Origin of the sequence: Pseudomonas sp. IT-P294, from assembly GCF_949767865.1 — a bacterium.
Lineage (GTDB): Bacteria > Pseudomonadota > Gammaproteobacteria > Pseudomonadales > Pseudomonadaceae > Aquipseudomonas.
Map to the genome: position 1 here is coordinate 1 of NZ_CATKQW010000003.1, position 115,343 is coordinate 115,343.

Annotated in this window: 94 protein-coding genes and 3 pseudogenes (1 of these 97 running past the window's edge); 55 read left to right on the top strand and 42 right to left on the bottom strand. The window is 59.5% G+C overall.

Annotated elements, in window-relative coordinates; all coding sequences use genetic code 11:
• Nucleotides 1–167: 167 nt before the first annotated feature.
• The 3 genes from ACM6I0_RS02420 to msrA all read left to right on the top strand — a co-directional run bounded on the left by ACM6I0_RS02420 (nt 168) and on the right by msrA (nt 5,345).
• Nucleotides 168–1,562 (top strand): alkaline phosphatase D family protein, encoded by a 1,395-nt coding sequence (locus ACM6I0_RS02420; RefSeq protein WP_414921375.1) that lies wholly within the window; start codon nt 168–170, stop codon nt 1,560–1,562.
• Nucleotides 1,563–1,792: 230 nt separating this feature from the next.
• Nucleotides 1,793–4,486 carry an EAL domain-containing protein gene (locus ACM6I0_RS02425; RefSeq protein WP_285435936.1) on the top strand — a complete coding sequence of 898 codons (2,694 nt, stop codon included), beginning with the start codon at nt 1,793–1,795 and terminating at the stop codon, nt 4,484–4,486.
• Nucleotides 4,487–4,697: 211 nt separating this feature from the next.
• The gene (gene msrA, locus ACM6I0_RS02430; RefSeq protein WP_414921376.1) at nt 4,698–5,345 is read left to right on the top strand and encodes a peptide-methionine (S)-S-oxide reductase MsrA; all 648 of its coding nucleotides are present in this window, start codon (nt 4,698–4,700) and stop codon (nt 5,343–5,345) included.
• A gap of 128 nt (nt 5,346–5,473) precedes the next feature.
• Here the strand turns inward: msrA and ACM6I0_RS02435 are convergent, their stop codons facing one another.
• The 8 genes from ACM6I0_RS02435 to putP all read right to left on the bottom strand — a co-directional run bounded on the left by ACM6I0_RS02435 (nt 5,474) and on the right by putP (nt 17,812).
• A complete protein-coding gene (locus ACM6I0_RS02435) occupies nt 5,474–6,313 on the bottom strand; it encodes a 23S rRNA (adenine(2030)-N(6))-methyltransferase RlmJ (protein WP_285435933.1) in 840 nt (279 codons plus the stop codon).
• Between the two features lie 232 nt (nt 6,314–6,545).
• On the bottom strand, nt 6,546–6,869 hold the full coding sequence (locus ACM6I0_RS02440) for a hypothetical protein (RefSeq protein ID WP_414921377.1): 324 nt from the start codon (nt 6,867–6,869) through the stop codon (nt 6,546–6,548).
• A gap of 366 nt (nt 6,870–7,235) precedes the next feature.
• Nucleotides 7,236–7,871, bottom strand: a complete 636-nt coding sequence (locus ACM6I0_RS02445; protein ID WP_414921378.1) for a hypothetical protein — start codon at nt 7,869–7,871, stop codon at nt 7,236–7,238.
• A 197-nt stretch (nt 7,872–8,068) separates the two neighbouring features.
• The gene (locus tag ACM6I0_RS02450) at nt 8,069–8,428 is read right to left on the bottom strand and encodes a hypothetical protein (protein WP_414921379.1); all 360 of its coding nucleotides are present in this window, start codon (nt 8,426–8,428) and stop codon (nt 8,069–8,071) included.
• Nucleotides 8,428–13,215, bottom strand: coding sequence for an RHS repeat-associated core domain-containing protein (locus ACM6I0_RS02455; protein WP_414921380.1), 4,788 nt, complete (start codon nt 13,213–13,215; stop codon nt 8,428–8,430). The genes ACM6I0_RS02450 and ACM6I0_RS02455 overlap by 1 nt, the downstream gene beginning before the upstream one ends.
• On the bottom strand, nt 13,215–13,952 hold the full coding sequence (locus ACM6I0_RS02460; protein WP_414921381.1) for a DUF4123 domain-containing protein: 738 nt from the start codon (nt 13,950–13,952) through the stop codon (nt 13,215–13,217). Before ACM6I0_RS02460 ends, ACM6I0_RS02455 begins: the two co-directional genes overlap by 1 nt.
• Nucleotides 13,942–15,960: a type VI secretion system tip protein VgrG gene (locus tag ACM6I0_RS02465; RefSeq protein ID WP_414921382.1), complete on the bottom strand. Its 2,019-nt coding sequence runs from the start codon at nt 15,958–15,960 to the stop codon at nt 13,942–13,944. The genes ACM6I0_RS02460 and ACM6I0_RS02465 overlap by 11 nt, the downstream gene beginning before the upstream one ends.
• Before the next feature lie 367 nt (nt 15,961–16,327).
• Nucleotides 16,328–17,812: a sodium/proline symporter PutP gene (gene putP, locus ACM6I0_RS02470; RefSeq protein ID WP_259155680.1), complete on the bottom strand. Its 1,485-nt coding sequence runs from the start codon at nt 17,810–17,812 to the stop codon at nt 16,328–16,330.
• A gap of 463 nt (nt 17,813–18,275) precedes the next feature.
• On the opposite strand from putP, the gene putA reads away from it, so the two are divergent.
• Nucleotides 18,276–22,226 carry a trifunctional transcriptional regulator/proline dehydrogenase/L-glutamate gamma-semialdehyde dehydrogenase gene (gene putA / locus ACM6I0_RS02475; RefSeq protein WP_414921383.1) on the top strand — a complete coding sequence of 1,317 codons (3,951 nt, stop codon included), beginning with the start codon at nt 18,276–18,278 and terminating at the stop codon, nt 22,224–22,226.
• A 247-nt stretch (nt 22,227–22,473) separates the two neighbouring features.
• Entirely contained in the window at nt 22,474–24,276 is a 1,803-nt protein-coding gene (locus tag ACM6I0_RS02480) for an acyl-CoA dehydrogenase (RefSeq protein WP_414921384.1), read from the top strand.
• A gap of 117 nt (nt 24,277–24,393) precedes the next feature.
• Here the strand turns inward: ACM6I0_RS02480 and ACM6I0_RS02485 are convergent, their stop codons facing one another.
• From ACM6I0_RS02485 to ACM6I0_RS02500, 4 genes and pseudogenes are all read right to left on the bottom strand, one after another.
• Complete coding sequence (locus tag ACM6I0_RS02485) at nt 24,394–25,239, bottom strand: methyl-accepting chemotaxis protein (RefSeq protein WP_414921441.1); 846 nt, start codon at nt 25,237–25,239, stop codon at nt 24,394–24,396.
• A gap of 18 nt (nt 25,240–25,257) precedes the next feature.
• Nucleotides 25,258–26,346: pseudogene (locus ACM6I0_RS02490) on the bottom strand (cache domain-containing protein); the annotation flags it as partial.
• A 100-nt stretch (nt 26,347–26,446) separates the two neighbouring features.
• Nucleotides 26,447–26,749 carry a cell division protein ZapA gene (locus ACM6I0_RS02495; protein WP_090176477.1) on the bottom strand — a complete coding sequence of 101 codons (303 nt, stop codon included), beginning with the start codon at nt 26,747–26,749 and terminating at the stop codon, nt 26,447–26,449.
• Nucleotides 26,746–26,976 (bottom strand): hypothetical protein, encoded by a 231-nt coding sequence (locus ACM6I0_RS02500; RefSeq protein ID WP_285433629.1) that lies wholly within the window; start codon nt 26,974–26,976, stop codon nt 26,746–26,748. Before ACM6I0_RS02500 ends, ACM6I0_RS02495 begins: the two co-directional genes overlap by 4 nt.
• Before the next feature lie 290 nt (nt 26,977–27,266).
• Here ACM6I0_RS02500 and ACM6I0_RS02505 point away from each other — a divergent pair.
• The 5 genes and pseudogenes from ACM6I0_RS02505 to selO all read left to right on the top strand — a co-directional run.
• Nucleotides 27,267–28,022 (top strand): annotated as a pseudogene (locus ACM6I0_RS02505) (MCP four helix bundle domain-containing protein); the annotation flags it as partial.
• The gene (locus ACM6I0_RS02510; protein WP_414921442.1) at nt 28,014–28,877 is read left to right on the top strand and encodes a methyl-accepting chemotaxis protein; all 864 of its coding nucleotides are present in this window, start codon (nt 28,014–28,016) and stop codon (nt 28,875–28,877) included. The pseudogene ACM6I0_RS02505 and the gene ACM6I0_RS02510, both read left to right, overlap by 9 nt.
• Before the next feature lie 242 nt (nt 28,878–29,119).
• Nucleotides 29,120–30,862, top strand: a complete 1,743-nt coding sequence (locus ACM6I0_RS02515) for a potassium/proton antiporter (RefSeq protein ID WP_285433626.1) — start codon at nt 29,120–29,122, stop codon at nt 30,860–30,862.
• Between the two features lie 34 nt (nt 30,863–30,896).
• Nucleotides 30,897–34,244 (top strand): mechanosensitive channel MscK, encoded by a 3,348-nt coding sequence (gene mscK, locus ACM6I0_RS02520; protein WP_285433625.1) that lies wholly within the window; start codon nt 30,897–30,899, stop codon nt 34,242–34,244.
• Between the two features lie 48 nt (nt 34,245–34,292).
• Nucleotides 34,293–35,756, top strand: coding sequence for a protein adenylyltransferase SelO (selO, locus tag ACM6I0_RS02525; protein WP_285433623.1), 1,464 nt, complete (start codon nt 34,293–34,295; stop codon nt 35,754–35,756).
• A 6-nt stretch (nt 35,757–35,762) separates the two neighbouring features.
• Here selO and ACM6I0_RS02530 read toward each other — a convergent pair whose 3' ends face one another.
• Nucleotides 35,763–36,125 (bottom strand): type II toxin-antitoxin system PemK/MazF family toxin, encoded by a 363-nt coding sequence (locus tag ACM6I0_RS02530; protein ID WP_222589465.1) that lies wholly within the window; start codon nt 36,123–36,125, stop codon nt 35,763–35,765.
• On the bottom strand, nt 36,125–36,394 hold the full coding sequence (locus ACM6I0_RS02535; RefSeq protein WP_090176492.1) for an AbrB/MazE/SpoVT family DNA-binding domain-containing protein: 270 nt from the start codon (nt 36,392–36,394) through the stop codon (nt 36,125–36,127). Before ACM6I0_RS02535 ends, ACM6I0_RS02530 begins: the two co-directional genes overlap by 1 nt.
• A 272-nt stretch (nt 36,395–36,666) precedes the next feature.
• Here ACM6I0_RS02535 and trxC point away from each other — a divergent pair, with 272 nt between their 5' ends.
• Complete coding sequence (gene trxC / locus ACM6I0_RS02540) at nt 36,667–37,101, top strand: thioredoxin TrxC (protein ID WP_030129872.1); 435 nt, start codon at nt 36,667–36,669, stop codon at nt 37,099–37,101.
• Between the two features lie 70 nt (nt 37,102–37,171).
• Here the strand turns inward: trxC and ACM6I0_RS02545 are convergent, their stop codons facing one another.
• Complete coding sequence (locus tag ACM6I0_RS02545) at nt 37,172–37,942, bottom strand: ParA family protein (RefSeq protein ID WP_285433620.1); 771 nt, start codon at nt 37,940–37,942, stop codon at nt 37,172–37,174.
• Nucleotides 37,943–38,297: 355 nt separating this feature from the next.
• On the opposite strand from ACM6I0_RS02545, the gene ACM6I0_RS02550 reads away from it, so the two are divergent.
• The 21 genes from ACM6I0_RS02550 (at nt 38,298) to ACM6I0_RS02650 (ending at nt 57,523) form a co-directional block, all read left to right on the top strand.
• Nucleotides 38,298–39,023 (top strand): beta-ketoacyl synthase chain length factor, encoded by a 726-nt coding sequence (locus ACM6I0_RS02550; RefSeq protein ID WP_259155691.1) that lies wholly within the window; start codon nt 38,298–38,300, stop codon nt 39,021–39,023.
• Nucleotides 38,999–39,808 (top strand): lysophospholipid acyltransferase family protein, encoded by an 810-nt coding sequence (locus tag ACM6I0_RS02555; RefSeq protein ID WP_285433618.1) that lies wholly within the window; start codon nt 38,999–39,001, stop codon nt 39,806–39,808. The genes ACM6I0_RS02550 and ACM6I0_RS02555 overlap by 25 nt, the downstream gene beginning before the upstream one ends.
• On the top strand, nt 39,789–40,049 hold the full coding sequence (locus ACM6I0_RS02560) for a phosphopantetheine-binding protein (RefSeq protein WP_285433617.1): 261 nt from the start codon (nt 39,789–39,791) through the stop codon (nt 40,047–40,049). The genes ACM6I0_RS02555 and ACM6I0_RS02560 overlap by 20 nt, the downstream gene beginning before the upstream one ends.
• A gap of 9 nt (nt 40,050–40,058) precedes the next feature.
• Nucleotides 40,059–40,313: an acyl carrier protein gene (locus ACM6I0_RS02565; RefSeq protein WP_222589460.1), complete on the top strand. Its 255-nt coding sequence runs from the start codon at nt 40,059–40,061 to the stop codon at nt 40,311–40,313.
• Complete coding sequence (locus tag ACM6I0_RS02570) at nt 40,310–40,855, top strand: hypothetical protein (protein WP_090176512.1); 546 nt, start codon at nt 40,310–40,312, stop codon at nt 40,853–40,855. The genes ACM6I0_RS02565 and ACM6I0_RS02570 overlap by 4 nt, the downstream gene beginning before the upstream one ends.
• Nucleotides 40,852–42,534, top strand: coding sequence for an AMP-binding protein (locus ACM6I0_RS02575; protein ID WP_414921385.1), 1,683 nt, complete (start codon nt 40,852–40,854; stop codon nt 42,532–42,534). The genes ACM6I0_RS02570 and ACM6I0_RS02575 overlap by 4 nt, the downstream gene beginning before the upstream one ends.
• Nucleotides 42,527–43,261, top strand: coding sequence for a glycosyltransferase family 2 protein (locus ACM6I0_RS02580; RefSeq protein WP_285433612.1), 735 nt, complete (start codon nt 42,527–42,529; stop codon nt 43,259–43,261). The genes ACM6I0_RS02575 and ACM6I0_RS02580 overlap by 8 nt, the downstream gene beginning before the upstream one ends.
• On the top strand, nt 43,258–44,205 hold the full coding sequence (locus tag ACM6I0_RS02585; protein WP_285433611.1) for a glycosyl transferase: 948 nt from the start codon (nt 43,258–43,260) through the stop codon (nt 44,203–44,205). The genes ACM6I0_RS02580 and ACM6I0_RS02585 overlap by 4 nt, the downstream gene beginning before the upstream one ends.
• Entirely contained in the window at nt 44,186–45,730 is a 1,545-nt protein-coding gene (locus ACM6I0_RS02590; RefSeq protein WP_222589456.1) for an HAL/PAL/TAL family ammonia-lyase, read from the top strand. Before ACM6I0_RS02585 ends, ACM6I0_RS02590 begins: the two co-directional genes overlap by 20 nt.
• Entirely contained in the window at nt 45,723–46,148 is a 426-nt protein-coding gene (locus ACM6I0_RS02595; RefSeq protein WP_285433609.1) for an acyl-CoA thioesterase, read from the top strand. Before ACM6I0_RS02590 ends, ACM6I0_RS02595 begins: the two co-directional genes overlap by 8 nt.
• A complete protein-coding gene (locus ACM6I0_RS02600; RefSeq protein ID WP_414921386.1) occupies nt 46,145–46,747 on the top strand; it encodes an outer membrane lipoprotein carrier protein LolA in 603 nt (200 codons plus the stop codon). Before ACM6I0_RS02595 ends, ACM6I0_RS02600 begins: the two co-directional genes overlap by 4 nt.
• Nucleotides 46,731–49,070 carry an MMPL family transporter gene (locus ACM6I0_RS02605; RefSeq protein WP_414921387.1) on the top strand — a complete coding sequence of 780 codons (2,340 nt, stop codon included), beginning with the start codon at nt 46,731–46,733 and terminating at the stop codon, nt 49,068–49,070. Before ACM6I0_RS02600 ends, ACM6I0_RS02605 begins: the two co-directional genes overlap by 17 nt.
• Complete coding sequence (locus ACM6I0_RS02610) at nt 49,067–50,227, top strand: sodium:proton antiporter (RefSeq protein WP_414921388.1); 1,161 nt, start codon at nt 49,067–49,069, stop codon at nt 50,225–50,227. The genes ACM6I0_RS02605 and ACM6I0_RS02610 overlap by 4 nt, the downstream gene beginning before the upstream one ends.
• Nucleotides 50,214–51,461 carry an NAD(P)/FAD-dependent oxidoreductase gene (locus ACM6I0_RS02615; RefSeq protein WP_285433603.1) on the top strand — a complete coding sequence of 416 codons (1,248 nt, stop codon included), beginning with the start codon at nt 50,214–50,216 and terminating at the stop codon, nt 51,459–51,461. Before ACM6I0_RS02610 ends, ACM6I0_RS02615 begins: the two co-directional genes overlap by 14 nt.
• Before the next feature lie 49 nt (nt 51,462–51,510).
• The gene (locus ACM6I0_RS02620; RefSeq protein WP_414921389.1) at nt 51,511–51,993 is read left to right on the top strand and encodes a hypothetical protein; all 483 of its coding nucleotides are present in this window, start codon (nt 51,511–51,513) and stop codon (nt 51,991–51,993) included.
• Nucleotides 51,990–53,186, top strand: coding sequence for a beta-ketoacyl-[acyl-carrier-protein] synthase family protein (locus ACM6I0_RS02625; RefSeq protein WP_414921390.1), 1,197 nt, complete (start codon nt 51,990–51,992; stop codon nt 53,184–53,186). Before ACM6I0_RS02620 ends, ACM6I0_RS02625 begins: the two co-directional genes overlap by 4 nt.
• Nucleotides 53,183–53,644: a hotdog family protein gene (locus tag ACM6I0_RS02630; RefSeq protein WP_414921391.1), complete on the top strand. Its 462-nt coding sequence runs from the start codon at nt 53,183–53,185 to the stop codon at nt 53,642–53,644. Before ACM6I0_RS02625 ends, ACM6I0_RS02630 begins: the two co-directional genes overlap by 4 nt.
• Complete coding sequence (gene fabG / locus ACM6I0_RS02635; RefSeq protein WP_285433598.1) at nt 53,641–54,369, top strand: 3-oxoacyl-ACP reductase FabG; 729 nt, start codon at nt 53,641–53,643, stop codon at nt 54,367–54,369. Before ACM6I0_RS02630 ends, fabG begins: the two co-directional genes overlap by 4 nt.
• Nucleotides 54,369–55,595 carry a beta-ketoacyl-ACP synthase gene (locus ACM6I0_RS02640; protein WP_414921392.1) on the top strand — a complete coding sequence of 409 codons (1,227 nt, stop codon included), beginning with the start codon at nt 54,369–54,371 and terminating at the stop codon, nt 55,593–55,595. The genes fabG and ACM6I0_RS02640 overlap by 1 nt, the downstream gene beginning before the upstream one ends.
• A gap of 126 nt (nt 55,596–55,721) precedes the next feature.
• On the top strand, nt 55,722–56,420 hold the full coding sequence (queC, locus tag ACM6I0_RS02645; protein WP_285433595.1) for a 7-cyano-7-deazaguanine synthase QueC: 699 nt from the start codon (nt 55,722–55,724) through the stop codon (nt 56,418–56,420).
• Nucleotides 56,421–56,698: 278 nt separating this feature from the next.
• A complete protein-coding gene (locus tag ACM6I0_RS02650; RefSeq protein ID WP_414921393.1) occupies nt 56,699–57,523 on the top strand; it encodes a hypothetical protein in 825 nt (274 codons plus the stop codon).
• A 153-nt stretch (nt 57,524–57,676) separates the two neighbouring features.
• Here ACM6I0_RS02650 and ACM6I0_RS02655 read toward each other — a convergent pair whose 3' ends face one another.
• Together ACM6I0_RS02655 and ACM6I0_RS02660 are read right to left on the bottom strand one after the other, a co-directional pair.
• Nucleotides 57,677–58,120 carry a DUF2846 domain-containing protein gene (locus ACM6I0_RS02655; RefSeq protein WP_414921394.1) on the bottom strand — a complete coding sequence of 148 codons (444 nt, stop codon included), beginning with the start codon at nt 58,118–58,120 and terminating at the stop codon, nt 57,677–57,679.
• Between the two features lie 91 nt (nt 58,121–58,211).
• Nucleotides 58,212–59,105, bottom strand: a complete 894-nt coding sequence (locus ACM6I0_RS02660; RefSeq protein WP_414921395.1) for a LysR substrate-binding domain-containing protein — start codon at nt 59,103–59,105, stop codon at nt 58,212–58,214.
• 118 nt (nt 59,106–59,223) lie between these two features.
• Between ACM6I0_RS02660 and ACM6I0_RS02665 the strand changes: the two genes are divergently transcribed.
• Nucleotides 59,224–60,498 carry an MFS transporter gene (locus tag ACM6I0_RS02665; RefSeq protein WP_285433591.1) on the top strand — a complete coding sequence of 425 codons (1,275 nt, stop codon included), beginning with the start codon at nt 59,224–59,226 and terminating at the stop codon, nt 60,496–60,498.
• A 173-nt stretch (nt 60,499–60,671) separates the two neighbouring features.
• On the opposite strand, the gene hemE is transcribed toward ACM6I0_RS02665, so the two are convergent.
• The 11 genes from hemE to ACM6I0_RS02720 all read right to left on the bottom strand — a co-directional run bounded on the left by hemE (nt 60,672) and on the right by ACM6I0_RS02720 (nt 76,503).
• Nucleotides 60,672–61,739 (bottom strand): uroporphyrinogen decarboxylase, encoded by a 1,068-nt coding sequence (hemE, locus tag ACM6I0_RS02670; protein WP_285433590.1) that lies wholly within the window; start codon nt 61,737–61,739, stop codon nt 60,672–60,674.
• A gap of 254 nt (nt 61,740–61,993) precedes the next feature.
• A complete protein-coding gene (locus ACM6I0_RS02675; protein WP_285433589.1) occupies nt 61,994–63,412 on the bottom strand; it encodes an FAD-dependent oxidoreductase in 1,419 nt (472 codons plus the stop codon).
• A gap of 33 nt (nt 63,413–63,445) precedes the next feature.
• Entirely contained in the window at nt 63,446–67,894 is a 4,449-nt protein-coding gene (gene gltB, locus ACM6I0_RS02680; protein WP_285433587.1) for a glutamate synthase large subunit, read from the bottom strand.
• Nucleotides 67,895–68,244: 350 nt separating this feature from the next.
• Nucleotides 68,245–69,852 (bottom strand): AAA family ATPase, encoded by a 1,608-nt coding sequence (locus tag ACM6I0_RS02685; protein ID WP_285433586.1) that lies wholly within the window; start codon nt 69,850–69,852, stop codon nt 68,245–68,247.
• A 10-nt stretch (nt 69,853–69,862) separates the two neighbouring features.
• Nucleotides 69,863–70,963 (bottom strand): 3-dehydroquinate synthase, encoded by a 1,101-nt coding sequence (gene aroB, locus ACM6I0_RS02690; protein WP_285433584.1) that lies wholly within the window; start codon nt 70,961–70,963, stop codon nt 69,863–69,865.
• A 150-nt stretch (nt 70,964–71,113) separates the two neighbouring features.
• Nucleotides 71,114–71,632 carry a shikimate kinase AroK gene (aroK, locus tag ACM6I0_RS02695; RefSeq protein ID WP_222589435.1) on the bottom strand — a complete coding sequence of 173 codons (519 nt, stop codon included), beginning with the start codon at nt 71,630–71,632 and terminating at the stop codon, nt 71,114–71,116.
• A gap of 4 nt (nt 71,633–71,636) precedes the next feature.
• Complete coding sequence (gene pilQ / locus ACM6I0_RS02700; RefSeq protein ID WP_285433583.1) at nt 71,637–73,715, bottom strand: type IV pilus secretin PilQ; 2,079 nt, start codon at nt 73,713–73,715, stop codon at nt 71,637–71,639.
• Nucleotides 73,716–73,728: 13 nt separating this feature from the next.
• A complete protein-coding gene (locus ACM6I0_RS02705) occupies nt 73,729–74,256 on the bottom strand; it encodes a pilus assembly protein PilP (protein WP_285433582.1) in 528 nt (175 codons plus the stop codon).
• The gene (gene pilO, locus ACM6I0_RS02710; protein ID WP_285433580.1) at nt 74,253–74,876 is read right to left on the bottom strand and encodes a type 4a pilus biogenesis protein PilO; all 624 of its coding nucleotides are present in this window, start codon (nt 74,874–74,876) and stop codon (nt 74,253–74,255) included. The genes ACM6I0_RS02705 and pilO overlap by 4 nt, the downstream gene beginning before the upstream one ends.
• A complete protein-coding gene (locus ACM6I0_RS02715; RefSeq protein ID WP_285433579.1) occupies nt 74,873–75,439 on the bottom strand; it encodes a PilN domain-containing protein in 567 nt (188 codons plus the stop codon). The genes pilO and ACM6I0_RS02715 overlap by 4 nt, the downstream gene beginning before the upstream one ends.
• Nucleotides 75,439–76,503, bottom strand: coding sequence for a pilus assembly protein PilM (locus ACM6I0_RS02720; protein WP_285433577.1), 1,065 nt, complete (start codon nt 76,501–76,503; stop codon nt 75,439–75,441). The genes ACM6I0_RS02715 and ACM6I0_RS02720 overlap by 1 nt, the downstream gene beginning before the upstream one ends.
• A gap of 217 nt (nt 76,504–76,720) precedes the next feature.
• Between ACM6I0_RS02720 and ACM6I0_RS02725 the strand changes: the two genes are divergently transcribed.
• The gene (locus tag ACM6I0_RS02725) at nt 76,721–79,162 is read left to right on the top strand and encodes a penicillin-binding protein 1A (protein ID WP_414921443.1); all 2,442 of its coding nucleotides are present in this window, start codon (nt 76,721–76,723) and stop codon (nt 79,160–79,162) included.
• Between the two features lie 242 nt (nt 79,163–79,404).
• Here ACM6I0_RS02725 and ACM6I0_RS02730 read toward each other — a convergent pair whose 3' ends face one another.
• The 3 genes from ACM6I0_RS02730 to rpmE form a co-directional block, all read right to left on the bottom strand.
• Nucleotides 79,405–80,673: a malic enzyme-like NAD(P)-binding protein gene (locus ACM6I0_RS02730; protein ID WP_253435232.1), complete on the bottom strand. Its 1,269-nt coding sequence runs from the start codon at nt 80,671–80,673 to the stop codon at nt 79,405–79,407.
• A 183-nt stretch (nt 80,674–80,856) separates the two neighbouring features.
• Complete coding sequence (locus ACM6I0_RS02735; RefSeq protein ID WP_414921396.1) at nt 80,857–81,645, bottom strand: thermonuclease family protein; 789 nt, start codon at nt 81,643–81,645, stop codon at nt 80,857–80,859.
• 26 nt (nt 81,646–81,671) lie between these two features.
• Complete coding sequence (rpmE, locus tag ACM6I0_RS02740) at nt 81,672–81,902, bottom strand: 50S ribosomal protein L31 (RefSeq protein ID WP_054054615.1); 231 nt, start codon at nt 81,900–81,902, stop codon at nt 81,672–81,674.
• Between the two features lie 170 nt (nt 81,903–82,072).
• On the opposite strand from rpmE, the gene ACM6I0_RS02745 reads away from it, so the two are divergent.
• The 10 genes from ACM6I0_RS02745 to ACM6I0_RS02790 all read left to right on the top strand — a co-directional run bounded on the left by ACM6I0_RS02745 (nt 82,073) and on the right by ACM6I0_RS02790 (nt 95,071).
• On the top strand, nt 82,073–84,292 hold the full coding sequence (locus ACM6I0_RS02745; RefSeq protein WP_414921397.1) for a primosomal protein N': 2,220 nt from the start codon (nt 82,073–82,075) through the stop codon (nt 84,290–84,292).
• Nucleotides 84,293–84,531: 239 nt separating this feature from the next.
• The gene (gene argS / locus ACM6I0_RS02750) at nt 84,532–86,268 is read left to right on the top strand and encodes an arginine--tRNA ligase (protein ID WP_285433566.1); all 1,737 of its coding nucleotides are present in this window, start codon (nt 84,532–84,534) and stop codon (nt 86,266–86,268) included.
• Nucleotide 86,269: 1 nt separating this feature from the next.
• Nucleotides 86,270–86,977 carry an SPOR domain-containing protein gene (locus ACM6I0_RS02755; RefSeq protein WP_222589425.1) on the top strand — a complete coding sequence of 236 codons (708 nt, stop codon included), beginning with the start codon at nt 86,270–86,272 and terminating at the stop codon, nt 86,975–86,977.
• A 232-nt stretch (nt 86,978–87,209) separates the two neighbouring features.
• A complete protein-coding gene (gene hslV, locus ACM6I0_RS02760; protein ID WP_090176604.1) occupies nt 87,210–87,740 on the top strand; it encodes an ATP-dependent protease subunit HslV in 531 nt (176 codons plus the stop codon).
• A 55-nt stretch (nt 87,741–87,795) separates the two neighbouring features.
• Nucleotides 87,796–89,136: an ATP-dependent protease ATPase subunit HslU gene (hslU, locus tag ACM6I0_RS02765; RefSeq protein ID WP_208670444.1), complete on the top strand. Its 1,341-nt coding sequence runs from the start codon at nt 87,796–87,798 to the stop codon at nt 89,134–89,136.
• A 143-nt stretch (nt 89,137–89,279) separates the two neighbouring features.
• Nucleotides 89,280–89,651, top strand: coding sequence for a DUF971 domain-containing protein (locus ACM6I0_RS02770; protein ID WP_285433563.1), 372 nt, complete (start codon nt 89,280–89,282; stop codon nt 89,649–89,651).
• A gap of 263 nt (nt 89,652–89,914) precedes the next feature.
• Entirely contained in the window at nt 89,915–91,594 is a 1,680-nt protein-coding gene (phaC, locus tag ACM6I0_RS02775; protein WP_285433561.1) for a class II poly(R)-hydroxyalkanoic acid synthase, read from the top strand.
• Nucleotides 91,595–91,740: 146 nt separating this feature from the next.
• Nucleotides 91,741–92,595, top strand: coding sequence for a poly(3-hydroxyalkanoate) depolymerase (phaZ, locus tag ACM6I0_RS02780; RefSeq protein WP_285433559.1), 855 nt, complete (start codon nt 91,741–91,743; stop codon nt 92,593–92,595).
• A gap of 113 nt (nt 92,596–92,708) precedes the next feature.
• Complete coding sequence (gene phaC / locus ACM6I0_RS02785; RefSeq protein ID WP_285433558.1) at nt 92,709–94,391, top strand: class II poly(R)-hydroxyalkanoic acid synthase; 1,683 nt, start codon at nt 92,709–92,711, stop codon at nt 94,389–94,391.
• A gap of 59 nt (nt 94,392–94,450) precedes the next feature.
• Nucleotides 94,451–95,071: a TetR/AcrR family transcriptional regulator gene (locus ACM6I0_RS02790; protein ID WP_285433557.1), complete on the top strand. Its 621-nt coding sequence runs from the start codon at nt 94,451–94,453 to the stop codon at nt 95,069–95,071.
• 196 nt (nt 95,072–95,267) lie between these two features.
• Here the strand turns inward: ACM6I0_RS02790 and ACM6I0_RS02795 are convergent, their stop codons facing one another.
• From ACM6I0_RS02795 to ACM6I0_RS02805, 3 genes are all read right to left on the bottom strand, one after another.
• Nucleotides 95,268–96,104, bottom strand: coding sequence for a phasin family protein (locus ACM6I0_RS02795; RefSeq protein WP_285433555.1), 837 nt, complete (start codon nt 96,102–96,104; stop codon nt 95,268–95,270).
• A gap of 10 nt (nt 96,105–96,114) precedes the next feature.
• Nucleotides 96,115–96,537: a phasin family protein gene (locus tag ACM6I0_RS02800; RefSeq protein WP_090176620.1), complete on the bottom strand. Its 423-nt coding sequence runs from the start codon at nt 96,535–96,537 to the stop codon at nt 96,115–96,117.
• A 247-nt stretch (nt 96,538–96,784) separates the two neighbouring features.
• The gene (locus ACM6I0_RS02805; protein WP_090176623.1) at nt 96,785–97,060 is read right to left on the bottom strand and encodes a polyhydroxyalkanoic acid system family protein; all 276 of its coding nucleotides are present in this window, start codon (nt 97,058–97,060) and stop codon (nt 96,785–96,787) included.
• Nucleotides 97,061–97,215: 155 nt separating this feature from the next.
• Between ACM6I0_RS02805 and ubiE the strand changes: the two genes are divergently transcribed.
• From ubiE to ACM6I0_RS02860, 11 genes and pseudogenes are all read left to right on the top strand, one after another.
• Nucleotides 97,216–97,986 carry a bifunctional demethylmenaquinone methyltransferase/2-methoxy-6-polyprenyl-1,4-benzoquinol methylase UbiE gene (gene ubiE / locus ACM6I0_RS02810; RefSeq protein ID WP_007948968.1) on the top strand — a complete coding sequence of 257 codons (771 nt, stop codon included), beginning with the start codon at nt 97,216–97,218 and terminating at the stop codon, nt 97,984–97,986.
• Nucleotides 97,986–98,609 carry an SCP2 domain-containing protein gene (locus ACM6I0_RS02815; RefSeq protein WP_222589417.1) on the top strand — a complete coding sequence of 208 codons (624 nt, stop codon included), beginning with the start codon at nt 97,986–97,988 and terminating at the stop codon, nt 98,607–98,609. The genes ubiE and ACM6I0_RS02815 overlap by 1 nt, the downstream gene beginning before the upstream one ends.
• Nucleotides 98,606–100,210: a ubiquinone biosynthesis regulatory protein kinase UbiB gene (gene ubiB, locus ACM6I0_RS02820; protein WP_285433549.1), complete on the top strand. Its 1,605-nt coding sequence runs from the start codon at nt 98,606–98,608 to the stop codon at nt 100,208–100,210. Before ACM6I0_RS02815 ends, ubiB begins: the two co-directional genes overlap by 4 nt.
• 81 nt (nt 100,211–100,291) lie before the next feature.
• The gene (gene hisI, locus ACM6I0_RS02825; protein ID WP_007899278.1) at nt 100,292–100,693 is read left to right on the top strand and encodes a phosphoribosyl-AMP cyclohydrolase; all 402 of its coding nucleotides are present in this window, start codon (nt 100,292–100,294) and stop codon (nt 100,691–100,693) included.
• Entirely contained in the window at nt 100,686–101,018 is a 333-nt protein-coding gene (locus ACM6I0_RS02830; protein WP_007899279.1) for a phosphoribosyl-ATP diphosphatase, read from the top strand. Before hisI ends, ACM6I0_RS02830 begins: the two co-directional genes overlap by 8 nt.
• A gap of 25 nt (nt 101,019–101,043) precedes the next feature.
• The gene (locus ACM6I0_RS02835; RefSeq protein ID WP_285433544.1) at nt 101,044–101,322 is read left to right on the top strand and encodes a twin-arginine translocase TatA/TatE family subunit; all 279 of its coding nucleotides are present in this window, start codon (nt 101,044–101,046) and stop codon (nt 101,320–101,322) included.
• A gap of 10 nt (nt 101,323–101,332) precedes the next feature.
• Nucleotides 101,333–101,776 (top strand): Sec-independent protein translocase protein TatB, encoded by a 444-nt coding sequence (gene tatB, locus ACM6I0_RS02840; protein ID WP_285433543.1) that lies wholly within the window; start codon nt 101,333–101,335, stop codon nt 101,774–101,776.
• Nucleotides 101,773–102,567: a twin-arginine translocase subunit TatC gene (tatC, locus tag ACM6I0_RS02845; protein ID WP_090176639.1), complete on the top strand. Its 795-nt coding sequence runs from the start codon at nt 101,773–101,775 to the stop codon at nt 102,565–102,567. The genes tatB and tatC overlap by 4 nt, the downstream gene beginning before the upstream one ends.
• Nucleotides 102,564–103,271, top strand: coding sequence for a 16S rRNA (uracil(1498)-N(3))-methyltransferase (locus tag ACM6I0_RS02850; RefSeq protein WP_285433542.1), 708 nt, complete (start codon nt 102,564–102,566; stop codon nt 103,269–103,271). The genes tatC and ACM6I0_RS02850 overlap by 4 nt, the downstream gene beginning before the upstream one ends.
• A gap of 217 nt (nt 103,272–103,488) precedes the next feature.
• A pseudogene (locus ACM6I0_RS02855) lies at nt 103,489–104,547 on the top strand (methyl-accepting chemotaxis protein); the annotation flags it as partial.
• A 144-nt stretch (nt 104,548–104,691) separates the two neighbouring features.
• Nucleotides 104,692–105,405 carry a methyl-accepting chemotaxis protein gene (locus ACM6I0_RS02860; RefSeq protein WP_405046076.1) on the top strand — a complete coding sequence of 238 codons (714 nt, stop codon included), beginning with the start codon at nt 104,692–104,694 and terminating at the stop codon, nt 105,403–105,405.
• Nucleotides 105,406–105,561: 156 nt separating this feature from the next.
• Here ACM6I0_RS02860 and ACM6I0_RS02865 read toward each other — a convergent pair whose 3' ends face one another.
• From ACM6I0_RS02865 to ACM6I0_RS02900, 8 genes are all read right to left on the bottom strand, one after another.
• On the bottom strand, nt 105,562–106,296 hold the full coding sequence (locus ACM6I0_RS02865) for an amino acid ABC transporter ATP-binding protein (protein ID WP_285433539.1): 735 nt from the start codon (nt 106,294–106,296) through the stop codon (nt 105,562–105,564).
• Nucleotides 106,289–107,248, bottom strand: coding sequence for an amino acid ABC transporter permease (locus tag ACM6I0_RS02870; RefSeq protein ID WP_285433538.1), 960 nt, complete (start codon nt 107,246–107,248; stop codon nt 106,289–106,291). Before ACM6I0_RS02870 ends, ACM6I0_RS02865 begins: the two co-directional genes overlap by 8 nt.
• Nucleotides 107,249–107,393: 145 nt before the next feature.
• Nucleotides 107,394–108,191, bottom strand: coding sequence for a transporter substrate-binding domain-containing protein (locus ACM6I0_RS02875; protein WP_414921398.1), 798 nt, complete (start codon nt 108,189–108,191; stop codon nt 107,394–107,396).
• A 190-nt stretch (nt 108,192–108,381) separates the two neighbouring features.
• Nucleotides 108,382–110,952, bottom strand: a complete 2,571-nt coding sequence (gene mdoH, locus ACM6I0_RS02880; RefSeq protein WP_285433535.1) for a glucans biosynthesis glucosyltransferase MdoH — start codon at nt 110,950–110,952, stop codon at nt 108,382–108,384.
• Nucleotides 110,945–112,768: a glucan biosynthesis protein gene (locus tag ACM6I0_RS02885; protein ID WP_285433534.1), complete on the bottom strand. Its 1,824-nt coding sequence runs from the start codon at nt 112,766–112,768 to the stop codon at nt 110,945–110,947. Before ACM6I0_RS02885 ends, mdoH begins: the two co-directional genes overlap by 8 nt.
• A gap of 321 nt (nt 112,769–113,089) precedes the next feature.
• Nucleotides 113,090–113,527, bottom strand: coding sequence for a D-aminoacyl-tRNA deacylase (dtd, locus tag ACM6I0_RS02890; protein WP_414921399.1), 438 nt, complete (start codon nt 113,525–113,527; stop codon nt 113,090–113,092).
• A complete protein-coding gene (pip, locus tag ACM6I0_RS02895) occupies nt 113,524–114,495 on the bottom strand; it encodes a prolyl aminopeptidase (protein ID WP_208670458.1) in 972 nt (323 codons plus the stop codon). The genes dtd and pip overlap by 4 nt, the downstream gene beginning before the upstream one ends.
• A gap of 104 nt (nt 114,496–114,599) precedes the next feature.
• On the bottom strand, nt 114,600–115,343 hold the 3' portion of the coding sequence (locus tag ACM6I0_RS02900; protein ID WP_414921400.1) for an alpha/beta hydrolase. The gene runs 183 nt beyond the window's last position; 744 of the gene's 927 nt are visible here — the last part of the coding sequence; its start codon lies off the right edge, out of view; the stop codon is at nt 114,600–114,602.

Here is a 115,343-nt window from a genome sequence, read left to right on the forward strand (position 1 = left end):
GGGATAAAGCATTTTCCTACGGCCCCAGCTGACCCCGCCCACAACTCAGGTCCACTTTCGCGCGATATTTTTCTTCGCCCAATAACTAGGCTTAGTTCAACCGGAAGTTCTAATAAACCCTGAGAACTTCCTTTGCTTAGTTAGCGTTATTTCGAATGGATTCGAACATGTTCAAACCGACTGTTGGCCCAATCATTGGCCACACCACAACTAATCACGTGCGTATTTTTCTGCGCGGTGAACATCAAGATGACTCACTGGTCTTTGCCGGCATCCGCTACCGGCGTGAAGGAGAAGTGCGTTGGTCCCAAGGTGTTTTTTCCAAACTGTCCATCCTGCGCGACATGTCCGATGTGATCGCTCTCAATGATCTGGCCACCGACACCGAGTACGAATATCAAGCCGGATGGTTCAGCCCCATGAGCCCGGTGCATACCGTGGAAACGGTTCAGGAACTACCGCTGCAATGGCCTCGGGAGACGTATCGTTTCCGCACACAATCCAGCAAAACCACGACACCGCGGGCGTATATCGTTGGCTCGTGCCGCTATCTGCGAATGACCGCAGGAGTGCCATCGGCGCCGCATCTGGGCGACAGGATCTTCGGTTCGATCACCCGGCTCGCGCAGCAGGCTGAACCGCCCATCAGCGCCATGCTGATGACCGGCGACCAAATCTATGTCGATGACTTGAACGTTATTGCGCCTGACCGGGAGTACAAGGAAATACTCAGAAAGTATCGCATTGCCTTTTCTCAGCCGCACATCGCAAAGTTAATGTCCGGCACGCCGACTTACATGATCCTCGACGACCATGAAATAGAAGACAACTGGCCCGCCAACGAAAGCAAGGCTGATGCTTATCTATATAGAAATGCCATGGCCGCCTATGAGCTGTATCAAGCCAGTCACAGCCCGGCATATGAACTTCTGCCCAGCGGACAACCCAGCAAGAAACTGGAACAGTATTGGTATCAGTTCACCGAAGGTGACATTGAATGGTTTGTCACTGACAGCCGGACCCGACGCAATTTGTCCGCCGATGATCGACGGATACTCGACGAAGAGCAGGAACAGGCGCTGAGCAAATGGCTGATCCACAGCCCGGCCAGGGTCAAATGCGTGGTCACCAGCGTGATGTTCTACCCCGACCGCAAATCGCAAGGCGATGACGCCTGGAAAGCGTTTCCGGAACAACGACTACGACTGCTGGAAACCATTCGTACACAGCGCATCAAGAATGTCCTGTTCATTTCCGGCGATGTCCATGGCTCCCTCACCAGTCGCCTGACCCACAGCGAGGATCCTGACTTCGAAGTGCACACCATCGTGTCGTCGCCGTTGTGCAACAGCAAATTGCTGCCGTATGCCAAGGCGTCAACCTTCATGCTTGATCAGCCACTGGTACAAACCGCGGCCGGAGACTATCGGCATCAGCTGACCAGCGACGTGATCAGCCAGGACAACTTTGCCCACCTGATCGTTGATCAGGCGCAAATACGGGTCAATTATCACGACCGTGATGGCAAGCCACTGCAATCGATCACGATTGCTTTGCGTTAACCGAAAAAAATCGCAGCCCTGGGCCACGCCTGTGGCTGTGATTTCTTGCGCAAAAGCATTACTTTCGGTCACTGGCTGGAGAAATCCTCGTCGCTGCCGACATATTCTTATAGCACTTGGCCTTCATGTCTCTTGTCAGTCAGTGTCGCAATGATGCAACCTTGCCGCAGGCAACAGTTAAGAGGGCGAGAGCCCGGCGCGATCAGCACATTCGAAGCGAGTTTCCCTCAATGAAAAGCCAACCCGATGCCGCCAGCCGTATGGTGGCCGAGGTAGTGACGCAATTGCCTGTGCCCTCGCGGCTCGGCATGCTGCGTTTCGAACGGCTGAATGAAGCTAGCTGGGCTCTGCTGTTCCTCGATCCCAATTGCGAACGACAGTTTGGCGTGCCGGCCGTGGAGCTCTGCGCCCTGGTCGACTCGCCTTACGCCAGCCTGATGGAGCCCGAAGCGCGCTATCAACTGCACGACGCGATTCAGCAGCAACTCAGCGACGGCCCCAATTACCTGATCCGCTACAAACTGCACACCGCCAAGGGCTCCCTGAGCCTGCTCGAACTCGGCGAAGCCTACCGACAACACAATCGACACCTGCTGCGCGGCTACCTGATGGTCGTGGACGGATTGTTCGAGGACGGACAACTGCTGCCCACGCTTGACCTGGAAACCCAGAATTCGCGCCTGCAAATCGCCCTGGAACTCAATCAGCGCGCCCAACTGGAACAATTGCAGCATCTGGATCGGGTGCGCGCCCAGCAAGACCTGATCCTGCTGCTGACCCGCCAGCGCTACAGCAGCAACAACTCCCTGCAAGAAGCCGCTGAGCTGATCACCCGCAGCGCCTGTGATATCTACGAAATCGACTGCGCCAGCCTGTGGAACCTCGAAGGTTCGCTGCTGATACCGATCTCGGCCTATCACCGCGCCTGCGGGGAATATCAATTGCCCGAGCCGATCGATGTCAGCGGCTTCCCGGATTACCTCGAGGCCTTGCACAGCAGTCGCGCCATCGACGCGCACAACGCCATGCGCGATCCGCGCACCCGGGAAATGGCCGAAAGCCTGCGTCCGCGTAATGTGAACGCCATGCTTGACGCCAGTATCCGTGTCGACGGCCAGGTGGTTGGCGTGCTCTGTCTGGAGCAGACCGGCGTGACCCGCGCCTGGCAGTCGGACGAAATCGCCTTCGCCGGCGAGCTGGCCGACCAGTTCGCCCAGGTCATCAACAACCATAATCGCCGCACCGCCACCAGCGCGCTGCACCTGTTCCAGCGTGCGGTCGAGCAAAGCGCCAACGCCTTTTTGCTGGTCAATTGCGACGGCGTGGTGGAATACGTAAACCCCAGCTTCACGGCGATCACCCAGTACAGCACCGAAGAAGTCCATGGCCAGCGGCTATCGGAACTGCCGGCGCTGGAAAACCTCAGCGAGCTGCTGTTCGACGCGCCCTCGGCGCTGGCCAAGAGCAACAGCTGGCAGGGTGAGTTCAAAAGCCGGCGTAAAAACCTCGAACCCTACTGGGGCCAGTTGTCGATTTCCAAGGTCTACGGCGACAACCGTGAGCTGACGCATTACATCGGCATTTACGAAGACATCACCCAGACCAAGCTCGCCCAGCAGCGCATCGAGCGCCTGGCCTACACCGACAACCTGACCAACCTCGGCAACCGACCGGCGTTCATCCGTAACCTCGATGAACGCTTCGCCCGAGACAGCGATACCCCGATCAGCCTGCTGCTGGTGGACATCGACAATTTCAAGCGGATCAACGACAGCCTCGGCCACCAGACGGGCGACAAGTTGTTGATCAGCCTAGCCCGTCGCCTGCGCAACAGCCTGAGCCCGAGCGGCAGCCTGGCGCGTTTCGCCAGTAACGAATTCGCCGTGTTGCTCGACAACACAGACCTTTCGATGGGCCAAGAAGTCGCCAATCAATTGCTCGCGACCCTCGACAAGCCGATGTTCGTCGACAACCAGCTGATCAGCGTCACCGGTTCCGTAGGCCTGGCCTGCGCGCCACTGCACGGTCGCGATCCACAGACCCTGATGCGTAATGCCGGCCTGGCGCTGCACAAGGCCAAGGCCAACGGCAAACATCAGGTCCAGGTGTTCACCGAAGCGCTGAACGCCGAAGCCAGCTACAAACTGTTCGTCGAGAACAATTTGCGCCGCGCCCTGACCCAGAATGAGCTGGACGTGTTCTATCAGCCCAAGCTGTGCCTGCGCAGCGGTCGCTTGCTGGGCATGGAAGCGCTGCTGCGCTGGAACCATCCGGAAAAAGGCATGATCCGCCCGGACCAGTTCATCAGCGTCGCCGAAGAAACCGGGCTGATCATTCCGATCGGCAAATGGATCGCCCGCCAGGCCTGCCGCATGAGCAAAGACCTGACCGCCGCCGGCCTGGGCAATCTGCAAGTGGCGATCAACCTGTCGCCCAAGCAGTTTTCCGACCCGGACCTGGTGTCGTCGATTGCCAACATCCTCAAGGAAGAAGCGCTGCCGGCGAACCTGCTGGAGCTGGAACTGACAGAAGGCCTGCTGCTGGAAGCGACCGAAGACACCCACTTGCAGCTCGATCAGCTCAAGCGCCTGGGCCTGACCCTGGCCATGGATGACTTCGGCACCGGTTACTCATCGCTCAGTTACCTGAAAAAATTCCCGATCGACATTATCAAGATCGATCGCAGCTTCATCCATGAAATCCCGGACAACCAGGACGACATGGAAATCACCTCCGCCGTGATCGCCATGGCCCACAACCTGAAACTCAAGGTCGTGGCTGAAGGCATCGAGACTGCCGAACAACTGGCCTTCTTGCGCCGCCACCGCTGCGACGTCGGCCAGGGCTACCTGTTCGACCGCCCTATCCCGGGCTCCGAGCTGATCGAAAAGCTCAAGCGCTACCCGCGCGGCCCGCTCGTCTGACAGCCCACATCCTCGTGTGACACCCCCCGCCCCCTGTGGGAGCGAGCTTGCTCGCGATGGCGGCGCGCCAGTCAGCGTCCATGCCACTGATACACCGCTATCGCGAGCAAGCTCGCTCCCACAGGGGCACACGGGTAGTGCGTAACCGGACAGCATTGGGCAAACTGGCGGTCTGATTCCCTACACCCCAACCTGACTGAGAGGACTGATCATGGTCTTGCGCTCGGAAATCCTGGTGAACAAAAACGTGCTCCCTACCAAAGAACAAGCTCTACCCGGCCGTGAAACCCCAATGACCGTGCCGGAAAAACACTTCGTCCACGACGCCCCGCTGCTGGGCCCGTTTGCGATGGACGTGGATTTTGCGATCTTCGGCCTGGGTTGCTTCTGGGGCGCCGAGCGCAAGTTCTGGCAGCGCGAAGGCGTGGTCAGCACGGCGGTGGGTTACGCCGGCGGCTTTACCCCGAACCCGACGTATGAAGAAGTCTGCTCGGGCCTGACTGGCCACAGCGAAGTGGTATTGGTGGTCTACGAGCCAGCAAAAGTCAGCTACGAAGCGCTGCTGAAGATGTTCTGGGAGCTGCACAACCCAACTCAGGGCATGCGCCAGGGCAACGACATCGGTACCCAGTACCGCTCGGTGATCTACGCCACCAACCCGGCGCAACTGGCCGCCGCCAAGCACAGCAAAGACGTGTTCCAGGCCGAACTGACCAAGGCTGGAAAAGGCGAAATCACTACTGAAATCGACGAGGCGCCGACGGTCTACTTCGCCGAGGCGTATCACCAGCAATACTTGGCCAAGAACCCGGAAGGGTATTGCGGGATTGGCGGTACAGGCGTGACCTGCCCGATCTGACCCCGCACTGATCGTTCCCACGCTCTGCGTGGGAATGCCTCAATGGACGCTCTGCGTCCGCTTCGGCTGGGACGCGGAGCGTCCCGGGCTGCATTCCCACGCGGAGCGTGGGAACGATCGATCAACGATCAACTCTCGGCGATCAACCAATCCATCTGCCACCCGCCCTGGGTCTGCCCAAGCTTCTTGGACAACCACGGCAGCAGTTCACGCAATTCCTCTTCCAGGCCCCACGGCGGATTCGCAATCGCCAACCCGGAACCATTCAAACTGTTCGGCGTATCCAGCGGATGCACCAGCAACTCCACACGCAACAACTTCGGCGCGCCGCTGCCAGCCAGATCCTGATAAAAACGCCGCAACAAACGCTGGTCCTTCACCGGGTACCAAATCGCCGCCACGGTTTGACGCATCCGGCCAATCGCCTCTTTCAGCGAAGCCGCACAGCGCTGCATCTCATCAAGCTGTTCAAACGGTGGATCAATCAACATCACCGCCCGCTTCTCTTGCACCGGCAACATCGCGCGAGGCACATGCCAGCCTTCGCCCAGGTGCACCTTCACCCGACGGTCGCCGGCCATGTTGTCCTTGAGCAACACGCCGTCTTCGGGGTGCTTCTCATTGAGCATCACCCGATCCTGCGGCCGCGTCAGGCGCCGCGCCAACTCAGGCGATCCCGGGTAATAGCGCAACTGGCCATCCGGGTTCATGTCGTGCAGCACCTTCATATAGTCGGCGGTCAACGCCGGCAAATCCGGCTGATCCCACAAACGCGCAATACCTTCCAGGTACTCACCGGTACGGCTCGCCTGATCACCCTGCAGGTCATACAGACCAATGCCGGCGTGAGTATCGAGATAGGCAAACGGCTGCTCCTTGCGCGACATCAAGGCGATGAGGCGGGTCAAAGTCAGGTGTTTGAACACATCGGCGTGATTGCCGGCATGGAAGGCGTGACGATAATTCATGATTGCTCCTGCGAAGGCCGGGAAGTTTACCTTGTACGGCGCCGAACGTCAGGGCCTCACAGCCGAGCGGCCACTCCACACGCTGATCGTTCCCACGCTCCCGCGTGGGAATGCCTCAAGGGACGCTCCGCGTTCCAGCCACTCCGCCGGTGTCAAGTCGGGCATCGATGTGACGCAGAGCGTCACGGGCTGCATTCCCACGCTGGTGCGTGGGAACGATCATTCTGCGGCGCTACTCCGAAGGCCGGGCCTTCAGACGCCGCCCAATCACGTCCAACACATCACAGCCATCACGCAACGGAATGGCGCAGAGCAAAGCGAAATCACTCAGGATGAACGACTCACACTCAACGGAGCCGCGCATCGAGATGTTCTCAAGTACTTGGGTGACGGCGCGAATTCGATAGTTGGCGGCGTCGTATAAGACATCAAGCGGCGCGTGGGTATCGACGAACAGCGTGGGCACGTCGGTGCAGTTGCTGGTGAGGGCCATGAAACGGCTTTTGGGATGGGGGATTGGTTTTTCGTAGGGTGGGTCGGGGTGAAGGTTTTTCATGATTGAAACCTCTGGTAGTAATGGGCGCTACCATCGGCCTTCCTACAGGCTTGGGTGGCAGCTATACGCGGGGTAGGAATATCGAGACCAGAGAACTCGACCACACCGAAGCGTGCCCGCGCACAGCCGCCGCAACTGATCTTACGGACGCATGTTGATGGCCGCAATTCAGGTGTCGACGCCGAAGCGTCCTCTCTAGTCTTGAAGGGTTCCTACACCCTGCCACTGAATTTTCAGTGACCACCAGAGACTATCGATGGAATGCATTTCAAACCAGTTCATGGAAACCGATACGAGTTGAAGGAAACTTCCGATGGGCTTGCCCGGAAAATTCTCAGTTATCAAGAGCATCTTAAACACTACTACTCAGTCCGATGCACTGGCAATCAACGCGCTGAGGATGCGACGTTTAGGATTCCAGATAGTCAAACACCACACCCCCCACCACTCCAAACCTTCGTTGAAGTAATCACCCCACGACTCGCGCCCTGGAATTGCATCAGAGTTATTGACCCATTCTCGCTTAAACCCCTTAACCCAATTTATTACTACAACATTATCCTGTTCTTCGAGGCCTAGAGCCTGACACCACTCACGGAATAGTTCCTGGGCCTCAAACTCTCCTCGTTTGAATTCAGTTAGATAAGGTGGCTCACGGAAAGAACCGTAAAACGCCAGCGGTCCTCGCTCACAATCTTCGACCAAAATAAGATTATGTATTTCTTCCCGACTCAAAACAGTAGCCACAGCCTTATCTAGCTCCCAACTGATATCTGGATCTCCGGGATTTATATACTCGGGATTTTTTATCAAATTGTTATGCCAATCCCACGAATCTTTCATGAGCTTTTCGTGAAGTCTCGTCAAAGCTTGCCGATGAATTGATTCGTCGACTGTCACATTTATCTCAGGACGGAGCACGACAAAATTGAAAACGCAGCCAGCGTCATCCATCCGATCAAGAAGCGATTTACTTTTTTCTTCGTCAATTACTTTCAACACTAAACATATACCTTATCTGAAGCAAAACAGATTCTTCTTCGCTATCAATACTGAAATAAAAGGCGGACAAATAAAAAGGGCGGATTTACTTGTTGCACTATGACAACACCTTCGAAGCTGGCAACAACATAAGTCCGCCGCTTCGCAGTAATCTTTGGTAAAAAACGGTTCAGACACCATATTTTTTTCTTAAGGAATTAATTATCGCCACTACCTTTATCTTGATACCGCTCCAAACAATTAATGAGAACTGTCATAAACCGCCTTTGATCTTTAACCTCATCATCAAAATACGTGTCCATTTTTGAAAAAATTTCATCAAAACTATTACCCGCCTCTAAGAAATAAGACAAAGTTTCGATTAAATAAATGCGCTCTTGTTCACTATAAATAAAAAATTCCGGACGTAGCAAGGCGTCAAAAAGCTCAGCAAGTTCTTTATCATCATTCACATTCTTCGAAACGATAATCTCCTCCCGCTCCAAATCATGCGTATTTTCAATATCAAAAACAAAAAGCAAACCTCGTATACTCCACAGTGTGTAGGGCCTATTCATCAGTCAAATTCCGTGTATGAAGTTTTAGCTTTACCATACTTGTCCAATATGACGACCGCTCTAGTCTGCTCACCATACTGCAATCCATCCCTTTTAAACCCTTCACCTATTCTTTTACCCATATCGATAGGTTGCCGTGAAGCATCTATACCACTTTGCCTAAAAATTAACTGAGCACGTTGTATTGCATTAAATTGATCACGATGACTGAGAAAACGGGTCGCGGCTGAAGGAATGACGGGCTCGCCTTTTTTCTTTCCCTTCTCGTACCTTTCTATTTCGCCTGTCGAGGGATTTCTGCCTTCCTTCACCCGATCAAACTGGGATTGCAGGGTTGTTTGAGCTCCATGTTTCTGCTGAAAATGGGCACCATCAATCGATTCTTCCATTTCCTTCAAGCGCCTATAAAAAACCGACTCTGATAACTCATCAATCCGCGCCCTCCGCTGATCACCTGTCAGCTTCGGCAGCGCCGGCTCACCCTCATCAACCCTAACGCCAGTCGTATCATCAGGCGCCTGACACCCTGGCTTATTCGGCGGCGGGCAGCTCCCGCTCAACCCCAACGGATCAACCCACCCCGTCGGATTCGGCGTGTATTGATACTGGTTCAGCCCACCCGCCAACTTGACCGGGTCCGGCGTCAGGTAGCGGCCGATCTCTGGATCATAGTACCGATGCCGGTTGTAGTGCAGGCCGCTCTCGGCGTCGAAGTATTGGCCCTGAAACCGTAACGGCTGCTCAAGCTGCTCGCCCCCACCAAATGCCAAATGCGTGACTTTGCCGTAGGCGTTGTACTTCGCCGACCATACGATCTCACCACCAAAATCGGTCAGTTCCTGCGGCGTACCCAGGTGGTCGAGTTGGTAGTAGAACGGACAGGCTTTTCTCGGGCCTTTGCCGTCGAGCATGGCCAGGGGGCGGAAGGTGCCGGGTTCGTAGACGTAGCTGCGGTAGTGTTCGTGGCTGCTTTCGGCGACGAGGTGATCGCCTTGCCAGAAGAATTCGGTGGTTTTGCCGTCGACGGTTTTGGCGATGCGGCGGCCGAAGGCGTCGTAGCGGTAACTGGAGCAACGACCGTCCGGGGTGGTGACGCCGATCAGACGGTGTTGGCAGTCGTAGCGGTAGTCGGTGACGAGTTTTTGCGCGGTGCCGCGGCGCTCGCGGATCAGGTTGCCGAAGGCGTCGTAGTCGTAATGGCGGTCGCCTTGCATGAGCAGACGGTTACCAACAACCTTCGCTATGCCGGGGCGATCCTGCATTAGCAGGTTGCCCGCCGGGTCGTGGGCGAAGCTTTCCGGCGACTGATCGCGCAAGGGGCGGACGCGGATCAGGCGGTTGAGCGGGTCGTATTGGTAGTTGCGCTGGCCGTGGCGGGTGTCGGCGATGCTGTCGAGATTGCCGTTGGCGCTGTAGGCATAGTCGCGGCGATACATCGCCTGGTGTTGCTGGCTGACAGCGTGAGCCTTCAGACGGCCCTGATCGTCGTAGGCATAGTCGCTGAGCAGTAGGCCTTGCTGACGTTGCTGTTCGCGGCCGAAGACGAACTGGTGGCTGGTGAGCCGCGCGCCGTTGAGGTCGATGGCGGTCAGTGCGCCGCCCTTGGCATGGTGGTAGTCGAGTTTGCTGCCGTCCGGCAGGCGCAGATGATTGAGCTGGCCGCAGGCGTCGTAGGCATAGCGCAGCGTGCCCCAGCCCTGATGTTCGGTGATCAACCGATCTTGTCGGTCGTACTCGAACTCGAGCGGATGGTCGTGGCCATCGTCGACGCTGACCAACCGGCCGAGGCTGTCATGGCGGTATTGGACCTTGACGCCATCGGGCAGATTTTTGACCAGCAAGCGACCGGCCGAATCCCGCTCGTACCCGGTGATCAGCGGCGAGCCGTCATCGCCAAACTCGGTTTTCTCCAGCAAATGGCCATTGAGGTCGTAGGCATATGCCGTGCGTCGACCATCGAAGCCAGTTTCCTGTCGGATCAAGCCGCCGGGGGTGTAGTCCAGCCGATACGTTTCGCCGGATTCGTTCTCGATTTCCGTGAGCAACAGCTGCGCGTTGTCGTAGCGATAACGCAGTTCCGTACCGTCAGGGTTAATCCGGCGGCTGACCAGGTGCAGATCGTCGAGGTATTCGTAGCGCGTGACGCGACCGAGTTCGTCGCGTTCGGCGGTGATCTTGCCGTAGGCGTTGTAGCTGTAGGCACGACTTGCGCCGGTAGGAAGAATCGTCTGGATCAGTCGGCCAACAGCATCCCATTGCGACTGGGTGACTGCGCCATGTTCGTCCTGACGCGTAATCTGCCGACCCAGTGCATCGTAGGAAAACCGCCGTACGCCACCATCGGGCAGTGTTTCCTCAACCAGTTGCCCCAAACCGTTCCAGACGAACACATGCCGGCTGGTATCCGGGTAGCGGATCGACAGCAACTGACCTTTTTCGTCGAAGTGGTAATGGGTGATCTGGCCGTCAGGATCGGTGGCCTCGGTGACGTCGCCCTGAGCGTTGCGCTGATATTTCCACACCGCTTTACCGCGATAACGCGTGTGCAGGAATCCGTTGCGATACTCGTAGGACGTTGGCTCCTCTTCCGGTGGAATCAGCGCCACCAGACGCCCGACTTCGTCGTAGAGGTATTCGTTCACCGCCCCGAGCGGGCCCTGCTCGGCAATCAACCGGCCCTGATCGTCGTAGGCCTTGAGGTGTTCGCCGCCGTCCAGGTCGATCCGACGCACCAGGCGCGCTCGGTCGTCGTGGACGTAAACCTCTTCGCTGCCATCGATGTTTTTAACCAACACCGCGCCGTCGTCATCCCAGACATAACGCGTATCCATCTGTGCAAACGAGGCCCAGTGGCGGACACATCGAGCCGCCTTGCCGGACCGTTCCCACTCCCAGAAGAAACTTGCCCCACCGGCCAGTTGCCGTTGCAAAATCACGTGGTGATCGTCGTAGTCGTAACGTTCGCTTTCGCCGGCGGCGTTGGTGGCTTCGATGAGTTGATCGCGCTCGTCGTAGCGATAATTGACCAGCGTCTGCTCGGTCTTCCAGGGTTCATCGAGCGTCTGGGCCGGGACAAAAATCTGGTAGTCGACGGCGATCAGATGGCTGCGTTCATAGCGCAACAGCAAGGCGCGACCGGCGCCGTTGTCGAGACGTTGAATGCGGCCCTGTCTGTCGCGGGTGATGCGCAGACGGTTGTCGTATCCGTCGCTGATCGCTGCCAGAAAACCATTCTGAAAGTGATAGAAACGGGCTTCGTCGCCGGCCTGGGCGAGGATCAGTTCCTCGGGTTCATCACCGAGATAAATCGCCGCGCGCGACAGGCTGTTGTGAATCTCCGGACGTTCGGCGGACGGTAGCGGAAAGGTGGTGCGACGGTTTTCGTGGTCGACCCAGATGACCGTGTCGCCGTCGATTTCCAGTCGATGGGATAACGAATGGCTCCAGCCGAAACCGAGGCCGCAATCGATCTCGGCGGCGCTGGTGCGGTAGAGCCGGGTGAAATCGAACGGCAGCAAACCATCGAGCGCACCGTCGCTGAGGGTCAGCAGCTCTTCGCCGGTGACCATCGAAACCGGGCATTTGTTGGTGGCGGTTTTGTTGGCGGAATCGGCGGGGTCGCCGTTGGGGTTTTTCGCTTGAACCGGGGCGTTGTCGTGGTGTTCGGTTTGCTTGAGTGTGGTGTTGCGCTTGGCATCCCAGCGCAGTTGCATGCGACCTTTTTTGAGACCCGCCGCTACACCGCGCGCGGCGACCGATTTGTACTGGTCGACGTACTTCATGAAGGTGTTGAGGATATTGAAAGTGGCCTCGACGAAACGTATCGCGAGATTGGCCAACACCATCCCGTACTTGATTCCACGAAGCTTCAAATAGGCCACGGCTACGGGCATGCCGACACCCGTAAAAACCAGCGCCGAGGCAATCAAAACATCGATCAGCACCGAGACAATGGCATTGCTGACCGCCCCTGCTGTGGTACCCACAACTTCACTTGGCGGTAACGCCGAAAACCAAAGACTCGCGGCACGAAACAGCAGGCAAAGCGCCGCCTCATCACTCGCCAGCAACAAGGCTTTTTCCATCGCAGCGGGGGATTGCTTCGCCAGCTCGATAAGTTGCTGCGCACTACTACCTAGTCGTTCAAGGTGAGCGCCAGGATTTTGAAGGATGTCAAAGACGAGATTTAGACCGTCCCAAACTCCCATGACCGCCGCCCAACTTCCCGCCAGCAGTCCGTTACCAGCGGCGGCAAAAGTCGAATGCGACCATTGTGGTTTGTAGCCTTCCCACTCTTTGCGCAGCCAACTTTCCAGTTCTTGGGTCAGGCCATCGTAAGAGGAGAACAGATCCTCAATTTGAGCTGGCGTAACTTCACTCTGAACATGAACACGGTAGAACTTGCCCGGTGTCCCTACGAACTGCCCTTTACCGTACTCATCGAGCTTGACCGGCGTGCTCTCTCCGCCATCGCTGGCAACCACATCAACCGAAATATTCCCCAACGGAATGTCATAAACCGATTCGAACTTGCTCTCGATCTCCAGGATTCCACTTGCAGGACACCGCGCCAAACCCGAGAAAAAATCATCGTCGCGACTGCTCACCGCTGTCGTCGTATCGCCAAGCTTTATCAGCCGCTCCATGTCCAACAGCGAAGGCATGTCCATCGCGCGGCTGGCCTTGTCCGCATTCCGGCTCAAGAAGCTGCCAAGTTGCTGCCGATACAAAACCAAGGTGCCTTTAAAACCGTCGAGCTCCTGCTCGATCCATACGATCTGATCCATCAGTCCAGCTCCGTTATCAGGTAATCCACCAAGGCTGATTTCGGTGCTTGAGGCAGGTCCGGCGTATCTAGAAAAGTCGCGACTTTGTGCCGCAATACGCTCGGCGAAAACGCCTCAAAAAGATCAGGTCGATCCTCGCTCAACCACATCAACAAGTTGTTAATACGGGTTGTTGCGGACTCGTTGGCGAGGTGTTTGAGCAGCGATGCAGAAACTTCCCACCACGGAAAAACCCTGGAAGTTTTAAGCGCACTACCGCCGATATCGAGCGGCTGACCATTGATCAAACAACGGTCGATCACAGGCATTAACTGCGCGGCCTTAACCTCGGCAGACTGAAGAATCGGCAGCAAATAACGCCCATCCCAGAACCGAAAAAACACCGCATTACCGTTTGGTAAAAGCACTTGAGTGAGGCTGCGCAGATGCTCGACCAGCACGTCTTGAGATGCAGAAGAGACCGCCAGCCAACCCCAATCCCGAGACTCGGTGCTGGCAACCCACTCCAGAAACTCACCGCCCGCAGCGACGATTCCGACATAGGGCATGACCGGTTCCCACTCGGCGTAGGCGGTGTCGGCCCAGATCGGGCTCGGTGCCTCAGCAGAAATCGCGTACCGCCACGCTTTGAATGGCTCCGCTGCGCTGGCATTACTGAAGATCGCGAAGAGTTGTTCCGACGGTTTTAGCGGATGTCGTTCCAGCCATTCATGAGGCGACAGGCAATCAGGCTGCACAGACACCGTCCTTGCAGCGCTCGCATTCCTCACAGAACGGCGCGTCACTTTTCAGGCTCAGGATCTGCGCGGCGCTCAGCAATGCGGCCGGGGCGGCGGCGAGTTTCAATGGCATGTCGGGCGAGGCAGGTGCCGCCGCCATGGCCGGCATCAATGCGCCGCCCACCTGAATCGGTACGCTGCTGAAAATCCCGCCGGGGCCAATGTTGATCCACTGCCCGCCGGCCTGAATCGTCGCGCTCGCGCCGCCGTCGATGACCACTTGCTGGCCGGCGCTGACATGGAATTGCTGACTCGCATTCAGCGCCTGACTGGTCACACGAATGTGCCGGTCACCGACCACCACCAAGTGATCATCGAGCTTCACTTCGATCTGGCGCTGGCCATGAGTGATGCGCTGCTCGTCAGCCTTCAATTCATGGCGAGCCATGCCGGTGACGACGATGCTGCGGGCGTTATCGACCTGCACTTGTTGATCGTTCAACACGTGTTCAGTCCAGTTTCGCTGGGCGCGCAGGTAGATTTCTTCGGCGCCTTTGCGATCCTCGATGCGCAATTCGTTGTAACCGCCGCCACCGGGACTGCTCTGGCTGCGGAAAATGCTGCGGGTCTTGTCGGCGGGCAGGTCGAGTGGCACCGGCGTCGCCGCATTCGGCAGGCAACTCATCACCAGCGGTTTGTCGGCATCGGCGTCGATAAACCCGACCAGCACTTCCATGCCGACCCGTGGAATCAGCACACTGCCGTAACGGTCGTGGGCCCAGCCAGTGGCTACCCGCAGCCAGCAACTGGAATGCTCATTGAGTTGTCCGTCGCGGTCCCAGGCGAGCTGAACCTTGACCCGGCCGAACTCGTCGCAATGGATTTCGCTGTCGACCGGCCCGGTGACCACGGCCGGTTGATAGCCGAGCATGCGTGGTTTGTCCGGGCCCAGTGGCGGGCGAAAGGAAACGTCCCACGGCGTAGCCAGAAACGTATTGCGATAGCCCTGGAAATCATCCGGGTCGTCGCTGGTGGCTGACTCTTCCAGCACCTGCGGCTGTCGGCCACGGTGTTCGATTGCGGTGATCAGCCACAAGTCATTCCATGCCTGGTGCGGATGCTCGGCGAGGCGCAGGAAATGTCCGCAAACCAGCGCCGAATCGTCGCCTTTACCTTCAGCCTGACGGAAGTCTACGTTGTGGCGTTCGAGTGTGCGTTGGGTCAGTTGCTTGCCATGTTCGCGATCAATGAGTTGGCCGGGGAAGTGGTAGTCCTCCAGCACCGGACGCTGTTCGCTGTCGAGACGGGATTCGAGTTGCAGACGTGGTTTTTGAAAGTCGTAATCGCGACGGGCGACTGCGGTGGTGCGGGTTTCCAAACGAACGTTGAAGCGTTTAATGGCCGGTGCCTGCGCCGCCATGCCGCTGCCCGGCAAGTACAGCGTCGGCTCGGGCAGACGAGGGAACACCGTCTGGTCATCGCCGAACACCAGCAGGTGCCCGTCAGGACTGTGCTGGAAGTGGTAGTGAATACCGATCTCGGCACACAGGCGCTGAATGAACGCGAGATCGCTTTCGGCGTATTGCACACAGTATTCGCGAGGCGAGTAGTCGCTGCCGAGACGAAACTCGAACGCATCGCGCTGGATGCCGTGGTCCTTGAAAACCTGCGCGATGATCGTTGGCACACTTTTGTGCTGGAAGATTCGCTGGTTGATGCGCTGACCCAGGTAAGCCAGTCGTGGTACGAGGCTGACCTGATAGCCCGTCAGACGCTTCCCGGAATCGCTTTGCCCGACCCGAAAAATCTGACCGTGAATGCCGGAACCTTCTGCATCAAAACTTAGAAACGCCTGACGATGCAGCAGGCTTTCAAGCTCGATGTCCGGTCGTTCGCTGACCAGCTCGAGGTCAAAACGGTAGGGTTGGCTAATGGCTTCCGTGCCCGTGAACTCAAGTACCTTGAGCTCATTCTGGACGCCGTCGATGGTCAACGTGAAACGCGGTTGATTGGCAGGAGCGAACATCCGATGTGTCTCTGCAGAATGAAGGCGGGCGATTCTGCATGAGCAACAAAGGGTGTTGAGGGAGGGACAGGAAAATCAGATTTGCCCTACTTTTTTAGAGATTTTTCCTTCAGAAATGAGTGTGTTTTGCTACAGACATCTCCCTCAATACCACCACCAACCCTGTGGGAGCGAGCTTGCTCGCGATGGCGTCAGGTCAGGCGACATTGATGTTGAATGACCTGCCGCTATCGCGAGCAAGCTCGCTCCCACAGGGGTATGCACAGAGATTCAAGATTTGTGCAGGCCAAAAAAAAACGGCCCGCCTCCAAAAGGAAGCGGGCCGTTTTTATGCTCGGTGAATGGTCAGAGCTTCAGCTCATCGCGATCACTTGTTCAGGCGGTAATCAGCCTCGGCAGCAGCGAAGCGCTGCAGCATGCCGGTCGTCGGCGTGCCCAGTTTGCTGACGATGTAGATCGCCAGGCTGGCGAAGATGAAGCCAGGGATAATTTCGTACAGACCCAGCAGCTCGAAGTGTTTCCACACGATCACAGTGATCGCGCCAACCAGGATGCCGGCCAGTGCGCCGTTACGGGTCATGTCTTTCCAGATCACGGAGATCAGCACAACCGGACCAAATGCAGCACCGAAACCTGCCCAGGCGTAGCTGACCAGACCCAGTACCCGGTTGCTCGGGTTAGCCGCCAGCGCAATAGCGATCAGGGCAACCAGCAGCACCATGGCGCGACCGACCCAGACCAGTTCAACCTGGGAAGCGCTCTTACGCAGGAAGGTTTTGTAGAAGTCTTCGGTCAGGGCACTCGAGCACACCAGCAACTGGCAGCTCAGGGTGCTCATGACGGCAGCCAGGATGGCCGACAGCAACACACCAGCAATCCAGGGATTGAACAGGATCTTGGCCAGTTCGATGAACACACGCTCGTGGTTTTCGCTCACAGGCATGGCCACGGCAGGGTTTGCCGAGAAGTAAGCAATACCGAAGAAACCTACAGCGACGGTGCCGCCCAGGCACAGGATCATCCAGGTCATGGAAATGCGACGGGCATTAGCAATCGACTTGACCGAATCCGCCGCCATGAAACGCGCCAGGATATGCGGCTGACCGAAGTAGCCCAGCCCCCAGCCCATCAACGAAATGATGCCGATGAAGGTGGTGTTTTTCAGCATGTCGAAGTTGCTTGGGTCTTGCGCTTCGATGGCCAGGAAGGTGGTGTCGATACCACCGGTGGCCAGCAGCACGATGATCGGCGTCAGCAGCAGGGCGAAGATCATCAGCGTGGCTTGCACGGTATCTGTCCAGCTCACTGCCAGGAAACCACCGACGAAGGTGTAGGCAATCGTTGCAGCAGCACCGGCCCACAGCGCGGTCTCGTAGGACATGCCGAAGGTGCTTTCGAACAGACGGGCACCGGCGACGATGCCGGAGGCGCAGTAGATGGTGAAGAACACCAGGATCACGACCGCAGAGATGATCCGCAGCAGACCGCTTTTGTCTTCGAAACGGCTGGAAAAGTAATCCGGCAAGGTCAGCGCATCGCCGTTGTGCTCGGTCTGCACACGCAGACGGCCGGCGACGAACAGCCAGTTCAGGTAAGCACCGATGATCAGACCGATGGCGATCCAGCTTTCGGACAGACCGGACATGTAGATAGCGCCCGGCAGGCCCATCAACAACCAGCCGCTCATGTCGGAAGCACCGGCAGACAACGCGGTAACGACGCTGCCCAGGCTGCGACCACCCAGAATGTAGTCAGAAAGGTTGTTGGTGGAGCGATAGGCCATCAAGCCGATCAGCACCATTGCTGCGATGTAGATCACGAACGTGATCAGGGTTGGATTGCTTACGCTCATTCGAGTGATGCCCTGGCTTTGTTTTTATGTACGGCGAAGCGTGAAACGCCGACAGACGACAACGTCTGTTGAACCGATTTCCAGCCCCGCGCATTTATGACTGATGTTTCCCCAGGAAAGCCATCAGCCGGTGCACCTGTCTTTTTTGACCGGTTGCACCTTGGGCGCGAATGCTATTCAACAAAGCAAATAAGGTGCAACCAGTTTTATGAGAATAAGTTGCACCTAATACGAATTACCTGAAAAAGCCCTGTTTTTGCTCCCTTTTAGGGCAGTCCTGACGGTTTACTAGAAGTAAAAGCACCAAGCAGAAGCAGGACGTTCGTACCGGAATTTATTTCCTGACGAGCTGCTTATTATTCCGACAAAAAAAGGGTTGCACCCGGTTGCACCTCGACGGTTGCACGGCTAATCTTGCCGCCAGCTGATGCCACGCGGTCGTGGCAAACATGAGGATAAAAATATGGCTACCACCACCCTTGGGGTCAAACTAGATGACCCGACCCGCGAGCGCCTCAAAGCTGCCGCGACTTCGATTGATCGCACGCCGCATTGGCTGATCAAGCAGGCAATTTTCAATTACCTGGAAAAACTCGAGGGTGGTGCAACCCTGACCGAGCTGAGTGGTTTGACCAAGGATTCCGACGAATCCGTCGATGCGCCTCTGGATCACGCCCACCAGTGCTTCCTCGAATTCGCTGAAAGCATCCTTCCGCAATCGGTCCTGCGCGCCTCGATCACCGCTGCTTACCGTCGCCCTGAGCCGGAAGTGGTGCCGATGCTGATCGAACAGGCTCGCCTGCCGGTCGCCATGGCAGAAGCCACCAACAAACTCGCTGCTTCGATTGCCGAAAAACTGCGCAATCAGAAGAGCGCCGGCGGCCGTGCCGGGATTGTTCAGGGTTTGCTGCAGGAATTTTCCTTGTCGTCCCAGGAAGGCGTGGCACTGATGTGCCTGGCCGAAGCGCTGCTGCGTATCCCGGACAAAGGCACTCGTGACGCGCTGATTCGCGACAAAATCAGCACCGGCAATTGGCAGCCGCACTTGGGCAACAGCCCGTCGCTGTTCGTCAACGCCGCCACCTGGGGCTTGCTGCTGACCGGCAAACTGGTCGCCACCCATAACGAAACCGGCCTGACCTCATCCCTGAGCCGCATCATCGGCAAGAGCGGCGAGCCGATGATCCGCAAAGGCGTCGACATGGCCATGCGCCTGATGGGCGAGCAGTTCGTGACCGGTGAAACCATCGCCGAAGCCCTGGCCAATGCGAGCAAGTTCGAAGCCAAGGGTTTCCGCTATTCCTACGACATGCTCGGCGAAGCGGCACTCACCGAACACGACGCCCAGAAGTACCTGGCCTCGTACGAACAAGCCATTCACTCGATCGGCAAGGCGTCCCACGGTCGTGGGATTTATGAAGGCCCGGGCATTTCGATCAAGCTGTCCGCTTTGCACCCGCGTTACAGCCGCGCCCAGTACGAGCGAGTGATGGACGAGCTGTACCCGCGCCTGCTGTCGCTGACCTTGCTGGCCAAGCAATACGACATCGGCTTGAACATCGACGCCGAAGAAGCCGACCGTCTCGAGCTGTCGCTGGATCTGCTGGAGCGCCTGTGCTTCGAGCCGCAACTGACCGGCTGGAACGGCATCGGTTTTGTGATCCAGGCTTATCAGAAGCGTTGCCCGTACGTCATTGACTACGTGATCGACCTGGCTCGTCGCAGCCGTCATCGCTTGATGATCCGTCTGGTGAAAGGTGCGTACTGGGACAGCGAAATCAAGCGCGCCCAGGTTGAAGGCCTGGAAGGCTATCCGGTCTACACCCGCAAGGTGTACACCGACGTTTCCTACATCGCCTGCGCCCGCAAACTGCTGTCGGTGCCGGAAGTCATCTACCCGCAATTCGCCACGCACAACGCCCACACCCTGTCGGCCATTTACCACATCGCCGGTCAGAACTATTACCCCGGCCAGTACGAGTTCCAGTGCCTGCACGGCATGGGTGAACCGTTGTACGAACAGGTTGTAGGCAAAGTTTCCGAAGGCAAGTTGAACCGTCCGTGCCGGGTGTACGCACCGGTCGGTACACACGAAACACTGCTGGCGTACCTGGTACGTCGCCTGCTGGAAAACGGCGCGAACACCTCGTTCGTCAACCAAATCGCCGATCAGTCCATCTCGATTCAGGCGCTGGTGGCCGATCCAGTGGCCAGCATCGAGCAAATGGCTACGCTGGAAGGCGGCTTCGGCCTGCCGCACCCGCGTATTCCGCTGCCGCGTGATCTTTATGGTGCCGAGCGCGCCAACTCCAGCGGCATCGACATGGCCAACGAACATCGTCTGGCTTCGTTGTCCTGCGCCCTGCTGGCCACTGCTCACAACCACTGGAAAGCCGCGCCGATGCTCGGTTGCGCCTCCAGTACCGAAACCCCTGCGCCAGTCCTGAACCCGTCCGATCTGCGTGACGTGGTCGGCCATGTGCAGGAAGCCACCGTCGAAGACGTCGACAACGCGATTCAGTGCGCCCTGAATGCTGCACCGATCTGGCAGGCCACCCCGCCCGCCGAACGTGCCGCGATTCTGGAACGTGCCGCTGATTTGATGGAAGGCGAAATCCAGCCGCTGATGGGCCTGCTGGCTCGCGAAGCCGGCAAGACGTTCGCCAACGCCATCGCCGAAGTCCGTGAAGCCGTGGACTTCCTGCGTTATTACGCGGTACAGGCACGTAACGATTTCACCAACGACGCCCACCGCCCGCTGGGTCCGGTGGTGTGCATCAGCCCGTGGAACTTCCCGCTGGCAATCTTCAGTGGCCAGGTGGCTGCTGCATTGGCTGCCGGCAACCCGGTATTGGCCAAGCCTGCGGAACAAACCCCGCTGGTAGCGGCTCAAGCCGTGCGCTTGCTGCTCGAAGCCGGGATTCCCGAAGGCGTGCTGCAACTGCTGCCGGGCCGTGGCGAAACCGTGGGTGCTCGTCTGGTCGGTGACGATCGGGTCAAAGGCGTGATGTTCACCGGTTCGACCGAAGTCGCTCGCTTGCTGCAACGCAACGTCGCCGGTCGTCTGGATGCACAAGGTCGCCCGATTCCGCTGATCGCTGAAACCGGCGGCCAGAACGCAATGATCGTCGACTCCTCGGCATTGACCGAACAGGTTGTGATCGACGTGGTGTCGTCGGCCTTCGACAGCGCCGGCCAACGTTGCTCGGCTCTGCGCGTGTTGTGCTTGCAGGAAGATTCCGCTGACCGTGTCATCGAAATGCTCAAGGGCGCGATGGCTGAATGCCGTCTCGGCAACCCGGAACGCCTGTCCGTGGACATCGGCCCGGTGATCGACGCCGAAGCCAAGGCAGGCATCGAGAAGCACATCCAGGCCATGCGCGACAAAGGTCGCAGCGTGTACCAGGTAGCCATCGCCAACACCGAAGAAGTCAAACGCGGCACCTTCGTGATGCCGACCTTGATCGAACTGGAAAGCTTCGATGAGCTGCAACGGGAGATTTTCGGTCCGGTGCTGCACGTGGTTCGCTACAAGCGCAAAGACATCGATCAGCTGATCGGTCAGATCAACGCTTCGGGTTACGGCCTGACGCTGGGTGTTCACACCCGGATCGACGAAACCATCGCCAAGGTGATCGACAACGTCAACGCCGGTAACGTCTACGTGAACCGCAACATCGTCGGTGCCGTGGTGGGCGTGCAACCGTTCGGCGGCGAAGGTTTGTCGGGCACCGGTCCGAAGGCCGGCGGTCCGTTGTACCTGTACCGTCTGCTGTCGACGCGTCCTACCGATGCGATTGAACAGTCCTTCGCTCGCGGCGACGCCATCGCAGCACCGGATGTACGTCTGCGCGATGCCATGAGCAAACCGCTGACTTCACTGAAAGCCTGGGCCGACAGCAACAAGTTCAGCGACCTGAGCACCCTGTGCGGGCAGTTCGCGGCACAATCGCAGAGCGGCATCACCCGCGTTCTGGCAGGCCCGACCGGCGAGCGCAACAGCTACGCCATCCTGCCGCGCGAACACGTGCTGTGCCTGGCGGAAGTCGAAGGCGACCTGCTGACGCAACTGGCGGCGGTATTGGCGGTGGGCGGTTCGGCGGTTTGGCCGGACGCTGACTTGACCAAGGCTTTGTTCGCACGTCTGCCGAAGGACATTCAGGCGAAGATCAAGCTGGTGTCCGACTGGAACAAGGACGAAGTGGTGTTTGACGCGGTTCTGCATCATGGCCATTCCGATCAGCTGCGTGCGGTGTGCCAGCAAGTGGCCAAGCGTGCCGGGGCGATTGTCGGGGTTCATGGCTTGTCCCAAGGCGAGACCAACATTGCGCTGGAGCGCCTGGTGATCGAGCGGGCGTTGAGCGTTAACACGGCTGCTGCCGGTGGTAATGCGAGCTTGATGACGATCGGTTAAACCCTCCTTGTGATCGTTCCCACGCTCTGCGTGGGAATGCCTCCTGTGACGCTCTGCGTCACGCCGTTTTGGGGACGCAGAGCGTCCCGGGCTGCATTCCCACGCGGAGCGTGGGAACGATCATTTCAGCCCTCCTCTGCTTTATCCTTCCCTCTCGTTCTGTCTCTCCATCACGCTCATCAATCATCCTGTTCAGCCTTTATTCCCACGCCTAGACTCGGCCCATTCCAAAAAAAGGTAGGCCGCCATGTCCGAGACGTTGCTCAGTTCCCGCAATCTGGCTTTCGAGCTGTATGAAGTCCTCGATGCCGAGGGCCTGACTCAGCGTGAGCGTTTTGCCGAACACAATCGCGAAACTTTCGATGCGGCTATCAGCACCGCTCGTAACATCGCCGAGAAATTTTTCGCGCCGCATAACCGCAAGAACGACGAGAACGAGCCGCGCTACGAAAACGGTCAGGCGATACTGATTCCGGAAGTGAAGCCGGCGGTGGATGCCTTCCTCGAAGCCGGTTTCCTCAACGCGGCGCGCAGCTTCGACGCTGGCGGCATGCAACTTCCTACGCTGCTGTCGCAGGCTTGCTTTGCGCATTTTCAATCAGCGAACGCGGCATCGACTTCCTATCCCTTCCTGACCATGGGCGCGGCCAACCTGATCGAAAGCTTCGGCACCGATGAACAGAAGCAACGCTTCCTGCAACCGATGATCGACGGTCGCTTCTTCGGCACCATGGCGCTGACCGAGCCGCACGCCGGTTCTTCGCTGTCGGATATTCGTACACGCGCCGAGCCTGCGTCTGACGGCACCTATCGCCTCAAGGGCAACAAGATTTTCATCTCGGGCGGCGACCATCCGCTGTCGGAAAACATCGTGCACATGGTGCTGGCCAAATTGCCGGACGCCCCGGCCGGGGTGAAGGGTATTTCGCTGTTTATCGTGCCCAAGTTTCTGGTCAACGACGACGGCAGCCTCGGCAAGCGCAATGACGTGCTGCTGGCCGGGCTGTTCCACAAGATGGGCTGGCGCGGCACCACCTCCACCGCGCTGAACTTTGGCGATAACGGGGAGTGCGTCGGCTATCTGGTGGGCAAGCCGCACCACGGTTTGAGCTACATGTTCCAGATGATGAACGAGGCGCGGATCGGCGTCGGCATGGGCGCGGTGATGCTCGGTTACGCCGGTTATCTGTATTCACTGGAGTACGCCCGTGAGCGTCCGCAGGGCCGGGTGCCGGACAGCAAGGACCCGAACACCGCCCCGGTGGCGATCATTCAGCACGCTGACGTCAAACGCATGTTGCTGACTCAGAAGGCCTACGTCGAAGGTTCGTTCGACCTTGGGTTGTATGCGGCGCGACTGTTTGATGACACCACGACGCTGGAGACTGAAGACCAGCGCAAGCAGGCCCACGAGCTATTGGATTTGCTGACGCCGATCGTCAAATCCTGGCCGTCGGAGTTTTGCCTGAAGGCCAACGAACTGGCGATCCAGATTCTGGGCGGCCACGGCTATACCCGCGAATACCCGGTGGAGCAGTACTACCGCGACAATCGTCTGAACCCGATTCATGAAGGCACCCACGGGATTCAGTCACTGGATTTGCTCGGGCGAAAACTGGCGCAGAACGGTGGTGCCGGGCTCAAGCAATTGATCCGGCTGATCGCCGACACCGCCGAGCGCGCTCAGGCATACGAATCGCTGACGGCAATGCGTGAACCGCTGGAAAAATTGGTGGCTCGCCTGCAAACGGTGACCATCGGTTTACTCACCGACCTTGCTCAGGGCAAGGTCAACAGCAGCCTGGCGAATTCGGCGTTGTACCTGAAAGTGTTTGGCCACACGGTGATTGGCTGGCGCTGGCTGGAGCAGGCGATTCGTGCCGAGGAAGGGTTGGCCAAAGGCAATGCGGCGGATGTGAGCTTCTATAAGGGCAAGCTGCAGGCGGCGCGGTATTTCCTGACGTGGGAAGTACCGGGTTGCCACCATGAGCTGGCGATTCTTGAGGCGCGCGATGATGTGTGCCTGACAATGCAAGATGAATGGTTCTGACACCGATCGTTCCCACGCTCTGCGTGGGAATGCCTCAACGGACGCTCCGCGTTCGGCTCTGGAAGGGAAGCGGAGCGTCCCGGGCTGCATTCCCACGCAGAGCGTGGGAACGATCGCTCAGCTCAACTTGAAACTGCTCATCTGCCGCGCCAGATCATCGGCCAACCGTTGCAACGTCTGGCAGTCCTCGCGGCAAGCCCTGACTTCGCCTGCCGTCGCCCGGGCCAGATCGGAAATCCCCTGGACGTTGCGGTTGATCTCTTCGGTCACCGCCGATTGCTCTTCAGTCGCCGTTGCAACCTGATGGTTCATGTCGCTGATGCGCTCGACCTGACCGGTGATTGCCGTCAATGAAGCGCCGGTGCGCTGGCTCGACTCAACGCCTGTGCCTGTCGCCGCTTGCCCGGAATGCATTGATGACACCGCATTCTCCGCGCCCTGCTTGAGACTGCCGATCATCTGTTGAATCTCATCGGTGGACGCCTGCGTCCGCCGCGCCAGCGTGCGTACTTCATCGGCCACCACCGCAAAACCACGCCCCATGTCCCCGGCTCGCGCGGCTTCGATGGCCGCATTCAGCGCCAGCAAATTGGTCTGCTCGGAAATCCCGCGAATCACCGCCAGCACCTGATCGATGGACGCCACCTGATTGGCCAACTCACCCACGGCGCCCGCCGCAATACCGATTTCATCCGACATGCTTTCAATATGCCGGATCGACCCGCCCACCACTTCCCGCGCCTGCATCGCTTCATCGCGAGCATTTTGCGAAGCTACGGCGGCATTACCCGCGTTCTGGGCGATTTCCTGCACGGTCAGGCCCATCTCGTGAACGGCGGTGGCGACCATGTCGGTCATTTCCTGCTGGCGACCAGAGCGCTCGGCAGTGTTGTCCACCACTCGCGCCACTTGGCCGACGGCCGTGCGCAAACGCTCACTGGTGGTCAGCACTTCGCCAATCATCTGGCGCTGACTGTCCAGGAACCGGTTGAAGCCTCGAGCCAGGTCGCCCAGTTCATCGGCGCGACTGGAATCTAACCGGTGAGTCAAATCTCCACCACCGCTACCGATGGCCACCAGCGCCGCTGTTACCTGACGAATCGGCCGCACCAACCCACGGGCCAGCAATACCACCAACAGCAGACACACCAGCGCCACCGCCAGACCGATACCGCTGCTCATCCACATGGCGCGACGGGCTTCGGCGTAGATCTGCGACTGCGGCACTTCGGCCACCAGGGTCCAGCCCAAGTCCCGCAACGGCAGGCTCAACGCCAGATAATCTTCGCCGTCGCGCACGAAGCTGCTGTTGGTGGCAACTGCTTTTGAGCCAGAGAGGTGACCCATCACCGCTTGTGCGGCAGGCGCGCCGATTTGCTCGGCCAGTGTGCGTTTACCGCTGAATTGCGCTTCGGGATGAACCTGGATCAAACCGTCGGAACGCACGAGATAGACCTTGCCGCGCGCGCCAAAACTGAAGTTGTGGATCAGCTCCGACAGCTCTTTCATGCTCAGGCCAAGTCCGGCAACGCCCACGGTTTTACCGGCCTGTTCGACTTTGAGGTCGATGAACAGCGCCAATTCTCCGGTCGCGGTGTCATTGTCGATATTGAGGGTGCGCGGCTGGTTGCTGTCCAGGAATGTGTAGAACCAGGCGTCTTTGGGGTTGGAACGGCTGAGGGTCCGGTCCAGGCCTTTTTCAGTGAAGTAGTGGTTTGAAGCGGTGCCGACGATCAGCGCGGTGAACGCCCTGTGCTCGGCGCGGAGGCCTTCCAGGTACTGGACGAATGCGTTTGTCTGGGCGCTGCTTTCACCCCCGGCCAACCAGTCGCGCACCATGCTGTTGCTGGCGATGTCCTTGGCGGCAGTGAGGGGTTGAACGAGGATACGCTCGATGTCGTTGCGCATCGCCTCGATGCTCGACGGCAGCGCTTGTTCGACCAGGTAGCTTTGGGCGAGACGATTGACCACCAGGGTATAAATGCCAACCACAATCAGAATGCTGACCAGCAGGGCGGTGCCCATACTCAGGATCAACTGCCATTGAATACTGCGTCGCCAAAACTGCATGGAGCACCCCCAAAGAATAAGAGGCTGAAACACTGCAACAGCCGTGCCGATTGTATACAACGCAACCGACAATTTATTCTTTGGTTGTGCGCAAAGCCGATCAGGCCTGATTGATCGTCTTGGAGATCACTTCAACCGTGGCGCTGACTTGCTCTTGGTAACGGTCGAGTTCCTGCTTGTGCTGCTTTTTCATTTCGATCTGCTGGGAACACAGATTCATCGCGGCTAGCACCAGCAGGCGGTCACCGATCAGCGTCGGGTACTTTCTTTTAGTGTCGGCCAGGGCAGCCTTCAACATCATCACGGCGTCCAGCAGGGTTTGCTCTTCCCCGGCCGGCGCCTTGATCGAATAGTCCTCCCCCAGGATCGAGACGACTTTTACCCCTGCGGCGCCGTGGTTCATGCGCTGACCGGGCCGGCGCTGACGCGCTCAACCAGGGCCTGGATGCGTGCGGCGGTGGCACCTTGTTTCTCTTCCTGTTCCATCAGGTTCAGTTGCAGGCTTTCGTTTTCATCCTTGGCCTGGGCCAGTTCTGCACTCAGGATTTGGTTGGTGGCGAGCAGGCTCTGGTTCTGTTGCACCAGGTCGCTGACCAGCTGTTCCAATTGGCTTAGGGATGCTTCCAACATTTTGATTTTCCAAGCATTTTCAAAGGGCGCGTACGATAAAGAAAAGTCACCACGGATGCCAGGGTTATTGCGGCGCAAGGCCTTGATTTTCCTGGCGGATGAGCTTCCTCGCGAACTTTAAAGACTGTGATTGGCGGATCTGGTTCCTGCACTTCGTCGCCGGGCGTCCCGTGCGACAAAACCGCACAGCCGCTCAAGACTTTAGTCGCATGACCGATAAGTCCCCCATACGTCAGTCTCAGCACCGCACGGGTGCGCTCATTTCGGTAAACACCATGTCCCTTCGTAATATGAACATCGCACCGCGAGCGTTCCTCGGTTTCGCCCTGATTGGGGGTTTGATGCTGGTTCTGGGGGTATTTGCCTTGAACCAGATGAGCAAGATTCGCGCAGCGGGCGTAGACATCGCCTCCTCAAGTGTCCCGAGCATCAAGAGCCTGGACGAATTTACCCAACTGACCCTGCGTCTGCGGGTGTTGTCCTACCGCTTGCTGGTCAACCGCGAACCTGAAGTGCAGCAGAAAACCTTCGAGCTGTTTGATTTGCGCAATCAGCAGATTCGTGATGCTCAGAAGATCTACGAACCGCTGATCGACGGCCCGCAAGAACGCGCGGCTTATGATCAATACGTGCAGTTGCTGGCGCAGTATCGCCAACTCGAAGACCGCATGAAGACGCTCTCGCGCAACAATCAGGTCGATGAACTGCGCACCATGCTCAATAGCGAATTGCTCGCCAACTCCGAGGCTGTCAACTCGGCCCTCGCCAAGTTGCTTGAGATCAACACGCAACAGATTGACGCCACCAACACCCACGCAGGTGACCAGTACTCGACGTCCTTTAACCTGGTCATCACGTTGCTGGTGATCGCCGGCGGCCTGACCTTGCTGTTCGCCTGGTTACTGACCAACAGCATCACCAAGCCCATCGCCAATGCCCTGAGCGCCGCCGAAGAAATTGCTGAAGGCAATCTGACTCGCCCGATCACCGTTGACGGCGAAGACGAAGCCGGTCGTTTGCTGTTGGCCATGTCGAAGATGCAGGACAAATTGCGCGACACCCTGCAACGGATTTCCGGCTCGGCCACACAGTTGGCATCCGCCGCAGAAGAGTTGAACAGCGTCACCGACGAAAGCGCCCGTGGCCTGACTCAGCAGAACAACGAAATCGAACAGGCTGCCACCGCAGTCAACGAAATGACCAGCGCCGTGGAAGAAGTCGCCCGAAACGCGGTGAGCACCTCCGAAGCCTCGAAAAACGCCACCACATCGGCCGGTGACGGGCGTGACCTGGTGCAGGAAACCGTCAGCGCCATCGAACGTATGAGCGCTGATGTGCAGAGCACGGCGACTTTGATCGGTGATCTGGCCAATGAGTCCCGCGACATCGGCAAGGTGCTGGACGTGATTCGCGGCCTGGCAGATCAAACCAACCTGCTGGCGTTGAACGCGGCGATTGAAGCGGCCCGTGCCGGTGAGGCCGGTCGTGGATTTGCGGTGGTGGCGGACGAGGTTCGTGCACTGGCCCACCGCACCCAGCAGTCGACCAGCGAAATCGAACGCATGATCGGCAGCATTCAGAGCGGCACCGAGCACGCGGTGAATTCGATGCGCAACAGCACCGAACGCGCCGAATCGACCTTGAACATTGCCCGTGGTGCCGGTTTGTCGCTGGACACGATCAACAGCGCCATCGTCGAGATCAATGAACGCAACCTGGTGATCGCCAGCGCGGCTGAAGAACAGGCACAAGTCGCCCGGGAAGTGGATCGTAACCTGGTGAACATCCGGGATCTGTCGGTGCAGTCGGCAACCGGGGCGAATCAAACGAGCGCGGCGAGTAACGAACTGTCGCGGTTGGCGCTGGACCTGAACAATATGGTTGGGCGGTTTAGCCTTTAACCCGTACAGGATCGTTCCCACGTCGAGGCGTCGAACCGTCTGCGTGGGACTCCGCGTCCCAAAATCGGACGCAGAGCATCGATTGAGGCATTCCCACGCAGAGCGTGGGAACGATCACGCCTCCTGATCTGCGATGCTGCAAAAGCTTTTTGACAGCATCACATTTCAACAGGTTAGAATCGCTGGCACGCAGACTGCATGGTCAGTTTGCGCCCGTCTTTCAGCTTTCTGGAGTACTGCCTTTGAATGCGACGACCATCAACAGCCTGTTCTTGATCGGCGCGTTGCTGGTAGGTGCAAGCATTCTGGTGAGCTCACTTTCGTCCCGCCTCGGCATCCCGATTCTGGTGATCATCCTGGCCGTGGGCATGGCTGCCGGCGTCGACGGCGGCGGCATTATCTTTGATAACTATCCAACGGCTTATCTGGTCGGCAACCTCGCATTGGCGGTGATCCTGCTCGACGGCGGATTACGCACCCGGGTCGCGAGTTTCCGCGTGGCACTGTGGCCTGCGCTGTCGCTGGCCACCGTCGGGGTGTTGATTACAACCGCACTGACCGGCCTGGTCGCAGCGTGGCTGTTCAACCTGAACATCATTCAGGGCTTGCTGATCGGCGCCATTGTCGGCTCCACGGATGCTGCGGCGGTGTTCTCGCTGCTGGGTGGCAAAGGCTTGAATGAACGGGTCACCGCCAGCCTCGAAATCGAGTCCGGCAGCAACGACCCGATGGCGGTGTTTCTCACCGTCACCCTGATTGACATGCTCGCCAGCGGCCAGACCGGCCTGCACTGGAGCCTGTTGGGGCATTTCGTGCGTGAGTTCGGCATCGGCGCCATCATCGGCCTGGGCGGCGGCTGGGTGATGCTGCAATTGGTCAACCGGATCAACCTGGCCAACGGCCTCTACCCGATTCTGGTGATTGCCGGCGGCCTGGCGGTGTTCGCCCTGACCAACGCCCTGCACGGCAGCGGCTTCCTTGCCGTCTATCTCTGTGGCCTGGTCATCGGCAACCGTCCGGTACGCAGCCGCCACGGCATCCTGCACATGCTCGACGGCATGGCCTGGCTGGCGCAGATCGGCATGTTCCTCGTGCTGGGTCTGCTGGTGACGCCGCATGACCTGTTGCCCATCGCCCTGCCCGCGCTCGGTCTGGCGCTGTGGATGATCCTGTTTGCGCGGCCATTGTCGGTGCTGGTCGGCCTGCTGCCGTTCAAAGCCTTCCACGGACGCGAGAAAGCATTCATCTCCTGGGTCGGATTGCGCGGCGCGGTCCCGATCATTCTGGCAGTGTTCCCGCTGATGGCCGGGCTGCCCCATGCCCAGCTCTACTTCAACCTCGCCTTCTTTATTGTGCTGGTGTCCCTGCTGGTGCAGGGCACGAGCCTGCCGTGGGTGGCGAAACTGTTGAAAGTCACCGTCCCGCCAGAGCCGGCGCCGATCTCCCGTTCCGCGCTGGAAGTGCATGTCACCAGCGAGTGGGAGCTGTTCGTTTATCGCCTCGGTGCCGAAAAATGGTGCATCGGTTCGCCCCTTCGCGAGCTGAAAATGCCGGAAGGCACTCGTATCGCCGCACTGTTTCGTGGCCAGCAACTGCTCCATCCGTCGGGTAGTACGGTGCTTGAAGTCGATGATTTGCTCTGCGTTATCGGCCATGAACATAACCTTCCGGCCCTGGGAAAACTCTTCAGCCAGGCACCGCAGCGCGGGCTGGATTTGCGTTTCTTCGGCGACTTCGTGCTCGAAGGAGACGCCCAGCTGGCTGCGGTTGCGGCCCTGTACGGGTTGAAAGTCGAAGGCATCGATCCGGACATGTCCCTGGGGCGCTTCATCGCACAGAAAGTCGGTGGCGCACCCGTTGTCGGTGACCAGGTGGAGTGGAACAACACCATCTGGACCGTCGCGGTCATGGACGGGAACAAGATCGGCAAAGTGGGCGTCAGATTCCCCGAAGGAAGTCGCCCGGGTCCCGGCTTGTTCCTCTAAACTCCACTCTTCGTCTCGTTTTCGATCGGTCTCTATGTCAACCCTGCGCACCTTTTTCATCATGGCCCTGCTGGGCTTGAGTCTGTCTGTCGGAACCCTGCAAGCGGCCGAACCGCCGTCCAGCGAAGCCGTGCAGGCAAACCTGGACAAGATCGCCGACCGTAAACTGCCGGAAGCCGATCAGAAAGCCTTGCAATCGATCCTGCAAAACACGCTGACCCAGCTCAACAATCAGCGCGATTACGAGCAGAAGCTGGCGGCCCTCAAGCAACAGTTGGCCACCGCGCCCAAGCAGAACATCGAGAACCAGCGTGAGCTGGTCCGGCTCAAAGCCTCCAAAGTGCTGCCGGTGGCGCAACGCTACGCCAATCAGTCAATCCAGCAGCTTGAGCAAATGCTCACCGAGCGCTCGACCCAGCAAAGCGATTTGCAAAAAGCACTGGCCGAGGCCAACAGTCTGGTGATTACCGCCCAGACCCGTCCCGAGCGCGCCCAGGCTGAAATTTCCAGCAGCCAGACACGCATTCAACAGATCAACAACATTCTCAAGACCGGTAAAGACGCCGGCAAGACTTTGACCGGCGAACAGCGAGACCTGCTCAATGCCGAGCTCGCGGCCCTCAATGCACTGATTCCGCTACGTCGCCAGGAACTGGCCGGCAACAACCAGCTGCAAGATTTGGGTAACAGCCAGCACGACCTGCTGACAGAAAAGTCTGACCGCCTCGATCAGGAAATCCAGGAGCTGCAAACCCTGATCAACCAGAAGCGCCTGGCTCAGTCCCAAGAGACAGTGACGCAGCAGTCCATCGAAGCGCAGAAGTCCGGCGGCAGCAGCCTGCTGGCCACCGAAAGCGCAGCCAACCTGAAACTCTCGGACTACCTGCTCAAAAGTACCGACCGCCTCAATGAAGTCACCCAGCAAAACCTGCAGACCAAGCAACAGCTGGACAACGTGACACAGAGCGATTCGGCGCTGGACGAGCAAATCAACGTGCTCAAGGGCAGCCTGCTGCTCTCCAAGATTCTCTACAAACAGAAACAATCGCTGCCGCACCTCAAGCTTGATCGAGATTTGGCCGACCAGATTGCCGACATTCGCCTCTACCAGTTTGAAGTCAGCCAGCAACGGGAATTGCTTAGCAACCCGGCGACCTATGTCGACAACCTGCTGGCGTCCCAACCGCCGGAACAAGTCACTCCGCAACTGCGCAAGAGCCTGCTGGACTTGGCCACGACCCGGGCGGACCTGCTGGAGCGGCTGAACCGCGAACTGAGCGCGGTGCTCAACGAATCCATCACCCTGCAACTCAATCAGAAACAATTGCTCAGCACCGCGCAAAGCCTGCGGGCAACGCTCGATGAGCAGATGTTCTGGATTCCCAGCAACAAGCCACTGGATCTGGAATGGATGCGCGCCGTGCCGGAACGCCTGCAACGCCAGGTGACGACATTGCCGTGGGCCTCCAGCCTCAGTGAGCTGACCGATGGCCTGATTCAGCGACCGCTGCTGTTTCTGCCGCTGGTGCTGCTGATTGGCGCGTTGCTGTGGCGGCGCAAAAGCCTGTATGCCCGACTGAACAAGGTTCACCAGGACATCGGCCACTTCAAGCGCGACAGCCAGTGGCATACACCCCAGGCCATCCTGATCAATATTCTGCTGGCGATGCCGGTTTCCCTGGGCCTGGCCTTGTGCGGCCTGGCGTTGCAGATCGATGCCCGCGGACAGAATGCCAACATGGGCGCGGCACTGCTGCAAATGGCCCAGGCCTGGCTGGTGTTCTACACCGCTTACCGAATCCTTGCGCCGGGTGGCGTGGCCGAACTGCATTTCCGCTGGGAAAAACCCCAGGTCGAATTCCTGCAAGGCTGGGTCCGCAGGCTCGGGCTTGTGGTGATGGCATTGGTCGCGGTGGTGGCTGTCGCCGAACTGCAACCCGCGACACTGGCCGATGACGTGCTCGGTATGCCGGTGGTGTTGACGTGCTACGCCTTGATGGCCTGGCTGCTCAGCCGCCTGCTGGTCAGCAGCCCGACTCACCAGAACGCATCGCTGTTTCGCAAAGCAGTGGGGATCATGTTCACCGTCCTGCCCGTCGCGTTGTTCGTCGCGGTGTGCTTCGGCTACTACTACACGGCGCTGAAGCTGAGTGACCGGTTGATCAACACGCTCTATCTGCTGATGTTCTGGCTGGTGATCGAAGCCACTTTCGTTCGCGGCCTCAGCGTTGCGGCCCGGCGCCTGGCTTATCAGCGAGCGCTGGCCAAACGGCAGGCCGCAAAAGAAGCCGGCGAAGGCGAAGCGGTGATCGAAGAGCCGACGCTGGACATCGAAAAGGTCAACGAACAATCGCTGCGACTGATCCGTCTGGCCTTGCTGGGTGGTTTCATCGCCGCGCTGTATTGGGTCTGGTCCGATCTGATCTCGGTGTTCTCGTACCTGGACAACATCACCCTTTACGAATACACCAGCGGCACCGGCGCCAACTTGAGCATGGTGCCCCTCAGTATTGGCGACTTGCTCGGCGCCCTGATCATCATCGGCATCACCTTCGCCCTCGCGCGCAACTTGCCGGGACTGCTGGAAGTGCTCGTGCTGTCGAAGTTGAACCTGGCGCAGGGCAGCGCCTACGCCACGACCACGCTGCTCTCTTACGCGATTGCCGGCATCGGTTTCGTATCGACCCTGTCCACCCTCGGTGTGAGCTGGGACAAGTTGCAATGGCTGGTGGCAGCGCTATCGCTGGGTATAGGTTTCGGGATGCAGGAGATTTTCGCGAACTTCATCTCCGGCATCATGATTCTGTTCGAGCGCCCGGTGCGCATCGGCGACACAATCACCATCGGCAACCTGTCGGGCACGGTCAGCAAGATCCGTATCCGCGCCACCACCATCACCGACTTCGACCGCAAGGACATCATTGTCCCGAACAAGACGTTCATCACCGGGCAACTGATCAACTGGTCCCTGACCGACACCATTACCCGCGTGACTCTCAAGCTCGGCGTCGATTACGGCTCCGACCTGGACCTGGTGAAAGAACTGCTGCTCAAAGCTGCCCGGGATAACCCGCGTGTACTGAAGGATCCAGAACCGCACGTGTACTTCCTGAACTTCGGCGAAAGCACTCTCGACCACGAGTTGCGCATGCACGTGCGCGACCTCGGCGACCGTAACCCGGTGCTCGATGAGGTCAACCGCTTCATCAACCGCGAGTTCAAGAAGCAGCACATCAACATCTCGTTCCGCCAGATGGAGGTTTACCTCAAGAACCTCCAGGGTCAGGAATACAAAATGGTGCCGATCGAGCCGGAATCCAAAACCATCGTCCCCAAGCGAGATGACGAACCACAAGAGCCGCCGGCCGCCAAGCTCGACTAACCGGCTTATCCCTAGCAGAATGCTCGGACATTCTGCTGGAGATGGCCGTTGAAAGTCCTCGACGAACTGACCTTCGATAATCGCTTTGCCCGCTTGGGCGATACGTTTTCCGTTCATGTGTTGCCCGAGCCTATCGACAACCCGCGCCTTGTCGTTGCGAGTCCTGCCGCCATGGCGTTGCTCGATCTCGACCCGGCCGTGGCCGACACCCCGGAGTTCGCCGAGCTGTTCAGCGGCCATAAGCTCTGGGCCGATGCGGTCCCGCGGGCGATGGTCTATTCCGGCCATCAGTTCGGTTCCTACAACCCGCAGCTTGGCGATGGTCGCGGTTTGTTACTAGGCGAGGTCTACAACGAAGCCGGCGAGCACTGGGACTTGCACCTGAAGGGGGCGGGCCAGACACCTTTCTCAAGAATGGGCGATGGACGTGCCGTGCTGCGGTCTTCGATCCGCGAGTTTCTCGCCTCCGAAGCGCTGCATGCCCTGAACATCCCGACCACTCGCGCACTCTGCGTGATCGGCTCCGACACGCCGGTATGGCGCGAGAAACAGGAACGCGCGGCCATGGTCCTGCGCCTGGCACCGAGCCATGTGCGCTTCGGCCATTTCGAGTATTTCTACTACACCAAACGCCCCGAGAAACAGAAAGAACTCGGTGAGCATGTGCTGGCCATGCACTTTCCAGAATGCCTGGAACAGCCGGAACCGTATCTGGCGATGTTTCGCGAGATCGTCGAGCGCAATGCCGAGCTGATCGCCAAATGGCAGGCTTACGGTTTCTGCCACGGCGTAATGAACACCGACAACATGTCGATCCTGGGCATCACGTTCGACTTCGGCCCCTTCGCCTTCCTCGATGATTTCGACGCCCACTTCATCTGCAACCACTCGGATGATCAGGGTCGTTACTCCTTCAGCAATCAAGTGCCGATCGGGCAATGGAACCTCAGCGCCCTCGCCCAGGCCCTGACACCGTTCATCAGCGTCGAAGCCCTGCGCGAAACCCTCGGTTTGTACTTTCCGCTCTACCAGGCCCATTACCTGGACCTGATGCGCCGCCGACTTGGTTTGACCACCGCTGAAGAGGACGACCAGAAATTGCTGGAGCATCTGCTGCAGCTGATGCAGAACAGCGGCGTCGATTACAGCCTGTTCTTCCGCCGACTTGGCGATGAATCACCCGAGCTGGCTGTAGCCCGATTGCGCGATGACTTTGTCGACATCAAGGGTTTCGATGCCTGGGGCGAGCTTTACATCGCCCGGGTCTCCCGAGACGGCGCGCCGGATCAACAACAGCGCCGCGCACGGATGCACGCGGTCAATCCGTTGTACATCTTGCGCAACTACCTGGCGCAGAAAGCCATCGATGCGGCAGAGGGTGGTGACTATTCAGAGGTTCGCCGTTTGCACGCGGTGCTGAGCAATCCGTTCGAAGAACAACCGGGGATGGAGAGTTACGCCGAGCGGCCGCCGGAATGGGGCAAGCATCTGGAGATCAGTTGTTCGTCGTGAAACTGTTCATTCCAGGGGATCGATGGCACTGACGACTCGAGCGATGATGTCTGCCATCGTGATGTCATCCAGTCGCTCAATGAATTTGGCTGAGCCGTCGCGAACACGCTGCTCAATATCAAAACTGCGCACCTGATTACAAACCGCAACGCCATTCGTTTCGTGGCCAGAGACGATGACTGCCAAACCGGAGCTTCGACTGAAGCTCCCACCGCTGGTCACCGGCACCGTCATGCTGACACCCAAAGAGTTGATCTCCCTTGGGGTGATCACGACGAATCGATGCCGATCCATCATCTCCCGCCCAGCAACCGGGTTCGGATCAATCCAATAGACATCACCCCGCTGCGGGGCTTGCCGACGCACCATCAACCCAACTCCCGGCCAACTGGATCGCCTTCACGCGCAAACGCCGTCTGGGCATTCAGTTCTGCTATTTCTTCGGACCCTTCCAGCAACTCGGCAAGGCTGTAGCGCTTGCGAGAAGACTGGACAACCGGGCGGGCAATCAACTCACCGTCGACTACATTCAGTTCAAGCTGCGCCCCCACGTCCAAATGCAGGAGCTTCAGTAATGTGGGGGGGAGAGTAATCACCGCAGCGCCACCTTGACGGCGAATTTTGGAAGTCACGGACATGGGATAACTCCTATCCGACAATTGAGAGATATCGATTTCTCGATAAGTGCAACAAAAGTAGCACGACGCTAAAGGCAAAAGCGAACTCCTTATTAAGGTATCTAAACAGGTAAAGTTGCCACCAGCGTAGCCATCGATTGCAATCCGAAACTCTGGAATATGTGAGCATTTGCGACAGTCTGCGTCCTCGATCTAAAAATCTGTCTTGATAAACGCAGGTTGCGACTCCAGATCAGCTTTGGATTGCCCAACCTTTCAGAGCCCGCCCGATCATGACCGACCCACTCCTCATCCCCTGCCCCCACTGCAACGGCCTCAACCGCATCCCCGCCGAACGCCTCAATGACCATCCAAAATGCGGCCGCTGCAAAGCTGAGGTCTTGCTGAACAAACCATTCGAGTTGAAGCAAGGTGATTACGCCAGTCAGATCAAGGGCGATCTGCCGTTGCTGGTGGACGTCTGGGCAGACTGGTGCGGGCCATGCAAGTCGTTTGCGCCGGTGTTCGAGCAAGCGGCGGGGCAATTGGCGGGCAAGTGCAGGTTGGCCAAGCTGGACAGTGAGGCGAATCAGCAGTTGTCGGCGCAGCTGGGGATTCGTTCGATTCCCAGTTTGATTCTGTTCAAGAACGGCCGGGAAGTGGCGCGCCAGAGTGGGGCCTTCCCGTTACCGCAGTTGATGAGCTGGTTGCGTAGCCAGGGCATCTGAAACCACCACGAACCCAATTGTGGGAGCGAGCCTGCTCGCTACCACATGAGCCCCGTTCCACATCAACGAATCAGGCGTTTTCCAGCAAGTTGTGCAGTTCGACGAACTGCTGGGTCAGCTTGTGCCGTGGGTCAAGGTGGATCAGCGGCGTGTTGGCCTGGTGGGATTCCCGCATGCGCACCGAACTGCCCAGATAGACCGGGAGCACCGGCAACCCTTCGGCAATCAACTCGTCGAGAATCTGCTGAGGCAGACTTGCGCGAGCCTGGAACTGATTGACAACGATCCCCTCGACCTCCAGGCCTTCGTTGTGGTCTTCCTTCAACTCTTCGATTTCCGCCAAAAGGCCATACAGCGCCTGGCGCGAAAAACTATCGCAATCGAAAGGAATCAGCACGCGGTCAGCGGCGATCAGCGCCGATACCGCGTAGAAGTTCAGCGCCGGGGGCGTATCGAGGTAGATACGGTCGTATTCGCCGTCCAGTTCATCAAGCAACTTACGCAGCTTGTTGATCTTGTGCTTGGCCTCGAGCTTGGGCTGTAGATCAGCCAATTCAGCCGTGGCGGTGATGACGTGGAGGTTATCGAACGGTGTCTCGTAGATATCGACTTGGTTTTTCTTCGAAAACGGCCCGGATGACAGGGTCTGTTTGAAGAAGTCGGCGATGCCCATCGGAATGGCATCACCTGTGAGGCCTGTCAGGTATTGAGTGGAGTTAGCTTGGGAGTCGAGGTCCACCAACAACGTTCGATACCCCTCGCTGGCACTGACCGCTGCCAAGTTGCAGGCAATGCTTGACTTGCCCACACCACCTTTTTGATTGAACACCACGCGCCGCATGTCAAAACCTCCGTGTATCAAAGAATGACCGAGTGTAGTAGTCCACGGCGCTGCTTAGCTACCTCGTCGGCACAGGGACTACACAGTCAGCGGCAAACTCTTAATCAAAAATCCGCTATCTCTGCCACTGATCTCTGACTGAGCCGACAGACTTGATCACCACGATGTGGATAATGGCCAAACGATAGCGATGCGCGGACTAACCGGTACATTTCGTTGAGCAAAATGTAACCATCATTTGCTACGCGCCCGCCGCAACGGGATAATGTCCGACACTCGGCGCCCAGCGCCACGTAAGGTAGCTCACGCTTTTTTGCGACTCTCCGTGTCAAGAAAGCCCGCAGGGGCGGGAAGAATGTCTGTGATCAACTTCAACATCGCCCAATGGCGCGCGTGGGCCCCAGGGCTCGAAAGCGTGGACGATTGGCAGGCCTGGAGCCGACAACCGGTCGCGCTTCAGAACAGCGATGCCGCCCCCGACGTCTCTTTTCTCCCGGCGATGCAGCGTCGGCGACTCAGTCGTCTGGCGCGGATGGCATTCAGTGTCGGCTGGCCGTTGGCCGAGGGTCGCGATGAACTACCGTTGGTCTTTATTTCCCGTCACGGCGAAACCCCACGCACCTTTGAGATTCTCAGCGATCTGGCCGCCGATCAGCCGTTGTCGCCCACTCAATTCAGTTTGTCGGTTCACAATGCGGTGATTGGCCTGTGGTCGATCCTGCGGGGTGAAACCAGCGAAATGACCGCGCTCGCCGCTGCCGGTGACGGCCTTGAAAACGGCATGCTAGAGGCCGCGGCACTGCTCGCCGAAGGCGCGCCAGCCGTTTTGCTGATCGTCACCGAAGAACAACCACCCCAAGCCTACTCGGCCTGGATTGATGACGTACCGTTCCCTTATGCGGTCGGTCTGTTACTGACGCCGGGCACTGAGTGGCAGCTGTCCATGAACAGCCCTGCGGATCCGTTGTCAAAAGCCCAATGGCCACATGCCTTGAATCTATTGCGTACCCTGCTTGGCCAGCAGACCACCTGCCAACATGCCTGGAAAAATCGCGTATGGACCTGGCAACGCAACCTGTAACCGAAAAAAACCGCGACGCTTATTACTGGCGTCTGCTGGCCACTGCCGCGAGCTTCACCCTCTTCGGGCTGGGTGGACTGTGCCTGCGTCTGGTGGTTTTCCCGCTGTTGAGCTGTCTGCCCGGCGATGCCCAGGCGCATCGACTGCGGGCGCGCATAACCGTGAGCCGCTGCTTCTGGTTTTTCGTGCGGTTCATGGCTCGCACCGGCGTGCTGACCTACGATATCCAGGGCGCGGAAAAACTCGGTCGTCCGGGTCAGATGATCATTGCCAATCACCCATCGCTGATCGATGTGGTGTTCCTGATCGGCCTGGTCAGCCACGCCAATTGCGTGGTCAAGCAAAGCCTCTGGACCAACCCCTTCACCCGTGGCCCTCTGCGCCGCACCGAATACATCAGCAACGACGGCAGCATGGACATGCTGGACACGGCAGCTGACGCACTGAAAAACGGCCAGACCCTGATCATTTTTCCCGAAGGCACCCGTACCCAGCCAGGCAAACCGCCGGCCTTTCATCGGGGGGGCGCGGCAATCGCCATGCGCGGTGCGAAAATCCTCACCCCGGTGATCATCAAGGTCAATCCGAGCACATTGACCAAGGCAGAACCCTGGTATCGCATCCCAAAACGCCGTGTGCACTTCAGTTTCCGTGTCGGGGCCGATATAGACCCACAAGCCTTCGCCGCGTGTGGCCCTGCGCCTCAGGCCTCGCGCAAGCTCAACGATTATTTGCATCACTACTTTATCAAGGAGCTCGCCGAAGATGAGCGATCTACAACGTGACATCAAACTGCTGATTATCGAAGCCCTGGGCCTGGAAGACATCAGCGTCGACGACATCGGCGACGACCAGACGCTATTTGGCGAAGGCCTGGGACTGGACTCGGTGGATGCCCTGGAACTGGGCCTGGCGATCCAGAAAAAGTACGGCATCAAAATCGATGCCGACGCCAAGGACACTCGTAATCATTTCAGCAACGTGGCGAGCCTTGCGGCGTTCGTCACCGCAAAACAGGCAGCTTGAGACCGGACCATGCAAACTCGAGACGACATTTTCAACACCCTGCGCGATGCCTTGGTCGAACTCTTCGAGCTGGATCCTGGCCGCGTCAGCCTCGAATCCAATTTGTATCAGGACCTGGAAATCGACAGCATCGACGCCGTCGACCTGATTGATCACATCAAGCGCCAGACCGGCAAGAAAATCGCCGCCGAAGAATTCAAATCGGTGCGCACCGTCGGCGACGTGGTCGAGGCGGTCTACCGTCTGGTTCAACCCGCCGCATGAGCCGACTGATCGGCCTGGGTCTGCTGCTGGCAGGCCTGTTGTACCCCTTTGCGGTGTATTTCGGCATGGAGCATTTTGCGCCGTGGCAGTTCGGCCTGTTGCTGGGCAGCTTGTGGCTGGCGCGTGCCGTGCTCGGTGCGCGTCGCCCTGGCAGCCTGTGGATGGCATTGACCGCTATCGGTTTCTGCCTGTTGCTGGCGCTGTTCGACAGTCCACTGTTGCTGCGCTGGTATCCCGTGCTGATCAACGCCTTCCTGCTCGGGCTGTTTGGCCTGAGCCTGAAAATCGGGCCGCCGATGGTCGAACGGCTGGCAAGGCTGCGTGAACCGCACTTGCCGGCCAGAGCCATTGTTTATACCCGTCAGGTGACGATCGTCTGGTGTGTATTTTTTCTCTTTAACGGTTTGCTCGCCGCCGCCCTGACGCTTTGGGCGCCGCTGAGTTGGTGGATGTTGTACACCGGCCTGATTTCCTACGGATTGATGGGCTTGCTGTTTGCCATTGAATGGCTCATACGACAACGGGTACGAGGCCACCCATGAATTGGATAAAACTTGAGCAGTTGCTGCTCAAGGCTCAACCGGAACGCGCCGTGACGGCCGAGCCGGCACTGAATCACGCGCAGCTGCGCGAACAGGCGCTGAGCCTGGCAGCTGGCCTGCAATCCCAAGGCGTGCAACGCATCGCCGTGCACCTGGAAGATGCCGCCGACCTGGCGATTGCCCTGCTCGGTGCCTGGCGTGCCGGAGTCAGCGTGCTGCTGCCCGCCGATCTGCAACCCCAGACTCGCCAGCGCTGGTCGACCGAAGTCGATCTGTGGCTGACCGATCAGGCGGATGACGCGCACCTGACCGACTACCAGCACGCACCACTGAGCGCCGCTGCGCTGGATCTGGATCGCTGCCAGTTAAGCCTGTGCACCTCCGGTTCCAGTGGCGAGCCCAAGCGCATCGACAAGAACCTGCGCCAATTGGCCAACGAAGTTGAGGCGCTGGAGCAGTTGTGGGGCGCGGATCTGGGGCAGGCCTGCATCATCGGCAGCGTCGCCACCCAGCACATCTACGGCCTGTTGTTTCGGGTGTTGTGGCCGTTGTGCGCCGGGCGCTCGTTCCTGCGAAAACAACTGGCCTTCCCGGAAGACCTGCAACGCGCCAGCCGCGAACACCCGGCGTTTGCCTGGGTCGCCAGCCCGGCGTTGCTCAAGCGCATGGGCGACAACCTCGACTGGCCGGCGCTGAGTGCCGTTCGCCGAGTGTTTTCATCCGGTGGCGCGCTACCGGCCGAGGCTGCGCAAAGCCTTTTCGAGCGGCTGCACCAATGGCCGACAGAAATCTTTGGCAGCTCGGAAACCGGCGGCATCGCCTGGCGCCGGGGTCACGAGCTCTGGCAACCCTTCGCTGATATCGAGTTGAGCCAGGACAGCGACGGCGCCCTCTTGATCGCGTCTCCCTACTTGCCCGCCGGCCACATCGAGCACACCGCCGATGCGGCCAGAATCGATGCCGACGGCCGCTTCGAACTGCTTGGACGGCTGGACCGGATCGTCAAGCTGGAAGAAAAACGTATCTCGCTGCCGATGCTGGAAAAGGCGCTGACTGACCATGACTGGGTGGCCGAAGCGCGCCTCGGCGTGGTCCGGGAAAATCGCGCCTCACTGGGTGCGCTGCTGGTGCTGACAGACGCCGGCCTGCATGCGTTGCGCAATCAAGGTCGACGCACCCTCACCCAAGCGTTGCGTCAGCATCTGAGCCAGCATTGCGAAGCCCTGGCGCTGCCGCGACGCTGGCGAATGTTGCGCCAGTTGCCGCTGAACGCTCAGGGCAAACTGCCCCAGGCCGACGTCGAAGCCTTGCTGCTGGCGCCTCGTCCCAAGGCGCCGCAAGTGCTGGAGCAAGTCGAACTCGAAGGTGAATGGAGTCTGCAACTGGCCGTGCCGCCGGACCTGGCCTATTTCAGCGGACACTTCCCGAAGACACCGGTGCTGCCTGGCGTGGTGCAGGTGGACTGGGCCTTGAGCCTGGGCCAGCAATTGATGAAGCTGCCAGAAAAATTTGCCGGCATGGAAGTGCTGAAATTCCAGCAACTGGTGCGCCCGGGCGATGAAGTCCAATTGCACCTGCGCTTTGATCCTGAACGCGGCAAGCTGTACTTCGCCTATCGCAATGAAACCGCGACCTGCTCCAGCGGGCGCATCTTGCTGGAGGCTGTAGGTGATGCATAACCCCTGCGCCGTGGTCCCGGTCTACAACCATGAAACCGCCATCACCACGGTGGTCGACGCGCTGATTGCCAGCGGCCTGCCGTGCATTCTGGTGGACGATGCCAGCGATCAGGCCTGCGCCAGAGTGCTCGACCAGCTCGCGCAGCGCGAAATGGTCAACCTGATCCGCCTCGCCGCCAATCAGGGCAAGGGCGGTGCAGTCATGACCGGTTTTCGCGAAGCCTCACGCCTGGGTTTCAGCCACGCCTTGCAAGTGGACGCCGACGGCCAACACGACCTGCAGGATGTGGCGATCTTCATCGAAGAATCGCGCCGGCATCCCGACGCAGTGATCTGTGGTTATCCGCAATACGATGCCAGCGTGCCCAAAGGTCGTTTGTACGCCCGCTACCTGACCCACGTCATGGTCTGGATCAACACGCTTTCATTGCAGATTCGCGATTCCATGTGCGGTTTCCGCATCTATCCATTGCCAGCAACGCTGGCACTGATCGACTCGGCAAAAATCGGCAAACGCATGGATTTCGACTCGGACATTCTCGTGCGGCTGGCCTGGCGCAATCTGCCGATGCAGTGGTTGCCGGTGCGGGTTCATTACCCGCTGGACGGGGTCTCGCATTTTCGCCTGTTCCACGACAACGTGCTGATTTCGAGCATGCACACACGGCTGTTCTTCGGCATGTTGCTGCGGGCCCCACTGATACTCTGGCGACGGTGGCGGACATGAACATCAACGCAGACAAACAGCACTGGGCAGACCGTCAGGAACGCGGCAGTTTCTGGCTGATGAAACTCACCGCGTTCGGCGCCAAGGTCCTCGGTCGTCGTCTGCTGAGCCCGCTGCTGTACGGCATCGTCCTGTACTTTTTCCTGTTCGGTCGCAGCGCCCGTCAAAGCGCCTGGCAATACCAACAGCGGCTCGCCGACTGGAGTGGTCGCCCCGAATTGCGCCCGACACACTGGCGAGTGTTCAGCCAGTTCATGGCCTTTGCCGATTCAATGCTCGACAAACTCGACGTGTGGAACGGCAAGCTGAGCATCGAGCAAATCGAAATCATCGACCCGGCACTGTTACGCAATCAGTTGCGCGGCACGCGCGGGCAGATGCTGGTGGGTGCGCACCTGGGCAACCTCGAAGTCTGCCGCGCGCTGGCGGAGATCGGCGAGAAAGTCACAATGAACGTGCTGGTGCACACCAAGCATGCCGAGCAATTCAACCGTCTGCTGGGTGAAGCCGGGGCGACCAACTTGCGGCTGATTCAGGTCAGCGAGCTGGACCCTTTGATCATGCTGCAACTGCATGAACGCCTCGAGCGCGGCGAGTGGCTGGCGATTGCCGGCGACCGTGTGCCGTTGCATGGCGGGCGTAGCGTGACGGTGGACTTCCTCGGTCATCAGGCCGCGTTCCCTCAGGGACCGTGGCTACTGGCCGGTCTGCTCAAGTGCCCGATCAATCTACTGATGTGCCTGAAGAAACCGTCAGGCCAATACCGCGTGACCCTCGAGCCGTTTACCCATGCCGTGGTGTGGAAACGCAGCGACCGCGAACAGGTCATCCATCAGTGGGCGACCCGCTACGCCGAACGCCTGAGTCACTATTGCCTCGAAGCACCTCAACAATGGTTCAACTTTTACCCTTTCTGGAAGACCGATGACGACGCCAACGCTTGAGCCGGTAACCTTCGGCGAACTCCCTTTGCGCATTGAAGACGTACTGGCCCTGGCCAACCGTCAGGTACCGACGCAGTTGCAAAGTGATCCCGCGTACCGTGAGCGCATCGCCAAGGGCGCGCGATTCCTCGATTCCCTGCTGGACAAGGAAGGCGTGATCTACGGCGTGACCACCGGCTACGGCGACTCTTGCGTGGTCGCCGTGCCACTGCATCATGTCGAGGCCCTGCCCCGTCATCTGTACACCTTCCATGGCTGCGGACTGGGCAAACTGCTCGACGCCCAAGCCACGCGCGCGGTGCTCGCCGCGCGTTTGCAGTCGCTGTGCCACGGCGTGTCGGGTGTGCGCGTGGAACTGCTGGAGCGCCTGCACGCGTTCCTCGAACACGACATCCTGCCGCTGATCCCGGAAGAAGGTTCGGTGGGCGCCAGCGGCGATCTGACCCCGTTATCCTACGTCGCGGCGACCTTGTCCGGCGAGCGTGAGGTGATGTTCCGTGGCGAGCGCCGCCAAGCGGCCGACGTGCACCGCGAACTCGGCTGGCAGCCGCTGGTGCTGCGCCCGAAAGAAGCCCTGGCATTGATGAACGGCACTGCCGTGATGACCGGCCTCGCCTGCCTGGCCTATGCCCGAGCCGATTACCTGCTGCAATTGGCCACGCGCATTACCGCGCTGAACGTGGTCGCGCTGCAAGGCAACCCGGAACACTTCGACGAACGCCTGTTCGCCACCAAACCGCATCCGGGGCAGATGCAAGTGGCCGCGTGGCTGCGCAAGGACCTGGCGATCGACGCGCCGACCGCGCCGCTGCATCGCCTGCAAGACCGCTATTCCCTGCGCTGCGCGCCGCATGTCCTCGGCGTCCTGGCCGACAGCCTGAACTGGCTGCGCTCGTTCATCGAGATCGAGCTCAACAGCGCCAACGACAACCCGATCATCGACGCCGAAGCCGAACGCGTGCTGCACGGTGGGCATTTCTACGGCGGCCACATCGCGTTCGCCATGGACAGCCTGAAAAACCTGGTGGCCAACGTCGCCGACCTGCTCGACCGTCAACTCGCGCTGTTGGTGGACGAGCGTTACAACCATGGCTTGCCGAGCAATTTGTCAGGCGCCAGCGCTGACCGGGCGATGCTCAATCACGGCTTCAAGGCCGTGCAGATCGGCACCAGCGCCTGGACCGCCGAAGCCCTGAAAAACACCATGCCGGCCAGCGTCTTCTCGCGCTCCACCGAATGCCACAACCAGGACAAGGTGAGCATGGGTACTATCGCCGCCCGTGATGCGATCCGCGTGCTGGAGCTGACCGAACAGGTCGCCGCTGCCACCTTGCTCGCCGCTAACCAGGGCGTGTGGCTGCGCAGCAAGGCTGAAGATGCGCGGCCATTGCCGCCAGCCCTGGCCGCCATGCACGAAGAATTGGGCAAGGACTTCCCGCCGGTCATCGAAGACCGTGCACTGGAAGGTGAACTGCGTCTGTGCCTCAAACGGATTGCCGAGCAACACTGGAGGCTGCATGCGTAGCAAGGGAGTGCTTCATACCGATACGGAAATCCTTGTGCCGTTCTTTGACGTCGACACCATGAACGTCGTCTGGCACGGCCATTACGTCAAATACCTGGAAGTGGCCCGCTGTGCGCTGCTGGACAAGATCGGCCACAACTACACCGCGATGGTCGAATCGGGTTACGCCTGGCCGGTGATCGACCTGCAATTACGCTATGTGCGTGGCGCCGTGTTCGGCCAGAAGCTGAACGTGCGCGCCAATCTGGTCGAATGGGAGAACCGCCTGAAGATCAATTACCTGATCAGCGACCTGGACTCCGGCGAGCGCTTGACCCGCGCCAGCTCGGTACAGGTTGCCGTCGACATGACCAGCCGCGAGATGCAGCTGGCCTCACCGAAGATATTCACCGACGCCGTTGAAAGGATGCTGGCATGAACCCGTTTTTTAAATGCCTCGGTGCTTTGGCGCTGCTTGGGTTGTCGTCGATCGCAAACGCCTTCGATCTGCAACAACTGAGCGATCAACTGGCCAAACCCGATGTGATCCACGGCAACTTCATCCAGGAAAAACACCTGCGCGCCCTGCCCCAGCCACTGACCAGCAAGGGCACTTTCGTCCTCGCCAAAAACCACGGTTTGCTCTGGCTGCTGAAAACGCCGCTGCAACAGGATTACCGCATCACCGACAAAGGCATTGCCCGACGCGACGCCAGCGGTTGGCAGATGCTGCCAGGCAAGAGTGCTGGCACCGAGCAGAACCGGTTGTTCCTCGCCGTGCTGCAAGGCGACAGCAGCGGCCTGCAACGGGATTTCGAGCTGTCGCTGAGCGGCGAGGCGCAAAACTGGAAGCTGACGCTGACCCCGCGCTCGATGCTGCTCAAGCAAGTGTTCAACCAGATCAACATCACCGGCGGCGAATTGGTGCACAGCATCGAGCTGCTGGAAACCCAGGGTGACAGCACCCTGTTGCGCATGCAGGACAGCACCAGCGCGCAACCGCTGAGCGACGCGGAGCAACATGACTTTGCCGAGTGAACGCAGGCTCCCATGGCTATTTCTGATCCTGCTGTTGGCGGTGCTCGCACTCGCCGGCTGGCAGTGGCGTAACGGCGCGCCGCTGTCGGCCAACCTGATGGAACTGGTGCCGGGCACGGCGCCGGACGCGCTGGAACTGCGCGCTGAACAACGCATGCAAGAACCGCTGAACCGCGAAATGCTGGTGCTGGTCGGCCATAAAGCTCGCCCGCAAGCCATCGCCATGGCGCAGAAACTGGGTGAGCAGTGGCAAGCAAGCGGCTTGTTCGAGAAGGTCCAGTGGACCCTGCAAGCCGACTTGCCAGCGCTGCGCGCTCAATTGCTGCAAGGCCGATTGGCAATGTTGTCTGCCTCGGATCGTCAGCAACTGATCGAACACCCTGACGCCTTTATCCAACAGCGCGTGCAAGCGCTGTTCGACCCCTTCACCGGTTTCAGTCTGGTGCCGAGCCAGGAAGACTGGCTGGGGCTAACCGGACGCATCCAGAACAGCCAGCCACAACACGGCGCCGTGCAACTGGACATCGGCAGCGGCGCACTGGTGGCCGATGCCGACGGTAAAAGCTGGGTGATGCTGCGGGCAAAAACCACCGGCAACGCCTTTGACATGAGCCTGCCGCTGCAAGTGGCCGCCCTGCTCAAACACAGCCGCGAAGAAGCGGCACAGAGCGATGTTCAACTGCTCGCCGCCAGCGGCTTGCTCTACGCGGCCAATGGTCAACAACAAGCCACCCGCGAAATGACCTGGGTCGGAGGCGGCGCTACCGTCGGCATTTTGTTGCTGCTGTTGCTGGCCTTCCGGCGCTGGCGGGTCTTGCTGGCGTTCGTGCCGGTGCTGGTGGGCATGCTGTTTGGCGCCGTGGCCTGCGTGGCGCTGTTCGGCCATATGCATGTGATGACGCTGGTGCTGGGGTCGAGCCTGATCGGCGTTGCCGTCGATTACCCGCTGCATTACCTGTCGAAAAGCTGGAGCATGAAACCCTGGCACAGCTGGCCGGCGTTACGCCTGACCTTGCCAGGCCTGACGCTGAGCCTGATCACCAGTTGCATCGGCTACCTGGCGCTGGCGTGGACGCCATTCCCGGCGCTGACCCAGATCGCCGTATTCTCCGCCGCCGGTCTGCTGGGCGCCTACCTGTCAGCGGTGTGCCTGCTGCCGGCGCTGCTCAAGGGCTCGGACCTGCGACCGGCGCAATGGCCGCTGAGCGTCAGTGAGTTTTTGCTGGAGCTACGCGAATCGTTGCTCAAATATGCTCGTACGCCGGTGCTGCTGGCATTGCTGATTGCCTTTTGCGTCGGCGGCTTGTTGCAACTCGAGAGCAAGAACGACATCCGCCAGTGGATCGGCACGCCGCAGCAACTGACGGACGAGGCCAGAACCATCGCGCGCATTACCGGCTATCAACCCACCAGCCAGTTCTTCCTGGTGCGTGCGGCCAACCAGCAGGAACTGCTCGAGCGCCAAACCGCACTGAGCGAGCGTCTCGATCAACTGGTCAAGATGGACAAACTCCAGGGTTATCTGTCGCTCAACCAACTCGTGAGCCAACCGAGCGAACAGCGCAAGGTACGCGAAGCGCTGAACAAATTGCCGCAATTCTGGCAACCGCTGCTCGACCTCGGCGTGCCGGCGCAAGCGCTGCAAGCGGAGCTTGTGCAGTTGCAGGAGTTGCCCACCGAAGACATCGATGCGGCGCTGACCGGTCCGTTGGCCGAGCCTTATCGCACCTTGTGGCTGGGGCCGACCGATGATGGTGTGGCGGCGATGGTCAGTCTGCAAGGCCTGAACAATCCTTCGCTGCTGCGCGCTCAGGCGCTGGACTTGCCGGGTGTCCAACTGGTCGACCGCCTCGGTGAACTGAACACTGTATTCGCGGCGACCCAGATCAGTGCCGCGGAGCTCAAACTCGCCTCCTGCGCGCTGATCGTGCTGGTGCTGATCCTGCCATTCGGCCTCGGTGGCGCGCTGCGCATCGTCTCGCTGCCCTTGTTGGCCGCGTTGTGCAGCCTGGCCAGTCTTGGCTGGCTGGGTCAGCCGCTGACACTGTTCAGCCTGTTCGGCCTGTTGCTGGTGACAGCGATCAGCGTCGACTACGCGATCCTCATGCGCGAACAGGTCGGCGGCGCCGCCGTGAGCCTGCTGGGCACCTTGCTGGCGGCGGTTACCACCTGGCTGTCGTTCGGTCTGCTGGCGGTGTCCAGCACGCCGGCGGTGAGCAACTTCGGCCTGTCGGTCAGCCTGGGCCTGGCTTTCAGCTTCATCCTTGCGCCGTGGGCCGGACGCCATGTCCACACCGCTGCCGTTACGGAGTCGGCCGCATGATGATCGCCGTGTTTTGGCTCATGGCCCTGGCAATGTTCGCCACGGCCACCCGAGTCGGTCGGCATTTTGGCCTGATCCCGATCGTCAGCCAGTTGCTGCTGGCGACCTTCGGCCTGCCGCTGCTGATGTACTTCTGGATCGAGCCGGGCTGGCAACTCAGCGGCACCGAACTCATCTCGCCGACATGGCTGAAAAACCTCTACAGCCTGAGTTTTGCCTTGCTGCTCGGGCACATCCTCAGTGACGTGATCGACCTGCGACTGGATCGCCAGAGCCTGAAAATCGCCCTGCCAAGTTTCTGCATTCCGTTCGTCTGCGGACTCGCCACCGCCATTTGGTTGCTGCCGGCGCAATCCTGGATCAGCTCACTGGCCGTTGGCCTGGTGTTCGCCATCACCGCCATTCCGGTGTTGTATTTGTACCTGCGACACATTCATTACCCGCCCGAAGCCACCCGACGCCTGGTACAAACGGCGATTCTCATCGACCTGACGTGCTGGACGTTGTTCGGCTTCGCACAAGGCAGTTTGCACCTGAGCAGCCTCTTGCTACCGCTGGCCGGCGCTTGCCTGCCGCTACTGCTGCGCCTGCTCGGTGCGCGCCAACCGATGCTGTACAGCGGCGGCTTCTTCGCGCTGCTGGTGGTCGCCGAACACTTCAAGCTCAACGCGCTGATTTTCGGCATCGGTTACTTGTTGTGCATGGCCGCGCTGAAAGTGCCACTGGTGCTGCCGTTGCCGGCGATCTGGATGAGCCGCTTGCAAACCTGGATCGCCATTCCGCTGATCCTGACGTTCGGTATCGTGCAGATCAACGTTCATGCTGCGATGACCAGCCTCAGCTGGATCCAGCTGGCGGCGCTGCTGCTGTTGCCTATTGCCAGCAAACTGCTGGGCAACTGGCTGGGCCTCGGCTGGGCCGGCGCCTCGTTCGAGGGCGCCAGTCGCTGGCGCGAAAGCCTGCTGCTGAATATTCGCGGCTTGAGTGAGATCGTCTTTCTCAACCTGCTGCTGCAACAACAGCTCATCAGTCCGGCGCTGTATTTCGCACTGATGTTGATGGGTTTGATCGCGACATTGCTGCCGGCACTCGCCGGCATGCACAGCCCCCCTTTGAATATCGCCGCCCCGGCAAGGAGCCCCCGTGCCAACAGTTGAAATGGAACATCGCCAGGTCGTCGTTATCGGTGCGGGCCCCTCGGGCGCCATCGCCGCCGCGCTGCTCAAGCGCAAAGGTCATGACGTGCTGATGATCGAACGCCAGCATTTCCCACGGTTTTCCATCGGCGAAAGCCTGTTGTCGCACTGCCTGGATTTCGTCGAAGAGGCCGGCATGCTCGACGCGGTGAACGCCGCCGGATTCCAGATGAAAAATGGTGCAGCGTTTGCCTGGGGCGACCAATACAGCGCCTTTGATTTCGGCGACACGTTCAGCCACGGCAAGCCGACCACCTTCCAGGTTCAACGCGCCGATTTCGACAAGTTGCTGGCCGACCAGGCCGCGTTGCAAGGCGTGGAGATTCGCTACGGCGAGGCCATCGTCAGCGCCGATTTCACCCTGGCAAAACCGCAGCTCGATGTGCTGCGAGAAGATGGCAGCCGATACCGCGTCGAAGCTGATTTCGTGCTCGACGCCAGCGGTTACGGCCGGGTGCTGCCGCGTTTGCTGGACCTTGAAGCGCCGTCGAACTTCCCGGTGCGCCAGGCCGTGTTCACCCACATCGAAGACAAGATCGACAGCCCGACCTTCGAGCGGGAAAAAATCCTCATCACCACCCATCCGACCCATCGCGACATCTGGTTCTGGACCATCCCGTTCAGCAACGGCCGATGCTCGGTGGGCGTAGTAGCGGCAGCCGAGCACTTCGAAGGCCGCATGGACAACCTGGACGAGTGCCTGCGCGGTTTTATCGCTGAAACCCCAAGCCTGGCCGGCGTCCTGAACAACGCTGTGTGGGACACCCCCGCGCGCACCATCGGTGGCTACTCGGCCAACGTCAAAACCCTGCACGGCCCGGGCTTTGCGCTGCTGGGCAACGCCGCGGAATTCCTCGACCCGGTGTTCTCCTCCGGCGTGACCATCGCCATGCGCTCGGCGAGCATGGCCGCCGGCGTTCTGCACCGCCAACTGCAAGGTGAAAGCGTTGACTGGCAAACCGAGTTCGCCGCACCGCTCAAGCGCGGCGTCGACACATTCCGCTGCTACGTCGAAGGCTGGTACGCCGGGACCTTCCAGGATGTGATTTTCCATCCAGACGGTTCACCGGACATCCGCCGCATGATCAGCGCGATCCTCGCCGGTTATGCCTGGGACGAGCGCAATCCGTTCGTCAGTGAACCCAAACGTCGGCTGCGCATGCTGTCAGAACTCTGCGCCAGAGATGTCACATGAATAACGTGAACGCCTTTTTGTGGCGAACTTCTCTTGAAGGTGAGGTCTGATGATTCGTTTCCTGCTCCTGGCTTGCTGTCTGTTGCTGAGCGCTTGCGCCAGCAGTCCGCCGCTGCCCGAGCAAACCCCGAACCTGTCGTTGCCGCTGCAGTTGCACATTCAGCGCCTGGTCGCCGAGCAACGTCAGGACTGGGTACTGGTGATCCAGCGTGAAGGCCCTGGCATCCGCTGGTCGATGATGGATTTGCTGGGCATTCCACAGGCTCGCCAGAAATTGATCGATGGCCAATGGAAAGCCGACGGCCTGTTACCGCCGAACCCGGAAGCCCGAGAGCTGTTCGCGGCGTTGCTGTTTGCGCTGACCCCCAAGGATGAACTGTCGGGCAACTACCCCACGGCTTGGCAACATGGCAGTCAACGCTCCTTGCCCACGCACTGGGACGTCCGTTATTCACAACCGATGAGCTTCGAATTGAACCTGCCCAAAGGTCCCAAGTATCAAGTCACGCCCCTTAGCGGAGACGCGCCATGACCGCCTATCTGAACGCCCTTGGGGTTATCTGCGCCTTGGGGCGTGATAAAGCGCAAGTCGCGCGCAATCTGTTTGCCGGTGATTGCTCCGGCATGCGCAGCGAGGCTGGCTGGGTCCCGGAGCGCTCATTGCCGGTGGCGGCGGTGCGTGGCGAATTGGCCCCGATTCCACCGGAACTGGCTCAGCAAAGCAGCCGCAACAACCAGTTGCTGCTGGAAGCCGCGTTGCAAATCCGCGACGACATCGATCGTGCGATCCAGACCTACGGCCGTGACCGTATCGGTGTGGTGCTGGGCACCAGCACGTCGGGCATCCATGAGGCCAGCCGTGGCCTGGCCCATTACATTCGCGAGCATCATTTCCCTGCCGATTACGACTATCAGCAGCAGGAGCTCGGCGCACCGGCCAATTTCCTCGCCGACTGGCTGCAATTGAGCGGCCCGGCTTATGTGATCTCGACCGCCTGCACCTCCAGCGCCCGGGCGCTGATGAGCGCCCAACGCCTGCTGGATCTGGGCGTGTGCGACGCGGTGCTGTGCGGCGGCGTCGACAGTTTGTGCAAACTGACCCTCAACGGCTTCTCGGCGTTGGAAGCGGTGTCCGAGCAACGTTGCAATCCGTTTTCGGTCAACCGCAACGGCATCAATATCGGTGAAGCCGCCGCGCTGTTTCTGATGAGCAAAAGCGCCGGCGACGGCCAACCGATTGCGCTACTAGGCAGCGGCGCCAGTTCCGATGCGCACCACATTTCTGCGCCGGAACCGACAGGCCGTGGCGCCTTGCAAGCCATGCGCAAAGCCTTGAGCCGAGCCAATCTGCAACCCGCTCAAATCGGTTACCTGAACCTGCATGGCACCGCGACCCAACACAACGACGCCATGGAAAGCCTGGCCGTGGCGACCCTGTTCCCGCAAGGCGTACCGTGTTCTTCAACCAAGCCAATGACCGGCCACACCCTTGGCGCCGCCGGCGCCCTGGAAGCGGCGTTCTGCTGGTTGAGCCTGAGCACGAACAACCCTGAGCAAGCCCTGGCGCCCCATGTCTGGGACGGACAACCTGATCCTGAACTGCCGGCCTTGAATTGGGTGACCCCGACCGATCGCCTGACGTCCATTGCACCTCGCTACTTGATGAGCAATTCCTTTGCCTTCGGTGGCAACAACGTCAGCCTGATAATCGGAGACGCCCCATGATTGACTGGCCGATCGCCGAACTGCTGCCGCACGCTGGCGACATGATCTTCATCGAACAGATTCTGGAGTTCGATGACGACCAGATCCGCACACGCCTCACCGTCAGGCCCGGTGGCCTGTTCAGCCGTGCCGACGGCAGCATGCCGGCCTGGGTCGGCATTGAACTGATGGCCCAGAGTGTCGCCGCGTACGCCGGTTGCCACGCGCGCCAGCGGGGTGATGGCGTGGTGCTGGGTTTTCTGCTCGGTACGCGCAAATTCGAATGCAACGTGGAGCACTTCCCCGTTGGCACCGAGCTGACCATCCACGGGATGCGCTCGCTGGAAGACGATAACGGCATGGGCGTGTTCGAATGCCACATCAACGCCCCAGGCATTCACGCCACCGCCCGTCTGAACGTGTTTCGCCCGCCTCAGGCCGCTCAATATCTTCATGAACCCGAAGGAGTCCAGTCATGACTGAATCCGTACTGGTCACTGGCTCCAGCCGTGGCATCGGCCGCGCAATCGCGCTGCGCCTGGCACAGGCCGGGCACGACATCATCCTGCATTGCCGCAGCGGTCTGGCGGACGCCGTGATCGTTCAAGGCGAAATCCAGGCGCTGGGGCGCCAGGCGCGCATCCTGCAATTCGACGTGTCCGACCGCGCCAGCTGCAAAGCCATTCTCGAAGCCGACGTTGAAGCCCATGGCGCCTACTACGGTGTCGTGCTAAACGCCGGCCTGACCCGCGACGGTGCTTTTCCAGCACTGAGCGAGGATGATTGGGATGTGGTGATGCGCACCAACCTCGACGGTTTCTACAACGTGCTGCACCCGGTGATGATGCCGATGATTCGTCGTCGTGCTGCCGGGCGGATTGTTTGCATTACCTCGGTTTCCGGGTTGATCGGCAACCGCGGCCAGGTCAACTACAGCGCTTCCAAGGCCGGTTTGATCGGCGCGGCGAAAGCGTTGGCGATCGAACTGGGCAAGCGCAAAATCACCGTTAACTGTGTCGCACCCGGCCTGATCGACACAGCGATGCTCGACGAAAACGTGCCGGTGGAAGAACTGATGAAAATGATTCCCGCACAACGCATGGGCACCCCGGAAGAGGTGGCCAGCGCGGTGAATTTCCTGATGTCGGCGGAAGCGTCGTACATCACCCGGCAGGTTCTGGCCGTCAACGGAGGCCTGTGCTGATGAAGCGCGTCGTCGTCACCGGCATGGCCGGCATCACCTCACTGGGCAGCGACTGGGCAACCATCGCCGCCAACTTCGCGGCCAACCGCAGTGGCATACGCCGGATGGACGAGTGGGATCGTTTTACCGAACTCAACACGCGCCTGGCCGGCCCCATCGACGACTTCAAAGTGCCGAGCCACTGGACCCGCAAACAACTGCGCAGCATGGGCCGGGTCTCACGCCTGGCGGTCGGCGCTGCGGAACAGGCGCTGGCTGATGCCGGGCTGTTGGGTGACGAGTCGATCAAGGACGGGCGCATGGGCGTCTCCTGCGGCTCGTCCACGGGCAGCACCGACGAGATCAAGGCATTCGGCAACATGTTGCTCAACTCGGTGGCCGAGGGCCTGAACGCCAACTCCTACGTGCGGATGATGCCGCACACCACCGCGGCCAATATCAGCATTTTCTTTGGTCTCACCGGCCGACTGATCCCGACCTCCAGCGCCTGCACCAGCGGCAGCCAGGGCATCGGTTATGCCTACGAGTCGATCAAATTCGGCCGTCTGCCACTGATGCTCGCCGGCGGCGCCGAAGAACTGTGCCCGACCGAAGCCATGGTCTTCGACGCGCTCTACGCCACCAGCCTGAAAAACGACGCCCCACAGACCTCTCCGCGTCCCTACGACAGCGGCCGCGATGGCCTGGTGATTGGCGAAGGCGGCGGCATGCTGGTGCTTGAGGAACTCGAACACGCGCTAGCTCGCGGTGCACACATCCACGCCGAACTCGTCGGCTTCGGCAGCAACGCCGACGGCCAGCACGCCACCCGACCGGAGCAGACCACCATGCGCCGGGCCATGGAACTGGCCCTGGAAGACGCCGGGCTGCAGCCGTCGGACATTGGCTACGTCAATGGTCACGGCACGGCGACTGAACAGGGCGACATCGCCGAAACACTGGCAACCAGTGCGCTGTTCGGCGAACACATGCCAATCAGCTCACAAAAGAGCTTCCTCGGTCATACCTTGGGTGCGTGCGGAGCATTGGAGTCCTGGTTCAGCATCGAAATGATGAACCGCGACCTGTATGTGCACACGTTCAACCTTGACGATATCGATCCGCTCTGCGGCAAGCTCGACTACCTGCGCGGCGAGTTCCGGCAGATGAGTAACCAGTACGTGATGAACAACAATTTTGCGTTTGGTGGCGTTAACACTTCGTTGATTTTTCGGCGTTGGTCTTAAGCAACGAAGACACAACAGGAAACCGGAGTACACGATTTCGGAAACGTCCCACAGCCAGAATTTGAGCTTCGCGCTAGGGTCAATGCCCCCGTGACACATCGGGGGCATCCCAAGGAAGATCGAACCATGACTAAAAAGGCCGTTATCGTTTTCAGCGGTGGGCAGGACTCCACGACCTGCTTGATCCAGGCGTTGCCGCTCTACGACGAAATTCACTGCATTACCTTTGACTATGGCCAGCGTCACCGCGCGGAAATTGAAGTGGCGCAGCAGCTTTCGAAAGAGCTTGGCGTCACGGTGCACAAGGTGCTGGACTGTTCATTGTTGAATGAACTGGCCATCAGTAGTTTGACGCGCGATAACATTCCAGTGCCCAGCACAAACAGTTTCGGTGAAAGTCTGCCGAGCACTTTCGTACCCGGTAGAAACATTCTGTTTTTAACCTTGGCTTCTATTTATGCCTATCAAGTACAGGCCGAGACGTTAATCACGGGGGTCTGCGAAACAGATTTTTCCGGTTACCCGGATTGTCGAGATGAGTTTGTTAAAGCGCTGCATAAAGCCATCGAACTGGGCATGGACTATAAGCTGCGAATTGAAACGCCGCTCATGTGGTTGAACAAGGCCGAAACATGGGCCTTGGCCGAACATCATGGAAAACTTGATTTGATTCAGCAACACACACTGACTTGTTACAACGGCGTAAAAGGCAGCGGATGCGGCGACTGCGACGCGTGCAATCTTCGAGCAAAAGGGTTGAATGTGTTCCTTGAAAACAAACCCGCAGTGATGAAAAGCCTGAAAGAAAAATTAAAGTTTAAATAGCGTTTAGCTGTGCAGGGATTTTCATCTCACTGCCTTTTACGCAACCTGTTGGCGCGCGTATTAGTCACCTCATTGCGTGATGGCTGTGACTTGCTGGATGTCGTTGGCCGACGATTACAGATGCAGCTTTCGGCGTAAAAAAAGGTCGACCTCAGTGAGGTCGACCAGCGCTGACGAGTTCGGGCAAAATGCGCAACGAATACGCAATGAACAACAATTTCGCTCTTGGTGGCGTCACCGTCGCTGGCACTGATCCGCACAGGTTTGGAGTAAAGGGAATGACTCAGTTTCAGCGCATCGCCGCGCTGTTCGCCGTGGCCGTCGCGCTGGGCGGCTGCACCAGCAATCCGGTGTACACCGCCAAGGAAACCTTCCCCAGCAACCGGGGTTTGAACAACGACAGGATGAGCCGCGCCATCGTCACCGCGCTGATTGAACGCCAATGGGTCGTGCAATCGGCGCGTCCGGGCATGATCAAGGCTGCGATTACCGTGCGCGATAAACACCACGCCGAAATCGACATCCCCTACACCACGACCTCGTTTGAAATCGACTACCGCGACAGCCGCGGCCTGGGCTACAAGGACGGTCGCATCCACGGCACCTACAACCGCTGGATCAACTACCTGCGTGATGACGTGATCCAGCAACTGGCCTCCGACCCGGATGTCGATCAGGTCATCGCCTCGCAGGGCGCCTATGAACCCACCTTCCAGGACTTCCAGGAAGGCGTGAAACGCGCTACCGACGTCGGCCTGCTGGACGGCAGCGTCACGTTCTACCTGGCCGGAGAAACGCTGCCAGCGCAGGTGCGCAAACTGACCACCGTGAGCAGCAGCCGACACACCGACAACGAAGACAAGTCTGATGAAGACGCCTGCTTCTGGGCCTTGCAATCGACCTTGGCGACGTTGCAGAGCAAAGCCAAAAAGGCCGGTGCGAACGCCGTGATCAATATTGCCGGCATCAACAAGCGCGATCTGAGCCAGGACACCGGGAAATACCAGTGCGCCGCCGACAGGGCGACAATACCGGGGCTGGAGGCGCTTAAGCCTGCGGTGACCGGGGTGGGGTTGCGAGGGGAGTTGGTAAAGGTTGACTGAGGTGAGCACCTCGGAAACGACAAGGGGCGCCTTTCGGCGCCCCTTCACAAACAGGTCGGCTTGTCATCGCCCGGTACCTGTCTGGCTCTGCGATGGCTGGTTGCCCAGGATCCTCAGAGTCTCACAAGCCCCTTTCGGGAACCGTCCAGATACTTACTGAGCCTGAATCAACTTGCTCTCAGCAACGCCCGCGCGACCCGTCTTGTCGTCGACGACTTGCAGGCTATTGCGCGCCTTGATGAAGCCCACTTTCACTTCCTGCCAGACGAAATAGTTCTTGCCGGCTTCTGCAGTGAGTTTCAGTTCGGAATCGTTTTCCGCCGAAGACACCAAGGTCTGCTGACCCGCCGGGACGGCCAACATCAGGTAAGACTTGGCGACAGTCTGGCCGACCGGTTTGCCATTGAGTGTCACCGGCATTTTCACCCCGGCACCCATACTTTCATTGCGATAAACATAGATATGGGCTTTGTCGGGGTTTACCTGGAACGTCTTCGCTTGAGCGTCTTGGGTTTCATCAGCCATTTTTACCGAAGCACAACCACCGGTCAGCGCCATCAAGGCCAGCAAAGCGGTGAACGTTAACTGCTTGAACATCCTGTATCTCCATAGTGTGTGATGAGTCCAATGACGGTTATCGGCCGATCAGAAAAAAGACTAAGAGAAGCATCGAAAAAAACTTGAATCCCTAAGGCGTCAGCTTCCTCGTCAACAACTCCACAAACGCCTTGGCCATCGGCGACTTCTGATCCTTGCGCTGCACCAGCCACACCGCCGACACCGCTTCCGGATCAAGCAGCGGTCGATACACCACGCCATCAATACGCATCCGCTGATAGGAGGCCGGCAGCACCGACACCCCCAGCCCCGCCGCCACCAGCCCGATAATCGTCATCGCTTCACCCGCCTCTTGCGCAAAGTGCGGGCTGAAACCGGCATCCCGCGCCAGGCTGAGCAATTGTGCGTACAGGCCACTGCCATAACTGCGTGGGAAAAATACGAAGGGTTCGAGGGCCAATGCCGACAGGAAGAGCCCCTCTTCGCTGTCAGTCACCAGCGGATGCTTGGAGCTGAGCACGGCCACCAGGGGTTCACGCATCAATTCCACCACGCTGAGGGAGTCCGGCAACCCCAGCGGTCGCATGATCCCGACCTCGATCGACTCATCCACCAGCGCATCGGCCACTTGGGTGCTGCTCATCTCCCGCAGGTTCAAATGCACGGCCGGGAACCGCTGGCGGAATGAAAAAATCGCTTGGGGAATGGTTGAGTTGAAGGGGGCCGACGAGGTGAAACCAATTTTCAGCTCACCCAACTCGCCAAGCTGCGCACGACGCGCCACATCAGCGGCTTTATCGACCTGCGCCAGCACCAATCGCGCTTCTTCCAGGAACAACCGACCCGCCTCGCTGAGCTCGACCCGACGATTGGTACGCTCGAACAGCCGTGCACCGACTTCCTGTTCCAGCGCCTGAATCTGCTGGCTCAATGGCGGCTGCGAGATGCCCAGCACCTGGGCGGCGCGGCCGAAATGCAGTTCTTCGGCGACGGCGATGAAGTAGCGCAGGTGACGCAATTCCATGAAAACTCCATTAGGTCGTTAAACCTATCAAACAGGTCGAACAATATATTGGATTGAATCATTAGCCAGCTATATGCTTTTTTCATTGCCTGACCGGCTGCGTCCTCCGAGGTCTGAAGTGAAAACTGCTGTCGCCCCCCTTGCTCATGAAGTTCCGCCCGCTGCGGTAGACGATGTTGTCGCCGAAATGAAGGAGATCTACATCGAAAAAGGCACGCCGATGTTCATGCGCACGGTGCTGGCGTTGTTCTGTGGCGGTTTCGCGACGTTCGCCTTGCTCTACTGCGTGCAGCCGATGATGCCGCTGCTGTCCCACGAATATTCGATCAATGCGGCGCAGAGCAGCCTGATCCTGTCGGTCGCCACCGGCATGCTGGCGATTGGTCTGCTGATCACCGGGCCGATCTCCGACCGTGTCGGACGCAAACCGGTCATGGTCGCGGCACTGTTCGCCGCCGCGCTGTGCACCATGGCCAGCGCGATGATGCCGAGCTGGCAAGGCGTCTTGGTGATGCGCGCGTTGATCGGGTTGTCATTGAGCGGTCTGGCGGCAGTTGCCATGACGTACCTGAGCGAAGAAATCCACCCGCAACACATCGGCTTGGCGATGGGACTGTACATCGGCGGCAACGCGATTGGCGGGATGAGCGGACGCTTGATCACCGGCGTGTTGATCGACTTCGTCAGCTGGCACACCGCGATGCTGGTGATCGGCAGCCTGGCGCTGATCGCGGCAGCGGTGTTCTGGAAAATCCTTCCCGAATCGCGCAACTTCCGCGCCCGTTCGCTGCACCCGCGCAGCCTGCTAGATGGCTTCACCATGCATTTTCGCGATGCCGGCCTGCCGCTGCTGTTCCTTGAAGCGTTTGTGTTGATGGGCGCGTTTGTCACGCTGTTCAACTACATCGGCTATCGCTTGCTGGCCGAGCCCTACCATATGGATCAGGTGTTTGTCGGGCTGCTGTCGGTGGTGTACCTGTCGGGTATCTACAGTTCGGCGAAAATCGGTTCGCTGGCTGACAAACTGGGCCGACGCAAAGTGCTCTGGGCAACGATTGTGCTGATGCTGGCCGGTCTTGCCCTGACGATGTTCACGCCATTGCCGCTGGTGATCATCGGCATGTTGATCTTCACGTTTGGCTTCTTTGGCGCGCATTCGGTGGCCAGCAGCTGGATCGGGCGCCGGGCGATTAAGGCCAAGGGGCAGGCATCGTCGCTTTACTTGTTCAGCTATTACGCCGGGTCGAGTATTGCGGGGACGGCGGGTGGGGTGTTCTGGCACATGGGTGGATGGAATGGGATTGGGTTGTTCATTGGCGGGTTGCTGGTGATTGCGCTGCTGGTGGCGTTGAAGCTGGCGAAGTTGCCGCCGTTGGGCGGCGTCAAAGCCTGACACCCATCCCTGTGGGAGTGAGCCTGCTCGCGATGACGGCGTAACAGACGACATTGATGTTGGATGTTATGGCCTCATCGCGAGCAGGCTCGCTCCCACAGGGACCGAGTGTTGCCCGAGATCTCCATACAAAAACGCCCGACATCTGCCGGGCGTTTTTTATTGGGCGACGATCACTCGTGATACTGCGCCGACAACTCGTGCACCGCGCGAAGGAACGCACCCGCGTGTTCCGGATCAACTTCCGGCGTGATGCCATGGCCGAGGTTGAACACGTGGCCGCTGCCTTTGCCGTAGCTGGCGAGGATCCGGCCGACTTCGGCACGAATGGCTTCTGGCTTGGCATAGAGCACGGTCGGGTCCATGTTGCCTTGCAGCGCGACTTTGTTGCCAACACGCTGGCGGGCTTCGCCGATGTCGCAGGTCCAGTCCAGGCCAAGGGCATCAGCGCCAACGTCGGCGATGCTTTCCAGCCACAGGCCGCCGTTCTTGGTGAACAGGATGACTGGAACCTTGCGGCCTTCGTGTTCGCGGATCAGGCCGCTGACGATTTTGCGCATGTAGGCCAGGGAGAATTCCTGGTACGCCGCCGCCGAAAGGTTGCCGCCCCAGGTATCGAAGATCTGCACCGCTTGCGCGCCGGCCATGATCTGGCCATTGAGGTAGCTGGTGACCGACTGCGCGAGCTTGTCCAGCAGCAGGTGCATGGCTTGCGGGTTGTCGTAGAGCATGGCCTTGGTCTTGCGGAAGTCTTTCGACGAACCGCCTTCGACCATGTAGGTGGCCAGCGTCCACGGGCTCCCGGAGAAACCGATCAGCGGCACGCGGCCGTTCAGTTCGCGACGGATAGTGCTGACCGCGTCCATGACGTAGCCGAGGTCTTTGTGCGGATCGGGAATCGGCAGGGCTTCGATGTCGGCCAGGGTGCTGACGACTTTCTTGAAGCGCGGACCTTCACCGGTTTCGAAGTACAGGCCTTGGCCCATCGCATCGGGGATGGTGAGGATGTCGGAGAACAGGATCGCCGCGTCCAGTTGCGGATAGCGGTCGAGCGGTTGCATCGTGACTTCGCAAGCGAACTCCGGGTTCATGCACAGGCTCATGAAGTCACCGGCCTTGGCACGGCTGGCGCGGTATTCCGGCAGGTAGCGACCGGCCTGACGCATCATCCACACAGGGGTGACGTCTACGGGTTGCTTGAGCAGGGCGCGAAGGAAACGGTCGTTCTTCAGGGCAGTCATGTCGGCATCCGGAAAAAAAGTGCGGGCATTTTCTCAGAGCGCGACGCAAAAGGCACGGTTGCAGGTCAGCCTTTTGTCTATCGGGTCAATTTGTCGCGGTGAAAACCCGTTATTCGTAACACCCGGAAACCAATGTGGGAGCGGGCTTGCTCGCGAAGACGGAGTGTCAGGCAACATCACTGCTGACTGACACTCCGTCTTCGCGAGCAAGCCCGCTCCCACATTTTGATCCCATTTCAGGTCAGGATCGGGGTTTAGACGCCCAGGTAATCCAGGATCCCTTCAGCGGCATTACGCCCTTCGAAGATCGCCGTTACCACCAGGTCAGAACCGCGAACCATATCGCCACCGGCGAAGATTTTCGGGTTGCTGGTCTGGTGCTTGTACTTCCCTTGTTCCGGGGCCACGACGCGGCCCTGGCTGTCGGTCTGGATGCTGTGCTGTTCGAACCACGACGCCGGGCTTGGGCGGAAACCGAAGGCGATGACCACGGCGTCGGCCGGGATGATCTCTTCAGAACCCGGAATCGGCTCAGGGCTGCGACGGCCACGCGCGTCCGGTGCGCCGAGACGGGTCTCGACCACTTTCACGCCTTCGACACGGTCTTCACCGACGATGGCGATCGGCTGGCGGTTGTAGAGGAATTTCACGCCTTCTTCCTTGGCGTTCTTCACCTCTTTGCGCGAACCCGGCATGTTTGCTTCGTCGCGACGATAAGCACAGGTCACCGACTTGGCGCCCTGACGAATCGAAGTACGGTTGCAGTCCATCGCCGTATCGCCACCACCCAGCACCACGACCTTCTTGCCTTTCATGTCGACGAAATCTTCCGGCGACTTTTCAAAGCCCAGGTTGCGGTTGACGTTGGCGATCAGGAAGTCGAGCGCGTCATGCACGCCCGGCAGGTCCTCACCGGCAAAGCCGCCCTTCATGTAGGTGTAGGTGCCCATGCCCATGAACACGGCATCGTATTCTTCGAGCAGTTGCTCGACGGTCACGTCCTTGCCCACTTCGGTGTTCAGGCGGAACTGGATGCCCATGCCGGTGAAGACTTCGCGACGATTGCTCAGCACGGTCTTTTCCAGCTTGAACTCGGGGATGCCAAAGGTCAGCAGACCACCGATTTCCGGGTTCTTGTCGAACACCACCGGCGTCACGCCACCGCGTACCAGCACGTCGGCACAACCCAGGCCGGCCGGGCCTGCGCCGATGATTGCAACACGCTTGCCGGTCGGCTTGACCTTGGACATGTCCGGGCGCCAGCCCATGGCGAACGCGGTGTCGGTGATGTACTTCTCGACCGAACCGATGGTCACCGCGCCGAAACCGTCGTTAAGGGTGCAGGCACCCTCGCACAGACGGTCCTGCGGGCACACCCGGCCGCAAACTTCCGGCAGGGTGTTGGTCTGGTGCGACAGCTCGGCGGCCTGGAGGATGTTGCCCTCGGCCACCAGCTTCAGCCAGTTCGGAATGAAGTTGTGCACCGGGCACTTCCATTCGCAATACGGGTTACCGCAACCCAGGCAGCGGTGGGCCTGATCGGCCGAATGCTGGGGTTTGAAGGGTTCGTAGATCTCCACGAACTCTTTCTTGCGTTGACGCAACAGTTTCTTCTTCGGATCCTTGCGCCCGACATCGATGAACTGGAAGTCGTTATTCAGACGTTCAGCCATTGTTAAAACCTCATCAAACTCTTCAGGCGCATATCACTGCGGGTTGGCACGGGTGCTGGAAAGCAAAGATTTCAGGTTGGCAGCCTTAGGCTTGACCAGCCAGAAACGACGCAGATAGTCATCGAGGTTTTCAGCGAGGTTACGACCCCACTCGCTGTCGGTTTCCTCGACGTATTCGTTCAGCACGCGCTGCAAATGGCTGCGGTAGGCTTCCATCGCCTCACCGCTGATCCGCTGGATTTCCACCAGTTCGTGGTTGACCCGGTCAACGAAGGTGTTGTCCTGGTCGAGCACGTAGGCGAAACCGCCGGTCATGCCTGAGCCGAAGTTGTAACCGGTCTTGCCCAGAACGCAGACGAAACCACCAGTCATGTATTCGCAGCAGTGATCGCCAGTGCCTTCCACAACCGTGTGGGCACCGGAGTTACGCACCGCAAAACGCTCACCTGCGGTGCCGGCGGCGAACAGCTTGCCACCGGTGGCGCCGTACAAGCAGGTGTTGCCGATGATGGCACTGTCCTGAGTCTTGTAGACGCTGCCCTTCGGCGGAACGATGACCAGTTTGCCACCGGTCATGCCTTTGCCGACGTAGTCGTTGGCGTCGCCTTCCAGGTACATGTTCAGGCCGCCGGCGTTCCACACACCGAAACTCTGACCGGCCGTCCCTTTGAAACGGAAGGTGATCGGCGCGTTCGCCATGCCTTGGTTGCCGTGCTTGCGCGCGATTTCACCGGAGATCCGGGCACCGATCGAACGGTCGCAATTGCAGATGTCCAGGGCGAAATCGGCGCCGCTCATGTCGTTGATGGCCGAAGTGGCCATGTCGACCATTTTCTCGGCCAGCAGGCCTTTGTCGAACGGCGGGTTGCGGTCGACCTGGCAGAACTGAGGTTTGTCTGCCGGGATGTGATCGCTGCCCAGCAACGGGGTCAGGTCCAGGTGTTGCTGCTTGGCGGTCTGACCTTCGAGGATTTCCAGCAGATCGGTACGACCGATCAGCTCTTCGAGGGAACGCACGCCCAGCTTGGCCAGCCACTCACGGGTTTCTTCGGCGACGTAGGTGAAGAAATTCACCACCATGTCGACGGTGCCGATGTAGTGATCCTTGCGCAGCTTCTCGTTCTGGGTCGCGACGCCGGTGGCGCAGTTGTTCAGGTGGCAGATGCGCAGGTATTTGCAGCCCAGAGCAATCATCGGCGCGGTGCCGAAGCCGAAGCTTTCAGCGCCGAGGATCGCCGCCTTGATCACGTCGAGGCCGGTTTTCAGGCCGCCGTCGGTTTGTACCCGCACTTTGCCGCGCAGGTCGTTGCCACGCAGGGTCTGGTGGGTTTCGGCCAAACCGAGTTCCCATGGAGCGCCCGCGTATTTGATCGAGGTCAGCGGCGATGCACCGGTACCACCGTCGTAGCCGGAAATGGTGATCAAGTCCGCGTAGGCCTTGGCCACACCGGCGGCGATGGTGCCGACGCCCGCTTCTGCTACCAGCTTCACCGAGACCAGGGCTTTCGGGTTGACTTGTTTCAAGTCGAAAATCAGCTGCGACAAGTCTTCGATCGAATAGATGTCATGGTGCGGCGGCGGCGAAATCAGGGTCACGCCTGGCACCGCGTAACGCAGCTTGGCGATCAGACCGTTGACCTTGCCGCCGGGCAGTTGACCACCTTCGCCAGGCTTGGCGCCCTGAGCGACTTTGATCTGCAGCACTTCAGCGTTGACCAGGTATTCCGGGGTCACCCCGAAACGGCCGGTCGCGACCTGCTTGATTTTCGAGCTCTTGATGGTGCCGTAGCGCGCAGGGTCTTCGCCGCCTTCGCCGGAGTTGGAACGCGCACCGAGGCGGTTCATGGCTTCGGCCAGGGCTTCGTGGGCTTCCGGCGACAAGGCGCCCAGGGAGATGCCTGCGGAGTCGAAGCGTTTGAGCACCGATTCCAGCGGTTCGATCTCACTGATGTCCAGCGGCGTGTCCAAAGTTTTCACCTTGAACATGTCGCGGATCATCGACACCGGACGGTTGTCCACCAGCGCCGTGTATTCCTTGAACTTGCCGTAGTCACCCTGCTGTACAGCGGCTTGCAGGGTGTTGACCACGTCCGGGTTGTAAGCGTGATATTCGCCACCGTGGACGAACTTCAGCAGACCACCTTGCTGGATTGGCTTGCGCGGGCTCCAGGCTTCGGCAGCGAGGGCTTTCTGTTCGGCTTCGATGTCGACGAAACGCGCGCCCTTGATGCGGCTTGGCACGCCACGGAAGCTCAGGTCACAAACTTCTTCGGACAGGCCGATGGCTTCGAACAGTTGCGCACCGCGATACGAGGTGATGGTGGAGATGCCCATCTTCGACAGGATCTTCAACAGGCCTTTAGTGATGCCTTTACGGTAGTTCTTGAACACCTCATAGAGGTCGCCCAGCACTTCACCGGTGCGGATCAGGTCGCCCAGCACTTCGTAGGCCAGGAACGGATAGACCGCCGAGGCGCCGAAACCGATCAATACCGCGAAGTGATGCGGGTCGCGAGCGGTAGCGGTTTCCACGAGGATGTTGGAGTCGCAACGCAGGCCTTTTTCGGTCAGGCGGTGATGCACCGCGCCGGTGGCGAGCGAAGCGTGGATCGGCAGCTTGCCCGGACCAATGTGACGGTCACTCAGCACAACCTGGGTACGACCGGAGCGTACGGCTTCTTCAGCCTGATCGGCGACGTTGCGGATGGCCGCTTCGAGGCCGACGCTTTCGTCGTAGTTGAGGTCGATGATCTGGCGTTCGAAACCCGGACGATCGAGGTTCATCAGCGAGCGCCACTTGGCCGGGGAAATGACCGGCGAACTGAGGATCACGCGCGAGGCGTGTTCCGGCGACTCCTGGAAAATGTTGCGCTCGGCACCGAGGCAGATTTCCAGCGACATGACGATGGCTTCACGCAGCGGGTCGATCGGCGGGTTGGTGACCTGCGCGAACTGCTGGCGGAAATAGTCGTACGGCGTGCGCACGCGCTGGGACAGCACGGCCATCGGCGTATCGTCGCCCATCGAGCCCACGGCTTCGTAGCCCTGCTCGCCAAGCGGACGCAGCACCTGATCGCGTTCTTCGAACGTGACCTGATACATCTTCATGTATTGCTTGAGTTGATCGACGTCGTAGAAAGCCGAACCGTGATCGTTGTCCTCCATGGTCGCCTGGATGCGCAGAGCGTTCTTGCGCAGCCATTGCTTGTACGGATGACGGGACTTCAAACGGTTGTCGATGGCGTCGGTGTCGAGGATCTGACCGGTTTCGGTGTCCACGGCAAAGATCTGGCCCGGGCCCACGCGCCCCTTGGCGATGACGTCTTCAGGCTGGTAGTTCCAGACACCGATTTCCGAGGCCAGGGTGATGAAACCGTTCTTGGTGGTGACCCAACGCGCCGGACGCAAACCGTTACGGTCGAGCAGGCACACCGCGTAGCGACCATCGGTCATTACCACGCCGGCCGGACCATCCCACGGTTCCATGTGCATCGAGTTGTATTCGTAGAACGCCCGCAGGTCCGGGTCCATGGTTTCGACGTTCTGCCACGCTGGCGGAATGATCATCCGCACGCCACGGAACAGGTCGATGCCACCGGTGACCATCAGCTCGAGCATGTTGTCCATGCTGGAGGAGTCGGAACCAACGCGGTTGACCAGCGGGCCGAGCTCTTCGAGATCGGGCATCAGGTCGTTGGCGAACTTGGTGCGACGGGCCACGGCCCAGTTGCGGTTGCCGGTGATGGTGTTGATCTCGCCGTTGTGCGCCAGGAAGCGGAACGGTTGAGCCAACGGCCATTTCGGCAGGGTGTTGGTGGAGAAGCGCTGGTGGAACACGCAGATCGCGGTTTGCAGGCGCTGATCGCTCAGGTCTGGATAGAAGGCGGTCAAGTCCGCCGGCATCATCAGGCCTTTATAAATGATGGTCTTGTGGGAAAAGCTGCAGATGTAGTGATCGACGTCGGCGGCGTTGGCCACGGACGAACGACGACGGGAACTGAACAGCTTGATCGCCATGTCCTGATCGCTCAGGCCTTCGCCACCGATGAACACTTGTTCGATCTGCGGCAGACGCTCGAGGGCCAGACGGCCGAGGACGCTGGTGTCGATCGGCACTTTGCGCCAGCCGACGAGGGTCAGACCGGCAGCCAGGATCTCGCGGTTCATGTTCTCGCGAGCGGCTTCGGCTTTGACCGGGTCCTGGTTGAAGAAGACCATGCCCACGGCATATTGCTTGGGCAGTTCGACGCCGAAGGTTTCCTGGGCGATGGCTCGCAGGAACACGTCCGGCTTTTGAATCAGCAGACCGCAACCGTCACCGGTCTTGCCGTCGGCGTTGATCCCACCGCGGTGGGTCATGCAGGTCAGGGCCTCGATGGCCGTTTGCAAAAGGGTATGACTGGGCTCGCCCTGCATATGGGCTATCAGGCCGAAACCGCAGTTATCCTTGAATTCATCTGGTTGGTACAGACCTGCTTTCATAGACACTTTCTCACCAGGCTGCCCCTTATCGAGGCAAATTTCTTTTCAATTCAACCACTTGCCATCCGCGCCGAACGTACGCCAGCTTTGCGGGGGCAAAAGGGAGGTCATTGTACACACCGACACTTGGGCTCACAAATTTGACGACGAACTGTCGCAAATCTATGTCGCATTTGTGAAAGGTTTAAAGCGATATGCTGTGCTAGTCAAAACTTTTTTAATTTTGACCGCAACGACTCAAAGACCACTATGACGCAGACACCACAAGGCACGCGGTCTGTAGAGACGGCATGCGCTTGCAGAAATTTTGAGGTGCTTGGAGAGGCGGCCTGGGTAAGGCCGCCGAATCTTCAGCGAGTTGTTGCCAGTTCCTGTTGGACGCTGGCGACAGTGCGAGGCCAAGGTTTACCAGCCTGAACCTTCGCTGGCAAGGCCTTGATGGCGGTAACGGCTGCATCGCGGTTGGCGAAGTTACCGTAAGTGATGACGTAAAGCGGCTTGCCGTTGAGGACTTTCTTGAAATAACGGTACTCGCCGCCCTGCTCTTTCACGAAGTTTTGCGCGGCCGATTCAGAGCTGGTACCGAGGATCTGCACCACGTAGTTGCTCGTCGGTTGCCCGGCGTACCAGGTGCCACCGGCGCCTTTCGCGGCGGCAGCGGGCTTCTCGGCCGGTTTCTCGGCAGGTTTGGCGGTAGCCACGGCAGCTGGCTTGGCAGGCGCTGGAGCCGGCTTCACGGCAGGCGTGGTCGGGGCCGGCTTGGCTGTCGCGACCTGAGTCGGCGCTGGAGCCGGTTTGGCGGCAGGCGTTGGCGCAGGGCCTGGCTGGATACCCGCAGGCGGCGCAATGGTGGTCACGGTAGGCGGTTTAGCGCTGGAACCTTCGACAGGCACGCCGTCGTCACCTTCAGTGATACCGCCAGCCGCTTCGGCCAACGGACCGCGCATGACCGGTTGCGAGTTGCCGACCAACGGCAACGGCATCGGTTGCGAATTACCGGCGAATTCGACGGATGGTGCACCGCCGCTATTAGGTTTTGGCGCGCCCTGGCCGAGCGGCAATTGCGCCTGCTCGTTGGCAGGAGCGCCAGTGGTCGGTGCTTTGCTGCGACCTGGCATCAACCAGGCGGCGGCTACCGCGACCACGACGACGGCGGATATCGCCAATACGTGTTTCTTCGGCATGTTGAACCCCATACTTGGACGCTTCACCGCTGAGCGGCTGGCAATCATGGCTTCGATCATTGCATCGCGGGCGACCTGGTTGATATTGCCAGGCCAACCGTCGGAGCTTTCGTGAATATCAGAGATCTGATCTGCGGTAAAAAGTTCGATACCCCGGCCGGCACCTTCAAGGCGCTGGGCCAGATATTCGCGTGTTTCTTCTTCGGTGTAGGGCTGCAATTCGATGACGTGGAAACGCTCTTCCTCAAGGCTGAGCGCGTCAAGCTGAGCAATCAGCGAGGACTCACCGAACAGGAACACGTGCGGCCGACCTTCAGGCGCGCCAGCGGCGAGCGCCAGCAAGGCTTCCAGCGCGGACTCGTCGAGTTGCTCGGCATCATCCACCAGCAGATAGACTTCCTGCCCCGTCAGCGCCAACTGCACCACTTGAGACAGGATCGCGCCGATTTCGGCCTGTTCGATATTCAGCGCCTGAGCCACCTGACGCAGCACGCCAGCCGAATCACCGGCGCCACGGGCGGAAACCACCACGCTCTGCACCGACTGTTTGTTGGTGCTGGCTACCAGCGCCTGACGCAACAGGGTCTTGCCACTGCCTTGCGGGCCGGTGACCACCAGCAGCAACTGGCTGTAGCGCGCCAGGTGGTGCAGTTGTCCCAGCACCGGTTTGCGCTGGGCCGGGAAGAATTTGAAACCAGGCACCCGTGGAGCAAAAGGGTCATGGCTTAACTGGTAATGGCCGAGGAAAGCCTCGTCGGCATGCAAACTAGTCATCGGGATCTTATTAACCTTTAAGCTGAGCCAGGGCGCGGTAATCCGCTCCCAGCGTGGCCTGTAAAACCTCTTTCGGATAATCGTCGGTCACCACCGCTTCGCCCATGTGGCGCAGCAGCACCAGGCGCAAACGACCGTCGATCACTTTCTTGTCAATTGCCATGTGTTCGAGAAAATCGGCTTCGGTCATCTCTTCAGGCGGGATGACCGGCAAACCGGCACGCTGGAACAGGCGAATACCGCGATCACGTTCCTGCTCGCTGATCCAGCCCAGGCGCGCAGACATTTCCAACGCCATTACGGTGCCAGCAGCCACGGCCTCGCCATGCAGCCAGACACCATAGCCCATATGAGTTTCGATAGCGTGGCCGAAGGTGTGCCCCAGGTTCAACGTGGCACGAACGCCGGTTTCCTTCTCGTCGGCACCGACCACTGCAGCCTTGGCCGCGCAAGAGCGCTCGATGGCATACGTCAGGGCCACCTGATCCAGGGCGCGCAGGCGATCGACGTTTTCTTCGAGCCAGGTCAGGAACGGCTCATCGCAGATCAGCCCGTACTTGATGACTTCCGCCAGCCCGGCAGAGAGTTCGCGGGGCGGCAGGGTATTGAGGGTGGCGGTATCGATCAGAACCACGTTCGGCTGATAAAACGCGCCGACCATGTTTTTGCCCAGCGGATGGTTGATCCCGGTCTTGCCGCCCACCGAGGAGTCGACTTGCGACAGCAACGTGGTCGGGACCTGGATGAAATCGACGCCGCGCTGATAACAGGCTGCGGCAAAACCGGCCATGTCACCAATAACACCACCACCGAGGGCGATCACCGTGGTGCGTCGATCGTGCCGTGCGGTCAGCAGGCCGTCGAAAATCAGTTGCAGGGTTTCCCAAGTCTTGAAGGCTTCGCCGTCGGGCAGCACCACGGAAATCACCGAGAATTGCGCGAGGCTGCGGGTCAGACGCTCCAGATAGAGCGGCGCAACGGTCTCGTTGGAGATGATCGCCACTTGCCGTCCGCGGATGTGCGGGGCCAGCAGCCCAGGCTGATCCAACAAACCTTCGCCAATATGAATCGGGTAGCTGCGCTCGCCTAAGTCGACCTTGAGTGTCTGCATGTGTCCCCACAGTGAAGATGAATCAGGCGTCCTGCCTTGAATTAACGAATGTCCATGATACCTGTTGGTGTGACGCCGTTTGGCAGCCATCCGCCACAACCTTGAGCGGTTGTGACAGGACGCCGAGGATAGCGCATTTCGCGCCGGGCATTAACGGGGAGGTAGCTGCTGCAAGCGTTCGAGAATGTCGAGCACCACCATTCGCGGCGGCCGCTCATCCGTTTCCACCACCAGGTCGGCGATTTCCCGATAAAGCGGATCGCGGATCGCCAGCAGGTCCCGAAGGGTCTTGGCCGGGTCGGCTGTACGCAACAGCGGCCGATTGCGATCGCGGGAAGTGCGGCCAACCTGCTGCTCGACGGAGGCATGCAGATAAACCACCCGACCACCGGCGCGCAGTGCCCGACGATTGGCTTCGCGCATTACCGCGCCACCACCGGTCGCCAGCACCACGCCGTCGCAGCCACACAGCTCGGCAATCATCGCCTGCTCGCGGTCACGGAAGCCCGGTTCGCCTTCTTTATCGAAAATCCACGGGATATTGGCGCCCGTGCGCAATTCAATTTCCTTATCGGAATCTTTGAACGGCAGGCGCAGCTCTTTGGCCAGCAACCGGCCGATGGTGCTTTTTCCAGCCCCCATCGGTCCAACAAGAATCAAATTTCGCACAGAATCAATGACTCACAGCAATCGCCTGGTTATTCATGATACGCGGAGTGAGAAATACCAGCAGCTCGGATTTTTTCTCCGAAACCACGTCACGCCGGAAAAGGCGGCCAAGATACGGCACATCACCGAGAAATGGCACCTTATCTACAACCTTGCTCTGAGTATTTGAGAAAACTCCACCAATCACGATGGTCTCGCCATCGTTGACCAGCACCTTGGCATTGACTTCGTTTTTCTTGATCGGCGGTACATCCTGGACTTTGTTCAGGTAGTCCGGCTCATCCTTGGTGACCTTGACCTCCATGATGATCCGGTTGTCCGGAGTGATCTGCGGCGTCACTTCAAGCGACAGCGAGGCTTCCTTGAAAGACACCGAAGTCGCGCCGCTGGAACTGGCTTCCTGATAGGGAATCTCGGTGCCCTTGAGGATTTTCGCGGTTTCCTTGTCGGACGTGACCACCTTCGGTTGCGAGACGATTTCGCCGTTGCCGGTCTTCTCCATCGCCGTCAGCTCCAGGTCCAGCAACACGTTGTCGGTGATGAAAGCGATGCCGATCCCCGAGGTATTGCCGGCAGCACCCAAGTCGACAAATGGCGAGTTGGTGCTGGTGCTGCCCGGTGTGCCGATGGTCGTCGAGGAGCCACTGACCCCGGACGTGTTCCAGTTACCCTTGTTCTGGGCCGAACCGCCCCAGCGCACACCGAGGCTTTTGTCATAGTCGACGTTGGCTTCGACGATTCGCGCCTCGATCATCACCTGGCGCACCGGGATATCCAGTTGCGCGACGATCCGACGAAGTTCGTCGAGGCGATCCTGGGTCTGGTAGGCGATGATGTTGTTGGTCCGCTCATCAACCGTGATGGAACCCCGCTCGTCGGCTTTCGCTTCGGCACTGGTCACCGAGGTGAACAATTTGGCGATGTCGGCAGCCTTGGCGTAGTTGACCTGCAGCAGTTCTCGGCGCAGCGGCGCGAGGTCGGAGATCTGCTTCAGCGATTCCAGCTCCTGGCGTTCGCGAGCAGCGATTTCATCGGCCGGCGCCACCAGTAGAACGTTGCCGATCTTGCGCTTGTCCAGGCCTTTGGTCTTCAGCACCAGGTCCAGCGCTTGATCCCACGGGACGTTTTGCAAACGCAAGGTAATGCCGCCCTGAACGGTGTCACTGGCGACCAGGTTGAGGTTGGTGAAATCGGCGATCAACTGCAGCACCGAGCGCACATCGATGTCCTGGAAATTCAGCGAGAGCTTTTCACCGGTATAGGCAAAACGCTCGGCGTTGCGCTTTTGCAGGTCGTCCACGGTCATCGGACGAATACTGACTGTCAGCTTGTTGTCGGTCTGGTAGGTCGAATAATCGAACGCGCCGCTGGGCTCGATGCTGATCGTGGCCCGATCACCCGTGGCACTGGCGTTGACGAATTGAACCGGCGTGGCGAAATCCTTGACGTCCAGGCGCACGCGCAACGGTTCAGGCAACTGAGTCCTGGCAAAACCGAGGATGATCTTGCCGTCGCGCTCCTGGATATCCGGGGCGATTGAAGGATCCGACAAGTCGATCACCACATTGCCTTCACCCTGGGTGCCGCGCTGGAAGTCCACGCCGCGGATGGCTTTGTTGGCGGGCACATAGGCTTTCACCGGGGCAGGCTTTGCCGTCGCGACGCGGGGGGCACTGGCCGGTGGCCGGGACACCTTTGAATTGGCCCCTTGCCCGACTACCACAATCAATTTGTTGCCTTCGACCCGGGCGTTGTACGGGGTCAACTGGGTCAGGTTGATGATCAGCCGCGTACGATCGTTGGCCTCCACAACCGTCGCGCTGCGCGCATTGCCGCCGCCCAGATCGCGGTTCTTGCTCGTCAGCTGATTGACCACGCCAGGCAGGTCCAGCGCGATTCGCGCTGGTGACTCGGTCGTGTATCCGTGGGGCTCTGGTGGCGGCCCATCGAAAGACAACTTCAACTCGACGCGATCACCCGGCAGCGCGGCGACATCCAGCGCCTTGAGGTTGGCCGCTTGGACCATCGGCGACAGCAACGCTATCCATAGCGAGATACCGACGGTTGAGAAAATCCTGTTCATTGTTCGAGTTCCACTATGAGTGCTCTTTCAAAGGGATGGTCCGCGGTCGTTCCAGCCAGGCACCTTGGCCGTCGGGCACGATTTCGACCACATCGACTTGTGAGCCGCTGATGGCGACGATCCGTCCATCGTTACGCCCCAGGTAGTCGCCGACCTTTAGCCTATGTACACCGCCCGCCCCGCGCAGCAGCGCAAAGGAGCCGGTCGCATTGGAGATCGTGCCGACCATTTCAAACTGCTCGATGTTGAAGCCTTCGAGGTACTGCTTGGTGCGGTTGGGGTCGGGCTTGACGTTGCGCGAGCCATGCTTCTGGCCTGCCAGATCAACCCTGACCTGTCGGGAAAACGGGCTGCGCAGGTTGGCAGCGTTGTAAGTGAATGTGGGGTAAGACTGGAATGTCGGCGCTGGTTCAATCTTGCCGGGCGGCCTGAGGCGCACTTCATTCATGTAGGCATCGAGGTCACTGACGTCATTGGCGTTGCCGCAGCCCGCCAGGCCAGCGAACAACATCGCCATCGAAAAACAACGAACCGGGCTCATTTCTGCAGCCCTTTGTCGTTGTAGCGATAGGTCTTGGCAAGAATGCTCATGCGCAGTTTCGGAGCGCCCTCGGGGTCGACCGGCGCGAGGTCGAAATCATGCAGCGTAACGATCCGCGGCAGCCCGGCCACGCCACTGACAAACGTCGCCAGGTCATGATAGGCACCGGTCACGGTGATCTGGATCGGCAACTCGATATAGAACTGCTGGGTGACCTCCGGCAGCAATTTGATCTCTTCGAACTCCAGCCCGCTGCCCAACCCCGTACGGGTAATGTCTTCCAGCAGACCAGGGACTTCGGTGTCGCTGGGCAATTGCCGCAACAATACGCCGAACGAGTTCTCCATCTCCTTCATCTGCTGGGTGTACAGCTCCAGGTTCGCCGCCATGCGGGCCTTGGTCGCAAATTGCTCCTTGAGGGTCGATTCCTCTTCGCGCTTGAGCCCCAATTGATCTTCCAGATCGCTGAGGTAAAAGGAGTAGCCCAGCGCCAGCACCAGAACCATCAACAGCCCACCTGCCAGCGCCTTGATCGCTGGTGGCCAGGAGCCCATGTTGTTGGTGTCCAGATCGTTGATATCGATCTTGCGCAGCCCTTCTAACCATCCAGAAGGGTTCATTTACCCACCTCCACAACGGCGGGCTGCGTCTGACGGACGGTCAACTGAAAAACATTGGCCTGATCCAGCTGACCGGCGGTGGTCGCCTTGACCTCCGTGAGGCTGGGCGCATCGAACCAGTCCGAGGCGTCCAGATTGCGCATAAGCTCCGACACTCGATTGTTGGACTCCGCCGCGCCGGTGATCGATAAGGTTTTTCCGACCATTTTCACTTCGGTGAAATACACCCCGTCCGGCAGTGTGCGCGCCAATTGGTCGAAAATTCGCCCGCTGATGGGGCGATTGCCTTGCAGGTCCTGGATGATGCGCATGCGCTCCACCAGCTGCTGGCGACGGGACTTCAGATCGCTGATCTGCTTGATCCGCTCGTCGACCACGGCAATCTGCTTGCCGATGTAATCGTTACGGGCCACTTGCCGGTCAATCGCACCGCTGATGATCTGGTCCGCAATAAGTACCGCACCCACGGAACCTGCCAACACACCGACCAGCGCCAGCAAAAAGCGTTTGCGGCGCGCATCGCGCAGCTCCTCGCGCCAGGGTAAAAGGTTGATCCGTGCCATCAGTCGAAACTCCTGAGGGCCAGTCCACAGGCGATCATCAAGGCCGGCGCATCGCTCGCCAGTGCACCCGCATTGACCTTGCTGCTCAGCGCCATGTTGGCGAACGGATTGGCCACCTGGGTCGGCGTACCGAGCCGTTGCTCGATCAACCGGTCAAGCCCCGGGACCGACGCGGTACCACCGGCCAACAGGATGTGATCGACCGCGCTGTATTGACCGGAGGCGAAGAAGAACTGCAATGAACGGGAAACCTGCTGCACCAACGCATCGCGAAAAGGCTGCAAGACTTCGCTGAGGTAGTCATCCGGCAATCCGCCCTGCTTCTTCGCAAGCCCTGCCTGCTCGAGGGTCAGGCCATAACGGCGCTGGATTTCTTCCGTGAGCTGGCGACCACCGAACAATTGTTCGCGGGTGTAGATGATCCGACCGTTATACAGGACGCTAAGAGTGGTCATGGTCGCGCCGATGTCGACCACCGCCACCGTCAAACGCTCCTGAGAGGCGGCCAGATGGGTTGCCAGCAATGCAAAGGAGCGCTCAAGCGCGTAGGCCTCGACGTCCACCACGCGAGCAGTCAGGCCGGCCAGGGCCAGGGCCGCTTCACGCACTTCGACGTTTTCCTTGCGACAGGCCGCCAACAGCACACTGACCCGCTCGGGGTTACGCACCGAAGCGCCCTGGACTTCAAAGTCGATGGCGACCTCATCCAACGGGTAAGGGATGTACTGATCCGCTTCGATCTTGAGTTGGTTTTCCATCTCGTCGTCGGAAAGACCGGCGTCCATCTCGATGGTCTTGGTGATGACGGCCGAGCCGGCAACGGCCACGGCAACGTTCCTGAGACTGGTCTTGGCCTTTGCGAGCACGCGCGCGAGTGCCTGACCCACGCCTTCGAGCTCGGCGATATTTTTTTCGACCACGGCGTTGGCGGGCAACGGTTCGACCGCATAGGCTTCAACCCGATAACGGTCGCCTTGGCGACTAAGCTCTAATAGCTTCACCGACGTGGAGCTGATGTCGATCCCCAGAAGCGTATTGGCCTTCTTGTTAAAGAGTCCTAGCACTACCAATTCCCTATGACTATCCGTGTCTTACGGACTCTGTAATATCCATTGCGTTCAAACCACCCGTCTTGACAGCAGCGCAAATGACGCTCTCGACGGAAAAATGCTTATAATGCCGAGCGATTTTTTCCGGTTTTTACTGCAAGCGCGGGTCGTTCCCTGTTTTCTGAACCCTGTTGCCCAATTCATTCTTTGCCCTGGATATCCCAAAGCCTTGATTCGTCTGCTGAAATTTTTCGGTTGGTCCATCGTCGCCGTTTTCTGCGGACTGCTCCTCGGTCTGAGCGGCGCTTTTCTTTACCTTAGTCCCGGATTGCCATCCGTGGAGGCTCTGAGAAGCATCCAGTTGCAGATTCCGTTGCGGGTTTACAGCAGCGACAACAAGTTGATCGCCGAATTTGGCGAAATGCGCCGTACGCCGATCCGTTTCGCCGACATTCCCCCCAATTTCATCAATGCGTTACTAAGTGCTGAAGACGACAATTTTGCCAACCACTATGGCGTCGATCCCAGCAGCCTGATGCGCGCAGCGACTCAATTGGTTAAAAGCGGACACATCCAGTCCGGCGGCAGTACCATCACTATGCAGGTCGCCAAGAACTTCTTCCTGACCAGTGAACGCAGCTTCTCACGTAAAACCACAGAAATCCTCCTGGCACTGCAAATCGAACGGCAGTTGACCAAGGACGAGATCCTCGAGCTGTACGTCAACAAGATCTATCTGGGTAACCGCGCCTACGGCATCGAAGCCGCTGCGCAGGTTTACTACGGCAAGTCGATTCGTGACGTCAGCCTGGCGCAAATGGCGATGATTGCCGGCCTGCCCAAAGCACCTTCGCGCTTCAACCCGCTGGCCAACCCGGCTCGCAGCAAAGAACGTCGCGACTGGATCCTTGGGCGCATGTACAAGCTCGGGAAAATCTCCGAAGCCGACTACACCACCGCGATCAATGAGCCGCTGAACGCTAGCTACCACGTACCGACCCCGGAAGTGAACGCACCCTACATCGCTGAAATGGCCCGCGCCGAAATGGTCGGCCGCTATGGCAGCGACGCATACACCGAAGGTTTCCGCGTCACCACGACGGTACCGAGCAATTTGCAGGAAATGGCCAACACGGCGGTCCACGAAGGCTTGATGACCTACGACCAGCGTCACGGCTATCGCGGCCCAGAGTCGCGCCTGCCGGGCAAGACTCGCGAAGCCTGGGCAGTCGAGCTGACCAAGCAGCGCACCATCAGCAGTCTCGAGCCTGCGATCGTCACTCAAGTCGACAAGAACGGCCTGCAAGTGATGACCCGCACCGGTGACGAACACGTCGGCTGGGACAGCATGAAGTGGGCGCGTCCGTTCTTGAACACCAACAGCATGGGCGCCAATCCGAAACAACCGTCGGATGTGGCTCAGGTCGGTGATCTGATCCGCGTTCAGCGCCAGCCGGACAACTCACTGAAATTCAGCCAGATCCCGCAAGCACAGGGTGCGCTGGTGTCTCTTGACCCGCAGAACGGCGCCATCCGCTCGCTGGTGGGTGGTTTTGCCTTCGAGCAGAGCAACTACAACCGTGCCATGCAGGCCAAGCGTCAACCGGGTTCGAGCTTCAAGCCATTCGTCTACAGCGCCGCGCTGGATAACGGCTACACCGCCGCCAGCCTGGTCAACGATGCGCCGATCGTGTTCGTCGACGAGTACCTGGACAAGGTCTGGCGTCCGAAGAACGACACCAACACCTTCCTCGGCCCGATTCGCCTGCGTGAAGGCCTGTACAAGTCGCGCAACCTGGTCTCGATCCGCCTGGTGCAGGCGCTGGGTGTTGATCGCACCATCGACTACATCAGCAAATTTGGCTTCAACAAGCAGGACCTGCCGCGCAACTTGTCGCTGGCGCTGGGCACCGCAACCCTGACGCCGATGGAAATCGCCACGGGCTGGAGCACTTTCGCCAACGGCGGTTACAAGGTCAGCCCGTACATCATCGATAAAATCGAAAGCCGCAACGGTGACACCCTGTTCGTTGCCAATCCGCCGAGCGTGCCTCAAGGCGCCGCGGCCACCAGCGGTATCGCCGCACCGGTCGCCCAGACGTTTACGGTCGACCAGACCCCGGGCGAGGCTATTGCCGCGCCAGGCACGACACCACAAACGCCTGCGGTGGCTGAACGCATCATCGATGGCCGCACCACATACATCCTCAACAGCATGCTGGAGGACGTAATCAAACTGGGTACCGGCCGACGCGCCCTGGCCTTGGGCCGTAGCGACATCGCGGGCAAGACCGGGACCACCAACGAATCCAAGGATGCATGGTTCTCGGGCTACAACGCCGACTACGTCACCACGGTCTGGACCGGGTTCGATCAACCGGAAAGCCTGGGCAAGCGCGAGTTCGGCGGCACTGTGGCGCTGCCGATCTGGATGAACTACATGGCGGCAGCCCTCAAAGACAAGCCACCTCATACGCAACCAGAGCCCGAAGGCATTCTCAGCCTGCGGGTCGATCCGGTCAGCGGCCGCGCGGCCAGCCCTGGCACGCCAGGGGCCTACTTCGAACTGTTCAAGGCCGAAGACACGCCGCCATCGGTGAATGAGCTGGGTAACGGCACAGCGCCGGGCAGCCCGCTGCCAGCGGATGAGTCGGCGCCGATCGATTTGTTCTGATCGCGTAGCGACACCAAAAAAGCCCCGCCTTCGAAAGAAGCGCGGGGCTTTTTACTGATCGTTCCCACGCTCTGCGTGGGAATGCCTCTACGGACGCTCCGCGTTCGGCTGCGGGAAGGGACGCGGAGCGTCCCGGGCTGCATTCCCACGCAGAGCGTGGGAACGATCAATGCAAAACTCTCAGATAAAAAAAGCCCCGACTCAAAGTGAACCGGGGCTTTCTGTTGAAGCGCTACAACGGCTTAGCCGTTGAACACATCATCCACGCTTTTCAGCGGGTAGTTCTTCGGATACGGCAGGGTCGCCACACCGGTCTCGATAGCGGCCTTGGCCACGGCATCGGAGATCACGGTGATCAGACGCGCATCCATTGGTTTCGGAATGATGTACTCACGACCGAATTCCAGCTTGATGCCGCCGTAGGCGTCGCACACTTCCTGAGGAACCGGCAGTTTGGCCAGTTCACGCAGGGCGTTGGCTGCTGCCACTTTCATTTCTTCGTTGATGCGCTTGGCGCGAACGTCCAGGGCACCACGGAAGATGAACGGGAAGCCCAGTACGTTGTTGACCTGGTTCGGGTAGTCCGAACGGCCGGTGGCCATGATCACGTCGTCACGGGTGGCGTGAGCCAGTTCCGGGGAGATTTCCGGATCCGGGTTCGAGCATGCGAACACGATCGGGTTGGCCGCCATGGACTTCAGGCCTTCAGCGCTCAGCAGGTTCGGGCCAGACAGGCCGACGAACACGTCAGCACCAGCCAAAGCGTCAGCCAGGGTGCGCTTGTCGGTCGCGTGAGCGAAGACAGCCTTGTACTGGTTCAGGTCGTCACGGCCGGAGTGGATCACACCGGTACGGTCGACCATGAAGATGTTTTCGATGTTGGCGCCCATGCTCACCAGCAATTTCATGCAGGAGATGGCGGCCGCACCGGCACCCAGGCAGACGATCTTGGCGTCAGCCAGGGTTTTGCCAGCGATTTCCAGCGCGTTGATCATGCCGGCCGCAGTCACGATTGCGGTGCCGTGCTGGTCATCGTGGAACACTGGAATGTCGCACTGCTCGATCAGAGCGCGCTCGATCTCAAAGCACTCAGGCGCCTTGATGTCTTCCAGGTTGATGCCACCGAAGGTGATGGAGATGCGCTTGACGGTGTCGATGAAGGCTTGTGGGCTTTCGGAGTCGACTTCGATGTCGAACACGTCGATGCCGGCGAAGCGCTTGAACAGCACGCCTTTACCTTCCATGACAGGCTTGGAAGCCAGTGGGCCGAGGTTACCCAGGCCAAGAATCGCGGTGCCATCGGAAATGACTGCAACCAGGTTGCCTTTGCCGGTGTATTTGTAGGCCAGCTCAGGATCACGAGCGATTTCGCGTACTGGTTCGGCTACGCCGGGGCTGTAGGCCAGCGACAAGTCGCGGGCGGTAGCGGTGGCCTTGGTGAGCTCGACACTCAGCTTACCTGGACGAGGATGGGCGTGATATTCGAGAGCGGCAGTTTTCAAATCAGACATGGGGGCATTCCGCTTTTACTGTTGGACAGACTGGTCAGCGAGGATACGCGCCTCGCAAAATCCCCACAAGACTGACCAGTCACCCCTGTCAAGCGCCCTGCCCTACGACTTTGGGCCAAGAGCCACGGAACACAAGGGATAGACTGTTCACAATCGACTTTGAAAATGTCTACAATTTATTTTTCAAGGCGCCGTTTGCAACATCGACGGATCGGTCAGCGGCAGTAGCCAGCGCGCCTGCCCGGATTTCAAACCACCGCGCCGCGACCGATCCACTACCCAGCCCCGCGCCTCGATTTGCTTGCCCTTCAGCCGTTCAAGGGACGCAACATCGAATTGGTCCAGCAAATTGGGTGCAACACGCAGTACAACCGAATCCTGCAACTCGATCCAAACCCCGCCGCGATTGCGCTGAACCTTGCTGACACGCCCACTGAGCACGGCGAAGCCGGACGCGCTGATCTGCTCCGCTTTCAGTACCGGGGATTGCCGCCACAGTCCAAGACCGGCCTGACGGGCACTGCGTTCGGCGGCTTGCTGGCAGCCGACCAAATCGACATTCGGCGCGACCGCAACCTGAAAACCGAGCCCTTCTGCAAGCATCTGCGCTTCGAGGTTGGCGCCATCAGCACCGTAGACATGAGCCAGCGTGCGACCGTAGTGATCCTTGCTCTCTTTACCTGGCCGCAAACCCACCCGCCCTTCGCTGGCGGCGATTAATGCTTCCAGGCGTTTGCGCGCGGCCACGGCGAACGGCTCGTCGGAGCGACCCTGCTTGCCCAGTTCAGGCGTATTCAGGCCGATCATGCGTACGCTGCGGCCATCGCTCAGGCGCAAAGTGTCGCCATCCACCACCCGCTGCACCGCAACCGATGTCAGTCCGCTGGGTGCCGGGCAGAAGGCCTGAGCACCGGAAAGCCAAATCGCGGACATAAAAAAGGCGCCCACAAGGGACGCCTTTTTCGTTAGCAAGGAAAAGCCCACGGGGCTTTCGAGCCTTACTCTGCTGCTGCAGCAGGTTTCTTGCCAAAAGCACCGAAACGGTCTGCGAAGCGCTGTACACGGCCGCCAGTATCCAGAGTCTTCTGCTTACCGGTGTAGAACGGGTGGCACTCGTTGCATACGTCGATCGCCAGAGGCTTGGCCAGGTTCGAACGAGTTTCGAACTTGTTGCCACAGCTGCAGGTAACTGCGGTGACTTCGTATGTTGGATGGATATCGGCTTTCATGGTGTATTCCTCGGGCTAGCGTGCCGCCACTCAACACTATTGTTGAATACCGCACGTAATTAGGCCGCGGATTCTACCAGACATCGCCAATCGCGCAAGCTGTCGCTTACACCAGTCGTCTGCTAGGCTCCCGGCCTTCTTCACCGCCCCATCATCGAGAAAACCATCGCGTGCCCGACGCCATTTTGCGCCTCGCCCTGCCTTCGCCCCTGCGCCGCCTGTTCGATTACCGCGCCCCGGCCGGGGTCCTGCGCGCCCAGTTGCAACCGGGCATGCGCCTGCGGGTGCCCTTCGGCCGACGGGAGATGATCGGGATTCTGGTGGAAGTCACCGACACCAGCGAAGTGCCGGTGGAAAAACTCAAACCGGCGCTGGCCCTGCTCGACGCCACCCCGCCGCTGCCACCGGCGCTGTTCAAGCTGTGCCTGTGGACGTCCCAGTATTACCAGCACAGTCTGGGCGACACGTTGAGCTGGGCACTGCCGGTATTGTTGCGTCAGGGCGAGTTGGCCGAAGCGCGCCAGGAGCGCTTCTGGTCCGCCGCGCCCGGTGCCAGCCTCGATGACCCGCGAATCGCCCGCGCGCCCCGCCAGCGTGAAGCCCTGGCGACGCTTGCCCAACATCCTCACGGCGTAGCGCATCAATTGCTGAGCAAGCTGATGCTGAGCAAGGATAGCCTGGACCTACTGCTCGCCAAAGATCTGGTGCAGGTGGAAATCCGCAAGCACGCACCTGGCGCTCGCCACGAACACTGGCTCGCGCAGCCCGAACTACCGCTCAACCCCGAACAGCGCGCTGCTTATGAAGCCATTCGCGCCGGGTTCGACAGTTATCACGCCTTCCTCCTGGCCGGCGTCACGGGCAGCGGCAAGACTGAAGTGTATTTGCAGTTGATCCGCGAAACGCTTGAGGCCGGCAAGCAGGCGCTGGTACTGATCCCGGAGATCAACCTCGGTCCGCAAACCCTGGCGCGCTTCGAGCAGCGTTTCAATGCCCGCATCGCCCTGATCCACTCCGCAGTCAACGACCGCGAGCGCCTGGAAGCCTGGCTCGCCGCCCGGGACGGTGACGCCGACATTATTATCGGCACGCGCTCAGCGCTGTTCACGCCGATGAAAAATCCCGGCCTGATCATCATCGATGAAGAGCACGACAGCTCCTATAAACAGCAGGAAGGCCTGCGCTACCACGCCCGGGATCTGGCACTGGTTCGTGCACGTCAGGAAAACATTCCAATCGTGCTCGGCTCCGCCACACCGTCGCTGGAAAGCCTGCACAACGCCTACACCGGCCGGTACGGCCTCCTGCGCCTGAATGAACGGGCGGGTGGTGCCAAGCAGCCGCGGTTCCTGCGTCTGGATGTGAAAAGCCGTCCGCTGGACAGCGGCATTTCCGGGCCAATGCAACAAGCCATCGGTCAGACATTGGCGGCCGGCCAGCAAGTGTTGGTGTTCCTGAACCGCCGCGGCTTCGCGCCGACACTGTTGTGTCATGACTGTGGCTGGATGTCCGAATGCCAGCGCTGCGACGCCCGAATGACCGTGCATCAACGCTCCGGCGAACTGCGCTGTCACCATTGCGGCTACGTCGAGCGCGTACCTCGGCACTGCCCGAAATGCGGCAAGGTCGATTTACGGCCCGTCGGCGCCGGCACCGAGCGCGCCGAGGAGCGCCTGGGCATTTTGTTTCCGGACGTCCCGGTGCTGCGGGTCGACCGCGACAGCACTTCGCGCAAGGACGCGATGAATCAGCTGTTCGCCACCATCCAGAAAGGCCATCCGTGCATCCTGGTCGGTACGCAAATGCTTGCCAAAGGACACCATTTTCCACGGGTGACGCTGGTGTCGATTCTTGATGCCGACGGCGGGCTATTCTCCGGTGACTTCCGCGCCAGCGAGCGCATGGCGCAGCTGATCGTCCAGGTCGCAGGCCGTGCGGGGCGGGCCGAAGAGCCTGGCAAGGTGATTATCCAGACACACTTGGCCGACCACCCACTGCTGGTGCAATTGACCGAACAAGGCTATTTCGCCTTTGCCGAGCAGGCCTTGAGCGAACGTCGATCTGCAGGCTTGCCACCGTTTGCGCATTTGGCGCTGCTGCGGGCCGAAGCGCATAAACCAGGGCAAGCCGAAGGTTTTCTCGATGAGGCATGCAGTGAAGCCGAGCGTTTGCTGACTGAGCAGAATTTGACCGGGATCGAACTACTTGGGCCGGTGCCGGCCCCGATGGAGCGACGTGCCGGGCGCTATCGTGCGCAATTGTTGTTGCAGGCCACGGCTCGGGCGCCGTTGCATCGATTGCTTGCCAGTTGGCTGCTGCTCCTGGAGCAGATGCCGAGCGGGCGTGCGGTGCGCTGGTCTCTCGATGTCGATCCCGTCGATTTGTATTGATATTAAGATCGCCATCGCGAGCAGGCTCGCTCCCACAGGTTTTTGGTAGTGGGCAAATAAAGTATCAACACCGCCGATCCACTGTGGGAGCGAGCCTGCTCGCGATGAGGCCCGAATAGTCACCACATATCCATAACCTGCCCGCTATAGTTGGCAAGCACGTCTGGGCCACGGATAATGCCCAGTTTTTCCACTAGCGCATCCAGGCGCCGCCGCGCTTGCGGTCGAAAGAGAACACCATGAAAGACACCATTCGCCAGCTGATCCAACAAGCCATCACCCAACTCGTCAACGAAGGTGTGTTGCCTGAAGGCCTGTCGCCGGCGATCCAGGTGGAAAACTCCCGTGACAAGAAGAACGGCGACTTCGCCAGCAACATCGCGATGATGCTGGCCAAGCCGGCCGGTATGAAGCCGCGCGACCTGGCCGAGAAAATCATCGCGGCGCTGCCGGCTGACGAAAACGTCACCAAGACCGAGATCGCCGGCCCGGGCTTCCTGAACTTCTTCCAGAATACCGATGCCCTGGCATCACGCCTGGACGCCGCGCTGGCCGACGAACACATTGGCGTGCGCAAGGCTGGCCCGGCGCAACGCACCGTGGTCGATCTGTCGGCGCCGAACCTGGCCAAAGAGATGCACGTCGGCCACTTGCGCTCGACCATCATCGGCGACGGCGTAGCGCGCGTGCTGGAGTTCCTCGGCGACGAGGTGATCCGTCAGAACCACGTTGGCGACTGGGGCACTCAGTTCGGCATGCTGATGGCGTACCTCCAGGAAAACCCGATCACCAGCGACGAACTGTCGGACCTGGAAAACTTCTACCGCGCCGCCAAGCAACGCTTCGATGAATCCGAAGAGTTCGCTGACCGTGCCCGGGGCCTGGTGGTCAAGTTGCAGGCCGGCGACCCTGACTGCCTGGCGCTGTGGACCAAGTTCAAAGACATCTCGCTGTCGCACTGCCAGAAAATCTACGAACTGCTGAACGTCAAACTGACCATGGCCGACGTGATGGGCGAAAGCGCCTACAACGACGACCTGATCAATGTGGTCAATGACCTCAAGGCCGCCGGCATGCTGGTTGAAAGCAACGGCGCGCAATGCGTGTTCCTCGACGAGTTCAAGAACGCCGACGGCGACCCGCTGCCGGTGATCATCGTCAAGGCTGACGGCGGCTACCTCTACGCCACCACCGACCTGGCGGCCGTGCGCTATCGCAGCGGCAAGCTCAAGGCTGATCGCGCGCTGTACTTCGTCGACCAGCGTCAGGCGCTGCACTTCCAGCAAGTGTTCGCGGTCGCTCGCAAGGCCGGCTTCGTGACGCACCCGATGGAAATGGAACACATGGGCTTCGGCACCATGAATGGTAAAGATGGCCGTCCGTTCAAGACCCGTGACGGCGGCACCGTGAAGCTGATCGACCTGCTGACCGAAGCCCAGGAGCGCGCCTACACCCTGGTGAAGGACAAGAACCCGGAGCTTGCCGATGACGAGTTGCGCAAAATCGCCAAGGTCGTGGGCATCGGTGCGGTGAAATATGCCGACCTGTCCAAACACCGCACCAGCGACTACAGCTTCAACTTCGATCTGATGTTGAACTTCGAAGGCAATACCGCGCCTTACCTGCTGTATGCCTACACCCGCGTGGCCGGTGTGTTCCGCAAACTGGGCAAGGACTTCAGCGAAGTCGAAGGCAAGATTGTCCTTGAAGCGGAGCACGAGCATGAACTGGCGGCCAAACTGGCGCAGTTCGGCGAAGTACTGAATAACGTTTGCGAAAAAGGCACACCGCACATCCTGTGCACCTACCTGTACGATGTCGCCGGTCTGTTCTCCAGTTTCTACGAGAACTGCCCGATCCTCAGCGCCGACACCCCGGCGCAAATGCAGAGCCGCCTGCGCCTCGCCGCGCTGACCGGTCGCACTCTCAAGCAAGGCCTGGAACTCTTGGGTCTGGAAACTCTGGAGCGTATGTAAGTTGGCTGCCAAGAAAAAACCTGCACCCAAGCGTGGCGCCAGCCGTTACCAAGCCCCTGCAAAGCAACCGATCCCGGGTTGGTTGTGGATGGCCATCGGCCTGACGGTCGGTGCGTTCGTTGTGTTCCTGATGAAGCTGGAACCGGGCAAGGGCAGTGAAAGCGTCAAGCGCGAGAAGATCGAGCAGCAGAAAGCGACGAAAATCGCCGAGGCCAACAAGACGCCGCCGAGCCCGACGCAACCGGTCAAGCCCAAGTACGACTTCTATACCCTGCTGCCGGAATCGGAAGTGATCGTGCCGCCGGATGCCGTGCCGGAGAAAACGCTGCCGTCGCCGCAAGTGCCAGCCGTTCCGACCACGCCGGTCACACCAGAGCAGGCGGCGAAGATCGACACACAGCGCGCTCAGGCCGCACTGGCCGGGATCACGCCGCCGCCAGCACCACCGGTGTCGAAAGCGGCGCCAGTGACCAAGTTCTTCTTGCAGGCGGGTTCCTTCCGCAAGCAAGCCGACGCGGACAAGGTTCGGGCGCAGATCATTCTGCTGGGCCAGGCGGTGGCGGTTGAATCCGGCACCGTTAAAGACGAAACCTGGTATCGGGTGTTGGTCGGACCGTTCAGCAACCGCGAGCAACTGACCACCGCGCAGAAACAACTGGCCGGCGCCGGCTTCAGCAACCTGTTGTTACAACAACGTCAGAACCGCTGACCCACCTCCGATCGTTCCCACGCTCCGCGTGGGAACGCCTCAAGGGACGCTCCGCGTTCCAGCTTTAGAAAGGGACGCGGAGCGTCCCGGGCTGCATTCCCACGCAGAGCGTGGGAACGATCACGCTCTACACCGCTCGTCCCCTCTCCTGCCCCACAGTTGAAATACGCGCCACCACCCCCATATGAGTTTGCATAAGGCATTTTCGCCCCGCTGCGTGGAGACTCTCCCTTTGACCACCATCGTTTCAGTTCGCCGCCACGGCAAAGTCGTCATGGGCGGCGACGGCCAGGTTTCTCTTGGCAATACCGTGATGAAAGGCAACGCGAAGAAAGTTCGCCGCCTGTACCACGGCCAGGTTATCGCCGGTTTTGCCGGGGCCACCGCTGACGCCTTCACGCTCTTCGAGCGCTTCGAAGGCCAGCTTGAGAAACATCAGGGCCACTTGGTTCGCGCCGCTGTCGAACTCGCCAAAGAATGGCGCACTGACCGCTCCCTCAGCCGCCTCGAAGCCATGCTCGCGGTCGCCAACAAAGACGCGTCTCTGATCATCACCGGCAACGGCGACGTGGTTGAGCCCGAGCAAGGCTTGATCGCCATGGGTTCCGGTGGCGGTTACGCCCAGGCTGCCGCCAGCGCCTTGCTGAAGAAAACCGATCTGTCGGCCCGGGAAATCGTCGAAACCGCTCTCGGCATCGCTGGCGACATCTGCGTATTCACCAACCACACCTTTACCATTGAGGAGCAGGACCTCGCGGAGTAAGCCTGTTCCGGCCTTAGTGCCACGGCTCACTTTTGCTTGAGGACCGCCAATTACTATGTCCATGACTCCCCGTGAAATCGTCCACGAACTCAATCGCCATATCATCGGCCAGGACGATGCCAAGCGCGCCGTCGCCATCGCGCTGCGTAACCGCTGGCGCCGGATGCAGCTGCCGGAAGAGCTGCGCGTTGAAGTTACCCCCAAGAACATCCTGATGATCGGCCCGACCGGTGTCGGTAAAACCGAGATCGCCCGTCGCCTGGCCAAACTCGCCAATGCGCCGTTCATCAAAGTCGAAGCCACCAAGTTCACCGAAGTCGGCTACGTCGGTCGCGACGTCGAGTCGATCATTCGTGACCTGGCCGATGCCGCCATCAAATTGCTGCGCGAACAGGAAATGACCAAGGTTCGCCACCGCGCCGAAGACGCCGCCGAAGACCGCATCCTCGACGCCCTGCTGCCACCGGCGCGCATGGGCTTCAGCAATGACGACGCGCCGTCTTCTTCCGATTCCAACACCCGCCAGCTGTTCCGCAAGCGCCTGCGTGAAGGCCAGCTGGATGACAAGGAGATCGAAATCGAAGTCGCCGAAATGGCCGGCGTCGACATCTCCGCGCCACCGGGCATGGAAGAAATGACCAATCAGTTGCAGAGCCTGTTTGCCAATATGGGCAAGGGCAAACGCAAGAGCCGCAAGATCAAGGTCAAGGAAGCGCTGAAACTGGTGCGTGACGAAGAAGCCAGCCGCCTGGTCAACGATGATGAGTTGAAGGCCAAGGCCCTGGAAGCGGTCGAACAGCACGGCATTGTGTTCATCGACGAAATCGACAAAGTCGCCAAGCGCGGTAACTCCGGCGGAGTCGACGTGTCCCGCGAAGGCGTGCAGCGCGACTTGCTGCCTTTGATCGAAGGCTGCACCGTCAACACCAAGCTGGGCATGGTCAAGACCGACCACATCCTGTTCATCGCTTCCGGCGCGTTCCACCTGAGCAAGCCGAGCGACCTGGTGCCTGAGCTGCAAGGTCGTCTGCCAATTCGTGTCGAATTGAAGGCGCTGACGCCTGAAGATTTCGAGCGCATTCTCAGCGAGCCGCACGCCTCGCTCACCGAGCAATATTGCGCCTTGCTGAAAACCGAAGGCCTGTCCATCGAGTTCCAGCCGGACGGCATCAAGCGCATCGCCGAGATCGCCTGGCAGGTCAACGAGAAGACCGAGAACATCGGTGCCCGCCGCCTGCACACCTTGCTCGAGCGTCTGCTCGAAGAGGTGTCGTTCAGCGCCGGCGACCTGGCCAGCGCCCACGACGACAAGGTGATCATGATCGACGCCGACTACGTCAACAGCCACTTGGGTGAATTGGCGCAAAACGAAGACCTGTCCCGTTATATCCTGTAAGCAACTCTTACAGTGATGGAGAACCTGTGGGAGCGAGCTTGCTCGCGATGAGGCCATCTCATTCGATATTGATGTTGAATGTGATACCGCAATCGCGAGCAAGCTCGCTCCCACAAGGATCTTCACAAAGCGGACATCCAGTCATGATTCCCACCGATATCAAGTTGCACAAAGCCTCCAAAACCCTGTCGCTGAAATACGCGTCCGGCGAGGAATATCACCTGCCCGCCGAGTTCCTGCGCGTGCACTCTCCTTCCGCCGAGGTCCAGGGCCACGGCAAACCTATCCTGCAATTTGGCAAGATCGGCGTAGGCCTGACCAAGGTAGAACCGGCCGGTCAGTACGCACTGAAATTGACCTTCGACGATGGCCACGACAGCGGCCTGTTCACTTGGGAATATCTGTACGAACTCGGGCGGCGCCAGGACGCACTTTGGGATGACTATCTTGCGGAACTCAAAGCCGCCGGAAAAACCCGCGACCCGAGCCAGTCCGTCGTCAAGCTGATGCTCTAAGTCAGGCCTCTTGCTCTTTAGAGGGCATTTTCTAATTCCATCTGTTTGAATGCTCCGCTCCTGGGTCACTGATTGGCCCGCTTGCGAAAAAAATTAAACTCGGGTAACCAATGGAGCTGGCAAGTTCCCTGCAGTGCTCTCTGCGATTGAAAAAAGCAGCGATGCAGAATTAACGGTCACCCGAGCAGTAGTACCTGGCCTTGGCTGTGTGCGACTACACAGCTGGACCCAGGTACTCGTCTCAGGACAATGGAGCGTCGTAGATGAGTAACAAGAATAACGATGACTTGAAGTATCAAGCCTCGGAAAACACCTTGGGGCTGAATCCTGTCGTTGGGCTGCGTGGAAAGGATCTTCTGGCGTCCGCTCGGATGGTGCTCAGGCAGGCCATCAAGCAACCGATTCACAGTGCAAAGCATGTCGCCCATTTCGGCCTTGAACTGAAGAACGTGTTATTCGGTAAATCCGAGCTTCAACCTACAAGCGATGACCGTCGTTTTGCCGATCCGGCCTGGAGCCAGAACCCGCTCTATAAGCGTTATTTGCAAACTTACCTGGCGTGGCGCAAGGAGCTCCACGCCTGGATCGACGAGAGCAACCTGCCGCCCAAAGACGTCAGTCGCGGGCATTTCGTGATCAACCTCATGACCGAAGCCATGGCCCCGACCAACAGTGCGGCCAACCCGGCGGCGGTCAAGCGCTTCTTTGAAACCGGCGGCAAAAGCCTGCTCGACGGCCTCTCGCACCTCGCCAAGGACCTGGTGCACAACGGCGGCATGCCGAGCCAGGTCAACATGGGCGCCTTCGAAGTCGGCAAGAGCCTGGGCGTGACCGAAGGTGCGGTGGTGTTCCGCAACGACGTACTGGAGCTGATCCAGTACCGCCCGATCACCGAGCAGGTGCATGAGCGTCCGCTACTGGTGGTGCCGCCGCAGATCAACAAGTTCTATGTATTCGACCTGAGCCCGGACAAGAGCCTGGCGCGTTTCTGCCTGCGCAACAATGTGCAGACCTTCATCGTCAGCTGGCGCAACCCGACCAAGGAACAGCGTGAGTGGGGTCTGTCGACCTACATCGAAGCGCTCAAGGAAGCGGTCGACGTGGTGATGGCGATCACCGGCAGCAAAGACGTGAACATGCTCGGTGCTTGCTCCGGCGGCATTACCTGCACCGCGCTGCTGGGCCACTACGCTGCGATCGGCGAGAAGAAGGTCAACGCCCTGACCTTGCTGGTCAGCGTGCTGGACACGACCCTGGACAGCGACGTAGCACTGTTCGTTGATGAACAAACCCTCGAAGCCGCCAAGCGCCATTCCTACCAGGCCGGCGTGCTGGAAGGCCGCGACATGGCGAAAGTCTTCGCCTGGATGCGCCCCAACGATTTGATCTGGAACTACTGGGTCAACAACTATCTGCTCGGCAACGAGCCGCCGGTGTTCGACATCCTGTTCTGGAACAACGACACCACCCGATTGCCCGCCGCATTCCACGGCGACCTGATCGAGATGTTCAAAAACAATCCACTGATCCGACCCAACGCACTGGAAGTGTGCGGTACGCCCATCGACCTGAAACAGGTCACCGCCGACATCTTTTCCCTGGCCGGCACCAACGACCACATCACCCCGTGGAAGTCCTGCTACAAGTCGGCGCAGCTGTTTGGCGGCAAGGTCGAGTTCGTGCTGTCAAGCAGCGGGCATATCCAGAGCATTCTGAACCCGCCGGGCAATCCGAAGTCACGTTATATGACCAGCTCCGAGATGCCGGTCAAAGCCGAGGACTGGCAAGAAAACTCCACCAAGCACACCGACTCCTGGTGGCTGCACTGGCAGGCGTGGCAAGCCGAGCGTTCGGGCAAATTGAAAAAAACCCCGGCAAGCCTTGGCAATAAAACCTACCCGGCAGGCGAGGCAGCGCCAGGCACTTACGTACACGAGCGGTAACCGACACACCTCGATCCCTGTGGGAGCGGGCTTGCCCGCGATGACGGCGGCAGCCTCAGCCAATGTGCTGACTGATACACCGCTATCGCGGGCGAGCCCGCTCCCACAAGGTTTCGGGAATGAATTAACCCACAGGGCTTGAAGCCATGCCGCAACCTTTCATATTCCGTACCGTCGACCTGGATGGCCAGACCCTCCGCACGGCAGTACGTCCCGGCAAGCCTCATTTGACGCCCTTGCTTATTTTCAACGGCATCGGCGCCAACCTGGAGCTGGTGTTTCCGTTTGTCGCGGCGCTGGACCCGGACCTGGAAGTCATCGCGTTCGACGTCCCCGGTGTCGGCGGATCATCCACACCCAATCGGCCATACCGCTTTCCGGGCCTGGCCAAACTCACGGCGCGGATGCTCGACTACCTCGACTACGGGCAAGTCAACGTCATCGGCGTTTCCTGGGGAGGCGCCCTCGCCCAGCAATTCGCCTATGACTATCCCGAACGCTGCAAGAAGCTCGTGCTCGCCGCCACTGCAGCCGGCGCCGTGATGGTACCGGGCAAACCGAAAGTGCTGTGGATGATGGCCAGCCCCCGGCGCTATATCCAGCCATCCCATGTGATTCGTATTGCACCGATGATCTACGGCGGCTCGTTCCGGCGCGATCCGACGCTGGCCGCCAGCCATGCGGCGAAGGTCCGTTCGGCGGGCAAGCTCGGTTACTACTGGCAGCTGTTCGCCGGATTCGGCTGGACCAGCATTCACTGGCTGCACAAGATCAATCAGCCAACCCTGGTACTGGCCGGCGATGACGATCCACTGATCCCGCTGATCAACATGCGCATGCTGGCCTGGCGGATTCCCAATGCCCAGTTGCACATCATCGATGACGGGCATCTGTTCTTGATTACCCGCGCTGAAGCCGTGGCACCGATCATCATGAAATTTCTCGAGGAGGAGCGTCAGCGCGCCGTGATGCATCCGCATCCGGCGCCATCGGGCGGTTAACCGGCCCGTTGTCGGCCGGCAGGACGCCGCGCCGCGCAACAACCCGTTACAGCGTCTATGGTGTTCTGGTTCGTGTATTTGTTTTTGGCCTGAAGACGAAGGAGTGTTGATTCATGCGCGAAAGACCAGCTAGGGACCTTTTGCCCACGCCCGCCGCGTTCATCAACGCACAGAGTGCAATTACCGGCCTGCGTGGCCAGGATCTTTTATCGACCTTGCGCAGTGTGGCATCCCACGGTTTGCGCCACCCGGTGCACAGCGCCCGCCATGCCTTGAAGCTGGGCGGTCAGTTGGGTCGCGTACTGCTGGGTGAAACCCTGCACCCCATCAACCCGCAGGACAGTCGTTTTGCCGACCCGGCGTGGAGCCTCAACCCTTTTTATCGCCGCAGCTTGCAGGCCTACCTGAGCTGGCAGAAACAGGTCAAAAGCTGGATCGACGAAAGCGGCATGGCGCCCGACGACCTCGCCCGCGCGCACTTTGCCTTTGCCTTGCTCAACGACGCCGTAGCGCCGTCCAACACCTTGCTCAATCCACTGGCGATCAAGGAAATCTTTAATTCCGGCGGCAACAGCCTGGTGCGTGGCCTCGGCCATCTCGTCGACGACTTCCTGCACAACGATGGACTGCCCAGACAGGTCACCAAGCACTCTTTCGAGGTCGGAAAAACCGTCGCAACCACCACCGGCTCCGTGGTGTTTCGCAATGAACTGCTGGAGCTGATCCAGTACAAGCCAATGAGTGAAAAGCAATATTCCAAGCCGCTGCTGGTGGTGCCTCCGCAGATCAACAAGTACTACATTTTCGACCTGAGCCCACACAACAGCTTCGTCCAGTTCGCCCTGAAGAACGGCCTGCAGACCTTCATGATCAGCTGGCGCAACCCGGACGTTCGGCATCGCGAGTGGGGACTGTCGTCTTACGTTGAAGCCGTCGAAGAAGCCATGAATGTCTGCCGCGCCATCACCGGTGCCCGCGAGGTCAACCTGATGGGCGCTTGCGCAGGCGGGCTGACCATCGCCGCCCTGCAAGGGCACTTGCAGGCCAAGCGGCAGCTGCGGCGGGTGTCCAGCGCGACGTATCTGGTCAGCCTCCTGGACAGTCAGATGGACTCTCCAGCGACACTGTTCGCCGACGAGCAGACGCTGGAAGCGGCCAAGCGTCGTTCTTATCAGAAAGGAGTACTGGACGGCCGCGACATGGCCAAGGTGTTCGCCTGGATGCGCCCCAACGATTTGATCTGGAGTTATTTCGTCAACAACTACCTGCTCGGCAAGGAGCCGCCAGCCTTCGACATTCTCTACTGGAACAACGACAACACCCGCCTGCCAGCAGCCTTTCATGGAGACCTGCTGGATTTCTTCAAGCACAACCCGTTGAGTCATCCTGGCGGTCTTGAAGTGTGCGGCACACCGATAGACTTGCAGAAAGTCACCGTCGACAGTTTCAGCGTGGCCGGCATCAACGACCACATCACGCCGTGGGACGCGGTGTATCGCTCGACGCTGTTGCTGGGGGGCGAACGGCGCTTCGTTCTTTCAAACAGCGGCCACGTGCAGAGCATCCTCAACCCGCCGAGCAACCCCAAAGCCAACTTCGTCGAGAGCGCGAAACTGAGCAGCGACCCAAGGGCCTGGTATTACGACGCCAAACAAGTCGACGGCAGTTGGTGGACCCAATGGCTGGCCTGGATTCAGCAGCGCTCGGGCGCGCTGAAGGAAACCCACATGGCCCTGGGCAACCAGAACTATCCACCGATGGAGGCGGCACCCGGCACTTACGTGCGTGTGCGCTGACGGACCACTCACCACGGCACACGTCTGCCGTGGCATGACTCGACCATTAAGAAGACTGGATGAAAACCCGCGACCGGATCCTCGAATGTGCCCTGCAGCTGTTCAATCAGAAGGGCGAACCCAACGTCTCTACCATGGAAGTTGCCAATGAAATGGGGATCAGCCCAGGCAACCTCTACTACCACTTCCACGGCAAGGAACCGTTGATTCTCGGACTGTTCGAGCGCTTCCAGGCAGAGCTTGTGCCACTGCTTGATCCCCCGGCCGATGTGGAACTGGCCCCGGAGGATTACTGGCTGTTCCTGCACCTGATCGTTGAACGTCTGGCCCATTACCGGTTTTTGTTCCAGGACCTGTCGAACCTGGCCGGGCGCTTGCCAAAACTGGCCAAGGGCATCCGCAATCTGCTCAATGCACTCAAACGCACGCTGGCTTCATTGCTCGCGCGGCTCAAAGCTCAAGGGCAGTTGGTCAGCGACACGCAGGCGTTGGGGCAGTTGGTGGAACAGATCACCATGACGCTGCTGTTCTCGCTCGACTATCAGCGGATTCTGGATCGAGAGGGTGAGGTGAGGCTGGTGGTCTACCAGATCATGATGCTGGTGGCGCCGCACTTGCTGCCGCCGATCAAGGTCGCGACGGAGCAGTTGGCTTTGCAGTACCTCGAAGAACACGATTAACCCCTGAACACCGCCGCACCCTGTGGGAGCTAGCCTGCTAGCGATAGCGATTTATCCGCCGACATTGCTGTTGACTGATGAACCGCTATCGCTAGCAGGCTAGCTCCCACAGGAATTTACGGAGTACCGGGAAAAACATTCACAAACAAAAACGCCCGACCTTTGCAGGCCGGGCGTTTTCTTGAGCCCTGAAAAATCAGGACTGACTGGTTGGCGTCGAAGGAGCTGGCGCGGCAGTCGGGGTGACAGCAGGGGTCGGTGCGGCAGCGGAGTTCGATGCGCTGACCGGAGCTGCCGGTTTGGCGGCAGCCACTGCTGGTTTCGGTGCAGCGGCTTTCGGCGCTGCCGGCTTTTTCACTGCCGGTTTCTTCGCTGCGGCAGGTTTTGCTGCTGGCTTGACTGCCGGCTTCGCGGCTGCGGTTTTTGCCGCAGGCTTGGCTGCAGGTTTTGCAGCTGTTTTCGCCGCAACCGGTTTGGCGGCTGCCTTGGCAGCAGGTTTGGCTGCAGCCGTTTTGGCCGCTGGCTTGGCAGCCGGTTTAGCGGCAACTTTTGCCAGCGGCTTGGCAGCGGTTTTCGCCGCAGGTTTGGCTGCCGCGGTTTTCGCCGCAACAGGCGCAACCTTGGCACCGGTGAGTTTTTCGATTTGCTTGGTCAGGGTATCGACCTTGCTGTGCAGCGCTTTCACTTCATTGCGGCTTGGTACACCCAGGCGCGAAATGGCGCTGTTCAGGCGCTTGTCGAACGCGCCTTCCAGCTCATCCCACTTGCCCAGTGCACGGTCTTTAACATCGCTGATACGCGACTTGGCCGACGAAGCGGTGTCCTTGGCGGCATCGACTTTCTTGCCAACAGCGCTTTTGGTGAGCTTCTCGGCTTTCTCGCCGTCTTTAACCAATGTATCGAAGAGCTTGCTGCCGTCAGTGTCGATCTTCGAGTACACGCCTAAACCAGCCAGCCAGATTTTGCGGGAGTAGTCTTCAACTTTCCCGATCCACGAGCTGCCTTCTTTTTCGGTGTTCTTTTTGCCAGCCATCCCGTTCTCCTTAAGATTTACGCGCGACGCGTTCGAGCAATGCCGTCAGCTCATCGAGCTTAGCAGAGAGTGTCTCAACGTCATGTTTAGACGGAATGCCGATACGATTCAAGGCACTTGCGACACGCGAGTCAAAAGCCTTCTCGACCTTGTCGAGTTGAAGCTCAACCTTGCCTTTGAAAGTACTCACTTCACTCTTGGCTTCTTCGATCTCTGAGTTGGCGGCTTCAAGCTTCTCGGCCACCACTTTTTTGCCTTTCTTTTCAACAGTTTGACCCGCTTTGATCAACTCTTGAAAGTATTCGCTGCCCTCGTGGCCGACCTTGGTGTAGGCACCCAGGCCTGCCAGCCAGATCTTGCGGGCATAAGATTTGACGTCGCTCAGAGCGGTTGTCGAAGCGTCGATTTTTTTCTTCAAAATAACTTTGGCCATGGTGCACCTCACGCGCAGAAGGTTTGAGGAACTGCCCGCGAAAGTGTCGGGCTCAGGCACAAAGTAGGGAGAAAAATTAGAAACGGCACCCTAACAACTGACATAAAAAATCAGGTTCACCACTAAACCTGTGGGAGCGAGCTTGCTCGCGATGAGGCCATAACATTCAACATGGATGTTGCCTGATACACCGCTATCGCGAGCAAGCTCGCTCCCACAGGGAATGCGTTCGCAAATCGATTGCCGATCAGGCCAGTGCTTTATCGAGGGCCTTTTCGATTTCCGATTTGATGGTGCCGCTCATGGCTGACATCAACAGACCCAACTCGACATCAACCTTGATCGAATCCTCACCCACATGCACCGCACCTTTAACACCGGAACGCTTGAGGTTCAGGGTGTCGCCGGACCACTGCGGCTCCAGGCCATATTGCTCGGACAGCTTCTGTGCCAGCTTCTCGGCCTTCTCTCGGGCAGCTTCCTTACCAAGGCCGTGGGCACGTTCAACACTAATACGGGCCATCAAATAACTCCTGCTTTATGAGTACTTTCCTGAAGCATCTTGACCGTCACTGCGGCAAAACGTCCCCGTGGTAGTCCATCTTACCTTCAGCCTTGCCAAGACAAAGCAGGCCACCGGGATTAGAATGTCCCGCATTCTCTTCTGGTGACAGCGATATGACTGATCAGCGCAAAGGCAGCGATGCCGAACCCACCACTCACTTCGGTTTCAAAAACGTTCCGGAAAGCCAAAAAGCGGAAAAAGTCGCCGAGGTTTTCCACTCGGTAGCCGCCAAATACGACTTGATGAACGACCTCCTGTCGGGTGGCATGCACCGTCTGTGGAAGCGTTTCGCGATCGAGTTGTCAGGTGTTCGCACCGGTAATCGCGTGCTCGACATCGCCGGCGGCACGGGCGACCTGACCAAGAAATTCTCGCACCTCGTGGGCCCGACCGGGCAAGTGGTGTTGGCCGACATCAACGAGTCCATGCTCAAGGTCGGTCGCGACCGCCTGCTGGATCTGGGTGTGGCCGGCAACGTCGAATTCGTTCAGGCCGATGCTGAAAAACTGCCGTTCCCGGACAACCATTTCGATTGCGTCACCATCGCCTTCGGCCTGCGTAACGTCACCCACAAAGAAGATGCCCTGCGCTCGATGTTGCGCGTGCTGAAACCGGGCGGCCGTCTGCTGGTGCTGGAATTCTCCAAACCGACCAACGCGTTGATGTCCAAAGCCTACGACGCCTATTCGTTCGCCTTCATGCCGTTGATGGGCAAGCTGATCACCAACGACTCGGAAAGCTATCGCTACCTGGCCGAATCGATCCGCATGCACCCGAACCAGGAAACCCTGAAGTCGATGATGGTCGAAGCCGGTTTCGACCGCGTGACCTACCACAACATGACCGCAGGCATCGTCGCCCTGCACCGCGGCATCAAACCCTGATGCTGCTGGCCGGCCTGCTCGCCAGCGTTGAACTCGGCCTGAACCGGGTGCTGCGTCTCGACAGCACGGCGCTGCCGCGACTGGCGCATTTGAGTGGCAGAGTGATTGCCGTCGATTGCCGCAGTCCGGCGCTGCAACTGTTCATCCTGCCCAGCGATGAAGGCTTGATGCTCGCCGCTCACTGGGAAACCGGCGCCGATTGCACCTTGCGTGCACCGGCCTCCAGCCTGTTGAAACTGGCGATGAGCAAGGACAAGACCTCGGTCCTGCATGGCCCTGAAGTCGAACTCGACGGCGACAGCGGCGTGCTGCTGGAACTGGCGGCGATCCTTCAGGACCTTGAGCTGGACTGGGAATACGAGCTCTCGCGCTGGCTGGGACCGGTCGCAACGCAACTGGTTGGCGGTCACCTTCGCAGTCGCGCTCGCTGGTATCAGCAGGGGTTCGCCAGCCTCAATCAGAACCTGGGCGAATACCTGGCTGAAGAATCGCGCACCCTCGTCGGTCAGCGCGAAGCCGAAGCCCGTTTCAGTGAACTGGACCAGATCAAACTCGATCTGGAACGTCTCGAGGCGCGTTTCGAGCGCCTTTCCCGATCCCTCGACCCAAGCGATAACGCATGAAGCTGCTTGCCGTCCGCCGTTTGTTGCGCATCCAGCGCGTTGTGATTCGCTACCGCCTCGATGACCTGCTGTTCGCCCTGCCACTGCCCTGGTTTCTGCTGGCGCTGCGCTACGTGTTGCCGTGGCGCTGGTTCCCGCGCAAGACGCTGGACCTCAGCCGTGGCGCGCGATTGCGCCTGGCGCTGCAGGACCTCGGGCCGATTTTCATCAAGTTCGGGCAGATCCTTTCGACGCGCCGCGACTTGCTGCCGGAAGACATCGCCGATGAACTGATGAAACTTCAGGACCGTGTGCCGCCATTCGACTCGCAGGTGTCGGTCAATCTGATCGAAGAACAGCTGGGCAAAAAGATCAGCGAAGTGTTCAGCCGCTTCGACGTCGAGCCGCTGGCCTCGGCCTCGGTGGCACAGGTGCATGCCGCGCAGCTGAAAACCGGTGAAGAAGTGGTGGTCAAGGTGATCCGCCCGGGCCTCAAACCGATCATCGCCCAGGACCTGGCGTGGCTGTTCATTCTCGCCCGCGCCGCCGAGAAACTTTCGGCCGACGCGCGTCTGCTGCACCCGGTGGACGTGGTCCAGGACTACGAAAAAACCATCTACGACGAACTCGACCTGCTGCGCGAAGCGGCGAACGCCAGCCAGCTGAAGCGCAACTTCGAAGGCTCGCCGCTGCTTTATGTGCCACAAGTCTATTGGGACTGGTGCCGGCCGAAAGTGCTGGTGATGGAGCGCATCTACGGGATTCAGGTCACTGACCTCGCGACCCTGGCCGACCAGCGCACCGACATGAAAATGCTCGCCGAACGTGGCGTGGAGATTTTCTTCACCCAGGTTTTCCGCGACAGTTTCTTTCACGCCGACATGCACCCGGGCAACATCTTTGTCAGCACCGTGAACCCGTGGAGCCCGCAGTACATTGCGATCGACTGCGGCATCGTCGGCAGCCTCACCCCGGAAGACCAGGATTACCTGGCGCGCAACCTGTTCGCCTTCTTCAAGCGCGATTACCGTCGTGTGGCGCAATTGCACATCGATTCGGGCTGGGTGCCGGCGGAAACCAAACTCAACGAGTTCGAAGCGGCGATCCGTACCGTGTGCGAACCGATCTTCGAAAAGCCGTTAAAAGATATTTCTTTCGGCCAGGTGCTGATGCGCCTGTTCCAGACCGCTCGACGCTTCAACATGGAAGTGCAGCCGCAGCTCGTTTTGCTGCAAAAAACCCTGTTGAACATCGAAGGCCTGGGCCGTCAGCTGTACCCGGAGCTGGACCTGTGGAACACCGCCCAGCCGTTCCTGGAACGCTGGATGCGCGAGCGGGTCAGCCCAAAGGCCTTGCTTGGCAACGTACAGAGCCAATTCGAGCAGCTCCCGCATTTGGCCAACATGGCCCGCGACCTGCTCGAACGGATGTCGCAGCCCCATGCCTATGACCCACCGCCACCGTGGCACAGGCGCCGGGATGATTGGTTCCTGCGATTGCTGGGCACCGCCCACCTGGCGGGTGGCGCGATACTCGCCATCGGTGGACCGCTGAACGAACTGGCTTACTGGCCGGCCGGAATCATGATGGCCGTCGGCTTGTATCTGGTCGTTCGCCGATAGCCAGTTGTGCCGCGCACTGGCACACTGTTTGAACGCTTGGGTTCTGCTCATGAAGTGTGGAACCCGCTGTCGGAGTCGAAGATGAAAAACTGGCTGGACGAGATCAAGTGGGATGCCGATGGCCTGGTGCCGGCGATCGCACAGGATCACAAAACCGGGCGCGTCCTGATGATGGCCTGGATGAACCGCGAAGCACTGGAATTGACCGCTGCCGAGAACCGCGCCATTTACTGGTCACGTTCGCGCGGCAAGCTGTGGCGCAAGGGCGAAGAGTCCGGCCATGTGCAGACGCTGCATGAGATGCGCCTGGACTGTGACGCCGACGTGATCATCCTGATGGTCGAGCAGATCGGTGACATCGCCTGCCATACCGGCCGCCAGAGTTGCTTCTACCGTGTCTTCGAGAACGGCGACTGGAAAACCGTCGACCCGGTGCTCAAAGACCCGCACGCCATCTATAGCGCAGGACACACCCATGAGTGACACGCTGACCCGTCTGGCCCAGGTACTGGAAGAGCGCAAAGGCGCCGCCGCCGACAGCTCGTATGTCGCCAGCCTGTACCACAAGGGCTTGAACAAGATTCTGGAAAAAGTCGGCGAAGAGTCGGTCGAAACCATCATTGCCGCCAAGGATGCCGCCATCAGCGGCGACTGCAGCGATGTGATCTACGAGACCGCCGATTTGTGGTTCCACAGCATGGTAATGCTCGCCCAACTGGGGCAGCATCCTCAGGCTGTACTCGATGAACTGGACCGTCGTTTCGGTCTGTCCGGACACGCCGAGAAAGCCTCGCGCCCGTCCGCCTGAACAATTATTAGAGAGGAGCAGCAACATGGGCATTTTTGACTGGAAACACTGGATCGTCATCCTGGTTGTTGTCGTGCTGGTGTTCGGCACCAAAAAACTGAAAAACCTCGGCACTGACGTGGGCGAGTCGATCAAGGGTTTCAAGAAAGCCATGAGCGACGAAGAAAAGCCGGTTGACCCGACGGTGAACCCGGCCCAACCGGTTCCACCGGTTCAGCCGCAGACCACGCAGTCCGTGAACCAGCCGCACACCATCGATGTGCAGGCGCAAAAAGTCGAAGAGCCAATCCGCAAAGACGTGTGAGCACTGACTAATGTTTGGTATCAGCTTCTCTGAACTGCTGCTCGTCGGCCTCGTTGCCCTGCTGGTGCTGGGCCCCGAGCGTTTGCCGGGTGCTGCGCGCACCGCCGGCCTGTGGGTCGGCCGCCTGAAGCGCAGCTTCAACGCGATCAAACAGGAAGTTGAACGTGAAATCGGTGCCGACGAGATCCGTCGGCAACTGCACAACGAGCACATTCTGTCGCTGGAACAGGAGGCGCGGAAGATTTTCACGCCGACTCAGCAGGACGCGACACCGGTCCCGCCGGTTGAGCCCGTGGCAGAGCAGACGATTCAGGCTCCAGCCGCTGCACCTGTTGCAGTGGCCGCCGAACCTGCGCCCGTTGTTGCAGCAACGCCGGTTGAACCCGTTACGCCTGCGGCTGCGCCTGTTGCGCCAGCCCCTCATGACCCAACACTGCCGCCGCGAGCCCCATGAGCGATCTCCCTGAAAACGACCAGCACATGCCGCTGGTTTCGCACCTCACCGAGCTGCGTACCCGTCTGCTGCGTTGCGTAGCGGCGATTTTCATCATCTTCGCCGGGCTGTTTGCGTTCACCCAGCAGATCTACACCTTCGTCTCCACGCCATTGCGTGCGTACCTGCCGGCCGGCGCGACGATGATCGCCACTGACGTGTCGTCGCCGTTCCTGACGCCACTGAAGCTGACGATGATGGTCTCGCTGTTCCTGGCGATCCCGGTAATCCTGCATCAGATCTGGGGCTTCATCGCGCCAGGCCTGTACAAGCATGAGAAGCGCATTGCGGTGCCATTGCTGATGTCCAGCATTGTGCTGTTCTACACCGGCATGGCGTTCGCCTATTACCTGGTGTTCCCGCTGATCTTCAAATTCTTCGCCGCTGCCACCCCGGCCGGCGTGGAAATGATGACCGACATCACCAGCTACCTCGATTTCGTCATGACGCTGTTCTTCGCCTTCGGCGTGGCGTTCGAGATTCCGGTGGCCGTGGTGCTGTTGGTGTGGATCGGCGTGGTCGACGTCAAATACCTGAAGAAAATCCGCCCGTATGTGGTCATCGGCTGCTTCGTGGTCGGCATGATCCTGACGCCGCCGGACATCTTCTCGCAGACCTTGCTGGCGGTGCCGATGTGGCTGTTGTTTGAAATCGGCGTGCTGTTCGGCGGTTTGATCAGCAAACGCGGCGAGCATCCGGACGACCAGCCGGCAGACGATCACAACGACCAGCCGCCAGCGACCCAGCCGTGAATCTGTTGCTCCTCGAAGAGGCCGACTTCATTGCGGCCGACCGGGCGATCCTGCGTGATCGCCGGTTGACGCACATGCAGGAAGTCCATCGCTGCGTCGTCGGTGACAGCATGCGGGTCGGGCGCATCGGCGGGCTGATGGGCTCCGCCGAAGTGCTGCGCCTGGAGGCCGATGAAGCCGAACTGCGCGTCACCCTCGACCAGCCGCCACCGGCCAAGCTGCCGCTGACACTGGTGTTGGCCCTGCCAAGGCCCAAAATGCTGCGCAGGGTGTTTCAGACCGTAGCGGCCATGGGTGTGCCACGAATCATCCTGGTGAACAGCTATCGCGTCGAGAAGAGCTTCTGGCAAACGCCGTTCCTTGAACCCGAGGCGATTCGCGAACAGTTGATCCTCGGCCTCGAACAGGCCCGGGACAGCGTGCTGCCGGACATCGTTATCGAGAAACGCTTCAAGCCGTTCGTCGAGGATCGCCTGCCCGCCATCAGCGAGGGCACCCTCGGCCTCGTCGGCCATCCCGGCAACTATCCGCCCTGCCCCCGCGGCCTGGATGAGCCGGTGACCCTGGCCATCGGCCCCGAAGGTGGCTGGATTCCTTACGAAATTGATCTGCTGGCCAAGTCTGGCCTGCAACCGGTGCAACTGGGTGAGCGCATCCTGCGCGTCGAAACCGCCGTCACAGCCCTGCTCGCACGTCTTTTCTAACTCGGGCTTAACGTTCGACACAGAACCTGTGGGAGCGAGCCTGCTCGCGATGGCGGACTGCCAGTTGACCTTCTGTTGACTGACCGTCCGCCATCGCGAGCAGGCTCACTCCCACAGGGAAATTCATCGTCCCAGCCAACGCATACGCCTACAGATTCGTGCTCACCTGCCGATATAGCCCTCATAAAACCAATGCGTGGTCCGAGGGAGTTGCAGCATGTACCGTTGGCTAGCCGAGAGTCTGGGAAATGTAAGCGTCAATCGCAAACTGGGGATCGGCTTCGGTCTGGTGCTGCTGCTAACGTTGCTGATCACCTTCACGGGCTGGACCGGCCTGACGGGCGTGATGAGCCGTGGCGACAAGCTCGGGTTCATCGCCAGCCTCAATGACCGAACCAAAGACCTGCGTCTGGCTCGCCTGGACTACGAAATGCGCCGAGGCGAACAAGGCCCGGGCGCCGTCAACGACTTGTTGGGCCAGCTCGATGCCGGTCTGCAAACCGCGCGCAAATTGATCGAACAGCCAGACGACGTGGCGATGATCGACCAGCAACTGGCCGCCGTCAGCCAGTACAAGCAAGCGTTCGGCACCATGGTCCAGGCCGGAGCGAATCGCGAAGATGCCCGCAGCAAACTCGGTGCAACCGCCGACAACGCCGTGGCCCGCGTCGCCGAAGTCGAAAAGTCCATGCTGCAAGGCAACAGTGTTGCCGACTTCAACAGCGTGATCGACCTGAGCAAGCTGATTCAGCAAGCGCGCTTCCAGGTTCGCGGCTATACCTACAGCGGCAAAACCGAGGCTGAGCAACCTGCGCTGGACGCCATCGACAACGCGCTGAAAAACCTCGAAAGCCTGCCGGCCAAACTGCCTGAGCAACATATCGCCAACCTGCAGCAGGCGACGGATTCGCTTAAAGCCTACCGCGCCGCCGTCAGCCAATTCCGCGACTCGCAGGTCACCAGCGCCGCCGCCCTCAAGCAAATGGCCGCGCAAGGGGACATCCTGCTCGATGTCAGCAAAAAACTGACCGTATCGCAAACCATCGTGCGTGACACCGACGCTGCGCACGCCAAAGACCTGCTGCTGATGGCGACCGTTCTGGCCTTGGCGTTTGGTTTGCTCGCTGCATGGGCCATCACTCGCCAGATCGTGATCCCGTTGAACCAGACCCTTAAAGTGGCCGAACGCGTCGCAGCGGGCGACCTGACGCAAAACCTCATCTCTGAACGCCGCGATGAACTGGGCCAGCTCCAGCGCGCCATGCAGAGCATGACTTTGGGTCTGCGCGAACTGATCGGCGGCATCAGTAATGGCGTCACGCAAATTGCCAGCGCCGCCGAAGAACTGTCCGCCGTGACCGAGCAGACCAGCGCCGGGGTCAACAGCCAGAAGGTCGAGACCGACCAGGTGGCGACCGCCATGAACGAAATGACCGCCACGGTTCAGGAGGTGGCGCGTAACGCCGAAGAAGCCTCTGAAGCCGCCGTCGCCGCCGACCAGCAGGCGCGTGAAGGTGACAAGGTCGTCGGCGAAGCCATCGCTCAGATCGAGCGCCTGGCCCTCGAAGTCGGCAACTCCACCGCCGCCATGAGCGATCTGAAACGCGAGAGCGACAAGATCGGCAGCGTGCTCGACGTGATCAAATCCGTCGCCCAACAGACCAACCTGCTGGCGCTCAACGCGGCCATCGAAGCCGCTCGGGCCGGTGAGGCCGGACGTGGTTTTGCGGTGGTCGCCGACGAAGTCCGTAGCCTCGCCCAGCGCACCCAGAAGTCCACCGAAGAAATCGAAGAACTGATCGTCGGCCTGCAAACCGGCACCCAGCAAGTCGCGACCATCATGGACAACAGCCGCAGCCTGACCGACAGCAGCGTCGAGCTGACGCGCCGTGCCGGCAGCTCGCTGGAAAGCATCACGCGTACCGTGTCGGCGATCCAGTCGATGAACCAGCAGATTGCCGCTGCTGCCGAGCAGCAAACCGCAGTGGCTGAAGAGATCAACCGCAGCGTGCTGAACGTGCGCGATGTGTCGGAACAGACCTCGGCAGCCAGTGAAGAGACCGCAGCCTCCAGCGTTGAGCTGGCGCGGCTGGGGACGCATTTGCAGATGCTGGTGGGCAGATTCAAGGTTTAAGGTGATGCGGATGCCTCGGTTCGCTTGGGACCGAGGTGATGCCATCGCGAGCAGGCTCGCTCCCACTTTGATCGGCGGCGTACACAAATTTTGTGTCTGGCGCCTAACCCTGTGGGAGTGAGCCTGCTCGCGATAGCGGTTTTTCAGCCGATGAAATTACAGAACCTGGCGCAAGAAGGCTTGGGCCCGCGGGTCCTTCGGTGCATCGAAGAACTCGGCCGGCGAAGCATCTTCCAGCAATTTGCCGTGATCGAAGAACAACACCCGATCCGCCACTTCCCGCGCAAAACCCATTTCGTGGGTGACACACACCATCGTCATGCCTTCCACGGCCAGGGTTTTCATGACGTCCAGCACTTCGCCGACCATCTCCGGGTCAAGCGCCGAGGTCGGTTCATCGAACAGCATCACCTTGGGCTCCATGGCCAACGCACGAGCAATCGCCACACGTTGCTGCTGACCGCCGGACAGCCGTGATGGAAACTCATTGGCCTTCTGCGCAATACCAACTTTTTCCAGCAACACCATGGCCTTGGCCTCGCGCTCTTTCTTGCCGCGCTTGCGCACGACTTTCTGGGCCAGGCAAAGGTTTTCCAGCACGGTCATGTGCGGGAACAGGTTGAAGTGCTGGAACACCATGCCGACTTCGCGGCGATAAGCGTTCACATCGGTTTTCGAATCGGCCAGTTGCAGCCCGTCGATGCTCACCGAGCCTGAATCGAATGCTTCCAGGCCGTTGAGGCAGCGCAGGAACGTCGATTTGCCGGAACCCGAAGGGCCGATGACCACCAGCACTTCGCCCTTGGCCACTTGCGTGGTGACGTCATCCACCGCGCGAACCACCTGGCCACGGGTGTCGAAGACTTTTACCAGATTGCGGACTTCAATCACTTTGCGCGAGCCTCCGCTCAAGCCGGCTGGCGACTTTCGACAGCGGCAGGTTGATCAACAGGTACAGCCCAGCCACACAGAACAGGATTTCGAAAGGTGAGAACGAGGTGGTGATGACTTCACGACCGCTTTTAAGCAGCTCGGTAATCGCGATCACCGATACCAGCGAGGTGTCCTTGACCAGGCTGATGAACTGCCCGGCCAACGGCGGCAGCACGCGTTTCAAGGCCTGCGGCAGCACCACGTGGCGCATCGACTGGCCTGCGCTCAAGCCCAAGGAGCGCGCGGCTTCGTTCTGGCCACGGGCGATGGACTGCACGCCGGAGCGGATGATCTCCGCCACATAGGCGCCGGTGAACAACGACAGCGCGGCGATCCCGGCGAACTCCCGGGACAGGTTCATCACGGTGCCGATGAAGAAGTAGAAAATGAAGATCTGCACCAGCAACGGCGTGCCGCGCACCAGCTCAACGTAGATCGTCGAGAGATCGCGCAAGGTGGGGTTGTTCGACAGACGACACAGCCCCGTAGCGAGACCGATCAGCAGACCCAGTACGCCGGACACCACTGACAACCATAAGGTGGTCCACAATCCCCACATCAGCGGTCCTGCAGCCCAGTGGCGGGTGACGCCGATCACATCGCCTTCAGCGACGTCATCGCCTTGGGCAACTTGAAGACTGTTGTCATCAACAGTCAGGTGCTGCTCATCGCCCGCGTCATTGCGCAGGGTGACTTCGGCTTTATCGCCCTTGCGCACCAGTTCGCTAACGGTAGAGATGTCGGCGGCGCGCTGGGACTCTTCGGCGTGGTACGCGAAGTATTGCGGCACGCGGTTCCAACGCCATTCGTAGGACATCAGCGAGGTGGCGTAATACAACGCGCCGGCCAGGCCGATCAGCAGCAGCACGGTTAATACGTGCCACGGCCATTGGGCTTTTTTCTGTTTCATGGGTTTAGCGAAATCCGAAAGTTATGTCGCCAGGGAAGCCGCCATCGCCAGCAGGCTGGCTCCCACATTGGATCTGCGGCGTACACAAATCTCCTGTGGGAGCCAGCCTGCTGGCGATGGCGGCGACGCGGTCTAGCTGACGGCCTTATTCCATGTCCTTGAGCCAAGCGGTGTCTTTGAACCACTTGTCATGGATTCGATCGTAGGTGCCGTCTTCGTGGATCTGGTGCAGGAAGTTGTTGATGAAGTTGATGCTGTCAAAGTCACCCTTCTTCAGACCGAAGGCCAGCGGCTCATAGGTGAACGGCTTGTCGAGGAATACCAGTTTTCCGGCACCGACCTTGTTCACCGCCACTACGTTGTACGGTGCGTCGTAGATGAACGCGTCCGCCTTGCCGTTGACGACGTCGAGCACGGCTTCCTGTTCGTTGTCGTAACCGTGGTACTTGGCTTTGGCGATCAGTTTTTTCGCGACCATCTCGCCAGTGGTGCCCAGCTTGGAGGTGATGCGGTAGTCAGCGGTGTTCAGGTCTTTATAGGACTTGATGGTGCCTTCGAGCTCCTTGCGGATCAGCAGGGTCTGGCCAACCACGATGAACGGTTCGCTGAAATTCAGGCGCAGGTTGCGCTCTTGAGTCAGGGTCATGCCGCTGCCGATCATGTCGAACTTGTCGGTCATCAGGGCCGGGATGATGCCGTCGTAGCCGGTGGACACCAGCTCCAGCTTGACGCCCATGGCCTTCGACATGGCTTTGAGGATGTCGACTTCGAAACCGATGATCTCGCCGCGCTTGTTAGTCATTTCGAACGGCATGTAGGTCGGGTCCATGCCGACTTTCAGCGTGCCACGCTTGACCGCGTCATCGATGGCACCGGCCTGCGCCGCGCCGACTGCAACCAATGCCGTGACGCCGACCAGCAGCATCGACAGATACTTCTTCATCATCAAGTCCCCAAAACCATTGCGTTGTGAGGCGCGCAAACGGCGGTTTTTCTTTAGAAAACCAGCAGATACGAACAGAAAACTGTCCGGGCGCACCAATTCGGGGACGGATGCTAACCCACTCGGCCATTTGCACAAGGGTTAGGAAACGATCAGGCAAAAAAAAGCCCCGCTTTCGCGGGGCTTTTCATCAGGCCATCTGAGGTTGTGCGCTCAGAGGCTTGAGTGGCAGCAGCGGCGCATGGGGATCGGCTTTCACCGATTTGCGCCAGGCTTCCAGCCACTCAGGGTGACTTTCGTCCCAGACCTGTTCGTGCAAGCGAGCCAATGCCACCGGATCGCTCAGCAAGTACACACGCTCATTGTTGGTCAGCCCGTCGGGACCGACTTTCAATGCATGGCGAACCCGTTCGTTGCGCAGCCATTCGATCGGCTCGGCATGAGCATGACGAGAAGTCGCCAGCGAACACGCCAAGGCGTTCTGCTGTGGATCGACCACCGCGCGCACGAAGCCGTCATTCAGAGCATGCCAACGGTTTTCGTGGGTGTACTGATCCGTCGCCAGCAACGCCTGCGGCGGATTGTATTCCTCAGGGATCAGGAACAGGCTCGCGTCGCGAGACTTGAGGCCCAGGCCGACACGGCTGGAGATCACTGACACCGGGATCGACAGCATCAACGAACCGACGATCGGCACCAGCCACCACAGGAAACTCGGGTTCAGCCATACCACCAGCAATGCCCAGAAGAAGCCCAGCAGGGTTTGCGGACCGTGGCGTTTGACCGCCTCGCTCCATGGCGTGGAGTCGTCGTCACGTTGTGGCGAGTTCCAGGTCGCAGCCCAGCCGAGGAACGCGGCGAGCACGAAACGGGTGTGGAAGATCATCCGTACCGGCGCCAGCAGCATGGAGAACAACATCTCCAGCAGCATCGAGAAGGTCACCTTGAACTTGCCACCGAACTCTTTCGCGCCCTTGGCCCAGATCAGGATGATGCTCAACAGCTTCGGCAGGAACAGCAGCACGATGGTCGTCGAGAACAGCGCCACGGCCTTGTCCGGGTGCCATTGTGGCCACAGCGGATACAGTTGACGCGGCTCCATGAAGTACTGCGGCTCCATCAACGTGTTGACCGCCAGCAGCGCCGTCGACAGCACAAGGAAGAAGAACCACAGCGGCGCCGAAAGGTAAGACATAACGCCGGTCAGGAACACCGCACGGTGTACCGGGTGCATGCCCTTGACCAGGAACAGGCGGAAGTTCATCAGGTTACCGTGGCACCAGCGACGGTCACGCTTGAGTTCGTCCAGCAGGTTCGGCGGCAGTTCTTCGTAGCTGCCCGGCAAGTCGTAAGCGATCCACACGCCCCAGCCGGCACGGCGCATCAGCGCTGCTTCAACAAAGTCGTGAGACAGGATTGCACCGGCAAAAGCACCTTTACCGGGCAATGGCGCCAAGGCGCAATGCTCGATGAACGGCTTCATGCGGATGATCGCGTTGTGACCCCAGTAGTGGGATTCACCCAACTGCCAGAAGTGCAGACCGGCGGTAAACAGCGGACCATAAACGCGAGTAGCAAACTGCTGCATGCGCGCATAAAGAGTGTCCATGCCCGACGCACGTGGCGCGGTCTGGATAATGCCCGCATCCGGGGTGGCTTCCATCAAGCGCACCAGGCTGGTCAGGCATTCACCGCTCATTACCGAGTCGGCGTCGAGCACGACCATGTACTTGTAGTCACCGCCCCAACGACGGCAGAAGTCGTCGAGGTTGCCGCTTTTACGTTTCACACGGCGACGACGGCGGCGATAGAAGATCTTGCCGAAGCCTTTGGCTTCACGGCAGACGTCCAGCCAGGCTTGCTGCTCGGCAACGCAAATGTCGGCTTCATTACTGTCGCTGAGGACAAAGAAGTCGAAGCGATCCAGGTCGCCCGTGGCCGCCACCGACTCGAAGGTCGCCCGCAAACCGGCAAACACCCGTGGCACGTCCTCGTTGCAGATCGGCATCACCAGTGCGGTGCGCGCGTCCTTGGCGATCGGCTCGTTGCCGGCACTTTTACCGGAGATGCGGTATTTATCGTGACCGGTGAGCAACTCGAGGAAGCCCATCAACGCAGTCCAGAAACCGGCTGACACCCAGCAGAACAGAATCCCGAACAGAATCAGAATGCTGGTTTGCAACGCGTATGGCAGTACTTGCGTGGCGGTTTGCAGCAGCGGTTGATGCAGCACTTCGTTCAGGTCGACGAACGACCAGCCCTGGTACGGCATGATGCCTTTCATGTACCAGCCGGCAACGATCGTCTGGCCCAGCATCAGCACCAGCAAAATGTAACGGCGGATCGAACCGACGGTGCGCCAGCGAGCCGCCGGCAACACGCGTTCATCCTTGGGCGGAGCCGGCGGATTGGTGCGACCGGTCAGACGACGCCAGCCACGCACCAGAATATTGGTGCGCCACGGCTCCGGCACGACTTTGGTCCGACGGATCGGCGGCGTCGCTTTGAGTACGACACGACCGCTGGCGTCGACCCCCAGCATTTCCGCCTCTTCCAGCTCTTCAGCAGAGTTCAGGAGCAGGCGCTTGCCCACCGAGGCTTGTGCAGCCTCGGTCGGCGCGTCGAATGTCGAAGATGACAGACGCTGATGCAACTCGCTGAAGGACTGGCAGCCCGCGAGTTCCGCGCGCTGCTGGTCGGTCATCGGTAAATGCGCCAGATACTCGGCAAGAGTCTCTGGCTGTACTTGAGAATTACTCATCGGCAGGCAACTGGTAGCTCCAGGTCTCGGTCAGGACTTCTTCAGTCGATGCCGATTCCGGTGTGGCTGGGGCCGCGTCCGCAGCGACAGGCTGCTTGGCGTCTTTGTTGTCCTTGTTCTTGGCATCCGCAACGGGCTTGGCATCAGCCTGTTTGGCGTCAGCTTGCTTGGCGTCCTTGGCTTCCTTGTCCGTCTTCTCTTGTTGCTTGGCGGCAACCTTGTCGGCCTTGGCAACAGAAGAATTGGAGGCTGGCAGCGATGTCTTGGTGAGGTCGGCAGGCACGATGTTCTCGACCAGTGCAGCACGCATCTCGGTAGGCTTGCCCGGATCCTTGATCTTCATCCGCAGGGTCAGGCGCCAGCCCTTGGTTTCAGGGTTGTAGCGCACGCTGTTCTCGACCAGCTCGGCATTATCGCCAACGCTGACCTGACTGCGAACGTCCGCTGTTTCCGGCAGGGCTGCGAGGGACGGACCTTCAAAGTCCACCAGATAAGCCACGGTGCCGTCCGGCTGACGGATCAGGTTGGACTGTTTCACGTCACCCGTGGAGCGCAGGGTCTGTTGAACCCAGGCACTGTCAGGTGCATGAAGCGCGGCTTCGTCGATGGTCCAGTGCAAACGATAGGCGACGTCCAGCGGCTGGCCAGGTTCAGGCAGTTTTTCCGGACTCCAGAAAGCAACGATATTGTCGTTGGTTTCGTCGGCAGTCGGAATCTCGACCAGATCAACGGAGCCCTTGCCCCAATCGCCTTTCGGTTCGATCCAGGCGCTTGGGCGCTTGTCGTAGCGGTCGTCGAGGTCTTCATAGTGGCTGAAGTCACGGCCACGTTGCAGCAAACCGAAACCGCGCGGGTTCTCGATCGAGAAGTTGCTCACGGCCAAGTGTTTTGGGTTGTTCAACGGGCGCCAGATCCACTCGCCGTTGCCGGCATGGATCGACAGACCGCTGGAGTCGTGCAGTTCGCGACGGTAGTTCAGGACTTTCGACGGCTGGTTGGCGCCGAACAGGAACATACTGGTCAACGGTGCAACGCCAAGCTTGGTGACCTTGTCACGCAGGAACATGCGGGCTTTGACGTCGACGATGGTGTCGCTGCCCGGACGCAGGATCAGGCGATAGGCACCCGTGGCGCGTGGCGAATCCAGCAGCGCGAAGATAACCAGGTGCTTGTCGCCCGGCTTTGGCTGTTGAATCCAGAATTCGGTGAAACGTGGAAATTCTTCGCCGGACGGCAAAGCGGTATCGATGGCCATGCCGCGAGCGGACAAGCCATAGGTGTGACCCTTGCCGACAACGCGGAAGTAGCTCGCGCCCAGCATGGTCATGATTTCGTCTTGCTTGTCGGCCTTGTTGATCGGGTAAAGCACACGAAAACCGGCATAACCCAGTTGTTCGGTGGCTTTAGGATCGAACTTGACATCGCCGAAATCGAAACGACTTGGGTCGTATTTGATCTCTTCGACGTTGTTAGCCGTGATTTCGTTGATTTTCACCGGCGTGTCGAAATGCATGCCCTGGTGATAGAACGAAAGCTTGAATGGGGTTTTCTGGTCGGCCCATTCGGCTTTTTCGGTGCGGAACCGAATCTTTTGGTAATCCGCGAATTTCATCTCACGAAATTCATTCGGCAGGTTACTGCGCGGGGCTTCGTATTTTTGCCCGGCCATCTCTTTTGCCTTAGCCGACACATCATCCAGATTGAACGCCCAAAGCTGGCCGGCGCTGAGCAGGCAAAGGAATGCCGAACCCGCTACAAGAGCGCTTCGTAACCGTTTGGCAGACAATTTTGGTGCATTACAGGGACTAACAATCACGAGCAACCCTCGCCGAAAACAGATCAAAAAACCAACGGCCAGTTAAAGGGCCTGTGAGGAATCCGGCATGAAAAAACCGACCTTACAGACCACTCTTGCCAAGTTGGCGAGCATTGTTCCGACTCCTATGGGGCTAAATGATTCCCCAACAGGTCCCGGACAAGTCTCTACCTAAGTTAAAACGGACCAACGAACGCCGATCCCCGTAGCGCGCGATTATCTAGTAGGCCGCGTTACAACGCATCAGGGCTAACAAAGTATTTATCGCGAAAAGCCCCTGTTTTCAGTCGAAAAGCCCTTAAAAAGGTGTTTCAAGCGCTTTCAGGTCTGTAACAGGAATGTTACCGGGCCATCGTTGACCAGGTGCACTTGCATATCCGCGCCGAATCTACCTGATGCCACAGTGCCATGCACCTGTTTCGCTTTGCTTAATAGATAGTCGAAAAGCTCCTCGCCCAGGGCCGGAGGGGCCGCAGTCGAAAAACTCGGGCGCAACCCGCTCTTGGTGTCGGCGGCCAGGGTGAACTGCGAGACCAGCAGCAACCCGCCACCCACCTCCGCCAAGGACAGGTTCATCTTGCCCTCGGCGTCACTGAACACCCGATAGTTAAGCAGCTTATGCAGAAGTTTGTCGGCGTTGGCACGAGTATCTTCCGGCTCGACAGCCACCAGCACCAGTAATCCCTGATCGACCGCACCGACCACCTTCCCCGCTACCTCGACTCGCGCGCCACGCACGCGTTGGAGCAGGCCCTTCATGCTTCTTCAGGTGGCAGGTCGAGCAGGCGGCGAGCCATCTGGCCGGCGGCGCGCACCAGCGCATCGGTGATACCCGGTTCGGAAGCCGCGTGGCCGGCGTCGCGGATCACCTGCAATTCGCTGTTCGGCCAGTTCTGATGCAGTTCCCAGGCGTTGTCCAGTGGGCAGATCACGTCATAACGACCGTGGACGATCACGCCCGGCAAATGCGCGATCTTGCCCATGTCGCGAATCAGTTGGTTGGGTTCAAGGAACGCGTTGTTGGTGAAGTAGTGGCATTCGATGCGGGCGATGGACAAGGCGCGCTGAGGTTCGGAGAAGCGATCGACCACCAGCGGGTTCGGACGCAGGGTCGCGGTGCGGCCCTCCCAGGTCGACCAGGCCTTGGCTGCATGCATCTGCGCGATCTGATCGTTGCCGATCAGGCGTTTGTGGAAAGCGCTGAGCAAATCGTCGCGCTCGTCCAGTGGAATCGGTGCGACATAGTCCTGCCAGTAATCGGGAAACAGACGGCTGGCGCCACACTGGTAGAACCATTCGATTTCCTGCGGGCGGCAGAGAAAAATCCCGCGCAGGATCAGACCGTGCACGCGTTCCGGGTGGGTTTGCGCATAGGCCAGGGCCAGCGTCGAGCCCCAGGAACCGCCAAACAGCACCCATTTTTCGATGCCCAGGTGTTTGCGGATCCGCTCAAGGTCGGCAACCAGATCCCAGGTGGTGTTGTTCTCGAGGCTGGCGTGGGGTGTGGAGCGACCGCAACCGCGCTGGTCGAACGTCACAATGCGATACAGGTTCGGATCGAAGTACCGGCGGCTCTGGGCATCACACCCGGCGCCCGGGCCGCCATGGATGAACACGACAGGTAAACCTTCCGGTGAACCGCTTTCGTCGACATACAGGGTATGGGTTTCATCGACAGCCAGATCGTGCCGGGCGTGAGGTTTGATCTGCGGGTACAAAGTCTGCATTGCGCGCTCCGTAAGGGGTCGAGGTCATCCCTGGGGGGACTTCTATTATTCTGCCGTCCGGCATCATAAACCCGAATTACGTCAATGAGCATGCCCTTGCTGAGTCAGAGTTTCGCCGCCAGAAAACCGAGCAGGGTTTCATAGAGCGCGTCGACCTCGGCGACCTGGCCGCGCCCCCGCAAACAGCCGTGGACCAGTCCCTCGCCGTAATACAGCGTGGCGGCGACGCCCGCCGCATTCAGTCGCTCGGCGTAGCAGACACCGTCGTCACGCAGCGGGTCGAATTGCGCCACGGCGATCAGCGCCGCAGGCAAACCGGCCAAATCTGCGGCGAGCAACGGCATCGCATAAGCACCCGGCTTTCGCGAGCCGCGCAAGTACAAGGCGTGATAGCAATCTACATCGCTGCTGCTGAGCAAGGGTGCGTCAATGCATTCACTGCGCGACGGCAGCTGATGATCGCCACCCAACCCCGGATAGATCAGGACTTGCGCCGCCGGCAATGGCTCGTTCGCATCCCGCAGCGCCAGGCAGAGTGCGGCGGCAAGGTTGCCGCCAGCGCTGTCCCCGGCCACCAGCGTTCGCGCGGGGTCAAGCCGGAACGGGCAGCTGCGCAGCGCGCGCCAGACACCCAGGCAATCATTGAACCCGGCCGGATATGGATGTTCTGGCGCCAGACGATAATCGACAGCAATCACCAATACGCCGAGCGTTGACGCCAGTTCGGTGCATATGAAGTCGTGAGAGTCCAGATCCCCCACCACCCAGCCGCCACCGTGCAGATACACAATGCACGGGCAACCGCTGGCGGCTGATGTCAGCGACGGTTGAGACGGTTGATAGGACCG

Bases quoted from the DNA above. Each gene is read 5' to 3' on its own strand.
- ACM6I0_RS02420 (WP_414921375.1), top strand. From the start codon at position 168: ATGTTCAAACCGACTGTTGGCCCAATCATTGGCCACACCACAACTAAT.
- ACM6I0_RS02425 (WP_285435936.1), top strand. From the start codon at position 1,793: ATGAAAAGCCAACCCGATGCCGCCAGCCGTATGGTGGCCGAGGTAGTG.
- msrA (WP_414921376.1), top strand. From the start codon at position 4,698: ATGGTCTTGCGCTCGGAAATCCTGGTGAACAAAAACGTGCTCCCTACC.
- ACM6I0_RS02435 (WP_285435933.1), bottom strand. From the start codon at position 6,313: ATGAATTATCGTCACGCCTTCCATGCCGGCAATCACGCCGATGTGTTC.
- ACM6I0_RS02440 (WP_414921377.1), bottom strand. From the start codon at position 6,869: ATGAAAAACCTTCACCCCGACCCACCCTACGAAAAACCAATCCCCCAT.
- ACM6I0_RS02450 (WP_414921379.1), bottom strand. From the start codon at position 8,428: ATGAATAGGCCCTACACACTGTGGAGTATACGAGGTTTGCTTTTTGTT.
- ACM6I0_RS02455 (WP_414921380.1), bottom strand. From the start codon at position 13,215: ATGGATCAGATCGTATGGATCGAGCAGGAGCTCGACGGTTTTAAAGGC.
- ACM6I0_RS02465 (WP_414921382.1), bottom strand. From the start codon at position 15,960: ATGTTCGCTCCTGCCAATCAACCGCGTTTCACGTTGACCATCGACGGC.
- putP (WP_259155680.1), bottom strand. From the start codon at position 17,812: ATGAGCGTAAGCAATCCAACCCTGATCACGTTCGTGATCTACATCGCA.
- putA (WP_414921383.1), top strand. From the start codon at position 18,276: ATGGCTACCACCACCCTTGGGGTCAAACTAGATGACCCGACCCGCGAG.
- ACM6I0_RS02480 (WP_414921384.1), top strand. From the start codon at position 22,474: ATGTCCGAGACGTTGCTCAGTTCCCGCAATCTGGCTTTCGAGCTGTAT.
- ACM6I0_RS02485 (WP_414921441.1), bottom strand. From the start codon at position 25,239: ATGATTGGCGAAGTGCTGACCACCAGTGAGCGTTTGCGCACGGCCGTC.
- ACM6I0_RS02495 (WP_090176477.1), bottom strand. From the start codon at position 26,749: ATGAACCACGGCGCCGCAGGGGTAAAAGTCGTCTCGATCCTGGGGGAG.
- ACM6I0_RS02500 (WP_285433629.1), bottom strand. From the start codon at position 26,976: ATGTTGGAAGCATCCCTAAGCCAATTGGAACAGCTGGTCAGCGACCTG.
- ACM6I0_RS02510 (WP_414921442.1), top strand. From the start codon at position 28,014: ATGCAGGACAAATTGCGCGACACCCTGCAACGGATTTCCGGCTCGGCC.
- mscK (WP_285433625.1), top strand. From the start codon at position 30,897: ATGTCAACCCTGCGCACCTTTTTCATCATGGCCCTGCTGGGCTTGAGT.
- ACM6I0_RS02530 (WP_222589465.1), bottom strand. From the start codon at position 36,125: ATGGTGCGTCGGCAAGCCCCGCAGCGGGGTGATGTCTATTGGATTGAT.
- ACM6I0_RS02535 (WP_090176492.1), bottom strand. From the start codon at position 36,394: ATGTCCGTGACTTCCAAAATTCGCCGTCAAGGTGGCGCTGCGGTGATT.
- trxC (WP_030129872.1), top strand. From the start codon at position 36,667: ATGACCGACCCACTCCTCATCCCCTGCCCCCACTGCAACGGCCTCAAC.
- ACM6I0_RS02545 (WP_285433620.1), bottom strand. From the start codon at position 37,942: ATGCGGCGCGTGGTGTTCAATCAAAAAGGTGGTGTGGGCAAGTCAAGC.
- ACM6I0_RS02550 (WP_259155691.1), top strand. From the start codon at position 38,298: ATGTCTGTGATCAACTTCAACATCGCCCAATGGCGCGCGTGGGCCCCA.
- ACM6I0_RS02555 (WP_285433618.1), top strand. From the start codon at position 38,999: ATGGACCTGGCAACGCAACCTGTAACCGAAAAAAACCGCGACGCTTAT.
- ACM6I0_RS02560 (WP_285433617.1), top strand. From the start codon at position 39,789: ATGAGCGATCTACAACGTGACATCAAACTGCTGATTATCGAAGCCCTG.
- ACM6I0_RS02565 (WP_222589460.1), top strand. From the start codon at position 40,059: ATGCAAACTCGAGACGACATTTTCAACACCCTGCGCGATGCCTTGGTC.
- ACM6I0_RS02570 (WP_090176512.1), top strand. From the start codon at position 40,310: ATGAGCCGACTGATCGGCCTGGGTCTGCTGCTGGCAGGCCTGTTGTAC.
- ACM6I0_RS02575 (WP_414921385.1), top strand. From the start codon at position 40,852: ATGAATTGGATAAAACTTGAGCAGTTGCTGCTCAAGGCTCAACCGGAA.
- ACM6I0_RS02580 (WP_285433612.1), top strand. From the start codon at position 42,527: ATGCATAACCCCTGCGCCGTGGTCCCGGTCTACAACCATGAAACCGCC.
- ACM6I0_RS02585 (WP_285433611.1), top strand. From the start codon at position 43,258: ATGAACATCAACGCAGACAAACAGCACTGGGCAGACCGTCAGGAACGC.
- ACM6I0_RS02590 (WP_222589456.1), top strand. From the start codon at position 44,186: ATGACGACGCCAACGCTTGAGCCGGTAACCTTCGGCGAACTCCCTTTG.
- ACM6I0_RS02595 (WP_285433609.1), top strand. From the start codon at position 45,723: ATGCGTAGCAAGGGAGTGCTTCATACCGATACGGAAATCCTTGTGCCG.
- ACM6I0_RS02600 (WP_414921386.1), top strand. From the start codon at position 46,145: ATGAACCCGTTTTTTAAATGCCTCGGTGCTTTGGCGCTGCTTGGGTTG.
- ACM6I0_RS02605 (WP_414921387.1), top strand. From the start codon at position 46,731: ATGACTTTGCCGAGTGAACGCAGGCTCCCATGGCTATTTCTGATCCTG.
- ACM6I0_RS02610 (WP_414921388.1), top strand. From the start codon at position 49,067: ATGATGATCGCCGTGTTTTGGCTCATGGCCCTGGCAATGTTCGCCACG.
- ACM6I0_RS02620 (WP_414921389.1), top strand. From the start codon at position 51,511: ATGATTCGTTTCCTGCTCCTGGCTTGCTGTCTGTTGCTGAGCGCTTGC.
- ACM6I0_RS02625 (WP_414921390.1), top strand. From the start codon at position 51,990: ATGACCGCCTATCTGAACGCCCTTGGGGTTATCTGCGCCTTGGGGCGT.
- ACM6I0_RS02630 (WP_414921391.1), top strand. From the start codon at position 53,183: ATGATTGACTGGCCGATCGCCGAACTGCTGCCGCACGCTGGCGACATG.
- fabG (WP_285433598.1), top strand. From the start codon at position 53,641: ATGACTGAATCCGTACTGGTCACTGGCTCCAGCCGTGGCATCGGCCGC.
- ACM6I0_RS02640 (WP_414921392.1), top strand. From the start codon at position 54,369: ATGAAGCGCGTCGTCGTCACCGGCATGGCCGGCATCACCTCACTGGGC.
- queC (WP_285433595.1), top strand. From the start codon at position 55,722: ATGACTAAAAAGGCCGTTATCGTTTTCAGCGGTGGGCAGGACTCCACG.
- ACM6I0_RS02650 (WP_414921393.1), top strand. From the start codon at position 56,699: ATGACTCAGTTTCAGCGCATCGCCGCGCTGTTCGCCGTGGCCGTCGCG.
- ACM6I0_RS02655 (WP_414921394.1), bottom strand. From the start codon at position 58,120: ATGTTCAAGCAGTTAACGTTCACCGCTTTGCTGGCCTTGATGGCGCTG.
- ACM6I0_RS02660 (WP_414921395.1), bottom strand. From the start codon at position 59,105: ATGGAATTGCGTCACCTGCGCTACTTCATCGCCGTCGCCGAAGAACTG.
- hemE (WP_285433590.1), bottom strand. From the start codon at position 61,739: ATGACTGCCCTGAAGAACGACCGTTTCCTTCGCGCCCTGCTCAAGCAA.
- ACM6I0_RS02675 (WP_285433589.1), bottom strand. From the start codon at position 63,412: ATGGCTGAACGTCTGAATAACGACTTCCAGTTCATCGATGTCGGGCGC.
- gltB (WP_285433587.1), bottom strand. From the start codon at position 67,894: ATGAAAGCAGGTCTGTACCAACCAGATGAATTCAAGGATAACTGCGGT.
- ACM6I0_RS02685 (WP_285433586.1), bottom strand. From the start codon at position 69,852: ATGACTAGTTTGCATGCCGACGAGGCTTTCCTCGGCCATTACCAGTTA.
- aroB (WP_285433584.1), bottom strand. From the start codon at position 70,963: ATGCAGACACTCAAGGTCGACTTAGGCGAGCGCAGCTACCCGATTCAT.
- pilQ (WP_285433583.1), bottom strand. From the start codon at position 73,715: ATGAACAGGATTTTCTCAACCGTCGGTATCTCGCTATGGATAGCGTTG.
- ACM6I0_RS02705 (WP_285433582.1), bottom strand. From the start codon at position 74,256: ATGAGCCCGGTTCGTTGTTTTTCGATGGCGATGTTGTTCGCTGGCCTG.
- pilO (WP_285433580.1), bottom strand. From the start codon at position 74,876: ATGAACCCTTCTGGATGGTTAGAAGGGCTGCGCAAGATCGATATCAAC.
- ACM6I0_RS02715 (WP_285433579.1), bottom strand. From the start codon at position 75,439: ATGGCACGGATCAACCTTTTACCCTGGCGCGAGGAGCTGCGCGATGCG.
- ACM6I0_RS02730 (WP_253435232.1), bottom strand. From the start codon at position 80,673: ATGTCTGATTTGAAAACTGCCGCTCTCGAATATCACGCCCATCCTCGT.
- rpmE (WP_054054615.1), bottom strand. From the start codon at position 81,902: ATGAAAGCCGATATCCATCCAACATACGAAGTCACCGCAGTTACCTGC.
- argS (WP_285433566.1), top strand. From the start codon at position 84,532: ATGAAAGACACCATTCGCCAGCTGATCCAACAAGCCATCACCCAACTC.
- hslU (WP_208670444.1), top strand. From the start codon at position 87,796: ATGTCCATGACTCCCCGTGAAATCGTCCACGAACTCAATCGCCATATC.
- ACM6I0_RS02770 (WP_285433563.1), top strand. From the start codon at position 89,280: ATGATTCCCACCGATATCAAGTTGCACAAAGCCTCCAAAACCCTGTCG.
- phaC (WP_285433561.1), top strand. From the start codon at position 89,915: ATGAGTAACAAGAATAACGATGACTTGAAGTATCAAGCCTCGGAAAAC.
- phaZ (WP_285433559.1), top strand. From the start codon at position 91,741: ATGCCGCAACCTTTCATATTCCGTACCGTCGACCTGGATGGCCAGACC.
- phaC (WP_285433558.1), top strand. From the start codon at position 92,709: ATGCGCGAAAGACCAGCTAGGGACCTTTTGCCCACGCCCGCCGCGTTC.
- ACM6I0_RS02790 (WP_285433557.1), top strand. From the start codon at position 94,451: ATGAAAACCCGCGACCGGATCCTCGAATGTGCCCTGCAGCTGTTCAAT.
- ACM6I0_RS02795 (WP_285433555.1), bottom strand. From the start codon at position 96,104: ATGGCTGGCAAAAAGAACACCGAAAAAGAAGGCAGCTCGTGGATCGGG.
- ACM6I0_RS02800 (WP_090176620.1), bottom strand. From the start codon at position 96,537: ATGGCCAAAGTTATTTTGAAGAAAAAAATCGACGCTTCGACAACCGCT.
- ACM6I0_RS02805 (WP_090176623.1), bottom strand. From the start codon at position 97,060: ATGGCCCGTATTAGTGTTGAACGTGCCCACGGCCTTGGTAAGGAAGCT.
- ubiE (WP_007948968.1), top strand. From the start codon at position 97,216: ATGACTGATCAGCGCAAAGGCAGCGATGCCGAACCCACCACTCACTTC.
- ACM6I0_RS02815 (WP_222589417.1), top strand. From the start codon at position 97,986: ATGCTGCTGGCCGGCCTGCTCGCCAGCGTTGAACTCGGCCTGAACCGG.
- ubiB (WP_285433549.1), top strand. From the start codon at position 98,606: ATGAAGCTGCTTGCCGTCCGCCGTTTGTTGCGCATCCAGCGCGTTGTG.
- hisI (WP_007899278.1), top strand. From the start codon at position 100,292: ATGAAAAACTGGCTGGACGAGATCAAGTGGGATGCCGATGGCCTGGTG.
- ACM6I0_RS02830 (WP_007899279.1), top strand. From the start codon at position 100,686: ATGAGTGACACGCTGACCCGTCTGGCCCAGGTACTGGAAGAGCGCAAA.
- ACM6I0_RS02835 (WP_285433544.1), top strand. From the start codon at position 101,044: ATGGGCATTTTTGACTGGAAACACTGGATCGTCATCCTGGTTGTTGTC.
- tatB (WP_285433543.1), top strand. From the start codon at position 101,333: ATGTTTGGTATCAGCTTCTCTGAACTGCTGCTCGTCGGCCTCGTTGCC.
- tatC (WP_090176639.1), top strand. From the start codon at position 101,773: ATGAGCGATCTCCCTGAAAACGACCAGCACATGCCGCTGGTTTCGCAC.
- ACM6I0_RS02860 (WP_405046076.1), top strand. From the start codon at position 104,692: ATGAACGAAATGACCGCCACGGTTCAGGAGGTGGCGCGTAACGCCGAA.
- ACM6I0_RS02870 (WP_285433538.1), bottom strand. From the start codon at position 107,248: ATGAAACAGAAAAAAGCCCAATGGCCGTGGCACGTATTAACCGTGCTG.
- ACM6I0_RS02875 (WP_414921398.1), bottom strand. From the start codon at position 108,191: ATGAAGAAGTATCTGTCGATGCTGCTGGTCGGCGTCACGGCATTGGTT.
- mdoH (WP_285433535.1), bottom strand. From the start codon at position 110,952: ATGAGTAATTCTCAAGTACAGCCAGAGACTCTTGCCGAGTATCTGGCG.
- dtd (WP_414921399.1), bottom strand. From the start codon at position 113,527: ATGAAGGGCCTGCTCCAACGCGTGCGTGGCGCGCGAGTCGAGGTAGCG.
- pip (WP_208670458.1), bottom strand. From the start codon at position 114,495: ATGCAGACTTTGTACCCGCAGATCAAACCTCACGCCCGGCACGATCTG.